This is a genomic window from Paucimonas lemoignei, from assembly GCF_004342585.1.
Taxonomy (GTDB): Bacteria; Pseudomonadota; Gammaproteobacteria; order Burkholderiales; family Burkholderiaceae_D; genus Paucimonas; species Paucimonas lemoignei.
Genome location: NZ_SLZQ01000002.1, coordinates 171,601 through 283,067, shown reverse-complemented (window position 1 = coordinate 283,067; position 111,467 = coordinate 171,601). Strand labels below are relative to the sequence as shown.

121 protein-coding genes (1 of these 121 running past the window's edge) are annotated in these 111,467 nt (G+C 58.3%); 79 read left to right on the top strand and 42 right to left on the bottom strand.

From position 1 onward, the window contains the following. Position 1: 1 nt before the first annotated feature. The gene (locus EDC30_RS19430; RefSeq protein WP_165973729.1) at positions 2-178 is read right to left on the bottom strand and encodes a hypothetical protein; all 177 of its coding nucleotides are present in this window, start codon (positions 176-178) and stop codon (positions 2-4) included. Positions 179-404: 226 nt separating this feature from the next. On the opposite strand from EDC30_RS19430, the gene EDC30_RS04575 reads away from it, so the two are divergent. Next, complete coding sequence (locus EDC30_RS04575) at positions 405-794, top strand: hemerythrin domain-containing protein (RefSeq protein ID WP_132257610.1); 390 nt, start codon at positions 405-407, stop codon at positions 792-794. Between the two features lie 172 nt (positions 795-966). Continuing rightward, entirely contained in the window at positions 967-1,464 is a 498-nt protein-coding gene (locus tag EDC30_RS04570; protein WP_132257609.1) for a hypothetical protein, read from the top strand. A 231-nt stretch (positions 1,465-1,695) separates the two neighbouring features. On the opposite strand, the gene EDC30_RS04565 is transcribed toward EDC30_RS04570, so the two are convergent. Next, positions 1,696-2,040 (bottom strand): hypothetical protein, encoded by a 345-nt coding sequence (locus tag EDC30_RS04565; RefSeq protein WP_132257608.1) that lies wholly within the window; start codon positions 2,038-2,040, stop codon positions 1,696-1,698. 324 nt (positions 2,041-2,364) lie between these two features. Between EDC30_RS04565 and EDC30_RS04560 the strand changes: the two genes are divergently transcribed. Next, the gene (locus tag EDC30_RS04560; RefSeq protein WP_132257607.1) at positions 2,365-3,450 is read left to right on the top strand and encodes an AI-2E family transporter; all 1,086 of its coding nucleotides are present in this window, start codon (positions 2,365-2,367) and stop codon (positions 3,448-3,450) included. Positions 3,451-3,482: 32 nt separating this feature from the next. Here EDC30_RS04560 and EDC30_RS19425 read toward each other — a convergent pair whose 3' ends face one another. Beyond that, positions 3,483-3,938: a DUF3617 domain-containing protein gene (locus tag EDC30_RS19425; protein ID WP_279389746.1), complete on the bottom strand. Its 456-nt coding sequence runs from the start codon at positions 3,936-3,938 to the stop codon at positions 3,483-3,485. 274 nt (positions 3,939-4,212) lie between these two features. Between EDC30_RS19425 and EDC30_RS04550 the strand changes: the two genes are divergently transcribed. The 7 genes from EDC30_RS04550 to EDC30_RS04520 all read left to right on the top strand — a co-directional run bounded on the left by EDC30_RS04550 (position 4,213) and on the right by EDC30_RS04520 (position 11,867). Next, positions 4,213-5,190, top strand: coding sequence for a GGDEF domain-containing protein (locus tag EDC30_RS04550; RefSeq protein ID WP_132257605.1), 978 nt, complete (start codon positions 4,213-4,215; stop codon positions 5,188-5,190). A gap of 115 nt (positions 5,191-5,305) precedes the next feature. After that, positions 5,306-5,674: a SirB2 family protein gene (locus EDC30_RS04545; protein ID WP_132257604.1), complete on the top strand. Its 369-nt coding sequence runs from the start codon at positions 5,306-5,308 to the stop codon at positions 5,672-5,674. Between the two features lie 35 nt (positions 5,675-5,709). After that, complete coding sequence (locus EDC30_RS04540; RefSeq protein ID WP_132257603.1) at positions 5,710-5,991, top strand: hypothetical protein; 282 nt, start codon at positions 5,710-5,712, stop codon at positions 5,989-5,991. A 74-nt stretch (positions 5,992-6,065) separates the two neighbouring features. Continuing rightward, positions 6,066-6,278 (top strand): RNA-binding S4 domain-containing protein, encoded by a 213-nt coding sequence (locus EDC30_RS04535; protein ID WP_132257602.1) that lies wholly within the window; start codon positions 6,066-6,068, stop codon positions 6,276-6,278. 20 nt (positions 6,279-6,298) lie between these two features. Continuing rightward, positions 6,299-7,159 carry a KPN_02809 family neutral zinc metallopeptidase gene (gene ypfJ / locus EDC30_RS04530; protein ID WP_132257601.1) on the top strand — a complete coding sequence of 287 codons (861 nt, stop codon included), beginning with the start codon at positions 6,299-6,301 and terminating at the stop codon, positions 7,157-7,159. Positions 7,160-7,368: 209 nt separating this feature from the next. Continuing rightward, on the top strand, positions 7,369-10,923 hold the full coding sequence (locus tag EDC30_RS04525; protein WP_165973727.1) for an EAL domain-containing protein: 3,555 nt from the start codon (positions 7,369-7,371) through the stop codon (positions 10,921-10,923). Between the two features lie 254 nt (positions 10,924-11,177). Next, complete coding sequence (locus EDC30_RS04520; RefSeq protein WP_132257599.1) at positions 11,178-11,867, top strand: hypothetical protein; 690 nt, start codon at positions 11,178-11,180, stop codon at positions 11,865-11,867. A 103-nt stretch (positions 11,868-11,970) separates the two neighbouring features. Here the strand turns inward: EDC30_RS04520 and phbB are convergent, their stop codons facing one another. After that, positions 11,971-12,711: an acetoacetyl-CoA reductase gene (gene phbB, locus EDC30_RS04515; protein ID WP_132257598.1), complete on the bottom strand. Its 741-nt coding sequence runs from the start codon at positions 12,709-12,711 to the stop codon at positions 11,971-11,973. 126 nt (positions 12,712-12,837) lie between these two features. Continuing rightward, a complete protein-coding gene (locus EDC30_RS04510; RefSeq protein WP_132257597.1) occupies positions 12,838-14,013 on the bottom strand; it encodes an acetyl-CoA C-acetyltransferase in 1,176 nt (391 codons plus the stop codon). Between the two features lie 628 nt (positions 14,014-14,641). Here EDC30_RS04510 and EDC30_RS04505 point away from each other — a divergent pair. Beyond that, positions 14,642-14,830 (top strand): hypothetical protein, encoded by a 189-nt coding sequence (locus tag EDC30_RS04505; RefSeq protein WP_132257596.1) that lies wholly within the window; start codon positions 14,642-14,644, stop codon positions 14,828-14,830. A gap of 68 nt (positions 14,831-14,898) precedes the next feature. On the opposite strand, the gene EDC30_RS04500 is transcribed toward EDC30_RS04505, so the two are convergent. From EDC30_RS04500 to EDC30_RS04485, 4 genes are all read right to left on the bottom strand, one after another. Further along, complete coding sequence (locus tag EDC30_RS04500) at positions 14,899-16,149, bottom strand: glycerate kinase type-2 family protein (protein ID WP_132257595.1); 1,251 nt, start codon at positions 16,147-16,149, stop codon at positions 14,899-14,901. 13 nt (positions 16,150-16,162) lie between these two features. Next, entirely contained in the window at positions 16,163-17,533 is a 1,371-nt protein-coding gene (gene ppnN / locus EDC30_RS04495; protein WP_132257594.1) for a nucleotide 5'-monophosphate nucleosidase PpnN, read from the bottom strand. 140 nt (positions 17,534-17,673) lie between these two features. After that, positions 17,674-18,375 carry a response regulator gene (locus EDC30_RS04490; RefSeq protein ID WP_132257593.1) on the bottom strand — a complete coding sequence of 234 codons (702 nt, stop codon included), beginning with the start codon at positions 18,373-18,375 and terminating at the stop codon, positions 17,674-17,676. A 297-nt stretch (positions 18,376-18,672) separates the two neighbouring features. Then, complete coding sequence (locus tag EDC30_RS04485) at positions 18,673-21,147, bottom strand: bifunctional diguanylate cyclase/phosphodiesterase (protein ID WP_165973726.1); 2,475 nt, start codon at positions 21,145-21,147, stop codon at positions 18,673-18,675. Between the two features lie 542 nt (positions 21,148-21,689). On the opposite strand from EDC30_RS04485, the gene EDC30_RS04480 reads away from it, so the two are divergent. Together EDC30_RS04480 and EDC30_RS04475 are read left to right on the top strand one after the other, a co-directional pair. After that, positions 21,690-23,075 carry an NfeD family protein gene (locus EDC30_RS04480; protein ID WP_132257591.1) on the top strand — a complete coding sequence of 462 codons (1,386 nt, stop codon included), beginning with the start codon at positions 21,690-21,692 and terminating at the stop codon, positions 23,073-23,075. A 2-nt stretch (positions 23,076-23,077) separates the two neighbouring features. After that, complete coding sequence (locus tag EDC30_RS04475) at positions 23,078-23,848, top strand: slipin family protein (RefSeq protein WP_132257590.1); 771 nt, start codon at positions 23,078-23,080, stop codon at positions 23,846-23,848. 323 nt (positions 23,849-24,171) lie between these two features. Here the strand turns inward: EDC30_RS04475 and EDC30_RS04470 are convergent, their stop codons facing one another. The 15 genes from EDC30_RS04470 to EDC30_RS04405 all read right to left on the bottom strand — a co-directional run bounded on the left by EDC30_RS04470 (position 24,172) and on the right by EDC30_RS04405 (position 33,098). After that, the gene (locus EDC30_RS04470; RefSeq protein WP_132257589.1) at positions 24,172-24,669 is read right to left on the bottom strand and encodes a phage virion morphogenesis protein; all 498 of its coding nucleotides are present in this window, start codon (positions 24,667-24,669) and stop codon (positions 24,172-24,174) included. After that, entirely contained in the window at positions 24,662-25,519 is an 858-nt protein-coding gene (locus EDC30_RS04465; RefSeq protein WP_132257588.1) for a phage head morphogenesis protein, read from the bottom strand. The genes EDC30_RS04470 and EDC30_RS04465 overlap by 8 nt, the downstream gene beginning before the upstream one ends. Before the next feature lies 1 nt (position 25,520). Then, a complete protein-coding gene (locus EDC30_RS04460; protein WP_132257587.1) occupies positions 25,521-27,080 on the bottom strand; it encodes a DUF935 domain-containing protein in 1,560 nt (519 codons plus the stop codon). Continuing rightward, on the bottom strand, positions 27,077-28,546 hold the full coding sequence (locus tag EDC30_RS04455; protein ID WP_132257586.1) for a terminase large subunit domain-containing protein: 1,470 nt from the start codon (positions 28,544-28,546) through the stop codon (positions 27,077-27,079). Before EDC30_RS04455 ends, EDC30_RS04460 begins: the two co-directional genes overlap by 4 nt. Next, a complete protein-coding gene (locus EDC30_RS19420; protein WP_165973725.1) occupies positions 28,539-28,679 on the bottom strand; it encodes a hypothetical protein in 141 nt (46 codons plus the stop codon). Before EDC30_RS19420 ends, EDC30_RS04455 begins: the two co-directional genes overlap by 8 nt. Then, complete coding sequence (locus EDC30_RS04450; protein ID WP_132257585.1) at positions 28,676-29,194, bottom strand: DUF3486 family protein; 519 nt, start codon at positions 29,192-29,194, stop codon at positions 28,676-28,678. Before EDC30_RS04450 ends, EDC30_RS19420 begins: the two co-directional genes overlap by 4 nt. Further along, entirely contained in the window at positions 29,194-29,412 is a 219-nt protein-coding gene (locus tag EDC30_RS04445; RefSeq protein WP_132257584.1) for a hypothetical protein, read from the bottom strand. The genes EDC30_RS04450 and EDC30_RS04445 overlap by 1 nt, the downstream gene beginning before the upstream one ends. A gap of 5 nt (positions 29,413-29,417) precedes the next feature. Further along, positions 29,418-29,726 carry a hypothetical protein gene (locus tag EDC30_RS04440; protein ID WP_132257583.1) on the bottom strand — a complete coding sequence of 103 codons (309 nt, stop codon included), beginning with the start codon at positions 29,724-29,726 and terminating at the stop codon, positions 29,418-29,420. Beyond that, entirely contained in the window at positions 29,719-30,078 is a 360-nt protein-coding gene (locus EDC30_RS04435) for a hypothetical protein (protein ID WP_132257582.1), read from the bottom strand. Before EDC30_RS04435 ends, EDC30_RS04440 begins: the two co-directional genes overlap by 8 nt. Then, positions 30,075-30,698, bottom strand: a complete 624-nt coding sequence (locus EDC30_RS04430) for a hypothetical protein (RefSeq protein ID WP_165973724.1) — start codon at positions 30,696-30,698, stop codon at positions 30,075-30,077. The genes EDC30_RS04435 and EDC30_RS04430 overlap by 4 nt, the downstream gene beginning before the upstream one ends. Continuing rightward, positions 30,695-30,922 (bottom strand): hypothetical protein, encoded by a 228-nt coding sequence (locus EDC30_RS04425; RefSeq protein WP_132257580.1) that lies wholly within the window; start codon positions 30,920-30,922, stop codon positions 30,695-30,697. The genes EDC30_RS04430 and EDC30_RS04425 overlap by 4 nt, the downstream gene beginning before the upstream one ends. Before the next feature lie 12 nt (positions 30,923-30,934). Further along, on the bottom strand, positions 30,935-31,147 hold the full coding sequence (locus EDC30_RS04420) for a hypothetical protein (protein ID WP_132257579.1): 213 nt from the start codon (positions 31,145-31,147) through the stop codon (positions 30,935-30,937). Positions 31,148-31,175: 28 nt separating this feature from the next. Next, complete coding sequence (locus EDC30_RS04415) at positions 31,176-31,682, bottom strand: lysozyme (RefSeq protein ID WP_132257578.1); 507 nt, start codon at positions 31,680-31,682, stop codon at positions 31,176-31,178. Between the two features lie 125 nt (positions 31,683-31,807). Then, positions 31,808-32,239 carry a hypothetical protein gene (locus EDC30_RS04410; protein WP_132257577.1) on the bottom strand — a complete coding sequence of 144 codons (432 nt, stop codon included), beginning with the start codon at positions 32,237-32,239 and terminating at the stop codon, positions 31,808-31,810. 10 nt (positions 32,240-32,249) lie between these two features. Beyond that, positions 32,250-33,098 (bottom strand): LexA family transcriptional regulator, encoded by an 849-nt coding sequence (locus tag EDC30_RS04405; protein WP_132257576.1) that lies wholly within the window; start codon positions 33,096-33,098, stop codon positions 32,250-32,252. Between the two features lie 79 nt (positions 33,099-33,177). Here EDC30_RS04405 and EDC30_RS04400 point away from each other — a divergent pair, with 79 nt between their 5' ends. The 41 genes from EDC30_RS04400 (at position 33,178) to EDC30_RS04200 (ending at position 60,812) form a co-directional block, all read left to right on the top strand. Next, positions 33,178-33,411: a DNA-binding protein gene (locus EDC30_RS04400; protein WP_132257575.1), complete on the top strand. Its 234-nt coding sequence runs from the start codon at positions 33,178-33,180 to the stop codon at positions 33,409-33,411. Between the two features lie 13 nt (positions 33,412-33,424). Continuing rightward, complete coding sequence (locus EDC30_RS04395; RefSeq protein WP_132257574.1) at positions 33,425-33,649, top strand: hypothetical protein; 225 nt, start codon at positions 33,425-33,427, stop codon at positions 33,647-33,649. Continuing rightward, positions 33,646-33,954: an IclR family transcriptional regulator gene (locus tag EDC30_RS04390; RefSeq protein WP_132257573.1), complete on the top strand. Its 309-nt coding sequence runs from the start codon at positions 33,646-33,648 to the stop codon at positions 33,952-33,954. Before EDC30_RS04395 ends, EDC30_RS04390 begins: the two co-directional genes overlap by 4 nt. A gap of 12 nt (positions 33,955-33,966) precedes the next feature. Then, a complete protein-coding gene (locus tag EDC30_RS04385) occupies positions 33,967-34,887 on the top strand; it encodes a DUF3102 domain-containing protein (protein ID WP_132257572.1) in 921 nt (306 codons plus the stop codon). 17 nt (positions 34,888-34,904) lie between these two features. Then, on the top strand, positions 34,905-36,665 hold the full coding sequence (locus EDC30_RS04380; protein ID WP_132257571.1) for a DDE-type integrase/transposase/recombinase: 1,761 nt from the start codon (positions 34,905-34,907) through the stop codon (positions 36,663-36,665). A gap of 18 nt (positions 36,666-36,683) precedes the next feature. Continuing rightward, the gene (locus tag EDC30_RS04375; protein WP_132257570.1) at positions 36,684-37,868 is read left to right on the top strand and encodes an ExeA family protein; all 1,185 of its coding nucleotides are present in this window, start codon (positions 36,684-36,686) and stop codon (positions 37,866-37,868) included. Positions 37,869-37,895: 27 nt separating this feature from the next. Beyond that, positions 37,896-38,246, top strand: coding sequence for a hypothetical protein (locus tag EDC30_RS04370; protein WP_132257569.1), 351 nt, complete (start codon positions 37,896-37,898; stop codon positions 38,244-38,246). Positions 38,247-38,267: 21 nt separating this feature from the next. Next, positions 38,268-38,732: a hypothetical protein gene (locus EDC30_RS04365; protein WP_132257568.1), complete on the top strand. Its 465-nt coding sequence runs from the start codon at positions 38,268-38,270 to the stop codon at positions 38,730-38,732. Further along, on the top strand, positions 38,723-39,274 hold the full coding sequence (locus tag EDC30_RS04360; protein ID WP_132257567.1) for a hypothetical protein: 552 nt from the start codon (positions 38,723-38,725) through the stop codon (positions 39,272-39,274). Before EDC30_RS04365 ends, EDC30_RS04360 begins: the two co-directional genes overlap by 10 nt. Further along, a complete protein-coding gene (locus EDC30_RS04355) occupies positions 39,274-39,600 on the top strand; it encodes a helix-turn-helix domain-containing protein (RefSeq protein WP_132257566.1) in 327 nt (108 codons plus the stop codon). The genes EDC30_RS04360 and EDC30_RS04355 overlap by 1 nt, the downstream gene beginning before the upstream one ends. A 9-nt stretch (positions 39,601-39,609) precedes the next feature. Then, positions 39,610-40,131, top strand: a complete 522-nt coding sequence (locus EDC30_RS04350) for a host-nuclease inhibitor Gam family protein (protein WP_132257565.1) — start codon at positions 39,610-39,612, stop codon at positions 40,129-40,131. Continuing rightward, complete coding sequence (locus tag EDC30_RS04345; RefSeq protein WP_165973723.1) at positions 40,128-40,535, top strand: ASCH domain-containing protein; 408 nt, start codon at positions 40,128-40,130, stop codon at positions 40,533-40,535. The genes EDC30_RS04350 and EDC30_RS04345 overlap by 4 nt, the downstream gene beginning before the upstream one ends. Positions 40,536-40,538: 3 nt before the next feature. Next, positions 40,539-41,228, top strand: coding sequence for a DUF2786 domain-containing protein (locus tag EDC30_RS04340; RefSeq protein WP_132257563.1), 690 nt, complete (start codon positions 40,539-40,541; stop codon positions 41,226-41,228). Then, a complete protein-coding gene (locus EDC30_RS04335) occupies positions 41,225-41,473 on the top strand; it encodes a hypothetical protein (protein WP_132257562.1) in 249 nt (82 codons plus the stop codon). Before EDC30_RS04340 ends, EDC30_RS04335 begins: the two co-directional genes overlap by 4 nt. A 2-nt stretch (positions 41,474-41,475) precedes the next feature. Beyond that, a complete protein-coding gene (locus EDC30_RS04330; RefSeq protein ID WP_132257561.1) occupies positions 41,476-42,084 on the top strand; it encodes a gp16 family protein in 609 nt (202 codons plus the stop codon). Next, positions 42,077-42,436 (top strand): Mor transcription activator family protein, encoded by a 360-nt coding sequence (locus EDC30_RS04325; RefSeq protein WP_132257560.1) that lies wholly within the window; start codon positions 42,077-42,079, stop codon positions 42,434-42,436. The genes EDC30_RS04330 and EDC30_RS04325 overlap by 8 nt, the downstream gene beginning before the upstream one ends. 26 nt (positions 42,437-42,462) lie before the next feature. Next, on the top strand, positions 42,463-42,828 hold the full coding sequence (locus EDC30_RS04320) for a phage protein NinX family protein (protein WP_132257559.1): 366 nt from the start codon (positions 42,463-42,465) through the stop codon (positions 42,826-42,828). Positions 42,829-43,084: 256 nt separating this feature from the next. Beyond that, positions 43,085-44,224, top strand: a complete 1,140-nt coding sequence (locus EDC30_RS04315; RefSeq protein WP_132257558.1) for a hypothetical protein — start codon at positions 43,085-43,087, stop codon at positions 44,222-44,224. A gap of 40 nt (positions 44,225-44,264) precedes the next feature. Continuing rightward, positions 44,265-44,612 carry a capsid cement protein gene (locus EDC30_RS04310; RefSeq protein ID WP_132257557.1) on the top strand — a complete coding sequence of 116 codons (348 nt, stop codon included), beginning with the start codon at positions 44,265-44,267 and terminating at the stop codon, positions 44,610-44,612. Between the two features lie 50 nt (positions 44,613-44,662). Next, positions 44,663-45,589: a major capsid protein gene (locus EDC30_RS04305; protein ID WP_132257556.1), complete on the top strand. Its 927-nt coding sequence runs from the start codon at positions 44,663-44,665 to the stop codon at positions 45,587-45,589. A 100-nt stretch (positions 45,590-45,689) separates the two neighbouring features. Next, complete coding sequence (locus EDC30_RS04300; protein ID WP_132257555.1) at positions 45,690-45,896, top strand: hypothetical protein; 207 nt, start codon at positions 45,690-45,692, stop codon at positions 45,894-45,896. 123 nt (positions 45,897-46,019) lie between these two features. Beyond that, complete coding sequence (locus EDC30_RS04295; RefSeq protein ID WP_132257554.1) at positions 46,020-46,505, top strand: gp436 family protein; 486 nt, start codon at positions 46,020-46,022, stop codon at positions 46,503-46,505. After that, positions 46,502-47,095, top strand: coding sequence for a phage protein Gp37 (locus EDC30_RS04290; protein WP_132257553.1), 594 nt, complete (start codon positions 46,502-46,504; stop codon positions 47,093-47,095). Before EDC30_RS04295 ends, EDC30_RS04290 begins: the two co-directional genes overlap by 4 nt. 184 nt (positions 47,096-47,279) lie before the next feature. Then, positions 47,280-47,570: a hypothetical protein gene (locus EDC30_RS19580; RefSeq protein WP_207907206.1), complete on the top strand. Its 291-nt coding sequence runs from the start codon at positions 47,280-47,282 to the stop codon at positions 47,568-47,570. A 45-nt stretch (positions 47,571-47,615) separates the two neighbouring features. Beyond that, positions 47,616-49,037, top strand: coding sequence for a phage tail sheath subtilisin-like domain-containing protein (locus tag EDC30_RS04280; protein ID WP_132257552.1), 1,422 nt, complete (start codon positions 47,616-47,618; stop codon positions 49,035-49,037). Between the two features lie 27 nt (positions 49,038-49,064). Continuing rightward, on the top strand, positions 49,065-49,451 hold the full coding sequence (locus EDC30_RS04275; RefSeq protein WP_132257551.1) for a phage tail protein: 387 nt from the start codon (positions 49,065-49,067) through the stop codon (positions 49,449-49,451). Further along, the gene (locus EDC30_RS04270; protein ID WP_132257550.1) at positions 49,451-49,966 is read left to right on the top strand and encodes a hypothetical protein; all 516 of its coding nucleotides are present in this window, start codon (positions 49,451-49,453) and stop codon (positions 49,964-49,966) included. The genes EDC30_RS04275 and EDC30_RS04270 overlap by 1 nt, the downstream gene beginning before the upstream one ends. 203 nt (positions 49,967-50,169) lie before the next feature. Next, a complete protein-coding gene (locus tag EDC30_RS19575) occupies positions 50,170-51,963 on the top strand; it encodes a phage tail tape measure protein (protein WP_207907205.1) in 1,794 nt (597 codons plus the stop codon). Between the two features lie 8 nt (positions 51,964-51,971). Continuing rightward, positions 51,972-53,252: a DNA circularization protein gene (locus EDC30_RS04260; RefSeq protein WP_132257549.1), complete on the top strand. Its 1,281-nt coding sequence runs from the start codon at positions 51,972-51,974 to the stop codon at positions 53,250-53,252. Continuing rightward, complete coding sequence (locus tag EDC30_RS04255; RefSeq protein WP_132257548.1) at positions 53,249-54,376, top strand: phage baseplate assembly protein; 1,128 nt, start codon at positions 53,249-53,251, stop codon at positions 54,374-54,376. Before EDC30_RS04260 ends, EDC30_RS04255 begins: the two co-directional genes overlap by 4 nt. Beyond that, positions 54,363-54,992, top strand: coding sequence for a phage baseplate assembly protein V (locus EDC30_RS04250; RefSeq protein ID WP_165973722.1), 630 nt, complete (start codon positions 54,363-54,365; stop codon positions 54,990-54,992). The genes EDC30_RS04255 and EDC30_RS04250 overlap by 14 nt, the downstream gene beginning before the upstream one ends. 49 nt (positions 54,993-55,041) lie before the next feature. Continuing rightward, a complete protein-coding gene (locus tag EDC30_RS04245) occupies positions 55,042-55,389 on the top strand; it encodes a phage GP46 family protein (RefSeq protein WP_132257546.1) in 348 nt (115 codons plus the stop codon). After that, positions 55,389-56,447: a baseplate J/gp47 family protein gene (locus tag EDC30_RS04240; protein ID WP_132257545.1), complete on the top strand. Its 1,059-nt coding sequence runs from the start codon at positions 55,389-55,391 to the stop codon at positions 56,445-56,447. Before EDC30_RS04245 ends, EDC30_RS04240 begins: the two co-directional genes overlap by 1 nt. Before the next feature lies 1 nt (position 56,448). Then, positions 56,449-57,027 (top strand): YmfQ family protein, encoded by a 579-nt coding sequence (locus EDC30_RS04235; RefSeq protein ID WP_165973721.1) that lies wholly within the window; start codon positions 56,449-56,451, stop codon positions 57,025-57,027. Positions 57,028-57,029: 2 nt separating this feature from the next. Next, positions 57,030-57,968: a gp53-like domain-containing protein gene (locus EDC30_RS04230; protein WP_132257543.1), complete on the top strand. Its 939-nt coding sequence runs from the start codon at positions 57,030-57,032 to the stop codon at positions 57,966-57,968. Positions 57,969-57,980: 12 nt separating this feature from the next. Beyond that, entirely contained in the window at positions 57,981-58,601 is a 621-nt protein-coding gene (locus tag EDC30_RS04225; protein WP_132257542.1) for a hypothetical protein, read from the top strand. Further along, positions 58,598-59,017 carry a hypothetical protein gene (locus tag EDC30_RS04220; protein ID WP_132257541.1) on the top strand — a complete coding sequence of 140 codons (420 nt, stop codon included), beginning with the start codon at positions 58,598-58,600 and terminating at the stop codon, positions 59,015-59,017. The genes EDC30_RS04225 and EDC30_RS04220 overlap by 4 nt, the downstream gene beginning before the upstream one ends. Before the next feature lie 42 nt (positions 59,018-59,059). Next, the gene (locus EDC30_RS04215) at positions 59,060-59,332 is read left to right on the top strand and encodes an Acb2/Tad1 domain-containing protein (RefSeq protein ID WP_132257540.1); all 273 of its coding nucleotides are present in this window, start codon (positions 59,060-59,062) and stop codon (positions 59,330-59,332) included. A 133-nt stretch (positions 59,333-59,465) separates the two neighbouring features. Then, positions 59,466-59,678 (top strand): Com family DNA-binding transcriptional regulator, encoded by a 213-nt coding sequence (locus tag EDC30_RS04210; protein ID WP_132257539.1) that lies wholly within the window; start codon positions 59,466-59,468, stop codon positions 59,676-59,678. Beyond that, positions 59,623-60,420 carry a DNA adenine methylase gene (locus EDC30_RS04205; RefSeq protein ID WP_132257538.1) on the top strand — a complete coding sequence of 266 codons (798 nt, stop codon included), beginning with the start codon at positions 59,623-59,625 and terminating at the stop codon, positions 60,418-60,420. The genes EDC30_RS04210 and EDC30_RS04205 overlap by 56 nt, the downstream gene beginning before the upstream one ends. A gap of 20 nt (positions 60,421-60,440) precedes the next feature. Next, complete coding sequence (locus tag EDC30_RS04200) at positions 60,441-60,812, top strand: hypothetical protein (protein WP_132257537.1); 372 nt, start codon at positions 60,441-60,443, stop codon at positions 60,810-60,812. Between the two features lie 154 nt (positions 60,813-60,966). Here the strand turns inward: EDC30_RS04200 and pstS are convergent, their stop codons facing one another. Then, positions 60,967-62,007 (bottom strand): phosphate ABC transporter substrate-binding protein PstS, encoded by a 1,041-nt coding sequence (pstS, locus tag EDC30_RS04195; RefSeq protein WP_132257536.1) that lies wholly within the window; start codon positions 62,005-62,007, stop codon positions 60,967-60,969. Between the two features lie 334 nt (positions 62,008-62,341). Between pstS and ppk1 the strand changes: the two genes are divergently transcribed. After that, entirely contained in the window at positions 62,342-64,462 is a 2,121-nt protein-coding gene (gene ppk1 / locus EDC30_RS04190) for a polyphosphate kinase 1 (RefSeq protein WP_132257535.1), read from the top strand. Positions 64,463-64,464: 2 nt separating this feature from the next. Next, positions 64,465-64,926, top strand: a complete 462-nt coding sequence (locus tag EDC30_RS04185; protein ID WP_132257534.1) for a SixA phosphatase family protein — start codon at positions 64,465-64,467, stop codon at positions 64,924-64,926. A 117-nt stretch (positions 64,927-65,043) separates the two neighbouring features. On the opposite strand, the gene EDC30_RS04180 is transcribed toward EDC30_RS04185, so the two are convergent. Continuing rightward, positions 65,044-66,495 (bottom strand): Ppx/GppA phosphatase family protein, encoded by a 1,452-nt coding sequence (locus tag EDC30_RS04180; protein WP_132257533.1) that lies wholly within the window; start codon positions 66,493-66,495, stop codon positions 65,044-65,046. A 749-nt stretch (positions 66,496-67,244) separates the two neighbouring features. Between EDC30_RS04180 and EDC30_RS04175 the strand changes: the two genes are divergently transcribed. Together EDC30_RS04175 and EDC30_RS04170 are read left to right on the top strand one after the other, a co-directional pair. Next, the gene (locus EDC30_RS04175) at positions 67,245-68,993 is read left to right on the top strand and encodes an autotransporter assembly complex protein TamA (protein WP_165973720.1); all 1,749 of its coding nucleotides are present in this window, start codon (positions 67,245-67,247) and stop codon (positions 68,991-68,993) included. 7 nt (positions 68,994-69,000) lie between these two features. Next, positions 69,001-72,936 carry a translocation/assembly module TamB domain-containing protein gene (locus tag EDC30_RS04170; RefSeq protein WP_165973719.1) on the top strand — a complete coding sequence of 1,312 codons (3,936 nt, stop codon included), beginning with the start codon at positions 69,001-69,003 and terminating at the stop codon, positions 72,934-72,936. Here EDC30_RS04170 and EDC30_RS04165 read toward each other — a convergent pair. From EDC30_RS04165 to EDC30_RS04125, 9 genes are all read right to left on the bottom strand, one after another. Continuing rightward, entirely contained in the window at positions 72,933-75,746 is a 2,814-nt protein-coding gene (locus tag EDC30_RS04165; protein WP_132257530.1) for a GGDEF/EAL domain-containing response regulator, read from the bottom strand. The two genes, EDC30_RS04170 and EDC30_RS04165, sit on opposite strands and share 4 nt — an antisense overlap. Further along, complete coding sequence (gene cheB / locus EDC30_RS04160) at positions 75,747-76,847, bottom strand: chemotaxis-specific protein-glutamate methyltransferase CheB (protein ID WP_132257529.1); 1,101 nt, start codon at positions 76,845-76,847, stop codon at positions 75,747-75,749. Next, on the bottom strand, positions 76,844-79,099 hold the full coding sequence (locus tag EDC30_RS04155; protein WP_132257528.1) for a hybrid sensor histidine kinase/response regulator: 2,256 nt from the start codon (positions 79,097-79,099) through the stop codon (positions 76,844-76,846). The genes cheB and EDC30_RS04155 overlap by 4 nt, the downstream gene beginning before the upstream one ends. Before the next feature lie 8 nt (positions 79,100-79,107). Continuing rightward, entirely contained in the window at positions 79,108-80,742 is a 1,635-nt protein-coding gene (locus EDC30_RS04150; protein ID WP_132257527.1) for a methyl-accepting chemotaxis protein, read from the bottom strand. A gap of 18 nt (positions 80,743-80,760) precedes the next feature. Continuing rightward, a complete protein-coding gene (locus EDC30_RS04145) occupies positions 80,761-81,399 on the bottom strand; it encodes a chemotaxis protein CheW (protein ID WP_132257526.1) in 639 nt (212 codons plus the stop codon). Then, positions 81,396-82,673 (bottom strand): CheR family methyltransferase, encoded by a 1,278-nt coding sequence (locus EDC30_RS04140; RefSeq protein ID WP_165973718.1) that lies wholly within the window; start codon positions 82,671-82,673, stop codon positions 81,396-81,398. The genes EDC30_RS04145 and EDC30_RS04140 overlap by 4 nt, the downstream gene beginning before the upstream one ends. A gap of 19 nt (positions 82,674-82,692) precedes the next feature. After that, positions 82,693-83,166: a chemotaxis protein CheW gene (locus tag EDC30_RS04135; protein ID WP_132257524.1), complete on the bottom strand. Its 474-nt coding sequence runs from the start codon at positions 83,164-83,166 to the stop codon at positions 82,693-82,695. 275 nt (positions 83,167-83,441) lie between these two features. Next, positions 83,442-84,074, bottom strand: a complete 633-nt coding sequence (locus EDC30_RS04130; protein ID WP_132257523.1) for a response regulator — start codon at positions 84,072-84,074, stop codon at positions 83,442-83,444. After that, positions 84,071-86,203, bottom strand: coding sequence for a PAS domain-containing sensor histidine kinase (locus tag EDC30_RS04125; RefSeq protein ID WP_132257522.1), 2,133 nt, complete (start codon positions 86,201-86,203; stop codon positions 84,071-84,073). The genes EDC30_RS04130 and EDC30_RS04125 overlap by 4 nt, the downstream gene beginning before the upstream one ends. A 245-nt stretch (positions 86,204-86,448) precedes the next feature. Here EDC30_RS04125 and EDC30_RS04120 point away from each other — a divergent pair, with 245 nt between their 5' ends. From EDC30_RS04120 to EDC30_RS04110, 3 genes are all read left to right on the top strand, one after another. Then, complete coding sequence (locus tag EDC30_RS04120) at positions 86,449-86,733, top strand: hypothetical protein (RefSeq protein WP_132257521.1); 285 nt, start codon at positions 86,449-86,451, stop codon at positions 86,731-86,733. 333 nt (positions 86,734-87,066) lie between these two features. Next, positions 87,067-87,987 (top strand): serine hydrolase, encoded by a 921-nt coding sequence (locus EDC30_RS04115; RefSeq protein ID WP_132257520.1) that lies wholly within the window; start codon positions 87,067-87,069, stop codon positions 87,985-87,987. Between the two features lie 202 nt (positions 87,988-88,189). Next, positions 88,190-89,092, top strand: coding sequence for a recombination-associated protein RdgC (locus EDC30_RS04110; protein ID WP_132257519.1), 903 nt, complete (start codon positions 88,190-88,192; stop codon positions 89,090-89,092). A gap of 10 nt (positions 89,093-89,102) precedes the next feature. Here EDC30_RS04110 and EDC30_RS04105 read toward each other — a convergent pair whose 3' ends face one another. Then, the gene (locus EDC30_RS04105; RefSeq protein ID WP_132257518.1) at positions 89,103-89,372 is read right to left on the bottom strand and encodes a hypothetical protein; all 270 of its coding nucleotides are present in this window, start codon (positions 89,370-89,372) and stop codon (positions 89,103-89,105) included. A gap of 90 nt (positions 89,373-89,462) precedes the next feature. Between EDC30_RS04105 and EDC30_RS04100 the strand changes: the two genes are divergently transcribed. Next, entirely contained in the window at positions 89,463-92,513 is a 3,051-nt protein-coding gene (locus tag EDC30_RS04100; RefSeq protein WP_132257517.1) for a bifunctional diguanylate cyclase/phosphodiesterase, read from the top strand. A 31-nt stretch (positions 92,514-92,544) separates the two neighbouring features. On the opposite strand, the gene EDC30_RS04095 is transcribed toward EDC30_RS04100, so the two are convergent. Continuing rightward, positions 92,545-93,210 carry a tRNA-uridine aminocarboxypropyltransferase gene (locus tag EDC30_RS04095; RefSeq protein ID WP_243656646.1) on the bottom strand — a complete coding sequence of 222 codons (666 nt, stop codon included), beginning with the start codon at positions 93,208-93,210 and terminating at the stop codon, positions 92,545-92,547. 202 nt (positions 93,211-93,412) lie between these two features. Here EDC30_RS04095 and EDC30_RS04090 point away from each other — a divergent pair, with 202 nt between their 5' ends. The 3 genes from EDC30_RS04090 (at position 93,413) to EDC30_RS04080 (ending at position 95,070) form a co-directional block, all read left to right on the top strand. After that, the gene (locus EDC30_RS04090; protein ID WP_132257516.1) at positions 93,413-93,868 is read left to right on the top strand and encodes an Hsp20 family protein; all 456 of its coding nucleotides are present in this window, start codon (positions 93,413-93,415) and stop codon (positions 93,866-93,868) included. A 370-nt stretch (positions 93,869-94,238) separates the two neighbouring features. Further along, positions 94,239-94,514, top strand: coding sequence for a hypothetical protein (locus EDC30_RS04085; protein ID WP_132257515.1), 276 nt, complete (start codon positions 94,239-94,241; stop codon positions 94,512-94,514). A 28-nt stretch (positions 94,515-94,542) separates the two neighbouring features. Further along, positions 94,543-95,070 carry a M15 family metallopeptidase gene (locus tag EDC30_RS04080; protein WP_132257514.1) on the top strand — a complete coding sequence of 176 codons (528 nt, stop codon included), beginning with the start codon at positions 94,543-94,545 and terminating at the stop codon, positions 95,068-95,070. Here the strand turns inward: EDC30_RS04080 and EDC30_RS04075 are convergent. Beyond that, positions 95,030-95,962, bottom strand: a complete 933-nt coding sequence (locus EDC30_RS04075; protein ID WP_132257513.1) for a LysR family transcriptional regulator — start codon at positions 95,960-95,962, stop codon at positions 95,030-95,032. The genes EDC30_RS04080 and EDC30_RS04075 overlap by 41 nt on opposite strands. 153 nt (positions 95,963-96,115) lie before the next feature. Here EDC30_RS04075 and EDC30_RS04070 point away from each other — a divergent pair, with 153 nt between their 5' ends. Beyond that, a complete protein-coding gene (locus tag EDC30_RS04070; protein WP_132257512.1) occupies positions 96,116-96,937 on the top strand; it encodes a dioxygenase family protein in 822 nt (273 codons plus the stop codon). A gap of 16 nt (positions 96,938-96,953) precedes the next feature. Here the strand turns inward: EDC30_RS04070 and EDC30_RS04065 are convergent, their stop codons facing one another. Both EDC30_RS04065 and EDC30_RS04060 read right to left on the bottom strand, forming a co-directional pair. After that, the gene (locus tag EDC30_RS04065) at positions 96,954-98,024 is read right to left on the bottom strand and encodes an NAD(P)H-dependent flavin oxidoreductase (protein WP_132257511.1); all 1,071 of its coding nucleotides are present in this window, start codon (positions 98,022-98,024) and stop codon (positions 96,954-96,956) included. Between the two features lie 172 nt (positions 98,025-98,196). Continuing rightward, on the bottom strand, positions 98,197-98,784 hold the full coding sequence (locus tag EDC30_RS04060) for a HupE/UreJ family protein (RefSeq protein WP_132257510.1): 588 nt from the start codon (positions 98,782-98,784) through the stop codon (positions 98,197-98,199). A 346-nt stretch (positions 98,785-99,130) separates the two neighbouring features. Here EDC30_RS04060 and urtA point away from each other — a divergent pair, with 346 nt between their 5' ends. From urtA to ureG, 12 genes are all read left to right on the top strand, one after another. Beyond that, a complete protein-coding gene (urtA, locus tag EDC30_RS04055) occupies positions 99,131-100,384 on the top strand; it encodes an urea ABC transporter substrate-binding protein (RefSeq protein ID WP_132257509.1) in 1,254 nt (417 codons plus the stop codon). Between the two features lie 140 nt (positions 100,385-100,524). Next, positions 100,525-102,144 carry an urea ABC transporter permease subunit UrtB gene (gene urtB, locus EDC30_RS04050; protein ID WP_424446896.1) on the top strand — a complete coding sequence of 540 codons (1,620 nt, stop codon included), beginning with the start codon at positions 100,525-100,527 and terminating at the stop codon, positions 102,142-102,144. After that, positions 102,141-103,226 carry an urea ABC transporter permease subunit UrtC gene (urtC, locus tag EDC30_RS04045; RefSeq protein ID WP_132257508.1) on the top strand — a complete coding sequence of 362 codons (1,086 nt, stop codon included), beginning with the start codon at positions 102,141-102,143 and terminating at the stop codon, positions 103,224-103,226. Before urtB ends, urtC begins: the two co-directional genes overlap by 4 nt. Continuing rightward, a complete protein-coding gene (gene urtD / locus EDC30_RS04040) occupies positions 103,223-104,101 on the top strand; it encodes an urea ABC transporter ATP-binding protein UrtD (RefSeq protein ID WP_132257507.1) in 879 nt (292 codons plus the stop codon). The genes urtC and urtD overlap by 4 nt, the downstream gene beginning before the upstream one ends. A gap of 1 nt (position 104,102) precedes the next feature. Next, the gene (gene urtE, locus EDC30_RS04035) at positions 104,103-104,801 is read left to right on the top strand and encodes an urea ABC transporter ATP-binding subunit UrtE (RefSeq protein ID WP_132257506.1); all 699 of its coding nucleotides are present in this window, start codon (positions 104,103-104,105) and stop codon (positions 104,799-104,801) included. A 6-nt stretch (positions 104,802-104,807) separates the two neighbouring features. After that, positions 104,808-105,692, top strand: coding sequence for an urease accessory protein UreD (locus EDC30_RS04030; protein WP_132257505.1), 885 nt, complete (start codon positions 104,808-104,810; stop codon positions 105,690-105,692). A 92-nt stretch (positions 105,693-105,784) separates the two neighbouring features. Beyond that, a complete protein-coding gene (locus EDC30_RS04025; protein WP_132257504.1) occupies positions 105,785-106,087 on the top strand; it encodes an urease subunit gamma in 303 nt (100 codons plus the stop codon). Positions 106,088-106,095: 8 nt separating this feature from the next. After that, a complete protein-coding gene (locus EDC30_RS04020) occupies positions 106,096-106,416 on the top strand; it encodes an urease subunit beta (RefSeq protein WP_132257503.1) in 321 nt (106 codons plus the stop codon). After that, positions 106,413-108,113, top strand: coding sequence for an urease subunit alpha (ureC, locus tag EDC30_RS04015; protein WP_132257502.1), 1,701 nt, complete (start codon positions 106,413-106,415; stop codon positions 108,111-108,113). The genes EDC30_RS04020 and ureC overlap by 4 nt, the downstream gene beginning before the upstream one ends. A gap of 7 nt (positions 108,114-108,120) precedes the next feature. Continuing rightward, a complete protein-coding gene (ureE, locus tag EDC30_RS04010; RefSeq protein WP_132257501.1) occupies positions 108,121-108,645 on the top strand; it encodes an urease accessory protein UreE in 525 nt (174 codons plus the stop codon). A gap of 2 nt (positions 108,646-108,647) precedes the next feature. Continuing rightward, positions 108,648-109,328 carry an urease accessory protein UreF gene (locus EDC30_RS04005; protein ID WP_132257500.1) on the top strand — a complete coding sequence of 227 codons (681 nt, stop codon included), beginning with the start codon at positions 108,648-108,650 and terminating at the stop codon, positions 109,326-109,328. A gap of 52 nt (positions 109,329-109,380) precedes the next feature. Beyond that, complete coding sequence (gene ureG / locus EDC30_RS04000; RefSeq protein ID WP_132257499.1) at positions 109,381-109,998, top strand: urease accessory protein UreG; 618 nt, start codon at positions 109,381-109,383, stop codon at positions 109,996-109,998. A 52-nt stretch (positions 109,999-110,050) separates the two neighbouring features. On the opposite strand, the gene EDC30_RS03995 is transcribed toward ureG, so the two are convergent. Together EDC30_RS03995 and EDC30_RS03990 are read right to left on the bottom strand one after the other, a co-directional pair. Next, positions 110,051-110,239, bottom strand: a complete 189-nt coding sequence (locus tag EDC30_RS03995; protein WP_132257498.1) for a hypothetical protein — start codon at positions 110,237-110,239, stop codon at positions 110,051-110,053. Between the two features lie 294 nt (positions 110,240-110,533). Then, positions 110,534-111,040: an MgtC/SapB family protein gene (locus EDC30_RS03990; RefSeq protein WP_132257497.1), complete on the bottom strand. Its 507-nt coding sequence runs from the start codon at positions 111,038-111,040 to the stop codon at positions 110,534-110,536. A 221-nt stretch (positions 111,041-111,261) separates the two neighbouring features. Between EDC30_RS03990 and EDC30_RS03985 the strand changes: the two genes are divergently transcribed. Further along, positions 111,262-111,467 carry the 5' portion of an LLM class flavin-dependent oxidoreductase gene (locus tag EDC30_RS03985; RefSeq protein WP_132257496.1) on the top strand. It continues 805 nt past the right edge of the window, so only the first 206 of its 1,011 coding nucleotides appear in the window; the start codon lies at positions 111,262-111,264; its stop codon lies off the right edge, out of view.

Sequence of the window (111,467 nt, the reverse complement as noted above, 5' to 3'; positions counted from 1 at the left end):
GTTAATGAGATGAAGGCGTTTCCTTTTGGAAAGCATTTTCGGGTTGTTCCACATTCCTGTTTTGTTTGCGTCTATCAGCCGAATCACGCTGCATTGCACGACGATCAGCAACTCGCCTCTCTATGAACTTGTTCAGATCATAGCTGGCGGCTTCAAAAAGAGTATCAGGGCGGGTCATGACTGTTTCTCCATCTATTACATAACTAAGCTCGCACTACAATTTCATGATTGCAGTAATTCACATCATCGCTTGCCCTGCCGCAGCTGTTTTGACCCGAATCAATACTTCTCTTGTACTGGCAATTACAGTACAGCCTCATATCTATCTTAACTACACTTTCCTCTGAAACACTTTATCAGAGCGGTTTCACCAGGGATTGATGCATTTATACAGGGGTAGCTTTATGCAAGCTTACGGCATTCCATCGGCAGGCGCGCTGGATGAGGCAAAAATCAAACAGCTTTATCCTCAATTATTTTCTGAGCTGGATGCGATGACGGTCGCATCCGACGCACAATTCAGCCTTCGTTATCCGAAATTTGTCGATGAACTCGAGCGCGACTTCGCCAATGAAGAGCAATGGATGGCAGATATGGATGTCCGCGTCGTCCAGGAACACCGGGCCGAGCATGCCCAACTCCTTCGCTTGCTGCACCACGCTCAATCGCGCGTCATGGCTGGCGACTGCAACCTCGGGCGCAAGATTCTTCCCCTCTTGCCGCCATGGTTTGCTTCGCATATTTCGGAAATGGATACCATCTGGGCACAAGCGGCCTGCCGTAAGCAAGCGTAACGACCAATTTCTCTGCTGGTGCAATGGCATCAGCGTCGGGAACAACACGTGGCGTAAAAGGTACTACAATTCTTGCAGGAGTAACCCAACCGGCGATGAAGCAAACGGAATGCTGTGCGTTTGCATACACAATCATTCAGCCAATATCACTACAGATTCTTGCGGTCCGATCGTGTTCAACCATGCCCCTCGCTCTTGGATAGCAGGACTTGTCTTTGCGGCGTTGGCAGGGTGTGGCGGCGTATCGCTTTCGTTTGTGTACTTCGATGACTCATCCGACCACAGCGCGCAAGACCTCTCTTTTCAGGAAATTATCCCGGTCCTCCCCACATCCATCGGCGATCGTCGCCTGGTCGTTGTGCGCGACGTATCAAATTGGGATGCCTTATGGCGAGAACATACTGCTGGACTATCGCCCTCTCCGTCTTTACCGGGCGTTAATTTCTCCCAAAGCATGGTGGCCGGCATATTCCTTGGTCCGCAAATGCCATGCCGCGAAGTGCAGATTACATCTGTCGTGCGCTACTTCAATCCAGACCATATCGACATTACTTTTCGAGAGGCGAATAAATTGTCAGCCACAAGCTGCTCTGCATCGAGCGATAATCCATCGAAGATCATTGTGCTGCCGTATTCCACATTACCGGTAAATTTCATTCAGATTGACTGAATAAAATCATAGTGGCTGGATCGGCTCAGTGGATGGACAGGCATTTGCCAATTAAAACCTCTCCGGACGTATTGAATGGATGATGAGTTCTGATGCAGAACATTATATAAACGCAACATTACCCACTTCATGAGCGGCATTAGTTCACAATGCGCCCTGACGATACAGCAGTGAGCAACGTCGCGTTATTTCCGTAATGCATGAACTGAGCCCATATTACGCCCAGTCGCCTTAGTGATGCATGGATCCGGACTGATGCTGCTGCGGCTGGGCGTTTGCCGTGGTTTCAGCGGGTTTCGGTTTTCCTTGCGCATCGCTCAAACGATATTTCGTGCGGCGGTCCCCCATCAGGTCACGCAGATCACGAATGCTCATGCCGGTGACTTCGTGCATGCGAATGAGCAGGGATGCGCCGATCGGCAAGCGACGATGACGGATCTTGCTGATGACCGGAGGCGCAACCTCAAGCTTGCGTGACAGGGCAGCGTCATTTTTAAGCGACATTTTTTCGAGCAGGAAGTCAAGTAAGTGATTCGGGTTATAGCTTTCCTGCGATGAGAGAGCGTGTTCAGCCATGATTTCCTCTTAAAAATAAATCTGCAGTTGACCTCAATAGCTTTTATGCCATTGTTGATACAACAAGACTTCTTGCGTATTAAAAAGTTCCTCGAATAATTCTCGTTAAACTTCTTAAACGTATCTAATTGTGCAGTGCGCCACATTGATTACAAGCAAATGCTTAGCGCAAACACCCATGCGGCCCCGGCAATTTGTAGCAATGCACAAACAAATGAATAAAAAACAATGAAGAAATCGCAGGATTGCACCAAATCATTCATTCTTGCTTGCCAGCTTGACAGGCATCCTGCACAGTTACAGTTTTGCCTCTAAAACGTAGCCATGCAGAAAAATGAGAGGTTGATTGAACGCCTGGTCGCTGTCGCCGCCATGGTTGCCTTGGTCGGTGGCTGTCTCTACATCCTGGCGCCATTTTTTGCCCCGCTGTTGTGGGCTGCCATCATCAGCTTTTGTACCTGGCCGATCTACATGCGTCTCGTTGCCCTGTTCCGTGGCCAGCGCATCGTCCCGGCTGCAGTCATGGTGGTGCTGGCTCTCTTATGCGGCGTGGGGCCGCTAGCTGTGGCCATGTTCGGACTGGCGCAGCAAGCCGATGAAGTACGAGCTATCGCTACCAAGCTGATTGAGCGCGGCGTGCCGCCTTTGCCTGATTGGGTCGCCAGCCTGCCTTTGGTTGGGGCACGTATCCAGGAAATCTGGAATGACCTGCTGCAAGGCGGAGCAGGAATCGCCGAATTCGTGCGCAACCGGCTGGCGGCGCCGCTGGGTCAATGGCTGTTGACCCTGGGGGCGGCTACCGGCGCCGGTCTTTTGCAACTGGTGTTGAGCATCATATTTTCTTTTTTCTTCTATATCGGCGGCCATGTGGCCGTGGAATGGCTGATGGGCGGCATACAACGCATCGCCGGCGAGCGCGGGCCTCACCTTCTGCAACTGGCAGGCGGCACGGTAAAGGGAGTGGTCTACGGCATCCTTGGCACGGCGCTGGTGCAGGCGGTGCTTGCCGGTCTCGGATACTGGCTGGCTGGCGTGCCTGGCGCGGCGATCTGGATTCTTGCGACCTTTTTCCTGTCCGTGATCCCGATGGGGCCGGGAATCATCTGGGTGCCGGCAGCCATCTGGCTCTACACGCAGGATGCGCTCGGCTGGGCCATCTTCCTCGTACTGTGGAATGCGCTCATAGTCGGCAGCGTGGACAATGTCATCAAGCCGCTCATGATCAGCAAGGGCGGCGGCTTGCCGTTTATCGTAGTGTTGCTGGGTGTGCTGGGCGGCGCCATCGCCTTTGGCTTTTTGGGGGTCTTTATCGGCCCAACCATGCTGGCAGTCGGCTACTCGGTGCTGCATGACTGGACCGTCGGCGCGCCACGCCCCGTGCATGATCATGAAACGGCGGAGACAAACTGAGTTGCAGCTTGCGGAATGGCGCGCTTTCCGGCTTATTTGGCGGGCTTCATTTCCGCCACGGGCTTGACGCTGCCGCAATCGGCGGCCAGCCACTTGCCGCTGTTTTCCGAGTGCTGCGTCACCGGCTGGCCGTAGGCCGTACCCTTGAAATCGTACACCGAGGTGAAGCTGGTATCGCCGGCGAAGCTGCCGTTGACCTTGCCCATTCCTTTCATGCCGGCGCCGTCGCAAACGATGTCGCTGCTATAGGTATTGCCGCTGCGCTGAAAATTCCTGGGCTGGCAGCCGGCTTCGTTACGCTCGATCGGTGGCTGATCACGTGCCGCCATTTCTTTGGTGATGCAGACCTTGGTCACCATGGCGCCATCCTCCATTTTCGGAACGTTGACACCCATCTTGCGCATTTGCTCCATCTGTTGCGGCGACATTTTCGGTATGGCTTTGAAAGCATCCGATTTCATCGACATTTCCCACAGCCCCGGCCTCATCTGTCCTGTGGCCCACGCCCCTTGAACTGAGGCGGCGCAGCAAATCAATATCGAAACGGCGGTCTTGCGCATGACTACATCCTTTATTGGTAATTGAAGTGGCAGAGCTGTCGTGCAGGTGGTTGGCATAAGCATAATAACTGCATTCGGATACAACACTTGTCGCTTTTTGATTGCCGGCCCCATTGCGCACCGATGCAGTGTTGGCATAATGCCATTTTGGCTGCCCTCCCGGATTTACAGCGCATTTTTCTTCAGCCCCTAAGGAAACAGATTGGAACTGTTAAGCACCTTCGCCGACTCCGGCTACATGATCGGTGAGCTCCAACTGTTTCAGGATGTCGCTGACTCTTCACTGGCGCGCTTACTGGCAGGTTGCCCGGTGCTGCGGGTCACGGCTGGGGAAACCGTCCTGGACACCAGCAGCTCCGGTGCGCGCCTGTTCATCCTGCTTCGCGGCGCGCTCCGTGCCAGCCATCCTGACATGCAGGGCGGCCTGGCCGACGGCACCAGCGTACAGCTTCTGCCGGGCGAGTGCGTAGGAGAATTAACGGTCCTGGACCAGCAGGCGCAACCAGCCACGATCCATGCGCTCCAGGATTCCGACGTGCTGGCAATCGAGGCCGCGTTACTGTGGCAAATCATCGACCAATCCAATGGCGTCGCCCGCAATCTTCTGCGACTGCTCTCGTTTCGCGTGCGTGCCGTGAATGCTCAATTGCGCCGGCGGCACCGTGTCGGCGAGTTCTATCGCCAGCTATCCGAGGTGGATGGCCTCACCGGCATGCAGAACCGGACCTGGCTGGAGCAGAATATGCCGTCGCTGCTCGAGCAAGCCCGCATGACGGGCCACCCCTTGTCAGTCATCCTGCTGGATATCGACCACTTCAAGAAATTCAATGACGAGTATGGACATCAGGCTGGCGACGACGTCTTGCGCCTGGCCGCGAAAGTGGTCACCGATACGCTGCGTCCCAGCGATTTCGGCGTACGCTATGGCGGCGAAGAGTTGCTGGTGATTTTGCCGAACACGCACAGCAAGGCCGGCGCCGGCGTCGCGCAGCGCTTGTGCGAAAGTTTGCGTGGCACGGTGTTTTTCTCCGACATGCACAAGCCCCTGCCACACATCACGGCGTCGTTCGGCGTGGCCAGCCTGGCCCCCGGGCAGGATGCGCAAGCGCTAATCGCCAGCGCCGATACGGCCCTCTATCGAGCCAAACACGCCGGGCGCAATCAGGTCATTCTGGCGTAACAATCCGTTCTGCGCAGCACCATTGCTGCCAGTAAATGTAGCTTTCAAAACATTCACGCTACAATGGCATCTCCAAAACAACAAACACCAGGCGGCGCTCCAGCCGCATTCGCCCATGAGCTATCTCGCCGTTAAACATTTGCATGTCACCTGCGCCCTGCTGAGCGGCATGTTGTTTCTTCTGCGCGGCATCTGGATGCTGCAAGATTCGAGTTTATTGCAGCGCAAATGGGTAAAAATCGTGCCGCACGTGATCGATACGGCACTGCTGGGCAGCGCGCTGGTCATGGTGTTTTGGAGCGGCCAGTATCCTTTCGTGCAGAACTGGCTTACCGCGAAAGTCCTGGTACTTATTGCGTATATCGTGCTCGGCACCATTGCGCTGAAACGCGGTAAAACCAAGCAAGTCCGTATCGCCGCTTTCCTGGCTGCCCTGGCGGTCTTTGCCTATATTCTCAAGGTAGCGCTGACGCGCCAGCCTTGATAATTCATTTCTTTCAACCCAAAGGTTCCCGTCTTATGCCTTACGAGGCTTCACTGCAAACGCTACATGAATCGTTAGAGGCACTACGCCAGCGGCAAATCAGTATTGCGGCATTCTGTACGCAATGGCGCGCCGCCACTCCCATGCTGAGCGCTTTACCGCCTCGCTATGCGCAAGTGCTGGAGGATTTGCTTGGTCGCCTGGAAGCTGGCAGTCTTTTCACAGAAGAAAGCTGCTCGTTCAGCCAAGAAGATTTGCATGCGCATTTGGCAACTTGGCTCGATAAAGCGCGTCAAACCTTACAGAACGGTCAATAGCTTGACGAGAGACAGCGTGGCAGTGCTGCGCTGCCTTGCTTTGATTCGCCAAACCTATCAGCATTGAGAACACTATGCAGGAAATTCATTTCGCCCTGAAAGGCGACTATATCGAGCTGAACCAGTTGCTGAAACTGGCTGGCTTGTGTGACAGCGGCGGCGCCGGCAAGATGCTGGTCGCTTCCGGCGCAGTCAAGGTCGACGGCCAGAGCGAGAGCCGGAAAACCTGCAAGATCCATGGCGGCCAGATAGTCCAGGTGGACGACGTGCGCATTCTGGTGGACTAAGACAATCGCGGGAGACATCGATGAGATGGGAAGGCAACCGGGAAAGCGATAACGTGGAAGACCGCCGCGGCGGCGGAGGCGGCTTTGGCTTTGGCGGCCGCTCCATCGGCCTTGGCACGATCGTTATAGCGCTTGTCGCTTCCTTCCTGTTCGGCGTCAATCCGCTCACCGTCATCGACATGATGAGCGGCGGACAAGTGGCGCCGGTCCAGCAGACGCAGAACGGCACGCCTGCCAATGACACCGAAACGCGCTTCGTGCGGACCGTGCTGGCCGACACGGAAGACACCTGGACGGAATTGTTCCGTGCCGAAGGCGCCCGCTATGCGCCCCCGACCCTGGTCTTGTTTGCCGGCCGCACACCGACCGCCTGCGGCACCGGCCAGTCTGCCACCGGGCCGTTTTATTGCCCTGCCGACCAAAAGGTTTACCTGGACCTCAGCTTTTTCCAGTTGATGCGCGATCGCTTCCGGGTCGATAGCGAATTTGCCCAGGCTTACGTCATTGCGCATGAAGTCGGCCATCATATCCAGCACCTGACCGGCGTGGATGAAAAAGCGCAGCAGGCGCGCAGCCGCATGTCCCAAGCGCAGGCCAATGCCCTGTCGGTGCGCGTCGAACTGCAGGCCGACTGCTATGCCGGCGTCTGGGCTCACCATGCCAACCAGGCGCGCGGCATCATCGAGCAAGGCGATGTGGAAGGAGCGCTGCGCGCAGCCACGGCAATCGGCGACGATGCGCTGCAACGGCAGTCACAGGGACATGTCGTGCCCGATTCCTTCACCCATGGCACTTCGGCGCAGCGCAGCCGCTGGTTCAGCCGCGGCTTGCAAAGCGGCCGGCTGGAGGATTGCAACACCTTTGCCGCGCGCCAGCTGTAACACCAGACACGCAAAATCGGCAAGACCTTTCTTGCCGTTGTCTCCATTCTGCCAATACCAGGCAGACATGATCTATTTCAAGAATCGTTTGGTTATAATCGTTCAATAGCTTGAGATAACGCAATAAGTTTCCATATACCAACAATAGGATGGGTATGGTGAACAAATAATAATGAAGGCGCATGCTGGCGCCCTTTAGCGGTAGACCAATGAATCCAGCCTCTGAGACGATTAACGATCCGCTGCGCCTGGCGCTCAACAGCGGTGGTCATGTGGTATTCGACTGGAACATTGCGGCAAACCTTTTGCAGTTCGACAGCAGACTTCCTCCCTGTTTTGCGCACATCCCACTTCAGGCGACAACGCACGCTTCTGCCTTCCATGCCTTGATTCACGAAGATGACCTGGCGCTCGTTAAGGAACAGTGGACCATCCTCCTGCATGGCAAAGCGACGCAGCCCACGGCAAGCGTGCAAATGGACTTGCGCCTCCGGGATAATGAAATCGGCTGGCGATGGGTCAATTTGTCCGGACAAGTAGCGGAACGTGACGCGCTGGGTCAGGCCATGCGCGCAGTTGGCGTGTTAACCGACATCACCGCCCATAAAATCCACGAAGACCATATCGGCAGGCTGCGTAACCTGTATGCCGCCCTCAGGCAAACCAATCACGCGATCCTTCACGCGAATACCCGCCAGGATTTGTTCAATGCCATTTGCCGCATCGCCGTCGAGCATGGCGGCTTTCAGATGGCGATGATCCGCCTGGTTGACGAGGAAGCGCACGAACTCGTGCCGGTGGCGGGGCACGGCACGCAATTCCCTCAGGAGCCGATGGCCCGCATTTCCACTGATCCGGATTCACTGGAGGGCCAGGGGCCGGGCGGCATCTCGATCCGCGAACAGCGCCCCAGCATTTGCAACGACTTTCTCGCCATGGGTTTTCATCCGGACTGGATCACCATGGCAAACAATGTCGGGTTCCGCTCGGTTGGCAGCTTCCCCTTCCGCCAGAATGGCGAGGTCATCGGCGCGTTGCTGCTGTACGCTGAAGAGCGGGAGTTTTTCGATCAGGAACTCATAGAGCTGCTGGAAGAAATGGCGAATGAAATTTCCTTCGCCCTGGATAATTTCGAACAGCAGCTCAAACGCGCACAAGTCGAGGCAGCGCTTGCGGATAGCGAAAACCTCAAAAATGCCATTCTCCAGGCCTCGCTCGATTGCATCATTTCATTCGACGATCAGGGCTACATTATCGATTTCAATCCGGCAGCGGAACGCACCTTTGGTCATACCCGCACCGATGTCATTGGCCAGCCACTCGCCGAGCGCCTGCTGACGCCAACCTCGCATGAACTATTTCAGCAAGGGATGGCTGATCTGCTCAATAACAGCGACAGCCCCTTTCAAAAGCGCCGTATCGAATTGTGGGCCATGGATGCAAAAGGCATGCACTTCCCGGTCGAAGTGGCCGTGGCGCCAATCACGCTCGGCGAGCGGCAGGTGTTTACCGCTTACATGCGCGACATTTCGGAATGGAAGCAAAGCCAGGCCATTCTCGCCGATAGCGAAGCGCGGTACCGGCAACTGATCGATTTATCGCCGGAAGCGATTTTCGTGCACCAGCACGGCAAGTTCGTCTTGCTGAACCAGGCATGCGTGCAATTGTTCGGCGCGCGCGATGCCAGCGAATTGCTGGGCCAGCGGGTGCGGCCATTCATGCATCCGGATTACAAGGAAATCAGTAAAAAGCGTGCGCTTGCCCTGCCGATGGGCGAACTGGCCACCGGCCAAGTCGAGGAAATGTGGCTCAAGATCGATGGCACGCCATTCCACGCCGAAGCTTCCGGTTCCAAGTTCATTTACCTGGGCGCGCCCGCGGTGCAGGTTGTCATGCGCGACATCAGCGCCCGTAAACTCGCCGAGGCACTGCAAAGCACACAGAATGAAATTCTCGGCATGATCGCCGGCGATGAAGCGCTCCCGGATATCCTTGCCACGCTGACCCGCCTGATCGAAGACCAGTCCGAGCGGGCCAAGTGCGCCATCCAGCTATTGAATGCGGAACGCACCCACCTGCACGTAATGGTCGCGCCAGCCCTGCCGCGCGATTTTGTCGATGCCATGACGGGACTGGCGGTTGGCCCTTGCCACTGCTCGGCAGGAACCGCAGTATTCCGCCGCCAGGCTGTGCAGGTCGAGGATATCGCCAATGACCCGTTATGGATCATGTGGCGCGACAAGGCCCTGGCGCAGGGATTCAAGGCTTGCTCGTCGTGGCCGATCTTCGGCAAGAACAACAAGGTAATGGGTGCGCTATCCCTGTATTACCGCGACACGCAAGCGCCCAGCCAGAAGGATTGGCAAGTCGTGGAAATCGCCACGAACCTGGCAGGCATCGCGATCGAAAACAAGGAAACCGAAGACCGCATTCGTTATCTGGCGCATTACGACGAGATGACGGCCTTGCCCAATCGCGCTCTCTTCAACCAGATCCTGAATCACGCCATGAAAGTGGCGCACCGCCGCCAGCAAAAGCTGGCCGTCATGTTTGTCGATCTGGACCGCTTCAAGAACATCAACGACACTTTCGGCCATAGCGCCGGCGACCAGGCGTTGCAGGAATTTGCCGAGCGCATGCGCAGCTGCCTGCGCGAGAACGATACGGTCGCGCGCATGGGCGGCGATGAATTCTATGTCCTGATCGAAGAAGTGGTCGATGGCGAGGTGGCCGCCAATGTCGCGGAAAAAATTCTCGAAGAAGCGGCACGGCCATTCTATGTCGATGGCCAGGAATGCCACTTGTCCGCCAGTATCGGCATCGCGCTGTATCCGGACGATGGCAGCGATGCCATGGCTCTGCTGAAGAACTCCGATATCGCCATGTACCGGGCCAAGGGCGATGGCAAGAATGCCTACCGCTTTTATTCGGCCAGCAAAAACACGCACTCGGTGGAACGCCTGGCGCTGGAATCGCAATTGCGCCGCGCCATCGATAGCCATGAGCTGGAGCTGTATTACCAGCCCAAGGTCGATGTCTATACCGGCCGCATCAACGGTGTCGAAGCCCTGGTGCGCTGGAAGCACCCCGAACTGGGCTTGCTGCCGCCGCAGCATTTCATTCCGCTGGCAGAAGAGACGCGGCTGATCATTCCGCTGTCCAAGCACATCCTGCGACTGGCCTGCGAGGATGCCAAGACGATCAACGCGGCCAGTCCCCATGCGGTGCGCGTGGCAGTCAACCTGTCGGCAAGACAGCTTGGCGACAGCAATTTCCCGGACACGGTGCAGCACTTGCTGGATCAGACCGCACTGGACGCCGATTTGCTGCAACTGGAAATCACGGAAAGCATGGTGATGGACAACCCGGAGCAGGCGGTGGAGATCATGAACCGCTTGCGCGCCATGGGCATTCGCCTGGATATCGACGACTTCGGCACGGGCTATTCTTCGCTGGCTTATCTCAAGCGCTTTCCCGTCTATAGCCTGAAGATCGATCGCTCATTTATCCAGGATATTCCGACCGGTCCCAACGATACCGCGATCACGCAGGCCATTATCGCCATGGCGCATTCCATGGGCATGCGTGTCGTCGCTGAAGGGGTGGAAAAGCGCGAACAGGCGGAAGCCTTGCGCCAGTTCGGTTGCGATGAATACCAAGGCTTTTACTTCAGCCGCCCGGTCCCGCTCGCCAAGCTGCTGGAGCTTCTCTCCAATCAAAAAAACTGGCTGGAAGTCATGCCCTCCAGCCTGAAGTCCAATTGAAATTCAGAACCGGCTGACGCACTTTTTCTCCAGGGCGCCGGCCTGGGCTCTCCTTTTCGTCCCTTTGCGTTTTCCTCAAGCCGGAGCCGCCTTCCTCCTATGCCTTGTTATCGGCAGTCCTTCTTTATGCTCATTGCATGCAGGGATGTGCACTTGCACGAAACTGCTTTGACAATTTGCGTTCTAATCATTTTCTATTTTTGAAATTATGCCTTGAAGCACTGATTTCACCGGAGCTGCCGATGGAACAACATATGCCCTCTCTCAAAGTGCAACGCGAACTCGACGATATCAATGAAAAGCTGCGCAAGGACGTGATCCGCACGATTGAACCCTATGGCGTCAGGACCATCGCCGATCTGGAAAGCATGGGCGATATCGAACGCACCAAGTGGTTCTTCTGGAATATGCATGAAAACATCGATGAAATCCGCAAATTCGAGCCGGCGCTGATCGGCCAGGTCATTCGCACGCAACTTACCGTGAGCGATGGGCATTCCTTGTGGACGGAGAAATGCGGCCTTGAAAAACGCATCGAGCTGAGTTGCAAATGGCAGCTACTATTGAAAGATGGGGCGTATCAGAGCGAAGAATCTTATGCCTTGACTGACGGCTGGATCGATCTTTCGGTTGGCCAGTGCCCGCCTCCGCATCCGGTTCTGCAGGAAAATCAGAAAGGCTATCTGGATTCCGATAGCAAGCTTTATCCCAACCAGCTCTTTCTATATGGCTGGATTACGGATGAGGTTTGGCAGGAAATCAAAAACCAGCTATACAATGCCAGCGCCAACTGCCATACCGACATTTTCATCCGCGATAATTTTTTATTTCCGGTGAAGCCGGGCCACAATTTCGTCAGTGGCCCTGCCGGTTCCATCGGCATTACCAACATCGAATTCCGCGTATCTTCCCAGCCTCGACTGACGAGCTGGGTAAAACAGTAAGACAGTCGCGACAAAAAAACGGCCGGATGCAAGATGCATCGGCCGCTTTTTACATGAACGCCACCAGTTTACTCACATGCCGCACGAGGCATGCAAACTGGGTTTAATACATGTGCTGTCCGCCATTGATGGCGATGTTGGCGCCGGTAACGAAAGCCGCTTCTTCCGACGCCAGATAGGCGACGAGTCCAGCGACTTCTTCCGGCTTACCCAGGCGGCCCATGGGAATCTGCGGGATGATCTTGGAATCCAGCACTTCCTGTGGAATCGCCATCACCATCTTGGTGCCGATATAGCCCGGCGAAATGGTATTGACCGTCACGCCTTTTCTCGCCACTTCCAGCGCCAGCGCCTTGGTGAAGCCATGCATGCCGGCTTTTGCGGCTGAATAGTTGGTCTGGCCGAACGCGCCTTTCTGGCCATTGACGGAAGAGATGTTGATGATGCGGCCCCAGCCGCGCTCCACCATGCCGTCGCATACCGGCTTGGTCATATTGAAGATGGAATCGAGATTGGTGCGGATGACTGCATCCCAGTCGACCTTTTCCATCTTCTTAAAAGTCATGTCGCGCGTGATGCCCGCATTATTCACCAGTACGTCTACCGGGCGCACATCCCGCTCTATCTGTTTGATGCACTCTTGCGCTGACTCGTAGCTGGTGACATCGCAGGGATACGCTCGGAAGTTGTAGCCTTGCTGCGCCATGGTGTCCAACCATTCGGACGCTCGCGTATTACCGGGGGAGTAAGTGGTAATTACCTGATATTGAAGGGCTGCCATCTTGATGCAGATTGCCTCGCCCAGACCGCCCATGCCGCCGGTCACCAATGCTATACGTGCCATGTCCTATCCTCTAGCGAAAAACTAATAAAAGCGCTACGGCCAGGACGGCAATCGCGCCAGCAGGAAACAAAGCATGGTTTATGCCACACCATGCCAGTCCTGCCGGCACGCTACTGCAACAGCAGATTACCGTTCGACCGCCAGCGCAACACCCATACCGCCGCCGATGCACAGGCTGGCCAAGCCGCGCTTGGCATCGCGCTTGACCATTTCATGCAGCAGCGTCACCAAAATGCGGCAACCCGATGCACCGATCGGGTGACCGATTGCGATAGCACCGCCGTTGACGTTGATCTTGCTGGTATCCCAACCCATTTCACGGTTCACGCCGATGGCTTGCGCCGCGAATGCTTCGTTAATTTCCATCAGGTCGACATCCTGATGCGTCCAGCCCGCCTTCTTCAGGCACAGCTGCGTGGCCGGCACCGGGCCCATGCCCATGATGGTCGGATCGACGCCTGCCGAGGAATATGCCTTGATCTTCGCCAGCGGCGTCAGGCCCAGTTCCTTGGCCATGTCGGCGCTCATCAGCATGACGGCAGCGGCGCCATCGTTGATGCCGGATGCGTTGGCAGCGGTCACGGTGCCAGCCTTGTCGAAGGCCGGGCGCAAGCCGGAAATGCCTTCCAGGGTCACGCCATCCTTGATGTATTCATCGGTGTCGAAGACGATGCTGCCCTTCTTTTGCGGGATTTCGAGCGGCAGGATTTCATCCTTGAACTTGCCGGCATTGCGTGCGGCTTCCGCCTTGTTTTGCGAAGCGACGGCAAACTCGTCCTGTTCTTGGCGCGAGATCTCGTATTTCTTGGCGACGTTTTCCGCCGTCACGCCCATGTGGTAGTTGTTATAGACGTCCCACAAGCCATCGACGATCATGGTGTCGACCAGCTTGGCGTCGCCCATGCGGAAACCGTCGCGGGAATTGTTCAGCACATGCGGCGAGGCGCTCATGTTTTCCTGGCCGCCGGCGATGACGATGGAAGCGTCGCCGCACATGATGGCCTGGGCTGCCAGCGAGACGGCTTTCAGGCCGCTGCCGCAGACTTTGTTGATGGTCATTGCCGGCACCATGTCGGGAATGCCGGCGCGGATCAGCGCCTGGCGCGCAGGATTCTGGCCGACGCCGGCGGTCAAGACCTGACCCATGATGACTTCGCTGATCTTGTCGGCAGATACACCAGTCTTGGCCAGCAAGCCCTTGATGACATGCGCGCCCAATTCGGCAGCAGGAATTTTCGCCAGAGAGCCACCAAACTTACCGACCGCGGTTCTTTGAGCTGCGACAATTACGACGTCTTTCATTTCACTTCCTTTATGCGGCAAATAGCCTATTCAGTTGGTTAGGATTTACGTCTCTTGGCCTAATGTATGCGGTAACCAATCCACTATTTTTTATTACCCGAAACACCAAACGCAAAAGATTCAATATTGTAACCAGCACTGCCTCAGTTAGTTCATTTTCTGCCCGTTTTCCGACGTTTTGGCATTAATTTCACTGAGTTAATCGCTTGATTTGCCGCAGTAGATCGTAATTACTGGCAAAACTACGATATTGACAATCCTCAATGTTTCAGGTCGTCAAATTGTTCGTGGCGACAACCGTTTTTCGGACAGAACTCGTTCTGGACTTAGACAGAAACAGCCATGAAATATATTCCTTGTCATGTCCCTTGGAATGCGGCCCTTCGTGAGGCTAGAACCTAGATACGAGCATATTTTCTGGCTCTTTCATGCGGCTCACTTTCTCTGTTGTTGGATCGACGCCTATAGATTTAGGGGATTGCGAAATCTCATGAAAGTACGCTTGTTTTAGTGCACAATGCTAGGGGATTTTTTATGCAATAAAGAAAGCATTTTCACTGACAATGTTTTTAATCCTATAGATTTATAACCTGTCAGCACCATCCTTTGCCATTTCGGAGAGTTGCGCATGGATCGTTTCAGCAAGAGCAAAAACAACTACACTCATACAGCCAAGCTGAAAGAATTAATGACTGCTCCGCCCATGACTGCCGAACAGCATGCCGCCATCAATCGCAAGCGCAACGAGCTGCGCCGCAAGATCGAGGAAGCGCGCGAACTGAAGATAAAAGATTCGGACTTGCATTACCTGATGTAACGCCTGCCCTGCAGGGCTGATTCCTGGTTCGCGAAAGACCATGCTGGCGCGACCGCAGCCGGGAACATTTACTGAATCAGCATGGCCCTGAAGTCATTGACATTGGTCTGAGTCGGCCCGGTCATGACCAGATCCCCAAGGGCGGCGAAAGCCGAGTAGCTGTCATGCTTCGCCAGGTGCTGTGCCGGATCGATCCCCGCCTGACGCGCACGCTCCAGACTGTCCGGCAGCCACAATGCGCCGGCATTGTCTTCACTCCCATCGATGCCGTCGGTGTCACAGGCGATGGCATGAATATTTTTTTCTTCCCGCAGCGCGAGCCCCAGGGCCAGCAAAAACTCGGTATTGCGCCCACCCCTGCCCGCGCCGGCATCGCCGATCGTGACCTTGCACTCCCCGCCCGAAAGGATCACCACTGGCGGCGCCATCGGCAAGCCATGACGTCGCACGCTTTGCACGATCCCGGCATGCACCAGCGCCGCTTCTCTGGCTTCAGCCTCGATGCAGTCGGACAGGATCAATGGCGTCACGCCAAACGCGCGGGCCTTTTCTGCTGCAGCTAGCAGGCTTTGCATGGGCGTGGCGATCAGCTCGGTATGGCAATGGGAAAAGTCTTGTGGCGAGCGCGAGACGTGCCGGGCAAGCGCCTTCTCCACATGGGCAGGCAGGCGCACGCCAAGATTGGCGATGATGTCGGCAGGCGTCATGTCGGCTTCGGGCGGCGGCACGGTAGGGCCAGAGGCAATGAAGGCCGGATCATCTCCCGGCACGTCGGAAATCGCCAGGGTCAACACCTGTGCCGGATAAGCCGCAGCCGCAAGCCCGCCGCCTTTTATCAGCGATAAGGCTTGGCGCACGCGGTTAAGCTCGCGAATCGTGGCGCCAGCCCGAAACATCGCCTGCGTCACCTGCTGCTTGTCTTCCAGGCTGATGCCTGGCACGGGCTCGGCCAGCAAGGCGGAACCGCCGCCGGAGATCAAGGCGATGACGAGATCATCTTTCGTCAAGCCGCTGACTTGCCGACGCATTTCCCTGGCTGCCGCAAGGCTGTTCTGGTCGGGAATCGGATGCGCGGCTTCCAATACACGAATGTGGCGGCAAGGCACGGCGTGTCCGTACCTAGTCACCACCACGCCTTGCAGAGACCCCCGCCACGCGGCTTCCAGCGCAGCGGCCATATGCGCGGCAGCCTTGCCGGCGCCGACCACGATCGTGCGTCCGCGGGGCGGAGGAGGAAGAAACGGCGGAATGCGCAAGGCAGGCTGTGCCGCAGCAACCGCCGCCTGAAACAGTTCCAGCAGCAGTACGCGCGGCGACATACCAGGTGTGACCTTATTTGATGATGCGATAGCAGGGAATGTATTTCTTGCCCGGCAGCTTCATGCGGTGCTGGTCGACGAACGAGGTCAGCAGCGCATCCATGGAAGCCATGATGTCCGGATCGCCATGGATTTCGAATGGCCCATGTTTTTCAATTGCCAGGATGCCTTGTTCCTTGACGTTGCCGGCTACGACGCCAGAAAATGCGCGCCGCAAATTTGCCGCCAGCAGATGTGTCGCCTGCTGGCGCTGCAGCTTCAGGTTGCGCATGTTTTCATGCGTGGGCAGAAAAGGCTTTTGAAACTCGCGATCGATTCTCAGGCGCCAGTTGAAGTAATACGCATCGGCCTTTTCCTTGCGATACTCGCGGACGCGCTTGATCCCCGCCTGCATTTGCCGCGCGACTTCTACCGGATCGTCGATGATCACTTGATAACGCTGGCGTGCCTCACTGCCCAGGGTGTCGCTGATGAAGCGATCGATTTGCTCGAAATACGGAGCAGCACTGTGCGGCCCCGTGAAAACCAGCGGGAAAGGCAGTTCAGCATTATCCGGATGCAGCAAGATGCCCAACAAGTAAAGGATTTCCTCTGCCGTGCCTGCGCCACCAGGAAATACCACGATGCCGTGGCCCAGCCGCACGAATGCTTCCAGCCGTTTCTCGATATCCGGCAGGATCACCAGATCATTGACAATCGGGTTCGGCGCTTCGGCGGCGATGATGCCCGGCTCGGTAATGCCGAGATAGCGTCCGCCGGAAATGCGCTGCTTGGCATGGCCGATGGTGGCGCCTTTCATCGGCCCCTTCATGGCGCCCGGACCGCAGCCCGTGCAGACATCCATGGCGCGCAGGCCGAGCTGGTAACCGACCTTTTTGGTGTATTCGTATTCGGTGCGCGAAATCGAGTGACCGCCCCAGCAAACGACCAGGTTGGGACTGATCAGCGGCTTGAGCACGTTGGCGTTGCGCAGGATATGAAACACGGCATCGGTGGTTCCCTCGGTGGTCGAGAGATCGAAACGCGGATCATCCTGTATCTCGTTGCTGACAAAAATCACGTCGCGCAGCACGGCGAACAGTTGCTCACGGATGCCCTTGATCATCTGCCCGTCGACAAATGCGGAAGCCGGGGCACCCTTGATGTCGAGCTTGATGCCGCGCTCGCGCTGGATGATGCTGATTTCAAAACTCTTGAAACGCTCCAGCAGTTCCTTGCCATCATCCATGGCATTGCCGCTGTTGAGCACCGCCAGGGAACAATTACGAAACAGGTTATACAAACCGCCTTGACTGTTGTCGCGCAGCTTGGCGACTTCGGCTTTGGATAGAACTTCTAGCTGCCCTTCCGGGGCAATCTGGGTATCGATGACGTCGTAATTCATAGAGGAAACGCTCGCGATAAGTGAAACTGCTTCCAGTTGTAACTGGAAAGACGTCACAAGTCCAGCATTTCGCTATGGGTTGCGTTGTGGAAGTCACGCGGCGGCGAGGATGGCCGCCGCATCGCGCTTTATTGATCGCTTTACGTCGATTCGGCGTTGCGTTTCAACAGGCCGCGCCGCTGCGCTTCGAACACGGCTTCGCCGCGCGAATGCACCGACAGCTTGCTGTAAATACTCTTGATGTGGGTTTGCACGGTACCGACCGAAACGGACAGCATGGTCGCGATGTTTCCGTAGGTTTCGCCGCGCGCGATCAGGTCGAGAATGGCGATTTCGCGCTTCGTCAGTTGCACCACCGCGCGCGACTTTTTTTCATGCGGTGCCGGCGAAGGCTTGGGAGCGCGGATGCGCTCCAGGACCATGCGGGCAATCAGCGGACTCATGGGCGAGCCGCCTTCACGCATGCTTAACACCGAGCGGGCGATATCGTTCTTCGGGCCATCCTTGAGCAGGTAGCCGCAAGCGCCGGCTTCGATGCACGCCACCACATCCGCTTCGTTTGCAGACATGGTTAATACCATGATGTCGCAGTGGGGGTGCAAGCGACGGCAGGCGCGAATGACATCAACTCCCGAACCGTCAGGCAAGCCGAGATCGGTCAACAAGACATCCATTGCACCGGTGTGCATCCATTCCAGTGCCGGTTGCATGGAGTCGAATGCCCCGGCCAGCATCAGGGTCGGTTCTGCCTGGATGGATAAGCTCAAGGCCGTACGGGTGACGGCGTCGTCCTCGACGATCAGGACGCGAATTGGCTGAAAACTGTCTGCACTTGCATTCATTATGTTGCCTCGTTGCAACGCAACTGCAGCATGGGAGCCGTGATAATTGTGTTAATAACAACAGGTGCACGGTAAATTTCTGTGCAAAATATACAACACAACCGCATTTTTATTGCTTACTAGAAACCACTTATGGGCGTAAATGGGAATATACCATTCTTTACCAACAAAATATCCCATAAATATGGGATGTGGGAAAGTAAGCGTTCAACTATATTCCGTTTGTCTCTTCCAACGCTTCTCCAGTGTTGAGCTTTGCCCGCCACGTTCTATGTGTGCGGGCTATTTTTTTGTCGTTCAGGCAATTTCAGGGATGGACTCGAGGGGGAATTCGGATTGCTTCAAGGCCGGTGGCAAGGGTTTGGCTACATAGTACCCCTGCACTTCATCGCAATGCAGGCGTTTAAGAATAGAAATCTGCCGTTCGTTTTCTACACCTTCAGCTACCACGCGCATGCCCAGCGCATGGGCCATAGTGATAATTGCGGTAAAGAACACCCTGCCCTCTTCGGTCTTGTCCACTTCCGAAGTGAATGCGCGATCCACTTTCAGGACGTCGAAATCGAGCTTCTGTAATTGGGACAGCGAAGAATAACCTGTACCAAAGTCGTCGATCAGGAATTTGATACCCATTTTTTGCAACACGCTTAATACTTCGGAAACGTCCTGGGAATCGCCCATCATCGTGGATTCGGTAATTTCGATTTCCAGCCATTGCGCAGGTATCCTGTGACGCTTAAGACAAGTCGTTACCATCTTGATGAAATTGCCATGGCTTAGCTGTCGCAGCGAGACATTCACCGATACGGGAATGATCTTGTGTTCCTGGCGCGCCCAGTCGGCCAGCTGCGCGCACACCTTGTCCATTACCAGTTCGCCGATGCCCAGAATCAAACCGGTTTCTTCGGCAAGACTGATGAAGTCATGCGGCTCGATGCGCCCGCGTTCCGGGTGCTGCCAGCGCACCAGGGCTTCCATGCTGGATACCAGTCCGGTGGAAATATCAATGCGGGGCTGGTAATGCACCACCAGTTCATCGTGTTCAATGGCGTGCCGCAGCTCGTGCTCGCGGTCGACCCTGCTGCGCAAGGCTTCATAGAGCTTGGTTTCATAAAAGCGGTAATGTCCTTTGCCCGCCGCCTTGACCGCATACATGGCGATATCCGCATTCTGCAACAGTGAATGGGCATCGGTGCCATCGTCCGGATAGACACTGATGCCGATGGAGGTGCCGATGGAATGGGTTCCTTCTGAAAGCCGGAATTTTTCCTTGAATGCCATCACCACGCGGTCGGCCACATGCGCGGCATCGCTCTTTTCGGCAAGCTGTTCGACAATCACGACAAATTCGTCGCCGCCCAGGCGCACCACGTAATCGTGCGGCCGCACCGCCACCTTCAGGCGCTCGGCCGCATAACGCAGCAATTCATCCCCGATGGGATGGCCGAGCGTATCGTTGATGGCCTTGAAACCGTCGAGGTCGATGAACAGCAGGGCCAGTTTCATGCGCTCGGTTTGCGCGCGCACGATGGCTTGCGGAAGGAAATTTTGCATCCAGTGACGGTTGGGCAAACCGGTCAGGGCATCTTCATTGCCGCGCCGCTCCAGTTCGTTAACGTGCGCCTTGGTGTCGCTGATGTCGCGCATCGTGATGGCCAGTTCATCATTCGAACGCACCATTTTCAGATGCAGCCACTGCACGCCTGCCGACCATTCGCCCACTGACTCCATTTCGCCTTCATAGTAATTCGCATCCATGGCCTGCAGCATGCGCGACATGAATTCCTCTCTGTCATGCTCAGGCAAAAGCGCGGAGAAATGCTTGCCGAGGACCGTCTCCCGTCGCAACTGCAACAGCCTCGCGCCATACGAGTTGCAATCCAGCGCGATGAAATCGACTATGCGGTGTTCTTTGTTGTAAACCGGACGGGCGATGTAAAAACCTTCCTGGCCTTCTTCCGTCGCCATGCGGTACGTTGCCTGGGTTTGTTCAAGCTGATGCTTGCGCCAGGCCAGGCGGATCGACAGCAGCGAGGCAACGACAGCAAATGCCAGCAGCGCCAGCGTAGCCAGCGCGGCATTGCGGAGGGTGGTTTCACGGTTGGCGTAATAGCCGGCCAGGGCTTCCTGTTGATCGAGGCCGGCGAGTGCGACCATGGGATAACCCTCGAGTTGCTGCCAGCCGATATAGCGGGAGCGTCCGTCGGCGAACCAGGCTTTCCCATCCATGAGTTCGCTTCCCCACAGCATGGAAAACTTGGGAGTCTGGGTAAAGGCATGCGAGCCGATCTGGCCGATGCTATCGCCGATGCGCGAGGCGCGCATGATATCGTCATCACCGAGCAGCGCCAGCAAGCCATTCTTCCCCAAGCTGCTTTCGCTATAAGTCGTCGTGAAATACTCCGGGGCGACGTACACCACAATCACACCGGCGAAGCTGCCATCGGGCTGGCTGAGGCTACGGGAAAAGTGCATGCTTTCCCGTTTCAGATAAGTGTTATAGATGGGCGTGCCAAGATAGAGGAAATCGATGATTCCGAACTTTTGCGCCAGAAAGAATTTGCGGTCGCCCAAGTTGGAATGGATGGATTCCGGCAAGGTGCTGGTGGTGACGACGCCGTTGCGATCCAGGATACCGACCTGAAAAATCGAACCGGCATGGAACAGTTTCTTTTTGTTGATCGACTCCAGGGAAAGCGCCCCATCTGTCAACTCCCATTCATACCGGACATGCAAGAGCGTCTGATCGACGGTATCGAAATTACGGGTCAAGTGCCCGGCATAATTGCGTGCAAGATTCAATGTCTCGCGTAAGGCATTTGTCTCGGCATGTTCGCGAGCATGGCGTAACTCAGACAGTAAAAATGCCCATCCCAACACGGCAATAAACAGAGTGATGCCAAGCCATAATGAAAGCCACAATAAGTGACCTTTCAGGAAACGGGCTTTGTGCAATAGATCGCTGAAGCGGGTTGGCAGGGGGCCGGTTAGATTCCGCATATAAAAAAATTGAAGGTCCCCGGTAAATAGGTGTGGGAGAGTAACTTGGCTTGATTTCTCTTAATTTGACTTAAGACAAAGGCGTCCCGGTTTAGTTGCATGTTTGGAATTATTAAGCGATCCGCTCGTTACACGCATGCATAACAGCAAGTGCCTGCGGCATTGAGTGGCTCCTGCAACTTGTCGCATATTCAGTTTCCAGGTTCTTTTACCCTGCGTCATCGGCAATTTTCAGCGCACAATTCAGTCCAAGCATGACCGCTTAGCATTTATGCCAAAGCTAAAGATGTCATACGGCATGGATACCGGACACCATGATGAGACTGATCTGGATGGCGAAAAAATTCATCGTCCTTGCGTTCGTGTTGCTGCCATTGCCGGCTATGGCGTCACGTCCGGTCACGGTGGTCACGATCAACAGCGCCATTGGGCCGGCAGCGGCCGATTATGTCCGGCGCGGAATCGAGCGCGCCGCCAAGGATGGCAGTCAATTGGTTCTGTTGCGGATCGATACGCCGGGCGGGCTGGACTCTTCAATGCGCAACATCATCCAGACTATCCTGACCTCGTCCATCCCTGTTGCCTGTTATGTGGCGCCTAGCGGCGCGCGCGCAGCCAGCGCCGGCACCTATATCCTTTATGCCTGCCACATCGCCGCGATGGCGCCGGGTACGAATGTTGGAGCAGCAACGCCTGTCGCCTTGCAGGGACCATTGAGCGAACCCGAAAAGCCCGCGGGCTCAGAACCCGGCAAAAAGAATAAGCAGCAGGATGGCGAATCCAGCCGCACGGATGACTCCGCTTCTGCCATGCGGCACAAGCAGGTGAATGATGCGGCCGCCTATCTGCGCAGCCTGGCTCAGCTAAGCGGCAGGAATGCGGATTGGGCCGAGCAGGCTGTCCGCACGGGCGCGAGCTTGCCGGCGGAAGATGCCCTACGGCTCGGCGTCATCAATTACCTGGCTGCCGACGTGCCGCAATTGCTGTCCCAGCTCGATGGCAAAGAAGTCCGCGTGGCCGAGAAAGTCATGCGCTTGCACACTGCCGATGCCGGGCTGTCTGAATTCACAGCGGACTGGCGCATACAGCTTTTGGCGGCGATTACCGACCCGAGCATCGCCATCCTGTTAATGACCATCGGCATTTACGGCTTGCTGTTCGAGTTCATGAGCCCGGGCACCGTCGCTCCCGGCGTGCTGGGAACCATTTGCCTCTTGCTGGCCCTCTATGGCTTGCAGCTCTTGCCGGTGAATTACGCCGGCCTAGCGCTGATCCTGCTCGGGCTGGCTTTCATGGTGGCGGAAGCCTTTCTGCCTAGTTTTGGCGCACTGGGCCTGGGTGGCATTGCCGCTTTCGTGGTCGGTGCGCTGATTCTGATCGATCCTGACTTGCCGGGCTTCGGCATTCCGCCGGCGCTGGTTGCCATGCTGGCGCTGGTGAGCATGCTATTGATCGCGGCGACCGCCGGGATTGCGCTCAAGACCAGGCGTCGTGCGCGCGTAACGGGCCTCGACGACATGCATGGCGTCGCCGAAGTGATCGATATTGCCGGCGACATCGTCTGGGTCCGGCTTCGCGGCGAAACCTGGCGCGCGGCCAGTCGCCAGCCCTTGCAAAAACATGAAAAGGTCCGCGTTATCGGCCGCCATGGCCTGGTGCTGGATGTGGCGCCATTGGAGTCCAACGATAAAGGAGCATAGCGATGATTATGAATTTCGGTTTCGGCGGCCTGCTCATTCTCGTGCTGTTCCTGCTTTTTTCGTCATTGCGCATCCTGCGCGAGTACGAGCGCGCCGTCATATTCCAGCTGGGCCGTTTCTGGGCCGTCAAGGGACCCGGGCTGATATTGCTGATCCCGGTGCTGCAGCAAATGGTGCGGGTGGATTTGCGCACCATCGTGCTGGACGTGCCGACGCAGGATGTCATCTCGCGCGACAATGTCTCGGTCAAGGTAAACGCGGTGATTTATTTCCGCGTGGTCGCCCCGGAAAAAGCCATCATCCAGGTCGCCAATTTTTTCGAGGCGACCAGCCAGCTGGCGCAAACCACCTTGCGTGCCGTGCTGGGCAAGCATGAACTGGACGACATGCTGGCCGAGCGCGAGCGCTTGAATGTCGATATCCAACAAGTGCTAGATGCGCAAACCGATGCCTGGGGCATCAAGGTGGCGAACGTCGAGATCAAGCATGTCGATTTGGATGAATCGATGATCCGCGCCATCGCGCGACAGGCGGAAGCGGAACGTGAACGGCGCGCCAAGGTGATTCATGCCGAAGGCGAGTTGCAGGCTTCGGAAAAACTGATGCAGGCCGCCAATGTATTGGCGCGGCAGTCGGGAGCCATGCAATTGCGCTACCTGCAAACGCTCTCGAATATTGCCGGCGACAAGGCCTCGACCATCGTCTTTCCTGTTCCCGTCGATATTCTCTCCGCCATCTCGGAAGTAGCCAGGAAATCCGAGCCGCGGGCATAAAAAAAAGCTGGCTTCGTAACCGAAGTGAGGGGGAGTGAGATAAATCCAATGGGAACTACAAGATAAATCCGGGAAGAATAAAAATAAAACGGGAACAACTGGGATTTGATTGTAACGAAGTTATATAGAGCAAAACAAAAAAAGGCCCAAAAAAACGGGCCAAAAAAGTATCTATTTAGTACTCATCGGAGGATTCCCTCCTCGCAGCATGATCCAGACCGTAAAACACGGCAATAGATTGACGCAAAGTCGCCTGTTGTACTTTGACCAGTGAGCGCCAATCCATACTCCACCTGGTTGAAACAGAAAACCGATCCGCATGCTTAGACTCCCGACATAAGGTGCCGCGCGGCGATGTCCAGGATATCCTCCTGGTCGTTCGGCATCAGAACCATGAACGGACGTGCCACCGTTCCTGGATGCTTTACCCGCCTGAAGACTTTGCCACCGAACGCAAGCGCCTTCTTATTCTTTGGTTTGATTTCATGCGGCTTCGAGCCGAAGTGCATAGCAGCGGCATACGGCCTATTCGTGCCGACACCGGCCTCAGTATTCGAATGGAACGGCGTCATCGATGCGGCAAGCTTGCCTGTGGCCTGGAGAATCTTCCCGGCCTTTCCAGCAGCGGCGCGAGCGGCCAACGTCGAGGAACGAAGTGCACGCCATTTTTGCGGCCGACCTTCTGCACGGAAATTGTCCTCAATGGCACCGAGCATGACGCCAGAGATCGCCGCCATGGCCGGCTTGGCATCTTGAGAATGATCAAGCATCTTTTTCAATGCCGTCTGCACCTCTTGATCTATAACAGGAATGTTAATCATGCTTTCTGCTAACCTCTTGAAGCGGAGCTGGTGCGTCTTTCAGCTTCTGATCATAAAGCGATTGCAGCCGATTGCTGGCGGCGCCGGGGTTGTAATCCCAGCCCATGTCAGGCGTGAGCACCTTGCCGGAAATCGGGTCTTTATAGCCATTGATCTGAACACTGGCGGTAGAGCCGTCGCGCTTTTTGACGCTCCTCGTGACCGTCTCCATGCGGCCTTCGCCGGAAGACACGACAAACTCGCCACGCTCCTTGCGCCGATCGGTGCGAGGAATGACTCGGCAACGGCAGCGAAAACCATTAGGTGGATACCAGGTCTGCCAGAATGGGTCATCGTATCGAAACACAAGGCCATTCAAAGATGCATGCTGCGGCCTGGTACGGCTATCCATGACAGCCGAATATTCCCACCACGGCGAATAGGTTGTGCCGGCCATCATTTCACGGTACCGGCCGGCCATATAGGCAGACTGGATATTGGTCTCGTAAATGGTTTCAAGCCGCCACGGCGTGCCATATGTGACGCTACGAATCTCGCCGGTATAACGATTGGTTTGCTCGACCTTGCCCCACCATCCTTTTGCCATCAAGAGCGGCTGCAGCTTTTCCAGGAATGCCGGGAAGGTGCCTCCATTCTTCAGATCGTCCTGCAGGGCGTTGTAGATATCAGAAAGGACATCGAGGCGTGTGGCCTTGGCTACCGTGAACGATTGAGTATGCGCGTGGCGCCATACTTCCTGCCAGTCCCATGAGACCTTCAGGCCCTTGCGCTCGAAATAGGCGATCGCTTCTTCAGGCGGCTTGCCGAAGACAGCCTGGATATCGGCCGGCGTGACTTCTGGCTTGGCCATATCAATCCTCTACTTCCTGTTGAACGGCCAGACGCCCAACGGTATCCGCCAAGAACAAAGCATTGGCAAGGGATGCCTGCAGGTCATCGAGAGACACATCAGGAAAGATTTCAACCAGCTTTTCCAGCGCGGCCTGATGATTGCCTGACTGGCGCACTGCTTTCATCACCGGCGCCAGGATCTTGCTCATCAAGGCCTGCAACTGGTTATCCGCCAATGATGCGATCAATGCATCGATCGCGGCTTGATCGGCAGGAGTGTCCGGCTCGGCGAACTCAGCCGTAGAGACCGAAGTGGCACCATTGCCTGGCGCAGCCTGCTTCGTTACTTCCGTGTAGTCGCCACCGAAATCCTGCCGGATCGATTCAAGCGTCGGCCGGAATCCCATTTCATACAATTTCTTCTTAGTGCTGGCCAGCTTGTCGAGATCTGCAGGCTCTTCAATGATGCGATACACCGTGGGATACGGCGCGCCTGGCATGTTGTAGTCGACAATCCAGCGCACCAGCTGGCTCATCAACGTATCGGAAAGGAGGTCGCCATCGGCCTTTGTCAACTCCAGGCGAACTTCGTTTTCTACATTGATGTTTGCAGCCAGTTGCCCGCCGGAGCCGATGCCGCCCGACTTGCCGAGAACGACACCAGCAATCTGATCGTCCATGTATTTGCATAGACGCTCATAGGTGTCGATACCAGATCGTGCCGCTTCAAGCAGGGTAACCTCCATGCCTTGCGGTACCATGATTGCGGCTTCCTGCTGGAATGCGCGCAGTGCTGCCTTGAGGGTGGACTTTTCAGCAACCGTTGCATTGTTCGGATACTTCCCAACAGGGACTGGTGTGCCAAATCGCTCTGCGAAAGAAAGCCAGAACTGGATGCCTTGGCGCTTGAAAAATACCGGCCAGAACAGGCGCGTTCCCAAGCCCAGACCCCATGGATTGTTGTACCTGGCACCGAAGCGATGAAGAACGAATTTCCGGTGCGGCACCTTCTCGCCATCACCAGAGTTCCGTGGTGTCAGCAAACGGACGCCACAACGGGCAAAGCGATATTCGTCTTCGTCTGGATTCAATTTAAATTGAAGAACCCATGGTTCGAAATCGATCGCCTCGGCGGCTACAATTTCGCGGCCGTCGCGCTTCCACATGATCTCGTGCGATGAAATGCCCTTGAGAGTGGCGTCGAGCATGTTTGTGGTCAGCTGGTCAAAGCTCAGATTCCTCAGCTGTGCAGTCACCATATCAGCAGCTTTTTTGGCGATGCGCGAAGTATCGCCTTCCGGTGGTGCTGCTTTCCAATTGCGCGACGTGAGAGCGAGTTTGCGCTTCTGCAGCGTTTCCCATACCTTGGGATCTCGTTCCAGTTCGTCGTACAGCTTCAGACCCATGGCGGTGCCGCCGCCGCGCGTGAGAATGGTGTCGTCTGAAGGCAGAAGCCGATCGAAGGAGCCAAGGATAAGCTGGCGCGCAATGATTGACACTTCATTGAACACCGGTGACGTCTGTCCATCACCACCGGCACCTACGCTTTCATTGATCAGCAGATTCGATCCGTTATTCATAGTGCTCTCACATAGTCGTTGTATGCACCGCCGATGCGGGTGTCATTGATTGATTCAAATTCGATCACAGCACCAGGATTACGGCTTGCGAAGTCAGCCAGCAGCACTGAGATCGCCGCGTCGCCGTGACGCTTGCCGCCATCGTTGCCAGTTGTATGGCCGCTGTCGGGCACCTTCGGCACGCCTTTGTCCACGACGATCGCGCGCATATCGGCCAGCACGTCGGCATCCTTGGGAATCAGGATCTCAGCATCTTCAAATGCCGCCTTCATCTTGGGCATGTTTTCGCGGTAAAACTCACGCGTCAGCATGACCTGGTGAACCATGGCGGCGCCATAGCGTTGCATTGCCACCTCAGCGAGGTACTGTCCATTCCCGCGTGCGTCGTGTGCAGCGCCAGAGAAACGCGGCAGGCGATCGGCAAGCCAAAACACGACTTGCTCTTGCTGCTTGAATGGCACATTGCGCATCTCGATCATGAATGGCGCGCGGCACCGTAAGCTTTGCTCCTCCAGTAGCGGCGTCACAACAGACAAGTCGCCATTACGGGCAAAGTCCATGCCGTAGAAGGAACGCAGGTTCTTAGGCAAAGCCGATACCAAGGGCGCGAGGTTTTGCTCGATCCAGCCATCGACGTAGGCGCGGCGCTCTGCATCGGAGCGCTGTTCAAATCCTTCAGGGCAGGTCAAGCGAATGACTGGCGCCGATGCATCCATGCGCGACTCAATGAGGGCGCGCGACATATATGCACCGCCAGACTGCGATGGAGTGACATCCAATTCCTCGGCATCGTTCGGGCGATAGATGGCGCGGATCTCTTCGCACCATGCCGCTTCTGCAGCAGGCGACCATTCACGCTTCGTGGCCAGGAAAACGCGCCTGCATAAACCTTGCCGCACCGCCTCGTCGAATTCGATACGATGTAGCGAGTAAGGCTTCTTCCCGGCCCGGATATCTTCGATCAATTCATTGAAGGGATTGTCGACGCCGTTATGCGTCGAGATGACCGAGACTGAACCGCCCCAGATTAGCAGCGCGAATGCGGCCTTGAGCAGCTCCTTCAGGTTCGGATGGAACGCTGCCTCATCAATGATCACGCGGCCCTGCTTACCGCGCAGGTTGGACGGACTGGATGAGAGTGCGGTGACGCGAAAGCCTGATGCAAAATTGATGCGGAAGGTCAGAATGTCGCGTTCTTCATCCTTGATCACCTCTTCCTCCATTTCGGAGGCGGCAAGGTTGTAGTGCTTGGCCCAGAATGCGCAGTCGCGGATGAACTCCTGCGCCATGTCTTTGTTGTAGCCGATGTACCAGGTGTCCTGGCCATGCTCGGCTGCGGCTTCGAGCGCAGATCCGGCCGCTTCGCCCCAGGAGAGACCAACGCGGCGCGACTTTTCACAGACCCGCACTGGCGATGTGTCGGCCAGCCACTTCTGCTGATAGGGCAGTAATACGGCGTCAGTCATAGCCGCAATTCCATTCAATTTTGGCGAGACGCTTCCAGGCTGCGCGCGCTACGCGAGCAGTCAAGGCGAACAGCGCGGTGCCGATCCCGAAGCCGAATCCCATTGCGCAAGCGGTGATGAAAGTGGTGATCATTGCGCGATTCCGAGAATGCTCTTCTTGATCACGTCGATCGATTCGGCAGTGAGACCACCGCTCTTGGCGATCTTCTCAACTTCGGCAGCGGCTTCCTTCGCCTTGGTTTTGACCTTGCTGCGGAATTCCTTGACGTTGGTGGATGAAAAGCCGGATTCGATCGCAATGCTGGCCAGCTTGGCAAAGCCAATCTTCGGGTCTTCCTCCATGTTCATCAGCATGGAGAATGTCTTCTCCTGGATGACGCGCAGCAGTGCATCGCCGAGAGCATTCTCGTCATCAGGAACGGCCTTGGCGATCGCTTCGGCTTGTTCGGTGGCCATCTTCACTGCGGCCAGCTTTGCCTCGAACTTGGAACCATAGCGGTGCAGGCTGGATTTGCTGATGTCGTAGCCTTTTTCCTTCAGGCCTGCAGCCAGCAGCTCGTAGTCGGCGAAGTTTCCTTCGACCAGGGCATTGTCCAGCCATTCCTTGACTGCCTTCGGCAAGGCGGCGACTTTAGAGCGCGGCGCCATCAGCACCCCCACCAACGGTGAATGAACGGCGCGATCGCCAAGCACGCGAAGCCGGTGCCGAGCAGGAATCCGAGCGCAATGCCGCGCAGGATGTTGCATACCTTGCAGTAGGTGGAAATCGGCAGCAGCAGATCGCAAGCCAAACCGAACAAGCGGTCATGGAGCCGTGCCTTGGCGCGCATGACAGCGCGAAGAATATTGTTTAGACGCTGCACCATTGCAATCACCAGTACTTCTGCGGACGAGCGATCCCTGGCTCGCAGGGGATGGTGTATTCAACCAGGTCGATGCCGGTGCGCGTCAGCCTTGCATGCCATTGCGGGCTATCCTGGCCCTTGAGTTCGACTAGCTGCCGCTCCTGGAGATAATCCAGTTCGCAGCGCAATTCCTTCTGCGTGATCTCTACAGTATCCGCCAGTGCGGAGAGCAGCAGCGCCTCGCCTGCGCCTAATGGGCGGGAGCAGTTCAGGCATTGCAAAATAAGCCAGCGGTTGGTTTCGCGCCGGGCTTTTTCCATATCAGGTTTAATCATTATTCTTTACCCTTAAAAACGTATCAATTCGAGCGGCTAGGCCGTCAAACTTTGCGTGCAGCGTCATCTCGGAACGGATAGCATCTTCACGTCTGACGTATCGATCTGGCAATTCCGCTTTGAGCATCAACAAATCTCTGTCGAGATTTTTTTGTGACTGCTCAATTCGATCGAATCTTTCATTGGTCCGGCTGCTTTCTTCGCTACGTGCGTTTTCGAGGGTCTCAAAGCGCGAAGCAAGCCCGGCATTGAACTGTTTGACGATCAGGGCTATCAGCGCCCAAAACGCGCTGATGAGGGTGACTGCCATGCCAAACAGGTGCCACACTTCAAGTTCAAAAGCGAGTCTCATCTGGCTGCATTCCCTTCAATGAAATCGACGTGCCGAAGCACCCTGTCTAGTTGCTCTTCGAGCTTGCGGCAGTAGGCGCCGTACTCTTCGTGGTGTCGGAGGATTTGCTCGGCTTCGATGCTTGAGCGCTCAAAGGGGTCGGCCGCACAGGCTTGAATTTCAACTCCGCCGATATCGGCGCCGGCGGCGCCTGGCACTCCGTAGCCGATGGCGCGATCGTAGTCGCACACCCAGCCATTAGTGACAATCCACTGAGGGATAGCAACGAGCGCAGCAGCCGGCTGCGGGCGGTATTGAGTCGATACATCTTTGGCCCTTTCATTCAATTTATTTTTCAAGGCATCGATTTGCTCTTTTGCTTCAAGCAGTTCGCCGGATAGCTGGAGCACATTGCGCGCCTCTGCATCGCGCTTCGCTTGGCGCTTTTGCTCTGCTATACGCTCAGTCTCAGCTCGCTTTTCATTCTCCGTGGCGATCTGTAGTTCATATTTCGACTGTGCGCGGCTATAGCCGTTCTGATCGAGTCCCCATGCGACGACTGAAATGACAATCGCAATGTAGATATTTTTTGCTGTAGAAGAGGTCAGCGCTTTACCTATGGCGGCGAAGGTAAACATCATTTGCCTCCTTCCTGCGCACCGCTGTATTTCATGGCGATCAGTTTGTGCGCAGCCGCCGAAGCGCCGACGATGCCGAGGTAGATAAACCAAATCTCGGGCATATCGGTGCCTTTGTAGACTTTCCAGATGAAGCCAATGGTCGCGGCCAGATACGCGACATTCGACCAAAGCTTGGTGTGCGACAGGTGGCCGTTGCCTTCGCTGTTGATCAGCTGCTTGATCATGGCGGCAACCTCCTAGCCTTTAACTGCGCGCTTGTGGCGCAGTTGATTGCGGCGCTTGATTGCCGCACGCTTATCCATGGAAACCGTGCGGCGGGAATGACGCACGCCGGACAAGCTATTGCGACCGATACCAGCGGCCACAGGCGCTGGCCCTGTCTGAAATGGAGAAATAAGTCGCTTGAGATCCTGCACCATGTTGCCGGCACCAATGATCGCAATAGACATGGCTGCTCCGAGCCACGCGCGAGAACGATTAAACATTCTTCACCCCCTTGAAGAGCGCGCGTTCATCTTCACGCCGCAATTCCAAGCCCTTGGCTACACGCAGGCATCCGCACTTCGGATCGCGGTACTTATTCCAGCGCGGGAATTCATCGGCTGCGCCACGCCTGTCGCTGGCATTCAGCTTTCTGAGGAGAGTGGAGTTGGCGAAGTTGGTCGCGCCAATGTTGAGGACGAGTGAGCAAAGCGCGTCGAATTCGCATTGCTTCAATTCGACCTTTACCAGCCGCTTGATCGCGTTCTCGGAATCCAGATTGTCTTGGCGAAGCAGCTGGTCGGCTTCGGCTTCGTTGATGGTGCATGTCATCAAACGGTCGGTTTTCGACTTGATGACATGACCCCAGCCAATGGTCGGCTTGCCAGCGTCGCAAAAATACATGCGAGTGGCGAAACCTCTCGGGGAGATTGCCGGCGGGCCTTTCTCGTACTTCTTTTCGATAGCCAGGCCGGCTTCGGAAATGTGCAGTTGGTCGTTCAATTGGCGCCTCGCAGCGACGGCGCCGTACCTGCACAATGCGGGTTTCCTTAGCGCACGTCCTGCCGCGAGATTACGCGCGCGCGAAGGAGGGAGTAATTAAAACGCTTTACTAATTGCCTGTGAAATTAAGACTGTGGATGCAGGACAGAGACTTGATACATCGATCCGAAAAAATTAAACCATTCCAAGGTGGGCTTGCCAAATGGCGAGTCCTTTTTTGGAAATGCCTGCATCCCCGCCAGCATCAAATCATTTGCGCTGGCTGCAATGCCTTTTTCACGCAGCGATTTGGCGTGGTAGTAAGCGATGTTGGAGATTTCCTTTTCCGATGTATTGAAGAACTGCGCCGCGTCGAACAGGACCGATGCGGTTTTGCCGACACGCGGGTCTGCTGGATCAAGCGCCTCTCCTGCTTCTACTACTGCCAACTTATAAGCCGGCGTTTCCTTGACCTGTTCGGCCGCTGCGGCCTCGGCCTTTGCCTGCGTTGTGGATTGTGAGCCGCTGCAGGCGGCAAGTGATGCACACAGAATGAAAGCGATTGCGATGTTTTTCATATTGCCTCCCTTAGCGTAAACGCGGCCACACAACGCGGCCAAGAATTTGTAAATTTAATTCCCTGAGCTGCTCAGCGGAATACGTATTTTTGCCGTATTCCTCATTGTCGGATTTGATTGTGACTGAGCCGTCCAGGTTGATCAATACGCGCTTTAGCAGTAGCGCCTCGCCGATCTTGAGCACATAGATAGCCGAAGCATCCAGGCGATTCTGGCGCATGTCGACCAGCACCAGGTCGCCATCATAGACAGTCGTCGCCATTGAGCTGCCACGCACCTGGACCAGGGCGATATCGCCATGCGTGATTCCCAGCACGCGGGAAAGCCATTCACGCTTGAATGCCAGGTAGTCGACGATCTGATCGCTCTCCACGATCATGCCGTGCCCAGCAGATGGCCGCGCCGATGTGCGCGGCACCAGCTGGTAGTCGCTCATTCGGTAATGCTCGGCGTTTTCCTGGGCCACTTCGGTGTCGACAGAGAAGGTCTCCGGCAGACGATCGCGGAAGCGATCCAGCAGCTGGTCGGCCGTCAGCTTTTCCACAAACGCGGCTTCCTGCATTTCCTGCATCAGACCTCGGCCCACTGTCGAATAACGGAGCGCGACATCAGTCGCCGCCATGGTGGCATCACGCAGCGTGGACGAATCTACACTTCCCGTGAACACCCACCGAAAATCCACATTTCGTGAAGCCAAAAGTTCGGTCAACTTCTCATAAGGGATCGATCCCTTCTTTTTCCGGTTAGAAAAGGCAGTCGCAGACATTTCCAGCAAGGCCGCTAACTCCTTGTCGCCGTTCACTTTTAAAGCGATTTTCGCCCTGGAAATCACTTCTTCAAATTTATTTTCATTTTTCATGGAGTGCCTGCTTGCAACTTCACATTTAGTGGATTATGATGTCCGCATATATCCACAAATAAACAACTTAATACACAGAATGGCAAGCATATCACCCGTCAAGACGCGCGAACAAGTGAAAAAAGAGTTCGCCAGGAAAGGTGTCTCCATCCGTGCCTGGGCAATCGCCAATCATTTCGACCCGAAGCTCGTCTACGAGGTCTTGAATTCCCAGCCGGCCCGCCCTTGTGTGCGAGGCCAGTGCCACAAGATCGCCGTCCGCCTCGGCCTCAAGGAAGGCGTCATCACCAATTCCATCCGCAATGCCATCTAGGAGACATCAACACATGAAACTCTGTGACGTTCAGGTCATTTACCCGGCGCCTGAAGATGCGGCGCTCAATGAAGATGCACCGTGCTACCGCAACATCGTGTGCGAAACCGATTTGGAAGCTGAAGTCATCGCCGCGAACCTTCACGATCAAGCGCACCGCCGCTGGGCTGGCGCCGAATTCGTGGTGGTCTCCTGCAAGACTGTCCTTTGCCCAAGCGCGCTGCCGGAGGCCGCATGAGTGAAGCCAAGTACACCAACGATGCGCAGCAGCGCCTGCTCAAGGTCGTGATGCTGCTCGGGGAGGATGTGGTCACCGGCCTGACTACCACGCAGATCGCCAAGGAAATCGGCGTTCCTGCCTCTTACATCACCCGCGACATGGAAAACCTGAAAACGGCTGGCTGGGCATTCCAGCAAGAGGAAACCGGCCGTTGGCTGCTTGGCGCCAAGGCCGGCGCCCTGGGCGTCAAGGTGATGGCTTCCATCGATCGCGCCGAACGCAAGATCTCGGAAATCCGCAACCGCTACACCCGCAACAACTAACAGGAGAAATCAATGGCACGTAAAAAGAACGAAACCACAGTCGAGCAGACCGAAGTCGACAACGAAGCGCTGCAGCAGGGAGCGACAGCGCTGGTCGAAGTCTCCGCCAATGCCGCGAAAGTCGCTGAACTGATGGGATACGACCTGCCCTATAACCAGGAGCGCGTCGTTCAGGAGGCGCGTTTCTACATGGGGCAGTCAGCTGAAGCCATGCTGGAAGCCGGCAAGCGGCTTGTCCTCCTGAAGGAAAACGAGGGGCACGGCGAATTCATCCAGATCGTCGAGGAGCGTCTCGGCATTCCGGCCCGCACCGCGCAACTGATGATGCAGGCGGCGGTGAAGTATTTGACCAACCCGGCGCTGACCTCAAAAGCGCAAACGTTTGCGCTTTTGGGCAAGAGCAAGCTGTTCGAGCTGATGACGCTCGATGACGATAGCCTCAATGAATTGGCTGAGGGCGGCACGGTAGCCAACCTCAACCTGGACGAGATCGACCGCATGTCGGTGCGTGAATTGAAGGCAGCGCTGCGCGAATCCAGGGAAACGGCTGAGGCCACCGACAAGGTGCTGGCCTCCAAGAACAAGAAAATCGACCAGCTCACCACCGAGCTGGAGCGCAAGAAAACAGCCACGCCGGCTGACGAGTGGGAATGGGCGCCGGCCCGGCGCGCGCTGCTCGACTCCAGCGAAACCATCGCCAACCTCGCGCAAAGCGAACTGCGCCGCGCCCTGGTCGACATCCAGGAGCAGGCAGCAACCTCCGGCCACGGTGATGTGCCTGAAGAAATGGAAGTGCTGCAGGCTCAGGCGCTGACTTCCGTCATGCAGGCATTGATCGCCCTGCAGAAGGAATTCCGCATCAACGTCGACCTGGAAGCTCTGGTGTCTCCGCCCTGGATGAAAGACTTCCAAGCTTCCAGCTCCAACGACTAATCCAAGAAATCGCCACCATGCGTTCTGAACTCGCCATCCAAGACTACCTGCGCGCCCTGGGCGCTGCGCTCAAAGCCGCTAAACACGGTGACCGCGCGGCGCTGATCGAGCGGGCGGTTGCCGACCTCTCACTGTCGAGAGCATCGGTGTTCCGCAAGCTCGGTGAGTTGGGCTTCGAGGCCGAGCGCAAGCCGCGCGCCGACAAGGGCAAAAGCGGCCTTACCCAGGAAGAAGGTCAGACCATCGCGGCCTACCTCATGGCCGGCACGCGTGCCAACGGCAAGCGGATCGTCAGCGTCGAGCAGGCGCTGGCCGATCTGCGCGCCAATGGGAAGATCCGCGCCGAAAACATCGATCCGAGCACTGGCGCAGTGTCGCAGCTGTCTGCCACGACCGTTACCCGCAAGCTGCGCGAATGGGGATTGCACCCGGACCAGCTTAACCGTCCGGCGCCGCACGTCGAAATGGCCAGTCTGCATCCGAATCACGTCTGGCAGATCGACGCCTCGGTGTGCGTGCTGTTTTACCTGCCGAAGCGTGGCCTGCAGGTGATGAGCGACAAGGAGTTCTACAAGAATAAGCCGCAGAACTTCGAGAAGATCAAGAACGACCGCGTCATCCGCTACACATGCACCGACCACACGACCGGTGCGGTGCAGGTGCGCTATTACGCAGGTGCAGAAACTGGCCTCAACCTGGCTGATTTCTTCATCCATTGCATCCAAAAGAAAGAGCATGCCCAGGAGCCGATCCATGGCGTGCCGTTCATCCTGATGGACGACGCTGGCAGCGCCAACACCAGCCACCTGTTCAACAATCTGCTGGATCGCTTGAATGTGCGGCACCTCACACATGCACCAGGGAATCCACGTGCCTCCGGTTCGGTGGAGCGTGCGCAGAACCTGGTCGAGTGCCACTTCGAGAGCCGCCTGGGCGTCGGTCGCCAGATCGAGAGCCTGGACGAGTTGAACGAACTGGCAGGCACCTGGGCGCGATGGTTCAACGGCACGAAACAGCATAGCCGGCACGGCCATACCCGTTACGGCTTGTGGCAAACCATCCGCGCCGAGCAGCTGCGCGTGGCGCCGTCCCGCGAAATCTGCCAGCTGCTGCTTTCCACCAAGCCTGAAACCCGCAAGGTGGACGGCAACCTGCGCATCAGCTATGCCCTCAAGGGTCAGCCTTCGCGCCAGTATTCGGTCGCGCATGTGCCCAACGTGATGGTCGGAGAGAAGCTGACCGTCTGCATCAATCCTTACAGTGTCCCAGCCATCAACGTGATCGAAAAAGGCGCGGACGGCGCAGAAATCTTCTTCGAGTGCCAGCCGCTGGAGGTCAATGAGTATGGCTACACCGAAGCAGCCGTGATCATCGGCGAAGGATACAAGTCGACAGCAGCGACCCCGGCCGATACCGGGCGCAAGGAAGCCACCAAGGAAGCCTACGGCGTCTCCACCATCGAGGAAGCCGAAGCGAAGCGCCGCGCCAAGGCCCGGCCCTTCGAAGATGTCGATGCGGTGTCCTACCTCAAGGAAGAAACGGTGGCGACCTATACCTCGCGCAAAGGCACCGACATGGATGTCGCTTCGCCGCGCCTGGAAGAAAAGCCAATGACCCACACCAAGGCGGCGATGGAGCTGGTGCGCCGTGGTCTGGAGATGAGCCCGGAAAGACACCGCCTGCTCAAGCAGTGGTATCCGGACGGTGTGCCCGAATCAGAACTCGACGCCCTGCAGGCGCGGATGACCACCCGCCCAACCTTGCGCGCTGTCTCGTAACACCCAGGAGGAAACCCGATGAAAAAACTACTGAAAACAATCGGACAGGCGCAGGCCGATCTTGCCAAAGCCTGCCAGGTCAGCACGGCAACCATCTCGCTCTTAATTGCGAAGGGCCAGTGGCCCAAGCGCAATCCCGAGCAGCTGCGCGGCCGTATCCGTGCCTTCTTTCTGGATCAGGGTGTCGACGCAGAGGTAGTCGACGCTGCCATGCCGGAATTAAAAACCGGGGAGGAGGCTGCCACCTCGACCCCGGCGTCACTGCAAAACCCCATCAACTCAAACGCAATGGAGGACTCCATGTTACTGCAAAACGAAACCCTGACACCAGCCGCCCGCAAGCATTTCCGCTTGATCCGCAACCCGTTCGCCGACGACATCACGTCGCTGGACGATGTTTTCATGTCACCTGACATCCGCTTCTGCCGCGAGGCCATGTGGGATGTGGCAAGGAACGGCGGCTTCTGCGCCGTGGTCGGTGAATCCGGCAGCGGCAAGACCACGCTGCGCGAGGAAATGCACGAGCGCATCAAGCGCGAGAACGCGCCGGTCATCGTCATCGAGCCGTATGTGCTGGCCATGGAGGATAACGACATCAAGGGCAAGACGCTCAAATCGTCCCAGGTTGCCGAAGCCATCATCCGCACCCTTGACCCTTCCGCCACCCCGAAGCGCACGCCAGAGGCCCGTTTCCGCCAGCTGCACGACCTGCTGAAGGCTTCCTACAAGTCCGGCAACACCCACGTGCTGATCATCGAGGAGGCGCACAGCCTGCCGATCGCCACGCTCAAGCATCTCAAGCGCTTCCGCGAGATGAAGGATGGTTTCGCCCGCCTGCTGGGCGTGATCCTGATCGGCCAGCCTGAACTGAAGATCCGGCTGTCGGCGCACAACCCCGAGGTGCGCGAAGTGGTGCAGCGCTGCGAGGTGGTCGAGCTCGGCCCGCTGGACCGCCACGTCGAGGGCTATGTCAAGCACAAGCTGCAGCGCGCCAGCGTCAAGGTTGAGGAAATCTTCGACCAGGATGCGTTCGATGCGATCCGCATGAAGCTGACCCGCTCGGTACGCGGCAGCAAGCCATCCGACGCGGTATCGATCTGCTATCCCCTGGTGGTGAACAACCTGATCGCGCGCGCCATGAACAACGCGGCCACGATTGCAGCACCGAAGATCAACAGCGAACTGATTATGGAGGCGGCTTAACCGCTGCCCAGGATAGGAGAAAAGATCATGTCTCTCCCGCAAATCGATTTTGAGATGGCTTACTGGCGCTTGCGCCGCCGCCTGCAGCGTATCCGTGCCGCATGGCGCGCGATGGTCTCCCGCATTCGCGCCCAGCGTGACCTAGAGTACTTGCACCGCTACGGTCGCATGCCGGAGAAGCTGGAGCCGGAGGAAACGTTTGCCTACCGCGCCATGTGGGCGATCGCCATTGCCGGCCTTGTCTTTGCGCTTTCTAGCGAGGCCGATGTTTCCATTGTGGTCAAGGCGCATGCCGACTCGCTGGTGGTGAAGCCCCAGGACGATGAAGTGCCGGCCGTATCCGCCGGCTGCTTTTCCGGTCGCCGCGACCGCACCTAGTCAACAACCAGAGATATCACTATGGCTAGCAAATTTCCCGATATCCGCGACAACAGCTATTCCGGCAAGGCGATCAGCATCGTCATCGAGAAGAAGCAAATCCTCGGCCCCGACCTGGCCACGCAGCTCGGCATCTCCATCTATGAGATGAGCAGCGCCGTCAGAAAGGCGGTGACCCTTGGCTATATCAAGAAGGAGCGCACCGTCGCCAATGGCCTGAGCAACGTCAACCTCTATTCGATGGGGCCCGCACTGACTCCGGCGCTCGTCGCGGCAGCGCAAGCCGCCGCAGATCCCGCCCAGGAGGCGGTGCCGGAGAAGCCGCAGGAGCGGCCGCTAGAGATCGTGCCGCCCCGTACCGCTCCCAAGTTCCGGCCGCTGCGCCTGGCACGGATCGGCCCGGCTACGTATCGCCCAGGCTCATGGGATTTCAAATCCATTCCAAGCGCCCATGCGACTAGCAAGAAGGAGCCGGAATGCGTTTGACCTGCCCAGCCTGCGGCGCCGAGTTCACCCTCGACGTATTGATCGCCCACGAAGGCGCCCGCGAAGCGCTGGTGGAGGCGATGGGCTTGGATATGGCACTCGGCAAGCGCCTGGTGCAATACCTCAGCCTGTTTCGCCCTGCGCAGCGCCAACTGACCATGGACCGCGTGGCCAAGATCCTAAAGGAAATCAGCCCGAGCATCCGCGCCCAGCGTATCGAGCGTGGTGGCCGTATCTGGTCTGTTCCGCGTGACAGCTGGGCCTGGGCGCTGGACGAGATCGTGGCCAAGAAAGACCGCCTGACGCTGCCACTGAAGAGTCACGGCTATCTGCTCGAAATGCTGGTCGGCGCCGCCGACCGTGCGGAAGCGGCAACCGAGCGGAAAGTCGAAGAGCAACGCGCCCAGCGCACCTTCCAGGAAGGCCAGACCATCGCCGTGCGAAGCGAGGCGCAGTCAGTGGCCGCGTACGTCAAGCAACCAATGCCAGAAGCGACACGTGAAGCGCTCAAGCAATTAACCAGCAAAAACAGGGGGAAATGATGTCTATGCCTGCACACGACCGACTACTCGCCATCCTATCTCGCAACCATATCGGCCTTGCTAATGCCATCAGCGGTGATGCCCTGGCTAAGCAAATGGGCTGTGGGGCCCGAACGATCCGCGCCCTGGTGCTGAAGCTGCGCGAGAACGCCGTGGCCGTGTGCGGCCGGCCTGAGACCGGCTACTACATCGCCAACACTGCAGAAGAAGTTGACGCCACTTGCAAGCTTCTGGAAACCCATGGCTTGCACCAGCTGGCAGTCGCCGCGCGCTTGCGCAAAACCACGCTGCCCGAGTTGCTCGGCCAGCTCCATCTCAACACCTAAGGGGAAACCATGGAAAATTTGAAGGAAATCGAACGCGCTGCTCTGGCCTATTCCATTGCGCGCAATGCCCTCAGCGAGCAAGTCAATGCCTTGCATGGGGAAATCGAACAGATCAAGCGCAGCAAGCTGGGCGCACTCCGTCGCGCTGTGGAACGCGCTGCCGAGCGCCAGACCGAGCTGCACGACCTGGTATCGCATAACCGGGCTCTGTTCGACAAGCCGAAGACCCGCATTCTGCATGGCGTGAAAGTCGGCTACATGAAACAGCCAGGCGTGATCGAGATCGCTGATGAAGCCGCGACGCTGGAGCGCCTGAAGAAGATGTTTGAAAGCGATCCGGCCACGCTGCAGCTGCTCATCAAGGTCACGGAAAAGCCGATCAAGGATGCGCTGGCTGAATTGTCCGGCGACAAACTGAGAAAGCTGGGCGTGCGAATCACCGATGACAGCGACAAGGTGGTCATCAAGCCAGCCGACAGCGAAGTGGACAAGGTCGTCGACGCGCTGCTCAAAGGTGTGGTGGAGGAATGATGGCAACCTGCCTGATCAATTTCCGGCCGGAGCTGGCCCACCTGGTTGAGGACGGCCTGGTGTCAAACACCATCCGCGCCTTGCGTGGCGACGGCCGCGATCCGCTTCCTGGCGATACGCTGCACCTGTACACCGGCATGAGCACCAAAGGAACGCGCTTGCTGCGCCAGGAGCCGTGCCAGTACACGATGGAAGTTACGATCCAGCCATCCGCTGGTGATGTGCATCACGTGATGCTGGGCTCCAAGCTGCTGGAGCAAAGCGAGATCGAGATGCTGGCCCGAGTCAATGGCTTCAACTCTGCCGCAAAGTTCGTACTGCACTTCCAAAAAACCTACGGCTTGCCGTTCACTGGCCTGTTGATTGGCTGGGAGCCGGCGCCGGTCTACGTGACGAGGCACTGAGCAATGGATAAGAACACCGCACTCAACAAAATCAAAAAGTGCTTGCGCTTGGCAAAGTCGGCAAATGAGCACGAGGCAGCTGCAGCATTACGCCAGGCGCAAAAGCTGATGGCAGAACATGGCGTCAGTGCCGACGATATCGAAATGATGGAGGTCAGCGAACAAATGGCCAGGGCAACCAGCTCCCGCATCATCAATTGGGAAGCCGCATTGGCCGGCCGTGTCGCTGCTGCATTCGGTTGTGAGGTCATTGCATGCCGCCGACGCACGTTCATGAGACCTACGCTTTACTATTCATTCATCGGATGCGGCGCCGCGCCGGAAGTGGCGCAATATGCCTTTACGGTGCTGCTGCGCCAATGCAAAGCTGCACGAGCAGCGCATATCAAGATCCAGCCTAGAAGCTGCAAGCCGGCGACCAAGACAGCGCGCGGCGACGTTTTCGCCTACGCGTGGGTAGTCGCGGTTGCAAGCCTGATTGACAGCTTCTCGCAAAGCGAAGCGAACACAAATGCGATCGCCTTGTACAAGGCAGCGCACTTTCCGAACGCAGGCAAGTCGGAAGTGACTGACCGTGTTACCGGCCGCAACATTCGCAATGCTGATGCCGAAGCTGGATATGAGGCCGGCAAAGCAGCGCAGTTGAATCGCGGCGTATCAGGCATGGAAGAGAGAAAGGCACTGCAGGCATGAAAACGATCTGGCTGAACATGGTTGGTGGCCGGGTAATTGCGCATTCCCTGGTTGAGATTGATGCGCCTGGCTGGGAGAAGTACTGCGCCAGCGCGGCAGCGCCGGCGGTGACGCCGACAGATGAGGAAATTCTGAGCATCTTCCACAAAGAAATCGAAGGTGAAGGCTTCGCTTTGTACGAAGTAACGCCGGGGGATATGATCCGCTTCGCCCGCCGCCTGCTTGCCGGTAAAAAGGAATCGTAAGCATGAAACCGGAAACCGCCTCTCAGATCCGTAACCGCGAAATGCGCCTGATCCACGTCGCCAAGCGGGAGCTGCAGCTGGATGACGAAACCTACCGCGCGATGCTGTGGTCGATCGCGCGCGTGAAGTCATCCAAGGATCTGGACTTCACTGGCCGCAAGAAGGTGTTGGACCATCTGAAGGCGCGTGGCTTCAAGGTGCGGTCCAAGGCTGCGCCGTCGCCCCAGTTGGCCCAGGATGCCGAAAGCAAGAAGATCCGTGCACTGTGGATTTTCCTGCATCAGATCGGCGTGGTGCAGAACCCGGCCGAGGAGGCACTGGCTGCATACGTCAAGCGGATCACTGGCGTGGAAGCGCTGCAGTGGGTCAACGGCAAGCAGGCGTTGGCCTTGATCGAATCGCTGAAGAAGTGGGCGATGCGCTCCCTGCCCGATATCGTCAAGCAGCTGGCCCAGGAGGCGCAGACCGTTCCGATGTCCGACCAGGACCGGGCCAAGGTCACCAATGCTGTATGGAAAGCGTACAACAGGCTTACCTTCGATCCCATGCAAGCAGCGTGGGAGTGCCTGACCGAAGTAATGAAGCAACACAAGGAGGAAAACCATGTCTAGCACTTTGATCCTCGACGAGGAATATCCGGAAGTTCTCGCCGATATCGCCCGCGAGATCCACTCGCGCCTGATGGATCATCCGCTGCTCAAGCTGGAGCATCCGATCGCTGCAGAGGTGGCGCTCGGTGTTGCCGAGCATGTGCGCAAGAATATCGGCGGCGTGGCTACCTATATTCCGCGTGGCCTGGGTTATGAGCTGTCAGTGCGCGACCGCCAGATGTTCGAGGAATTCACTGGCGACAATTACCACCAGCTGGCGCGCAAGTATGAGCTGACCGAAATGCGCGTGCGCCAGGTGATCGCGCACGTGATGCGCATCGAGCGCGCCAAACGGCAGCAGAATCTGTTTTGACACGAACTCAGGTTAATATTCTGAACATGAAAACATCCGACTTAACTGACTTCATGCTCGACTACTACACCGCCGTGGCCGTTTATGGTGATGGTGTTAAGGTGATTGACGGTTATATCCGGCCGCCGTTCGAATATCCAGGTTGGAGCGACGGTGCTGAATACTCGCCGTCTACAGATTGGAAGCTCGGTGGAGCACTCATGGACAAATACGACATCGAGATACGTCGACTCCCACCACATGGATATGCCGCTGAATTTTGGATTGACCTGCCTGGAGGCGATGCCGCTGTCTTTCGTGGCATGGGATCAAGCCGGCTGATTGCGATAACGCGCGCAATTGTGAGATCGAAGTTCGGTGACGAAGTCCCCGACGAAATCCCAAGATCGTAAAATCGCCTTTTAAGGCCTTTTAAAGGCCCATCCACTTACGAAGGCGCATACCTCTCCAGAAAACGCCCCCTAGCGCGTTTATAAACAAAGCTAAACCGGGCAGCATGCAATTGCTTCCTGTCATTTTCCCGAATTCTCGGTGAAAGCCAAAAATCCCCCCCCTGAATTTCCCTGCGTGATCGGTCGGCTGGCTACTGGCTTCAAATACTAAAACGTTTTAGTTATCCGCCTTCCGCGCGAGGCAGATACTTCGGGCATGGAAACCACCAAGCCCACCGACATGAAGCCAATCGAGATTTTCAAGCCGGGTACTTACGTGGCGATGAACGGCCAGAAGTACACGTTCACGCCAGCCGATGTGCGCCAGATTGCTGAGACCTACAACCCGGAATTCGCCGACGCGCCGTATGTCGTCGGTCATCCCAAGTTGACCTCGCCGCGATACGGCCGTGCCGGTGGCCTGTTTATCAATGACGCTGGCATTCTGTGTGCCGAGTCTGCGGACGTGGTGCCGGAATTTGCCGAGGCGGTCAACGCCAAGCTTTATCCGAAGGTCTCCGCATCGATCTACATGCCGGACGCGCCAGGCAACCCGACTCCCGGTAAGTATTACCTGCGCCATGTCGGCTTCCTGGGTGGCCAGCCGCCTGCCGTCAAAGGATTGAAGTCGGTGGAGTTCGCCGCCGAGGATGAAGGCGTTGCCAACTTCGCCTACGAAGACCGCCTGGTGGTGCGTATGTTCCGCCGGCTGCGCGACTGGATCACCAGTAAGGAAGGCGCAGAAGCAGCCGAGGAAGTCATTTCCAATTACGACCTCGATTTTCTTACCGAGAGTGCCGTCCGCGAGGAGCTGGCGGAAAGCGCGGCCAATCCGGGATTTTCCAGCCCCAACTTAAACCAGGAGGATGAATTGAACGCCACCCAAATCGCTGAACGTGAATCTGCTCTCGCCGCGCAACAGGCCGAGCTGGATGCTCGTGCTGCTCGCGTTGCTGCAGCCGAAGCCAAGCTCAAGAAAGCCGGCTTTGTCGAATTTGCCGAAGGTCTGTGCAACGCCGGCAAGCTGCTGCCTGCGCAAAAGGATTCCGTTGTCGAGATCCTGGTGCAGCTGGATGAAACCAACAAGGTGGCCGACTTCGCTGAAGGCGACGCCAACCACGGCAAGACCGGCGCAGAACTGTTCCAGGCATTCCTGTCTTCCCAGCCGAAGCTGGTGGAATTTGGTCGCCTCACTCCGTCCGGCGATCAGAACACTGGCACCGCAGACTTTGCGGCGCCTCCTGGTGCCGAAGTTGACCAGGCCGGCATGGAGCTGTACGCCAAGGCACAGACCTACATGAAAGAGCATCCGGGAACGGAATTCATGGACGCCGTCCAAGCGGTCCAGAACACCTAACCGGGCATCAACCCTTTTCTGAATCCAATAGGAGAAAGCAATGAGCAAACAAGGTATTTCGCTGTTGACCCTGAAGGTCATCGCCGCTGGCGCCCTGGTGGCGAATCGTGCGGTGACCGCAGCCGGCGCCCACGCCGCCACCGACATCTACGGCGTTACTGCTGCGCCCGGCGCCACTGGCGAGGCTGTGCCAGTGGATGTGGTCGGTGCAGTGGCGATCGAATCGGGCGGCGCGATCCCGGCCGGTACCAAGTACGTGATCGCTGACGCGCAAGGTCGGGCAATCGTGGGTGGAACCGTCGATGCCTGCCTGGGCAAGGTGGTGCCAGGTCAGTCTGCTGGCGGTGCCGGCGAATACGTCCAGGTGTTGCTGACGCCGACCGTCTAACCGGTCCTGAAGCTCATTACTTTACTTTTAGAGAATAGGAGAATCCTCCCATGATGAACGGCTCTCAAGCGCGGGTCATTGACCCGATCCTGACCACCTTTGTACGTGGTTACTCCAACAATGAATATGTCGGCAACCTTCTGTTCCCGGAAGTGCCGGTGCAAGCTGCCGGTGGCCAGGTCATCGAGTTCGGCAAGGAAGGCTTCGTGCTGTACGACACCCAGCGCGCTCCTGGCGGCGCCACTGCTCGTATCGACTTCGGCTACTTGGGCAAACCCTTCGCTTGCGAAAACCATGCGTTGGAAGCCCTGGTGCCGGACGAGACCGGCCGCGATGCGAAAGTGGTTCCCGGTATCGATCTGGCCAAGGAATCGGTCGGCCTGGTGTTCGACTCGATGTCGCTGAAGCTGGAATGGCAGCGCGCCTCGGTGGCCCGCAATGCTTCCAACTATGGCTCGTCGAACAAGGCGGCTCTGTCTGGCACCTCCCTGTGGAGCGCGTCGACCGGCACGCCGAAGGCTGACGTAGATGATGCCAAGGCTGCGATCCGCGCCAAGACCGGCAAGCTGCCGAACGTGATGATCCTGCCGCCGATGGGCATTTCCAAGCTGGGGCAGCATCAGGAAATCAAGGATCATTTCAAGTACACCGGTAGCAAGTCAGTTACAGCAGCCATGCTGGCCGAGTACTTCCAGGTTGAAACGGTCGTGGAAGGCAATGCAGTCTATGTTGCCAGCCTGGGCGGCGACTTCCTCGACGTGTGGGGCAATGACTGCGTGCTGGCCTATGTGCCGAAGAACTTCCGTTCGCAAAAGACGCCGTCCTATGGCTACACCTATACCTTGGCAGGCCATCCGAACGTCAAGACCCCGTACCGCGACGAAAACCGCGAATCGTGGGTATACGGCGTCAAGCATGAGCGCACCCCTGTGATTGCAGGCTCTGGCGCCGGCTTCCTGTTCCAGAACGTGTTCTGATCAAAATACACCTGAGAGCGAGCCGTTGACCGGAGGCCCCGATTGCGGGGCCTCCGTTGGGGCAGCAAGTTTTCAAGCAACCGATATCTAAGGAGCCGTCATGGCAGAAAAAACGTACATTGTGGTCACTCCGATAAAGCGAGTTATTCCGGCAGAGAGCAAGGATAAAGAGCCTCAGCGCATCACTGTCCAGGAAGGAACGACAATCACTTTGCCCGAAGAGGAAGGCGGCAAGCTGGTCAAGATTGGCGCGCTGCGCGAGCCGGATGTGATTGACGGCGACAAGAAACCCGCCGCCAAAAAGTAACTAAAACCTCCACGTGATATGCCGCGCGAATGCCGAACGCGCGGGGAAGGCTAAAAATGTCGGGCACCCGCAAGGGCTATGGCATTTTCCAGTTTCCGTTCTCAACCCTACTGAGTGCCTACCATGCCTTACGCAACCGTCCAGGACATGATCGATGAATTCGGCCAGCGCGAGATGCTGGCGATCGCCGACCTCGACGGCGTTGGCGAGATCAACCAGGCACGGGTCGAGAACGCCCTGAGCAAAGCTTCCGAGCAGATTGATTTCTCCGCCGGACAGCGTTGCTCGCTGCCGTTGGTGATCACTTCACCATCGGTGGCGACCTTTCTCAAGCAGCTGTGCCTGGATATCGCCCGCTACCGCCTGACCGGTTCGAGCGGCGTGACCGTCACGGAAGAAGTGCGTGATCGCTACAAGGAAGCCGACTCCAAGCTGGAGAAAATCATCAGCGGCAAGATCGTGCTATGCGAACTGAATGCCGCTGACGGCGGCGACGGTGGCCAAGGTCTGCAGCCTGGCAATTTGACGGCCGGCGAGGCTTATTCCGAGGGCGCTGATCGCATCTTTACGCCTGGCAGAATGTCTGACTTCATGGGCAGTCTGAAATGATCGGCCAGCTGGAAGACGCGATCGTCAGCCGCATCAAGGCCGCTCAGGCCGCGAACCTGTGGCAATACAGACTCCGCACAGTTGATACCTACGGCGGGCAGATCGACGAGAGCGTGCAGTCGACCTTCCAGTTTCCTGCTGTCTTCGTTTCCTTTGTGGGATCGAAGATCCGCAAGCGGACCGGCGAACGCGGCCGCATCATGGAAGTCAAGCTGGCGTTGTACATTGCCGCACGCAACCCGCGCAATGAGCGCGCAACCAGGCACGGCGACATGCACGAGCCGGGCAGCTATCAGATCGCGGAAGACATGGTCGCGCTCCTGGAAAACCAGCGCCTGGGAATGCCGATGCATCTGCCGCTGATGTGCACTGACATCAAGACCTTGTTCGTCGCCAGGAAGTCGGACGGCCACAATGCCGAGAGTATTCTGGTAGTCGAATTCGAGTGCGAGTTCGGCTGGGAAGCGGCGCTGCCAGAGTGCGCCAATGTTACTGAAGATGACTGGCTCAAGACTGGCCAGGAGTTCTACGTCAAGCCTGGTGATGACAACCCTGATCTGACTGCAGAAACCGTCCACGCTCAACCCTAATTGAGTCCATTTCAGCCGAAGCACCAGGACGCCCTGGTGCTTGCGCTCGTCCTCGTCCTTAAATACTAAAACGCTTTAGTTATCCCCCTCGCGCGCGGGAAGCAGAATGAAGTCCTCAATGGCTTCATTACTGACCATCGCGCGCCGCACGATCCTGCGGTGAATTCTTGGTAAAGGACACCGTATGAAAAATTTTCCAGTTAAAGCCGCACCTGATTTGAAGGTGCCCTACGAGGGCAATCCGCGAAAGTACATCACCGACGGCGAGCCGGTCCTGGTGCCGGACGTGCACTACTACCGTAAGGCCGTCGCTGAAGGCGATTTGATCGAGGTGACTGCGAAAGAGTGGGCGGAATATGACGCCGCCCGCACGAAAGCCGAAGCCGAAGCCGTCGCAGCAGCCGAAGAGCAGGCAAAGGCAATTGCCGCTGCAGCCGTCAAGGCCGCAAAAGCATCCGGCAAGGCGACATCGTAAACCGCCAGAAAAAACAGGCTTACATAAAGCGAAAGGCAGAACAGCATGTCATCTCCGAACATTCAATTTGAAAAAATCCCTTCGAGCATCCGCAAGCCAGGCGTCTATCTCGAATTCAATACGCGCATGGCAGTGCGCAACCTTCCTGGCAATCGCCAAACGAACCTGGTCATCGCACAGAAGCTTGCGGCCGGCACTGTTGACCCGCTGGTGCTGACCAACGTGTTCTCCGATGTGGAAGCTGCCGAGTCCTTTGGCTACGGATCGCAGGTGCATCGCATGGTCATGAAGATGCTCAAGGCTAACCCATATGCCAATATTTCTGTCGTCGCGTTGAGCGATGCCGTGGGATCTTCCGCTGCCACTTGGCCGCTGACCATTACCGGCACGCCGACTTCCGCAGGCGCATTCAGTGTGAATCTGAATGACGACACGATTCAAATCGGCGTCTCGTCAACTGATACGCCGACCACCGTGGCCGCTGCAATTGTGGCCGCGATCGCCGCCAAGCCTGAGCTGCCATTCACTGCAAGCAATGTTGCTGGTGTCGTTACGCTTGCGGCCAAAAACAAGGGGCTCGTCGCCAACGAATTCAAGGTTTCGACTTCCGGTGCTGTTCCGGGCTTGACGGCCACGGTCGGCGCCCTGGTGGCTGGGACAATTGATCCGGACATTACGCCTGCCCTGACTGCAGCTTTCCTGGGTGGTCATACGCAGCTGATCACGGCCTATACCGACACCAGCAATATGACTGCGCTGCGCAATCATCTGGACAATGTCGGCAACTATGCCGAGAAGCGCTGGGCGTTGGGCTTTACCGCATCCAATGGCTCCCTGGCGAATGCCACCACGTTCTCGGCATCCCTGAATCATGGCTGGATCAATAACGTATGGTGCCGCAACACCAAGACCTGCCGGATGGAACTGGCGGCAGCATACGCTTCAACTATCGCCGCCACCGAAGATCCGGCGCTGCCGTTCAACGATGTCGAGGTCAAGGGCGTCGCAGTGCCGGACGTGGCTGATCGGCCGTCGCGCACCGAACAGGAAAGCGCGCTTTACAACGGCGTGACGCCTTTGACCGTTGGCCCAGGCGAGCGCGTGCAGATCGTTCGCGCCATCACTACCTACACGCTGAACCCGGCCGGCGTGCCGGACATCGCGCTACTGGATATCACCACGCCGCGCACGATGATGTACGTGGCCAAGGTCTTTGTAGAGGATCGCGCCCGCCGCTATGCCCGCGCCAAGATCAGCAGCCGCCTGATGGATGACATGCGGGATACCGGCATCGTCTTGATGCGTCAGCTGGAAGAGCTGGAAATCATCGAGGCGGTCACGGACAACCTGCCGCAGTACATCATCGAGCGTGATACGCAAGATCCGAACCGCATCAATGAGCGCATCCCGGTCGACGTCGTCAACGGGCTGCATATCCTGGCAGAGCGCTTCGACCTGCTGCTGTAATTTTTTCCCAACCTAAGAGGAATCAACATGGGTATCAGTAACAAGGAATATTGCGGCACCATCGTGATGACGGTGAATGGTGCCGAGTACGAGGTGCGGTCTGTGAAGCCGACCCTCCGCACTGGCCACAAGATCGTCACCACGATGAACAGCAAGAAGCGCGCGCTCGGCACCAGCTGCGGCTCGAAGGAAGTCTCGCTGGATATCGAAGCGTATATTCCGCTCGACGGCTCGGAGCCGGACTGGGACAACATGAAAGGCGCGACGATCGTCTGCTATCCGGCCTGCGGTACCGGCGGCAAGCGTGAAATCTACATCGGCTGCACCACTGAGGAAGTCGGGTCGTCCTACAACGTGGGTGATTCGGCAGTGCGTTCGATCAAGATGCATGCGCTCGATAAGGAAGTGGTCTGATGACTGACCTCCTGGCTAAGCTCAAGGCAGGCCGTGATGCGCTGGGCACCGTCGAGGTGAACGGCGTGAAGCTCGGCCTGCGCATCCTGGTCGAGCAGGATTATCAGGAAGCCGGCCTTGCTGCCGACGCGCTGCTTGCAGAGCACAACACCGAATTGAGTCTATCTAACTCGGAGGTGTTCGAGGCGGAAAAGACGATTCAGCTGATTGCCCGCGCTGCAGTCGACCCGGCAAACAAACAACCGGTCTTCCCGACCGCAGACGAGGCGCGCAGCACGCTGGCACGTCACGACAAAGATCGGATCATCGAGAAGTACTTGGAGCATGAGAAGAAATTCTCGCCGTCCTACCGCACCTTGTCCGATGAAGAATTTGACGCGCTGATCGAGGAGGTAAAAAAAAATCCCGAGACAACGCGCTTGAACGATTTAAGTGGCGATTTGCTGAGAAGGCTTACTGCTACTTTGGCAAGCCAGCTGTCGAGCTTACAGAAGGACAGTGGCTCTTCGTCTTAGGAATGGCAGTCAGCGAGGGGTCTGACGGCGGCGAGCAAGAAGACCAGCAAGTCCGAATAGCATCGCGGCGATTAAGCGACCCGCCGCCGCAATTAGCCAAACGCCGGCTGCGAGGACGTAACCGACGCACAAGATAGCCTTCGGTGCTGCCATGGCCAGGATGATCACGATAATCAGGTAGGTCATACCAACAGGGTACACCATTGGATAAAAATCTCAACCTGCAGCTGCGCCTGACCGCCAACGGCAGCCAGCTGCAAACCGTCCTCAATTCCGCCGGCTCCCACGTCCGCGCATTCGCCAACAATACGAATAGCGCGGTTCGCCAGATGACTGGCGGCTTCCAGCGCCTCTACCAGCAATTGAACGGCTTTTCCGCGATCAGCAAGATGGCGGCAGCGGTAGGCGGCTATTCCATCGTGAAGGAAGCGCTCGATCGCAATCTGGAATTCGAGAAAACGCTTCTGGAAATGAAGCAAACCGCCGAAATGACGACAGCGCAGGCCGCTGAAATGCGCCGCCACGCGCTTGACACTGCGAACGATGCGCTGGCCATGCCGACTGAAATCATGGAAGGCATGAAGGCATTTTCCGCTGCAGGCTTGAAGTTTGACCGAATCAAACCTTCAATCGACGAAGCCGCCCGCTCAGCTGCCGTTTTCCGTTCTACCGTGGCACAGATTGCCAACCTGGACTTCGACCTGCAGGACAAGATGAAGTTGAGCCCGGAGCAAATCAAAGATGCCCACAACATGCTGCTGTACCACGCCAAGAGCGGACGGTATGAGGCTGCTCCGATGGCCATGGAAGCGCCGAAATACCTCAACAGCGTGGCCAGCGTCGGCATCGGCGGTATGAAAGGGCTGAACTTCACCGGAGCGATGACCCAGATCCTGATGAAGCTTGCGCCGGCAACCCAGCCTTCCGAGGTGGCCACCTTCATGGAGCATGGTATTGGTCACATCACCAGCCGCCAGCAGGTGAAGGGCCTGGCCAAGTTCGGCATCGATGTGAAGAAGTTCATGCCGAACGGGAAGTTCTATGGCGATGGCGGTGTGCAAGGCATCATGGATCTGGCAGCAGCAATGAAATCTGCTGGTTTGGATAACCCCTTCAAGCTCGATCAGGCTGGCTTTCGCGAGATGTACACGAAAAAATTCTGGAAGCAGCTGATGTCATACCAGGATCAAATCAAGAAGGCCATGGCCGAAGGCGATCGCGCCGCCATGGACGATATGGTCGGCCGCGACAAGGCCGAAATCATGCGCAGCAACTATGCGAAGTTCAAGCAGCTCCAGATCACCAAGGAACGTGGCCAGCTGTCGGACAGCTCGACGGATGTGGTCAGCAAGCTGGCCGGCCTGGAAGGCTGGGCTGCTGAAAATCCCAAAACAGCAATCGCGGGCGGTGCTGCTGCGGCGATCGCCGGTCGTCTGCTGTGGAAGCGTCTCACTGGTGGCGGCGGTGGCGCTGGGAATGCGCTGAGCACGATTGCCAGCGGTGCCAAGGGTGGAATGCCTGTGATGGTCACGAATTGGCCGGCTTCCCTGGGCGGTGGCATGAAGGCGTCTGAGCGCCTGGCAAGCCTTCCTGGTCGCGGCACCGGTGCGGCAACCGGTACCGCTGCCGGCGCTGCAGGAGGAACCGTTGCTTCTGCTGCTGTCGGAGCTGTTGCCGTAGCGGCGCCATTGGCAGTTGCTTACGCTGCAAATAAGTACTTTTCATCTGATACCGGCCAGAAGCGCCGGGCGGATGGCTTGAACCTGGAAATCCAGCGCCTGGAATCAAGGCTCAATCTGCAGAAAAGCGGTGGTTACCAGGACAAGGATGCGATCAGCAAGCTGGAAAAACAGATCGCGCAGATGAAGCAAGACCGCGATGCCATCCTGTCTCGTTTGGAGGCGGTCGCCAACCGGCCAGTGCAGGTGAATATCGATGGTCGGGCTGTTGCCGAGACGGTCAATCAAATCAACGGCCGCACCGCTAGCCGTCAGTGAGGTAAAGCATGGCATGGGAAAATACGCTCCTCGACGCCTCGTTCCGAGACATTCCATTTGAAGTGGTATCCACTGGCGACGATATCGAGCGCGCTGTGGTGGTCTATGAGTATCCCTACGTCGATGGCGCCAGCGTCGACGATATGGGTCGCAGGCCGCGTCGTATCTCGATGACAGCGGTGTTTTATGGGGATGACTACGAAAATCGCCTGGAGGAGTTCCTGAAGGCGCTGGATGAAGTCGGTACCGGACCGCTCGTGCATCCGATTTTCGGGGAAAAGAATGCGCAGTTCTTGCGCGGGTACGTGCCGCATGACGGGCAGCATCCCGACTACACGCAGGTGACGCTGGAATTTCTGGAAGTGGCGATCAATGCGCCATTGTTCAGCCGAAGCTTGCCGGTCCAGCAGGTTGAGCAGATCGACCAGGCGGCGCAGGATGCGCTAGACGCCGCCAGAGCCGGATTTAATGTCGATATCAAGTCGGCACTCAATCTTCCCGCGCTGCTGCGCGATAAGCTGTCTACTGACCTGCTGGGCGCGATCGGCACCATGCAGGGCTACGTCGACCAGCTGGTGGAGGCTCGTGGCTGGATCGCTTCCGGCCTGTATTACCTCGACAATCCGATTGCCTTCGTCGACGACATTGCCGGCGGGATGGTATCGCGCGTCAAAGCATTGTTTTCGTCGATGGATCTGCGATCTGGCTACTCGGGCGGTAGTGGCGCCGTCTTTGAGCGAGGCAGCATGGCCACCGTCTGGCAGGCGCCGTTGACCAACCTGCAGCAGCCTTTTTTCACGCCGGCCGCCACGGTCACCGGCCCGCTGACCACCAATCCGGACGAAGTCCAGCCGTTCGTTGTTTCCCACCTGGTGGTGCAGCAGTCTCTGGCGATCGCCAGTGGTACCGCTGCGATCTTCAGTGCGGCGCTGAGCGATACGGTGCTCTCGCCGCAGGACATCGAAAAGGTCGCTGCAGATGGTCGAGCCGCGATCAATGCCGCCATCGCCCTGGTGCAGAAAACCTATCCAGATATTGTCCGCTCCAGGCCAATTACCGAGCCGCTCAAGACAGTGGCCATGAACATTACCAAGTCGGCCGAAGTACTGATCCTTGCCAAGCCTGCTTTGCAGGACCGTGTGGTCAGCACTCCCGGCAATCTGCAACTGATCGCCCATCTGTGGTACGGCGAGTATCAGCGTGCCGATGAATTGCTGCGCCTGAACCCGCAAGTGCGAAATCCAAACTTCGTGGCGAACGGTACCGTCCTGAGGGCCTATTCGAAATGAGCGACGTCGTACGGGTATTGGTCGGCGGCACCTACCATGATCAGTGGGATAGCTACCGCCTGGACAGCGATCTCTTGACGCCGGCGGACGACTGGCATGTCACAGCCTCTTACAGAAATGAAGACGGCAAGCCGGAAACCATGCCTTCTTTTATTCAGGAAGGCGCGCCGATCAAGATCATGCTCGACAACGATCTGATCCTGGACGGCAGAATTGACGATATCGATGAGGATGTGAGCAAGGAAAACCGGACCTTGGAGCTGTGGGGACGCGATCACGCTTCGCTCCTGGTCGACTGTTCGGCACCGTTGTTGACGATGCAGCAGGCCACCCTGGATCAAATCATCAAACGCGCCGTGGCAATGGTCGGCATCAAGACTGTACGTTATGACGCCAAGCCGGCCGCGCCCAGGCAGAAGGTGCAAACCGAACCAGGCCAGAACATCTGGGAATGGCTGCAGAGCGCCTGCGAGGCCAACCTGGTGTGGCCCTGGTTTACTCCGGACGGCGTGCTGGTGATCGGCCAGCCGGATTACACCACAGCGCCAGTGGCCAACGTTATCCTGCGCTTTGACGGCGCCGGCAATAATGCGCTCGGGATTCGCCGCCGCCGGTCCCTGCGCAAGTCCTATTCCGAGGTCACTATTCTCGGCCAGGCTTCAGCTGAAGGAGAGGTTGGCAACCATAACATCAAGGGTGTCGCAACGGATGCCACCGTTCCGGTTTATCGTCCGCGCGTGGTCATCGACGGCAATTGTGAGAATGCCCAGCTGGCAAACCATCGTGCGCAAAAGCTAATCGCCGATGGAAGGATGTCGCGCGATACGCTTACCATTGAGGTCGAAGGCCATCGCATCCGCGAAGGGAACGGCGCCGGCAAACCTTGGGCTCCAGGAATGCGGATCAATGTGCAGTCCGAGCCGCATGGCATCGATAATGCAGTCTATTTCGTGATCGGCCGCACCTTCATCAGGTCCAGATCCCGCGTTGCGAACTACACTGAGCTACGTGTCATCCCAGATGGCACGTGGCTGTTGGATATTCCTTTCGTCAAAGCCAAGCGCAGGTCAAGCTATGGCACAAGAAAAGGCCAATACACAGGGGAATACGATGCAGCCGAGTGACGTAAAAGCGATGATCGGCCGCGCATTTGCCGGCGTGCGCCAGGCGCTGCGCGGCAAGGTCATCCGTGCCAATGCGGCCAAGCGAGTCATCCTCATCCAGGGTGATGGTGTGGCCGGCGAGAAGTTCAACAGCACTGAATTTTTTCAGCATCCTGGGCTGCGTAGCGTGCCGATCGACGGCATGCAGACCGTAGTCGTTCCACTGAATGGAAAAAGCGCGGCAGGTGTCGTCGTCGCCTGCAGCAATGGAACGTTGTTTGTAACGGACTTACAGGCCGGCGAGGTCGCTCTCTTCAATGAGAATGACGGCGTGGCCAACTCTCTCATCCTGCGCAATGGGAAACTCGCCGAGTTGACTACCGATACATTCAAGATCAAGGCAACCACCCTGGTCGATATCGACACGCCGCTGGTGAAGATGTCGCACAACCTCGAAGTGGCTGAAAATACCAAGACTGACACCATCAACGTCACCTCGACTGCTGCTGACGCGAGCCAAATGGCTGGTGGCCTGAAGGCGGCAAAAGACATCGTTGCCGGCACCGTCTCCCTCCAAAATCACATCACCACTGGCGTTCAGTCGGGCAGCAGCTTATCCGGCAAGCCGCAGCAATAGTAAAACGTTTTAGTTACCGGCCATCGCGCGCGCGAGGAGAATCCCGCGCATGGACCGACAAATCAATCCTCTAACTGGCGACTACAGCGGGAAGATCGTACGCGACTTAAGCAACGCGATCTACCTGCGCATTACTGTACCGCTCGGCAGTTATTGGGCAGACAAGACGCTGGGCAGCAAGCTCTATAAGCTCCGTCGCGCAAAGGACGTTGAGCGCAACAAGCGTCTGGCAATTCAATGGGCGAAGGAAGCCCTGCAACCCCTGATTGATGACAAACGTGCTGACAGCATTGAGGTCGATGCGCAGTGGGCGCATGACGGCCGCCTGCAGCTCGTCTGTCAGGTCTACCAGGGCGAGCAGGTCACGGCTTTCAGCCATTACGTAAAGGTGGCTTAATGGCGCTGATCATCCCATCCCTCGACCAAATCCGCGCAGCTATCCTGCGCGACCAGGTCAACCTGAATCCGAATGTCGATACTTCTCCGGATTCCGACACTTATATCCGTGCAACCGGCGATGCCGGTGCGATCCATGGCCTGTATCAATACGCTTCCTGGGGCGTAAATCAGTTTTTTCCGGATACGGCTGACCCGGAAAACCTTGTCCGGCATGCCTCAGCTCGTGGCATCACGCAACTGCCGGCCACGAATGCCGCCGGCACCATGAAATTGACCGGCAATGTTGGCGCCGCCGTGCCGATCGGGACGGTCGCCCAGGTTAATGGGGTTCAATACCAGACCAAGGTGGCTGGCGTGATCGGCGATGATGGTTCCGTCTCCGTTGCCGCAGCGGCTTTGATTGCCGGTCCGGCAGGTAATCTGGCCAATATGACTGCAGGGACGTTGCTGGCTGCGCCGGATGGTATCGACGCCAATGTCGTCTTTACGGAAATGGGTGGCGGCGTTGCAGCAGAGAGCATGGCCTCTTTGCTTGCGCGCTTGCTCGACCGCCTGCGCCAGCCGCCAGCTGGTGGCAACAAATTCGATTACGTGAGCTGGGCCAAGGAAGTCCCCGGCGTCACTGAGGCTTACGTCTATCCCAAAAGGCGAGGCCTCGGGACCGTAGATGTCGCTGTTCTTTCGAACGGTGTACCGGCGACTGCGCAATTGCGGGCAGATGTATTGGCTCACATCGAGGAAAAGGCTCCGCCGCATGGCGACACCATGATCCTTTCGCCGCAGGATGTCATGGTGGCTGTAACGGCCGTTATTGCGCTCGCCCCAGGAGCGGATCTGGACACCGTTACAACAGCCATTCAAAAGGCGCTGCAAGCGTATTTCGCCACATTGAAACCTGGCGACACCGCCATCCGCAGCCGCATCCAAACCATCATCGGCGAAGTCGTGGGGGTCGCTGACTACAACGTAACGGCCCCTGCTGCAAATGTGGCCACTCTGGTCGACGCCGATCATATTGAAAGGGCTGCGCTTGGCGCCGTCACGATTGGAATCTGAAATGAGCCGCCACGCTGACCTTCTTAAGTTGCTACTGCCTTCCGAAGCCTATGACAAGTCCGGAGCGGCACTCACTGCCGATGTGGAGGGCGTAGGTAACCAGCTTGATGGTTTCCAGCTGTTGGTTGAAGCGATCTTGCTGGAGATCGATCCGCGTACCACCAGCATGCTTTTGCCGGACTGGGAGCGGGTATATGGCTTGCCAGATGAATGTCGCGGCGCCGTCGAAACACTGGCAGATCGCCGAAATCGGCTTGCTGCAAAGGTGGCAGAGACAGGTGGGATCTCGAAGTCGTATTTCATCAGGCTCGCTGCCGCTCTCGGCTACCCGAATGTGACGATCACGAAGTTCAAGCCAACCAATTGCGAAATGAGCTGCGAGGGTGCTTTCAGGGATGAATCCTGGCGGTTCGCCTGGCAGATGAATGTTCCTGGACAAACCGACATCCACACGCAATTTAGTGCTGAGTCCTCATGCGAGGAGCCGGTGGATTTTTACAAGCAGGGACCGCTTGAGTGTCTGATCACCAAGCTGCAGCCAGCTGAGGGGATCGTGCTTTTTAACTATGTGGGAGCTTAACCATGAAACGAATTGCCACCGCCAACCGGGCGGTTGATCTTTTTGGCGCAGGTAAGGATGGCTTCAAGGCTGCTGTGCCTGGGGTATCCGATCCGACTTATTTGTCGGCGCTGTTCTTTAACCATATCCAGGAAGCGATTGTTCGGACCATCGAGCAGGCCGGGCTTGTTCTATCGGATGGGGACTATGACCAGTTCGTGACAGCCTTGAACCAGACATATGCGCGTTTGAATAATGCCGCATTCACTGTTTCGCCGACTGCTCCGACCCCTGCGCAATTTGACGTTAGCACGAAGGTGGCAACTATGGAGGCCCTACAGCGGGCTTCTGGCACGAAGCGGAGTGTTGAAATTGTCGCTCCTGGCGCAACCTTGAACGCTTCGCACGTCGGTAAAGTTCTCCGCTACGGGACAGCCGCTAACGGGGCAATAACGCTACCGGCGGCAAGCGATGTCGCGACAGGGTCGACTTTTATAATTTATAACCCAACAAATTTTAAGTTGACGCTGTCCGTTGCAGGTGGCGGCACTATCGGCACGCCCACGCAGGACAGTAATACATTTATTCTCGGAAATAATGAAACGCTTGAACTGGTGTCTGCTGGAACGCTTTACCTAGTCATTGGCGGTTCTGGGCTGTCGTATAGAACGGGCGGGTTTAACGTCAACGCCATTGCAAGCGGGTGGCAGCGGTTGCCAAGCGGACTAATTATTCAATGGGGGAACGGTACGGCCTCAGCTTCGGGGGCGCAAACGATGACGTACCCACTCGCTTTCCCGAACGCGGCGCTACAAGTTCTCGTTGCGCCAATTGCGACTGGTTCGGCGCGATCAGCCACTTTGTTCGGCGTGTCCTCTTCTAACTTCGGATTTGAAATGTGGAGCACGACAACAGGCACTCGCGTCGCTGAAGCAGTGGCGTTTTATGCAATTGGTTATTAAAAAGGGCGGGATATGACGTTCTACTCAAAATCAACAAACGGCTTTTATAACGAGTCCATTCATGGCGCGCGCATTATCAAGATCGTCGATCCGGCATTTGAGCCGAAAGAAATCGAGCAGATAGACACTGATCCTGAGACTGGTGAGACATTGGATCGATATATGGTGCCAAATCCTGACGCGCCGATGATCGAGGTGCCAAATCAGGACAGCAAAATTCCTGCTGACGCCGTCGAAATCACTAACGAATACCATAGTGAGCTTATGGCAGGGCAGTCGCAAGGCAAGCGCATCGAGGCAAATGAGAGCGGCTATCCTGTTTTGGTCGATCCGCCAGCTGAAAGTTTGCAAGAAGTCCGCGCGCGCGCGTTGGCCGATATCCGGACTCAGCGCAAGCCTATCCTTGATGCCTTGGCGGGGATTGGATTCGATGCACTTTTCGCCAGTGATGAGCCGACCGTGGTGGCTGTGAGCGAAGCGCGCCAGGCGGCGCTTGCTGTTACCGAGTTGCCAGCATTTCTGGCTGCGCAAACCTATCAAGAAATGAAGTTGGCCATCATGGCGGAATACAAGCGTATTGCCGCAAATGCGCCGACTGCCGTACAAACCGCTTTCCGGGAGGTGTTGGGATGATTGCGCTGATCTTTATCCTCTGCGCGTGCTTTGGCGCGATCTCCTGGATGATGCTGGCCTTGCTGCTGCCGGCACTGTTTCTCCTCGATGCCTCCTTCGCCTGGGTACAGTACTTGGCGATCATGAATTTGCAACGTGCCCGCGATAACGGCACTTTGCCGGCTGTCGCCGTGTTCATCGCCACGCCACTGCTGTACTTCGGTCTGCTCTGTGACTTCCTTTTGAATGTCATCTGGGGCACGGTCATGTTTTTGGACCTGCCTCGTGAAGCGCTGCTGACGTCGCGCCTGGAGCGGTACAAGTTTGGGACGAAGAAAGCCATTCCGACTGCTGGCTGGCGACTTCAACTTACCAACTGGCTGGCCCATGTTCTGCTGGATCCGTTTGATCCGCGCGGCCAGCATGTAAGACCTTAAAGGTTCACTTTATTAACCTCTAGCTTTGCAAAGGAATGATACGTGGATAACCAGCACAGAAAAATTGCCGGCTACCGTGAACTGTCTCAGGAAGACATCGACCTGATGAATGAAATCAAGGAGCACGGCGAAAAGACGCGGCTATTGGTCGACAAGGTCAAGATGGTGGAAAGCGCCCGGCCGGCAGTGATGGGTGATCGGGAAGAGTTCGATACCGCCCTGGAGTCCGGCCGCTGGATCGGCATCGCCAAGACGCATTTGCAGCAAGGCTTCATGGCGCTCACGCGCGCCGTTGCCAAGCCTAAAGGGTTTTAAAAAAAAGACAGGGCGACCGGCCCGATGCGCCAACATCGGACCAGCCGCTCGGCACGCAGCCGTAACTGCATGCTCCGCCAAGGCCCTGCCACCCCGATCGGAGGCGGGCGAAGTTTAGCACGGAGATACTTTCATGCAGGAAATTCGCTGCGGTAATTGCAACAAGAAGCTCGGCGCTGGGGAGTACCAGCGCCTCCAAATCAAGTGCCCACGCTGCGGCACAATGAATCATTTGAAGGCCGAGAGCCTCGAAAATGAGCGCCCTGGAGCGTCTGTGAATGGAGCAATACATGGACAATCCAAGCCCGATCATCCCCTGGATGGGCGGAAAGCGCCGCCTCGCTGACAAGCTGATCCCCTTATTTCCACCCCATGAATGCTACGTGGAGGTGTTTTGCGGTGGCGCCGCGCTGTATTTCCTGCGGCCGGTGCCGGCGGAAACCGAGGTCATCAACGATATCAATGGCGACCTGGTGAACCTGTACCGGGTCGTTCAGCACCACCTGGAGGAATTCGTCAGGCAGTTCAAGTGGGCGATCAGCAGCCGGCAGATCTTCAAGTGGCAACAAGTCACCAGGCCGGAAATCCTGACTGACATCCAGCGCGCCGCCCGATTCTTTTACCTGCAGCAGCACGCCTTTGGCGGCAAGGTGGCTGGTCAGACCTTCGGCACGGCCACCACCGGCCCAGCCATCAATCTATGTCGCATCGAGGAGAGCCTGAGCGCGGCACACCTGAGAATGGGTGGCACCTATGTCGAGAACTTGCCGTGGCAGGACTGTATGAAGCGCTACGACCGCGCTCATACGTTCTTTTACCTTGATCCGCCGTACTGGCAGACGGAAGGCTATGGCGTCGATTTCGGCTTTGAGCAGTACCTGGAAATGGCTGAGATCATGCGAAAATGCAAAGGCAAGGTGATGGTCAGCATTAACGACCACCCGGACATCCGGCAAGCCTTTGACGGCTTTCACATGTTTGGCCTCGATATCAAGTATGCGGTGGCCAATAACCATGGCGAGGCGTCGACCAGCAAGGAGCTGGTTATCCTCAATTGGGAGCCTGAAGCGCTTGGCGGTCTGTTTTGAACAATAAAAATGAGGCCATTATGCGAAGCATTATTGAAGAGTTGACCAAGGGGAACGCCGATATCGTCGGTTATTTTGTGGCTTGCCGGGAGCGTTGGGATGGGATTCTTAAGAACGCCCACTCAGTCTCTGTAGAGGAGCTGGCTGAGCGCCTGTCGAAGGAGCAGTTCTACTTCGAAAACATCTGCGGCAACGACCGCGCCCTCGGGAAAGTGATTATGCCGTGGTCTGGCTTTGCGACTCTGTACAGCTGCCAAGTCGGCTATCGGTTCGATGATGGTCCGCTGGCCTATAAACTCTCCCAGGCATTTGCGGCGTCGACGTGCAGTGGTGAGGTGAAGTTCGAAGCGAAAAAGGCGGCTGACGTTTATTTCGTGTCGGATTTCGCCTGATTTTGTGTGGAATAATTCTGTTTTATTCAGTGAAAGTGCGGCGCAAGGGATTTATCTCATCAAATCCGGCGCATTTATCGCGCCGCGCTTCACCGAAGTGCCAGCCTTGATGCCGCATCAATTCGAGCAGCGGCTTACCTCATGTTGCAGCGATTTACCACACGGCCTTGCCGGCGGCATCCTTGAGCTGGGCTTTCCAGGCGTCCTGGATCAGCTTGACCACCGCCGGCGGCATGGCCACATAGTCCAGGTCCGCTGCCATGGCGCCGCCATTCTTGAATGCCCAGTCAAAGAATTTCAGCACTTCCTTGCCCTTGGCCGCATCTGCCTGCACCTTGTGCATGATGATGAAGGAGGCACTGGTGATCGGCCAGCTTTGCTTGCCTGCCTGGTCGGTCAAGACCACGCCAAATCCGGGTGCCTTGTCCCATTGCGCGCCGGCAGCGGCAGCTTTGAAAGTCTCGTCATCCGGCTGCACCCACTGGCCATCACGGTTTTTCATCTGGGTATGGGCCATCTTGTTTTTCTTGGCATAGGCGTATTCCACATAACCGATTGAATTCTTGATGCGCTGGACATTGGCGGCGACGCCTTCATTGCCCTTGCCGCCCATGCCGGTCGGCCACTTCACGGCCGTGCCGGAACCCACCGTCGCCTTGAAGTCGGCATTGACCTTGGAGAGGTAATCGGTGAACTGGAAAGTAGTGCCAGACCCATCGGCGCGGTGCACCACTGTGATCTCTTCACCCGGTAGTTTTATGCCCGGGTTGTCGGCAACGATTTCCGGAGCATTCCACTTGGTGACCTTGCCCAGGTAAATGCCGGCAATGGCAGCACTGGAGAGCTTCAACTGGCCCGGAGCAATGCCATCCAAATTCACCACTGGCACCACGCCGCCCATGATGGCGGGGAATTGCATCAATCCTTCCTTATCCAGCTCTTCGGCTTTCAGAGGCATGTCGGAAGCACCGAAGTCGACGGTCTTGGCCTTGATTTGCTTGATGCCGCCGCCGGAACCGATGGACTGGTAATTCATGCCATTGCCGCTGGCCTGCTTATAGGCTTCGGCCCACTTGGAATAGATCGGATACGGGAAGGTCGCGCCGGCGCCGGTGATGTCGGCGGCTTGGGCAACGCCGCTCAGGGCGACACCGGCAGCCAGAACCAGGGAGGGGACGAATTTGTGCAAACGCATTATGACTCCTTGCCATTGTTAAAGTACTGCGTGCACTGTAATCACTAAATATGACGCCTCTATTACATTGTCCTCAAGATTAAACTGACGTTACATTGCCACATCGGTATCTGTACCGAAGTCATCAAAATGTAATATAGTGAATTTACAATATGAAAAGCCATACCACCGTGCATTGCTTCAGAATTAAGTAATAAGCGGCACGGTGTTTGCCAGTGTGTTTGGCTAAAGTGCATCTAGGAGCGGAGTGCTGAAGTTCACAGATTACTGAAACATAAAATCAATAACACTTATCAGCGTCAACCTGATATCCAGCCAGAGCGATTCAGCCATCATGTCAACTTCATCGAACCGCACGCGCGGCGCCAACAAATCAGCCAGCAAATCCAGCGCGGCGACCGGCAGCACGGACATATTCCTGAATCGCGAACTATCCCAACTCGCATTCAACCGCCGCGTGCTGGCGCAGGCGGAGGATCCGGCCATACCTCTGCTCGAACGCCTGCGCTACCTGTGCATCGTCAGCAGCAACCTGGATGAATTCTTCGAAGTGCGCATCGCCAGCCTGCTGGCGCAGAACCAGCGCGATGGCACGCCGAACATCTTGCCGGCTGCGGAGCCGATGGAACGCATCGCCGACGAATCCCATGCACTGGTCGAGCGCCAGTATGCCGTGCTGAACCAGGAAATTCTGCCGCAACTGGCGTCGCATGGCATTCGCCTGCTGCGGCACGAGGATCGCAATGACGCGCAGCGCGCCTGGGTCAGATCGTATTTCGAGCGCGAAGTCAGGCCGCTCCTGACGCCGATCGGACTCGACCCGGCGCACCCCTTTCCCCAGGTCGTCAACAAGAGCCTGAACTTCATCGTCGAACTGGCGGGCAAGGATGCCTTCGGCCGCGCCACCGCCATTGCCATCCTCAAGGCGCCACGGGTTCTGCCGCGCGTCATCAAGCTGCCGCCCGAGCTGTCCGATGGCGGCATGGTGTTCTGCCTGCTCTCGTCGGTGATCCACGCCCATATCGCCGATCTTTTCTCCGGGCGCGAAGTGCTCGGGTATTCGCAATTCCGCGTCACCCGCAATAGCGACCTGTGGGTGGATGACGAGGAAGTCAAGAACCTGCGCGAAGCCTTGCAGAGCGAGTTGCAGACGCGCCCCTTCGGTTTTGCCGTGCGCCTGGAAGTCGCAAAAAACTGTCCGGAACACTTGTCGCATTTCCTGCTGGAGCAATTCGCCATCCCGGCACGGCGTTTGTATCACGTCGATGGTCCGGTCAACATGGTGCGGCTGATCGAAATGGCGGATCACATCAGCGAGCCGACGCTGCGCTTTTCGCCATTTCATCCGTCTTTCCCGGCGCGGCTGTCCGATGGCAGCATCTTCTCGATTCTGCACAAGCAGGATGTGCTGCTGCATCATCCTTTCCAGTCATTCCAGCCGGTGGTCGATTTCATCCGCAGCGCCGCCGGCGATCCGAATGTCTTGGCGATCAAGCAGACCATTTACCGCACCGGCATGAATTCGGACTTGATGGAAGCGCTGATCGCCGCTGCCCATCGCGGCAAGGAAGTGACCGTGGTGGTGGAATTGATGGCGCGCTTCGACGAGGCGGCCAACATCAACTGGGCAGAAAGGCTGGAGCGGGTCGGCGCGCAAGTGGTCTACGGCGTGGTGGGTTTGAAAACCCATGCCAAGCTGGCGCTGGTATTGCGCCGCGAAGAAAACGGCCTGCGCTACTACGCCCATCTCGGCACCGGCAATTATCATCCGACCACCACCAAGTTTTACACCGACTTCGGGCTCTTGACCGCAAGGCCCGAACTGACGCGCGACGTCAATGAAGTGTTTTTGCACCTGACCAGCCTCGCCAAGCCCAAGAAGCTTAACCACTTGTGGCTGGCGCCGTTCACGCTGCAAAAGGAATTGATCCGCGCCATCCAGAATGAAGCCGCAATTGCCAGGGAAGGTAAGCCTGGACGCATCATCGCCAAGATGAATGCGCTGCTGGATGAATCGGTCATTCGGGCACTGTATGCGGCCTCTTCCGCCGGCGTGAAGATCGACCTGATCGTGCGTGGCGCCTGCGCCTTGCGGCCTGGCGTTGCGGGCCTGTCGGAAAACATTCGGGTGCGCTCGATTGTCGGGCGGTTTCTGGAACATAGCCGGATTTTTTACTTCCGCAACAACCTGGCCCACGATGTGTATTTATCCAGCGCCGACTGGATGAGCCGCAATCTGTTCCGCCGCATCGAAGTGGCTTTCCCGGTGCTGGACAAGACGCTCAAGAAACGCGTGATCAACGAAGGCTTGAATCCTTATCTCAAGGATAATGTGAATGCCTGGGAACTCGATGCCGATGGCCGCTATCATCATAAGAAGCCGCGCGGCAAGCAAAAGGCGTGCGGTGCACAACAATTACTGATGCAGACCCTGGGTACACCGCTCTCCAAATAATCATGGAAATTCTACTCTGGCGGCATGCGGAAGCTGAAGCAGGCGAACCCGACGAAGGCCGCGTCCTGACTGCCAAGGGCATCCGTCAGGCGCAGAAAATGGCGCGCTGGCTGGAGCGTAACCAGCCCAGCCGCTGCCGCATCCTGGTCAGTCCGACGGTACGCACGGTGCAGACTGCGCAGGCGCTGGAGCGCAAGTTCAAGATTTGCTCCGAGATCGCGCCAGATGCGACGCCCCAGGCGCTACTGGCGGCAGCCAACTGGCCCGATGCCAAAGAGCCTGTTCTTCTGGTGGGACATCAGCCTACGCTGGGTCAGGCTGCCGCGCTGATCCTGACTGGAACTGTCCAGGATTGGACAGTCCGCAAAGCCAACGTCTGGTGGCTTGCCCGGCGCGAGCGGGATGGCGGCGACATCGACACCATCCTGAAAGCTGTCGTCTCTCCGGAACTGGTCATGAAATAGACTGGGACGAAGTCTCGCTCCGAGTAACACATGGCCAGGCGTTGTTACATTATGAGGGAGACGCTCCATCAACGCTTTCATGGCGATGGAATTCAAGCGCGGCACGCCAGGAATTGCTCAGTCCCGCATCAGGAATTCCACGCCGACCTGCGACCACCACTCCTGTTCTTTTTCGATCCAGTAAGCCAGCGTGGCGTGGCGACGGATCCACTCGGACTTGATTTCCAGCTCGATCTTATTTTTCATACGGACACGCAGCTCGTCCGCCAGCACATCGATGCGCGAATGCATGAGCATGACCGCCAGGCGTAGCGCCAGTACCGCCTTGCTGAAATCCGGATCGGCCAGCACGCCATTGAGCTTGCGCAGGTTGCCTTTCTGGCCCAGCACGAGCTTGCTGAGCAGGCGCTGTTCGCCCGAGGTAAAGCCCGGCAAGTCGGCGTTCTCGATCATGTAGGCGCCATGCTTGTGATAACCGCTGTGCGACACCGCCATGCCCAGCTCATGCAACTGCCCGCCCCAATATAACTGGCGCTCATAGGCATTCGATGCGGGTTTCAGTTGCGCGTAGAGAGTGGACGCGATCTGCGCGACCCGGTCGGCGCGCTCGCTATTGATGGCAAAGCGCTCGCGAAAATCCTGCACCGATTGTTCGCGGCGGTCGCGCCGCGTGGCGCGCAATTGCAGGTCGCTCAGCACGCCCATGCGCAGGCCGGCTTCGATCGGCATCATGCTGTCGACGCCAAGCTCGCGCAACGCCCCCATCAGCACCGCAAGGCCGCCCATGATGATGGCGGCGCGGTCCGGCTTCATGCCCAGCAAACTGATGCGGCTGACATGGCCAAATTCGATCAGGCGCGCCTTCAGCAATTCCATGTTTTGATAAGTCAGCTTGCCGTCGCCCAGCGCATTCTTGGCAATCGCATCGGCAATCGCGCGGATGGTCCCCGAGGAGCCATACACGCCATCCCATTGCCGGGCCACATATGCCGGCACATCATTTTCGAAATGACTGCGCGCCGCCAGAATGGCCTTGTCGAAAGCTTCTTCGGTAATGTACCCATCCGGGAAATAGGTATGACTGTGACCGACCGTGCCGATGCTGAAGGATTCCACCAATTCGATGGAAACGCCCTGGCCCAAAATCATTTCAGTGGAGCCGCCGCCGATATCGATCACCAGCCGCCGCTCTTGGGATGAGCCCAGGACGCTGGCCACGCCCATGTAGATCAGCCTGCCCTCCTCTTCTCCGGAAATGATTTCGATCGGATAGCCGATCGCCTTTTCCGCCAGAGGCAGGAATGTCGCGGCATTCTTCGCGATGCGCATGGTATTGGTCGCCACCACGCGCACCGCTTCCAGGGGATAGGCCTGCAGAATCGTGCGAAAGCGCGCCAGCGATGCCAGCGCGGCCTGCATCTTTTCCTCGGTCAGGCACATATTGCTGTCAAGTCCGGCGCCGAGCCTGATCGGATCGCGCTCGCTCTTGACGATGCGGATCGCGTCGCCATCCTGTCTGCCGACATGCAATCGAAAGCTGTTCGAACCCAAATCCACCGCAGCCAACATGCGCTTCCCCCGTCTACCTGGTCAATGCAATGAGCGAATCAGGATACACCAGACTCGGCCCGCTTGTAGCGACCGGTTGAAGATAGAAAAAATCACGGTTCAATCTGAAGACCATGCCGGCTACCGGCGCGGAAAATTGAATATATAGGTGATGAAAGAATGAATGGCTGGCTGGCTGGGAAGATTACCGAAGAAGGATTACTGAACGAGGATTATCGAGCAAGGTGGGCGGGGTGGCTGGGGTGCCCAGCCCGGGTTGGCGGGCTCGGCACACCGGTCCGTCATCAAGCATATCGGTTGCATGTATAACGGATAAAGCTATCGTAACCGTCATTTATGACAGCGTAATGAATTTTCGCAAATCTTCTTCATCGCGACATCGAAGAATGCTTGTCGCCCAAACCGTACAAATCACTCGATCTATGTCGTCATACGCCTGTCACCAACGACGGTTATTCTGGCTGCGTCAACCCGGGCGAGCAGTCATCCTGCGCAAGCACATACTCCGGGATGGCATTCATGCGATCTTATGTCGTGTGCGTCTCCTCTCTTTCTCCGAGATCTGGAGTTTTGACCGCTGCCCTCCGGCAGCGGTTTTTTTATACCCAGGCGCGCCCTCTGTCGGCTTACCCAAGCGCAATGCCAAGCTGGCAAAGTAATTTACAATGCCTACTTGTCAACTACTCCCGTGGCATTTTCGCTGCTCATTCACTCTGCAACCACACGCTTATACAACGAGGACTTCCACGGTGTCTTGCCATCAGCCGCATCTCCTGCTGCGCCGCATGCTGTGCGCTTTGGGCTTGCTGCTGTCGCTGGCGGGGCCGGCTCATGCCTATACCGTCAGGCTCAGCGGCGCGGGCAACTTTGACGAACTGCTCGAGCGCCATCTCGATATCCGCCGCCATCAGGACGATGCGGACATGAACGAGGATGAATGGCGCCGCCTGGCCAGCATCACGCCGCAACAAATCCGTGAATTGCTGGCGACCGAAGGCTACTTTTCGCCGGTCATCACTGAAAACATGACAACGGAAGATGGCGAACCGGTGGCGCGGTTTCATATCGAGTTGGGTGAGCCGACGACCATCGACACGGTCGAGATCCGCTTCCACGGCCCGGTCGTCCAGGAATTCCCGCAGCGGATCGAGCGCTTGCGGCGGCAGTGGGGACTCAAGCAGGGAGAACGATTTACCCAGGCAGCATGGAACGATGCCAAGAATACCCTGCTCAGGGGCTTGCTTGTGCGAGATTATCCGGCTGCCTCGATTACGGCTAGCCAAGCGCGCATCGAGCCCGAGCGCCGGCGCGCCCAGCTTAGCATCGACGTCGATTCCGGCCCGGCATTCACGTTCGGCGAGTTGCAGGTCGAAGGCTTGCAGCGTTATTCGCGCGACATGATCGACAGCCTCAATCCGATCCGTCCGGGCGACCGGTATTCGCAGGAAAAGCTCAACGAGCTGCAGTCGCGCCTCAACGATACCGGCTATTTCAACTCGGTTTTCCCCAGCATCGATGTCGATCCGGCGCATCCGCAGCAGGTGCCGGTCAAACTGAACGTGGCGGAAAACCCGCGCAAGCAGCTTGCCCTCGGCCTTGGGTTTTCCACCGACACCGGCGCCGGCGCGCAGGCCAAATGGCTGGACCGCAATTTCCTGCAGCGCGGCTGGCGCCTGCAGTCGCAATTGGAAATCAACCGCGAAACCGGCTTGCTGGACACGTCCGTTTACCTGCCGGTCCGTAAAGACGGTTGGGTCCCCAACTTCAACACGCGCATCGAACGCACCAACATCGCCAACGAGATCAACGACAAAATCCGCGCTGGCGCGCGCATGAGCACGGTCAGCCAGATCGATGAGCGGAATTACGGCATCTTCTATTACGCCGACAGGCAGCACCTGCCGGATGCCACCGTCAATTTCCGGCAAGCCCTGATGGCCGGCTATAGCTATACGCAACGGCGGCTCGATAACCTGATCAATCCGCGCCGCGGCTATGTCGCGGGCATCGAATTCGGCGCCGGGCCGAAAGGCCTTATCAACGAAGCCAATATCGTGCGGGTGGCGGCCCGCGCCAACTGGCTGCGGCCAATCGATCGCAACTGGCAAGCCGTGCTGCGCGGCGAGACAGGGCAAGTGTTTTTTGCCGATCGCCGCGAGGTGCCGAGCGACCTGCTGTTCCGCACCGGGGGTGGTCAGACGGTGCGCGGTTACGGCTATAACACCCTGGGCGTGGAACAGGGTGGCGCGATTGTCGGTGGCCGGGTCGTCGCCGTGCTGAGCGCGGAAATCGTGTACCGGATCACGCCGCAATGGGGCGCGGCCCTCTTCCATGACGCCGGCAATGCCGCCGACAGCTGGCGTGACTTCAAGTTCCGCCATGGCACCGGCATCGGCGCACGCTGGCGCAGCCCGATCGGGCCGGTCAACGTCGACCTGGCCTACGGTCACGCGACCGGCCAACCTCAACTGCATTTTTCCGTCGGCTATGTCTTCTGAAGTTACCATGCCACCGCGCCGCAGCCGCGCCTGGCTCATCTCGGCAATCGTCATACTTGCCTTGCTGGCGCTATTGGGCTGGCTGGGCGGCACGACCGGCGGCGCGCGCACGGTGCTGAGCGTGGCAGCCTCAATCACCGGCGGCAAGTTGCAGGCACAAGGCATTGCAGGCCGGCTGATCGGCCCGTTGCAAGCCAGGCAGTTGCGCCTCCAGGGCACCGGCATGGATACCGAACTGCAGGATGTTCGCCTGGACTGGCGGCCGCAGGCGCTTTTTCAGGGGCACCTGCATGTCACCAGTCTGCGCGTCGGCACTATCCTGCTGCGCCAGCGCATCGGCCAGCCGTCCGAACCAGCGTCGATGCCTGCCGACCTTTCGCTGCCGCTGAAGCTGACGGTCGAGCGCCTGCAAGTCGATCGCGGCACGCTCAACTGGGGGGCGCTCAATGTCATCGAGCTGGGCGGCTTTTCGATGCGCATGGATTACGATAAAAACCGCTACCGCTTCACCCTGGACAAGCTGGCAGCGTCAAGCATGGCTGCCGCCAGCAGCGATGCCGCCGGCAAGGCAACGCCGGATGGCTTGCGCGGCGACCTGCAGGGCCAGCTCACGCTTGCGGATGCCAAGCCTTATGCCTTAAGCGGCGAATTTCATGCCCGGGCCGACGCGCGCGCCAACGAACAAGACATTGCCGGCACTGGCCAGATCCGCTTGGACGGCAGCCTCGCGCAGTTGCAAGCCGCCGTGGACCTGGCCATCGGCGCCGCCAGCGTCAAGGGACAAGCCACTTTGCAGCCCTTCGGCGATGCCCCGCTGCAGAATGCCCGGATTCAGGCCCAAAATTTGGATCTCGCCGCTTTCTTGGCGACGCTGCCGCAAACCCGTATCGACGGCACGCTGGTTGCCGACGACAACGATGGCACGCTGACGATCACCAATCAAGAAGCGGGCACGTACGATGCAGGCCGGCTGCCATTGCGCTCGCTATCGACGCGCTTTCGGCAAGACGCCGAAGGTCTGTATCTGGACAGCATCGTCGCTTCGCTGGGCACGGCGAAGCAAGCGGCTGGCGAACTGCAAGGCAGCGGGCGGCTGTTTCGTGGCGCGCTCAACCTGGCGGTAACGACTGCTTCGCTCGATTTGCACCGCCTCGACGAGCGGATGCTGGAAACCCACCTGACCGGCAGCGCCGGCATCCGCCATGAATCTGGCCGCCAGGAATTCAATCTCGACATGGTCGAACCTCTGCAACGCCGCCGCCTCGCCCTGTCGGCGCAAGCAATGCTGGCGAACGAAGCGCTGGCTCTGGAGCGCGCCAGCCTCAAGCTTGGCGATGGCGAATTGCGCGCCAGCGGCAAGCTGCAATTGAATGGCAAGCGGGAGTTCGCCGCCGATGGCAACGTCACGCGTTTCCATTTGCAAGACCTTGGCCAGTTTGCCAAGCTGCCCGACCTCTACCTGAATGGCAAATTCTCGCTGCGCGGCGCGCTGTCGCCCCAGCCAAGCGCCGATCTCGACTTCGCCATCGCCGACAGCCGTCTGGCGGGCCAGCCGCTGAAGGGAGAAGGCCGCGCCAGTCTTCGCGCCGACAGCCTCGACATTCCCAAATTGATGCTTGTCGCCGGCGCCAACCGGCTCGATGTCGCGGGACGCCTGGAGGCCGATCGCGGCGACTTGCGCTATACGCTGGAGGCGCCCAAGCTCGACCAGATTGGGCCGGAATTTGCCGGTTCGCTTCAAGTCAGCGGCAATGCGCGCGGCAGCTTCATCCGTCCGCTCATCATCGCGCAATGGCAAGCCGCGAGCCTGCGCCTGCCCGGCATGACGCAACTGGAAAGTTCGCAAGGCAAGGGTGAAGTACAACTGGACCGCAAGGCTTCATTGATCGTGAGCCGCGTGGAGCTTGAGGCGGTTGCCAAAGGGCTCGTCAGCGGCGCGCTGCAGGCGCAGGATCTCAACGCCGCGGTGCGCTTCGCCCCCCCCGCCGACGCGCCTCTTGTGTTGCAGTTACAGGCGCAACAGCTGACGCTGGCGGGCAACCGCATCGACAGCATCAACATCGATACACAAGGCACTACCGGCCGCCACACGATCACCGCCAAGCTGGCGCAGCCGGGACAGCAATGGCAAGTGCAAGCGGCAGGCGCACTGCAAGCGCAAAAAATGCGCTGGCAAGGCAGCATCGAGCAATTCAACGCCACAGGACGTCTGCAAGCCCAGCTCGCGGCGCCCTCGCCCCTGGATGTTTCTCCCCAGCGTATCGACCTGCGGCAATTCCGCATGACGATGGATGGCGCATTGCTGGCTATCGAGCAGTTCAGCCGGGATGAGAAAGGCATGCAAACCAGCGGGCGCTTTGAACAGTTGCCATTGGCATCGCTCCTCGCCTACCTGCAACCGCAGCCGGACATCCGCACCGACCTGCAGTTCGGCGGGGAATGGAATGTCACGCTGGCCGGCACGCCGCGCGGCAGCATCCTGATCCGGCGCGAACGGGGCGACCTTTCCACCCGCGGCGCGGCGCCGGTCACGCTCGGCCTGCAACGCCTCGAAGCACGCGCCAATGCCGATAATGGCAAGCTGCAGCTGGAACTGCATGCCGACGGCAGCAACCTCGGCACCATCGACATCAATACCGGTGTTGCCATGGACAACAGCGTCCGCATGGGCATCACGCCGCAATCGGCGCTCTCCGGCACTGCGCGCATTTCGGTGCCCTCGCTGCGCTGGGTCGCGCCGCTGCTGGCGCCCACCGCCATTGCCGAAGGCAGCGTGAATGGTGAAGTGCAACTGGCTGGCAATGTGGGCACGCCCCGCCTGGCAGGCCAAATCAAGGGACAGCTCCTGCGCCTGGCGCTGCCCGACCTGGGCGTGGACTTGCGCGGCGGCAGTCTCGATGCCAGCTTCCAGGATACCCGCCTGCTGCTGCAAAGCCTGGCATTCGTCAGCAATGGCGGCCAGCTTGCCGTCAGCGGACCGATCGATCTGGCCGGCACGCAGCCCGATGCTCAGCTGGCGATCAAGTCCGATCGCTATCCCTTATTGACGCGCAGTGACCGCAAGCTGGTCATCAGCGGCAATGGCAACGTGGTGTATCGCGAAGGACGCCTGCAAGCCAGCGGTGGCTTTTTTGCCGATTCCGGCTTTTTCGACCTTGGTCAGGCTGACAAGCCATCGCTTTCCGACGACGTGGTGATTGCCGGTCAAAAATCCTCCAAGCCTTCCGCACCGCCTGCACTGGACGTCGTCATCGGCCTGGGTGAAGGCGTCACCGTGCGCGGCCATGGCTTGAATGCCGTGCTGGTGGGACAGGTACAGTTCAAGAACAACACCGGCGAGGCGCTCAAGGCACAAGGCGCCATGCGTGTCGAGCGCGGCACGTTTGCCGCCTATGGCCGCGAACTCAGCATCGAAAAAGGTCTGCTCTATTTTAATGGCGCCCCCGGCAACCCTGGCCTGGATATCCTGGCCATGCGTCGCGGCCAGCAGGTCGAAGCCGGCGTCGCCGTGCTGGGCACCGCGCGCTCTCCGCGCATCGTGCTGGTGTCGGAGCCACCCGTGGCCGATGCCGAAAAGCTTTCCTGGCTGGTGTTGGGCCGCGGCCTCGACGCCACGACAGGAGGCGGCGATCTTGCTGCCTTGCAGGGAGCGGCCGGCGCGTTGCTGGGCCAGGGCGCGGCGGCCGGAGTGCAGGCAGGATTGGCGAGCGCCCTGGGACTGGACCAGCTCAGCTTGGGAACCAGCAGCGGCACGCTTCAGCAACGCATTATCACAGCCGGCAAGCAAGTCTCGTCACGCCTGCACATCGGCATTGAGCAGGGATTGGAAAGCGCCAGCAGCGTCCTGCTGCTGCGCTATACGATTTCCCGCAAGCTTACGCTTGAAATCGATACCGGCACGCGCACGGCATTTTCCATTTTTTATAATTTTGCGTTTGACTAGGAAGCGACCTGCAGCATCGGTTGCTGCTTTTGCCGCAACAGATGCATCGGCAACTGTTTCCCATCTCTTAGCAAGACTTCAATCTCGCTTGCCGGCAGGGGTTCGGAAAACAGATAACCCTGGATTTCCTCGCACAATTTCTGCGACAGGTAGGCGCACTGTTCTTCGGTTTCCACGCCTTCGGCAATCACCCGGATGCCCAGGCTGTGCGCCATTGAGATGATGGCTCCCGAAATGGCCGCATCATTCGAATGCTGCGCAATTCCCCGCACGAACGATTGGTCGATCTTCAACACATCGATGGGAAAGCGCTTGAGATAGGAAAGGCTGGAATACCCTGTGCCGAAATCATCGATGGAAAGCTGAACGCCCAATGTTTTCAAATCGTTCAGGATGCCGATCGCGGTTTCCACGTCCTTCATGACCATGCTTTCGGTGAGTTCAAGGTCAAGGAAGCGGGCTTCCAGGCCGGTTTCCTCCAGCACCGCGGCAATCATGCTGGCGAGGTCATGCTGCTCGAACTGGCGGGCAGAGAGGTTAATGCCGATACGTAGCTCGCTCTGGCCGGCGCGCTGCCACTCTCTGATCTGGACACAGGCAGTCCGCAACACCCATGCGCCGATCGGCACGATCAATCCGGTTTCCTCGGCAATGGCGATAAAGCGGCCTGGCGGGATCAATCCGAATTCCGGATGCTGCCAGCGAATCAGCGCTTCCATTCCCACTACGCGCCCGGTGCGCAGATCGACCTGCGGCTGGTAGTGCAGCACCAGCTCATCCTGGCCCACGGCGCGACGCAGATCGCTTTCAAGTTTGAAGCGTTCATTCGCGCCGCGGTTCAATTCGGGCGTATAGAACTCGTACCGCATTGTCTTGCTGTCGTGTGCGCGGCGCATGGCGACTTCCGCGCATTGAACCAGCGTGTCGAAATCCTGGCTGTCGTTGGGATAAACGGCAATCCCGATAAATGCTTCCAGATGCAGTTCCTGCTGCTGGACTAGGAAAGCCTGATCGAGCTGCGATAGCAGTTGCCGTGCGACGCCGGCGAATTCTGCGGCACTCTGCCCCACGTCCATGGCGGCAAAGCTGCTGTCACCCAGGCGGGCGAACCTCCGGCTCGGCTCATTACCCCACTCCCGGATTCTGCCGGCAATTTGCAGGAGCAACTCCTGCTCGACTTTTCCGCCCAGGCTTTCCCGTATAAATGGAAGGCGCGGGAAATCGATCATCATCAGTCCACCGATGCACTTGTCGCTGGTAGCCATATCCTGCAGCAGCGCTAACGTAGCCTTGAACAGGACGCGGTTAGGCAAGCCAGTCAGCATGTCGAAGTTGCTAAGGTATTGAACTTTCTCTTCGGCTTGCCGCAACTCGCTGACATCGATCCCAGTAGCCAGGAAATACTGGATGGAGCCGTCGGGATTGCGCAGAAATGTCGGAGACCAGAGGATATTGCGCTTGCTGCCGTCGCGGGCGAGCCATTCGGTGTGCACTTCCGGAGGCAATTCCCCTGCCACCATTTTCTCGTAGTAGGCCTTAGCGCGTTCCACGCGTTCAGGACTCATGAACAAGTCCAAGAAATAGCGGCCGCGTACTTCGTCGCGCCGCCATCCGAGCGCATTCTCGCAGGCCGGGTTGAATGCTTCGATGCGCCCTTGCGTATCGATCAGAACCACCAGCGCCCCCGTCGTATTCACCACGGCGGAGAGCTGGTTCCGCTCGGCCTGGAGAGCTTCGGTCCGTTCCTGAACCAAGTGCTCCATGTGGGCATACAGATTTGCGCGCTCCAGCGCTACTGCGATCTGGTTGCCTACCGTATCGAGTACCTGAAAATCCTCATCGCGAGATATCGACTTCAGATCGCCGGTCAGGTTCATCACGCCGAGCGTGCGCTGCCCCACGGTGAGCGGCACGCTGACATGGCTCCTTGCCGAGGGGTCGGAGGAATGATGTTTTGCCAGGAACGGGCACTCGACGACTTCGGCAGATTGCAAGGTGCCGGCGACAAGCTTGTCATGGCAAATGCAACCTGAGCAGGCTGCAGACAAGGATGCCTGAAAATCAAGGCCATGCGCCGCCACCGTGCGAAACCTATCATCGGCATCGAACAACCTGATGCATCCGCCCGTCACGCCCGGAAGATCCAGCGCGCGCTCCAGCGCCTTTTCGGCGACTTCCTGTTCCGTGATCGCCGGGTTGAGCGTTGCCGCGATCTGGTACAGCCCTTCGATGGACTGGTACGAGCGCGCGATCTGCCGCTGCTGCGCTCGCAATTCTTCCGTCATCTGTATCGCTTCTTCGTAAGTCGAGATGAGAAGGTCGAAAATCTGCTGCCGTTCCGCCGTCACGAAATGGGTTTGCCCGCCCAGGCTGATCTTCATTCCGAGCTGCACCCGCTCGCTGCTGCGCAATTCGTGATTGGCAAGAATGAAGCGGATCCGGCTCAGCAGGTTTTTCTCTTCAAAAGGCTTGCGAATGAAATTATCAGCGCCGCAATCCAGCCCCTTGATCACGTCGTACAGGCTGCTCAAGGCAGTCAGGAGAATGACCGGCACATCCTGAAGATCCTCGTCTTTCTTCAGCTCGCGGCACATCTCGAAACCATCCATATGCGGCATGGCGATGTCGCTGATGATCAAGGTCGGCTTTGTCTGCCTCGCCTGGATCAGGCCTGCGGCGCCATCTTTCGCCACGCGGACGCGATAGCCGTTGTGCGACAGGAGATGCGCGAGCTGGTTGGCCTGCGTCTCGCTATCTTCGACGATCAAAATTTCTGGAATGAGGTTGGGTTGATTGATATTGTTGTTCATTTATTTTCCTTCCTGTCCAGCCAGAGGCAGTCGCGCCGTCATGTTCTGTGCAAACATGCGCAGCACCTTTCCGATTTCTGCCGGCGCGAGGATCATTTGCGCGGCATCCTGTCTGATCGCTTCGCCGGGCATGCCATAGACCGCGGCGGAGCTGCGGTCCTGCACGATCGTCACGGCGCCGTCATCCTTCAGGCGCCGCAGTTCCACGGCACCATCCTTGCCCATCCCGGTCAGCAGGACCGCGGCCGTATTGCGACAGAGTTCCTTTTTTACGGAACGAAAAAGGTAGGAAACCGACGGGCACATGCCATGTTCCGGCGCCGCGCGAACCAGCGAAATGCGCAAGTCCCGGGTAATCCCCATCTGAAAACCGTCGGGGGCAAGATAGGCGAGGCCATCCGCCAGCATGTCGCCATGCTTTGCAATCGAGACGGGAAACTTGCTGGCAGAAGAGAGCCACTGCGCGAATCCTTCAACGAAGCCGGAAGACATGTGCTGCACGATCACGATGGGCATGGCGCATCCGGCGGGAATTTCGGCAAGGATTTCCCGTATGACCGCCGGGCCGCCGGTGGAAGCGCCGATGAGCGCCAGCCTTCTCGACACCGCCGATGACGCGCAAGCTTCCTGCAAATCCGCTGCCGCCTTGTTGCGCAGCCGCTCCTTGGGCCAGCGACGCACCACTTTTACCTCAGCCATCGACTTGACTGCGCGCAGCAGCGCGCTTGCCGATGCCTGATGCGCCGGCTGGTCCGCGCCGGACGGGCGCTGCACGACCACCAGGGCGCCGGCCTCGATGGCACGGAAGCTGGCGTCCACGTCAGCGCGGCTGGCGCTGCCGCTGACGATGACGACAGGCGTCGGACAAGCCTGCATGATCAGGCGCGTCGCCTCAATGCCGTCGAGGTTCGGCATATGCAAGTCCATGGTGATCACGTCCGGCCGTTTTTCCTGCACCATCCTGAGCGCTTCTTCTCCATCCGCGGCACAGCCGACAATGTCGATTGCCGGATCGGCGGCGAGTATGTGCACGAGCAGTTCGCGCACCGAAGCAGAGTCGTCGACCACCAGCACCCGCGTCCTTCCGTTCTTTTCCGTCATATCAGCCGCCTTATCGTCGACAGCAAGCCATCCTGGTCGAACGCGCCTTTGACGACGTAGGCATCGGCGCCGGCGTGCAAGCCTCTTTCCTTTTCAGCGGGCGACTGCAGCGAAGTCACCAGCACGATCGGCAAGTTCTCCGTCTTCGGGTCGGCACGCAACCGTTCGGTCAATGCCAGGCCATCCATGCGCGGCATTTCGATATCGCTGACGAGCAGGGAAAAATCTTCATGCCGCAATTTCGATAAGGCATCCAGCCCGTCGACCGCAGTGTCGACCTGGTAGCCCGCGCTTTCGAGGATATGCTTCAAGAGCAGGCGCGATGTGATGGAATCTTCCGCCACCAGCACGCGCTTCATGCGCCCCTCGTCGGCACCGACGCTGTCAGCCTGGAGCGTCGCACCCGCATGACTCAATCCATATTTGACGATATCGTCCAGCCCGAGTATCGCCACCAGGCTGCCATCCCCCAGCATGGTTGCGCCCGAAATATAGCGAACGCGCCGCAGCTGCTTGCCCAGGCTCTTGGGCAGCACTTCCTGTTCAGCCAGGATTTCATCGGCCAGCAAGGCCAGCACAGTGTCTGCCATGCGCACGATGACGGCGACGCTTTCCTCCGCCATGCCGGTATTGCCGCGCCGGGCCAGTCCCAACAAGCTTCCCAATCGCACGGCCGGCACGACGCGCCCGCCGGCCAGCAATGTCTCGCGGCCTTCCACTGTCTGGATATCGCCGTCCCTGAGCGCACGCACGCTTTCCAGCCCAGTGAGAGGCAGCACGTATTGCATGCCACTGATGCGCAGCACCAATCCCCGTAACGTCGCGAGCCGCATCGGCAACACCAGCTTGAATGCGCAGCCGGCGCCCGGTGCATTCTCGATCGACAGTTCGCCGCCCACCGCCGCGACCCGTTCGGCAACGATCGCCAGCCCGACGCCACGCCCGGAGGTTTGTGTGACGTTGGCATTGGTCGATACCCCTGCCAGCAGCACCAGGTTCAACTTCTGCTGGTTGCCGAAAGCGGCGATCTGGGCGGCATCCAGGTGCTGCGCCTGCGCGGCCGCCGCGGCCACCTGGCCGATATCGATGCCTGCGCCATCGTCCCGGACCAGTACCGATACCCGGTTGCCACCAAGCTGGGCAATACTGACGCGCACCACGCCGGCAGGCGGCTTACCCTTGGCTTGCCTTTGTTCAGTCGTTTCTATCCCGTGGTCGACCGCATTGGTGACGAGATGGATCAGCGCTTCGCGCACCGTGTCCAGGATGCGTCGGTCTATTTGCACGCCGTCTCCCTCGATGGCCAGCACGGCTTCCTTGTCCTGGCTGCGGGCAAGGTTGCGAACCAATCCCGGCAGTTGCTGCAGCACCAGCGAGAACGGCACCAGCGCAACCTCCAGGGTGGCATCCATGAGCTTCGAACGCATCACCGAGAAATTGCGCCGGGTTCTGCCCATGGATTCCGCCAGGCGCCGGCAGCGCAACTCCAGCTGACTGTTGAACTGCTCGGCATCCGCGCCACGAACCTGTGCATCGTGCGGCCGCATCCGTGTGCCGGAACGCCGCGCGCGCATGGCGGCGCCGGAAGGCGCCTCTGCGATCCTGGTCTCTTCTCGTTGCATGGCGATGTCGTCGACCAGTGACAGCAAATCATTGAGGTGATGCTGCAGGTTGAGCTCCACCGATAACAGTGCTTCGGCCTGATAGCGGATGACATCCAGGTACTTGCTCTGCACGCGGATCATTTCAGAACTGGACGGCTCCCGCGCTTCGACCGCTTGCCCGATTTCCTCCGGCGGCGTGAACGCCGTTGGCGTAGCCGTCGCCTCAAGAGTATCGTGTGCGGGTTGCGCCAAAAGCTCGGCCAACTGTTCCAGCCGCGCCGCAAGGCTGGCAGCCTGGTTGCGTACCCGGCCGGAAGGGTTCTCGACCAACGCCTGCATCATAGTGCCGGCCTGGTGGGCAAGATCGAATTGCTCCGGCAGCAGCGCCTGCGGCGACTTGTGCAGCTCCGAAAATACGCTTTCCATCGTATGGCAAAGCATTTCCAGTTCCGTCAGGGTGACCGCCCGTGCCGCCCCTTTCAGCGTGTGCAGCCTTTTCAGTATGCGTTCGACAAGGCCCTTGCGCGCGTCCGGTCCAGCCTGTTCCAGCAAGACCAGGCTGGCGACGGTATCTTGCACATGCTCCTGCGCCTCGACACGAAACGTGACGAGCAGCTTTTGCAGGAACTCCTTGTTATGATCCGCCATGGCATCGATTAGAGCTTGAAGCGCTCGCTCACTTCCTTGAGCTTTTGTCCCAGCTCGTGCAGATTTTGCGCCGAGGCTTCGGACTGCCTGGAACCGGCCGCGTTCTCCACGCTCACCTGCTTGATGTTTTCCATAGCCATCGCCACCTGGTCCATGCCGGCCAGTTGCTGCTGGCTGGTCGCAGCGATTTGCGCCGCCGCCTGCGCGGCATCGGCGATTCCTTCGGAGAGGCTCTTGAATGCATTGCCGGCTTCGGCAGCCTGCTCGACGCCGCTGGCGACTGCTCGGGCGCCCTGCTCGGTCGTCATGACCGCGGCGCTGATCGCCTTCTGGATCTCGCCGAGAATTTGCCGAACCTGCCGGGTCGCCTGCCTGGACTGCTCAGCCAGGTCCCTGATCTCCTGCGCCACGACGGCGAAGCCCTTGCCCTGTTCTCCCGCCTTGGCGGCTTCGATCGCCGCATTGACTGCCAGCAGATTGGACTGGTCCGCCAGGCCGCCCACCGTCGCGACGATTTCCGCGATGGCCTGGCTGCGGTCGCTGAGCTTGACGATGGTCTCGGCGATCGACTCCATCTGCTCCTGGACGGTTTCCATTCCCTCGACGCCGCCCTCGATCGACTTGCGCCCGGTTTCCACGGTGTGCGCGGCCCGCTGCGCCATATCCGATACCGTGCGCGCCTTCTGGCTGGCCAGCAGCGCGGTTTGCTTGACTTCCTCGACGGTCGCTGTGGTTTCGCTGACGGCCGCGGCAGTTTCGGACACGCCGCTGGCGACCTGCGTGGTGCCGGCCAGGATTTCGCTTGCCGCCGCGCTCAGCGTGGCGATGCCGGCATTCGTCTCCCTTATCATCTGCCGCCACGACGCCACCATGGCATCTAATGCCCGCAGCAGCTGGCCGACTTCGTCATTGCCGTTTGCCGCTGGAATGCTGACATTGAGATTGCCGGTCGCGATCTGTTGCGCCATTCCTGTCACTTCCTTCAGCGGCCTGGCGATGATGCGGTCGAGCCAGAATACCAGCCCCAAGCCGAGGGCAATCGCGATCAGGTTCGCCAAGATCAATGCCTTTTGCGCGTCGCTGACGACCGCTTCCGATGCCAGCATGCGCTTTTCAGCCTCGGCAAATTGTTGTTCGCCTGCTTCGTCGGCAATCTCCCTGAGCGCCTGGAACCGGGTTTGCAAGGGGCCGATGATGGCGGCACTGGCCTCGTTGCGCTTGCCGTTATTTAAGGCTGGCATGACGTCGCGATCCCGGACGGTGACGAACTCCTGTCGCAGGGCCTGGATTCTGTCCAGCTTCGAAGCAAACGCGGCATCCGTGTCCCTGTGCTTTTCCAGTTTTTTCAGGATCTCCAGCACCTGCGTTCTTTCCCGCTCAAGCTGTTGCAGCAAACTGGTTTGCCCGGATTGCTCGGTCAACGCCAGCGACAGCAGCACCACGCGCTCACGATTGATTGCGTTACGCAGTGCCATCAAATTGAATGCAACCGACAGATCTTCCTGGAACAAGACTTCCTGGGATTGCTTCAACTGTTCGGCATTACGGTAAGCCGTCGCGCTCACCGCCAGCAGCAGCACGATCATCAAGCCAAAACCAAGCAAGAGCTTGGCGCGGGTACTGTAATTCGAAAGAAAATTCATCTGTCCTCCATTTATTTTTTATTGTCGGCCGGCGTCGATCGCCAGCCGGGGATCCGCCAGCAACCGGGCAGCATCCAGAACGGCAGTGCGGTTGGCGCTCACGCCTTGCAGGTAAGTGCCGGCCTTGTCCGCAAGTGACGGCATATTCCTTTCGATGGCATCCCGCGGCATGCTTTCGATTCCCACAATCTGTTCCGCCAGAATGCCGAACTCCATCGTCTCGCTTTTCAATGCAATGATCGACACTGGATCCAGCAGGCCGGAAATCGGCAAATCCAGCAGCAATCGCAAATCGATCACCGAGAGCACTTCGCCTTGCGCCATGATGATTCCCACCACGAAATCGGGCACGCCCGGGATCGGGGTAATCGGCGTAATCGGATATACCTGGTCCACGTGCACCGTCTCGAACGCATACCGTTCGCCTGCCACCATGAATTCGAGCACGTCAAGGTGCTGCCCCGGCTGCTCCGGCGCCGCGACGCGGTCTGCGCTTTTAGCCAGGACGGCGGCACGTTCGCGCAGGATCTGCTGCTGCCTCTCCGGCCCCGGTTCGTCCAACTCCTCGATTGCCATGCGGGTTTGTTCGAGGCGCCGGTTGATGTCGGCCCAGTCCGTTGCAGCTGCCTGCTTGCGGGGCGTATGCCTGGACTTCATCGATTCCCCGCTTCACGGAATGCCCGCACCGACGCGCGCAAATATGCGGCGGTAAGACCATCGGATTGCGACACGATCTCGTCATCCGCAAGGCTGTTCAACAGCTTGCATGTCGCATCAAACAGCCGGTTTGCGGCGTGACGGTCGCCCTGAGCGGAATGCGTAATCCCCATCAGGTAATGCGCCATGACGGAATCCGGCTGCAGGTACAGCATGCGCTTGAGGTTTTGCATGGCTTCGGCATGCCGGCCCGATTCCATCGCCGTCAATGCCCTGGCATGGAAGTCCTCGGCTGCAGCCGGCGCTTCAGCCGATTCCCGGACAATGCGGGTCGGGGTGCGGGTTTTCGCCTTATGCGTTTCATGCTGTCGCAGCGCCGGCATGAGCAGGATTTTGTCATCGTGCCGGCCGGGTTCAGGCAAGCCGAGCCGCTTGGTCGCACGCAGGGCGGCAGGCGCCGTCTTCCTGAAAAAAATCGCGTCCGGGTAATACACACCGTCGAATCCCTTGAACAGTTCCGCCGATGCCTCGCTGGGACTGACCACCAGCCAGCCGCCATCGACCAGGCATTGCCATAATCTCTGGATGACCTGCCGTGCCTGCGCCTTGGAAAAATACATCAGGACATTGCGGCAAAAAATAATGTCCATCCCCTGGGTATTCGTGGCAATGGAGGGATACGCCGGAAGCGCCAGGTTTAATTCGGAGAATCGCACCATGTTCCCGATTTCATCGTTCAGGCGGTATTGCCCATCCCTGGTCGGCGCAAAGTAGGCTGCCTGCAGCGCCGAATCGGTGTTTCGGAACGACCAGCGGCGATAGACGCCGGCTCGCGCAGTTTGCAGGAAGTCGGGGTTGATATCCGTCCCGAGAATGGAAATTTGACTGGCTGGTATTTGCGGCACGGATTGCCGCAGCGTCATGGCAATCGAATACGCTTCCTCGCCGGAGCAGCATCCGGCGCTCCATATGCGCAAGCTGGTATGCCGAGCGCCCAGTGCCGTCATTTTTTCCCTGGCATAGTCGCGCACCAGCTCAAAGGCTCTCGTCTCGCGGAAGAAGTAGGTTTCCCCGATGGTGAGATGGCGCGCGCACAAATCGGATTTCGCCTTGTCCCAAGGACTGCGCAGCAGCCATTCGATGCATTCGGCTTCGTTTTCCGCGCCGACGTCGTCAGCGATTCTTCGCACAGCCTGGCGCAAGTCACGCTTCTTGCGCCCTGAAAAAGCCAGCCCGGTTTCCGTTTCGATTTTTTCCGCGCATTGGTCAAGCATGCTGTCCAGCGGTATGAGATCAGTGGGCAGCATGGTCAAGTTGAGCTAGCGCGCCGTCGATACATACCTTCTCGTCATCGAGCAGGAATTTTTCAGGATCGCAGATAATGCACAAGCCATCGTCTGTGCGGATGATTGAGGATATGTAGTCGCTTGCCGCGAACTTCTCCGGGACCTCGATGCGGCTATCCACTTCATGCGCGCGCGCGCCGTTCACACGGTCGACGATCAGCCCGACGCAAGCGCCCGTGATGTCAAGCAAAAGCACTTGCTGCGACAGGCCGATGCCGGTAAACGGCAAGCCGACGCGCTGGAAGAAATTGACGATAACGGCCGTCTCGTCGCCGAGGTCGAGCATGCCCAGCACAATTTCCGGCGCGCCGGGCAATGGCGCGAGCCGGGCGCTGGGAACGACGCGGCGAACATACTCCACGGGCACTGCGAAGCGGTGCCCTTGACAGTCAAATTCAGCCAAGACCATTGTTTTTTTCATCGATCATTCCCCTGCCATTTAATGGGGAAGCGCTATTCTTGTAATAGTCATCAGCCTCAAACAGCTGGGTTCATTAATGTCCAGTATCGTTACTATAGAAGATTGTGACTGCACGTCATATCAATCAATTGCTGACTGAACATGTCATGGAATTGACGCATCGCTGTCGCATTTTTTGCGACAGCGAGCGCTAACCGGGAGGCGGGAAAGGTAAGAAGTTCAGGCGCGAAGTTCTGACAAGATTTGCAACACGCCGATCAGATGGGCTTACGACATCAGCTCACCAGCTGATGTTCAATCGCATAGCGAATCAGCGCGGCGTTGGACACCATGCCAGTCTTGCGGAAAATCCGTGTACGGTAGGTATTGACGGAACTGATGCTGATGGCAAGTCGCGCGGCGATCTGCTTGACCTGCATGCCAGAGGCCAGCATGGACACCACTTGCAATTCGCGCTCGGTGAGGCATTCATGCGGCAGCATACGTGAAGGATGACGCGCCTCGTTCGCCAGAAGCTCCGCCAACTGCGGGCTGACATACACGCCGCCGTCAATGATCTTCTGGATGGCTTTGGGAAGTTCTTCAGCGGCCATCGACTTGGTAATGTAGCCCGAGGCGCCGGCTTTCAGGGCGCGCACCGCATAGCGCTCTTCCGGATACATGCTCAATATCAGCACCGGAATCGCCGGGAATTGCTGGCGCACCAATTCCAGCCCCTCCAGGCCGTCGATGCCGGGCAGATTAATGTCCAGCACGATGATATCGGGCTCATGCGCTGCTGCCAGCCGCAGGGTCTGTTCGATATCGGCCGCCTCGCCCGCGATATGGATTCCCTTGGACGAGCGAATGATTTTCTTGATTCCCTCGCGGATCAATTCATGATCGTCCGCGATGACGATTCCCGTCATGGTGTGTCTCCCACATGTAATAGCGGCGCCATGCCAAAAGCGTCGCCACCGGATTCTTCCACCAGCGGCACGTTGACCGAGACCAGCGTGCCGGAAGGCTGCACTGACCCCACCACCAGTCGGCCGCCGGCAATGGCGGCGCGCTCGCGCATGCCTTTCAAGCCGATTGACCGGTTGCTGCGCCTGTACTTTGCGCCGATCCCGATGCCATTGTCGCGCACCCGCAGCTGCACCCGATTGCCCCGGCACCCGAGGCTGATCCATGCCTGGCTGGCGTTGGCGTGACGCAGTATATTGGTCATCGCCTCCTGGAATATGCGAAACAGCGTAGTCGCGGTCGATTCATTCAGATGCGGCATGTCCGCCTCGAGCGACAAATGGCAACGGATTCGCGTCCTGCGCTCGAAGTCGCTGGCATGCCATTGTATAGCGACAGACAATCCCTGGCTTTCCAGCTCCGGCGGCCGCAGTTCCGTCGCCAGGCGCCGCACCACCTGAATCGCCTGCTCGATGGTCGAACTGGCCGAGCGCAGCTCAGTCGCCACGGCCTGGGGGGAAAACGGCGCATCCGCCGCTTTGAGTTCCTCCTCAAGCAACTTGATATCGATCTTGGCGGCAGACAGGATCTGGCCGAGCTGGTCATGCACTTCACGCGCCAGCGCATAGCGCTCTTCTTCACGCGCCGTCTCCAGGCTTTCATACAGCGTGCGCAGCTCCGCCTGGGAAGACAGAATCTTTTGTTCGGACAGCTTGCGGTCCGTAATGTCGATACAGGTGCCGATGTATCCGACAAATTCGCCGTGGATGCCGTAGCGCGGCATGGCCTTGTCGAGCATCCAGCGATATTCGCCGCTGAAATGCCGGAGCCGATACTCGAGGGTCACTGTCTCACGCTGCGCAAAGGCATTCCGGTAACGCTCCAACTCTCCCGCATCGTCGGGATGAAAAACCTCTTTCCAGCAGCGCTGGTCCACCTGCTCCAGGCGGTACCCGGTGAATTCGCGCCAGGTATCGCTGACGAAATTGCAAGTCATGGACGCATCCGACATCCATACCAGGCAGGGCAAAGCCGACATGACGGTATGGAACTGGTGCGCCTGCTCGCGCCGCTCCAGCTCGAACTGCCGGACCCGGCGCACCGCGTTTTCCAGGTGTAGCCGCACCATTTGCAGAAAGTCCTGCTGGACCGCATCGTTAGGGCGCAAGGGATTGACCGCCAGGATCAGATAACCGTCGGGACGCTGATAGCTGGAGTAACAAAACGGCTTGATTATCATGACCTGCGGATTGATATCCGGGATCGTTCCGCGTTCCCAGTGAATAAGGATGGGCGCGAATGCGCAACTGCGCGCCACCGGACTGGCCATGTCCAGCAATCCAGTGTAGAAGCCGCCGGGCTTGAGATCGATGAATTCCGGGCAAAGCGGCGAGCCTTTCCTGATTCCCGCGGCAGCGACGAGATCCAGGCCGGAGCGGTCTTCGCGTATCTCGTACCAGAGCCCGAACGGCAAGTCGCGTGGATTATCCAGCACGGTATTCTCAAAGGCGATACGGATATCGTGCATGTTCGTGGCATCGGACAAGCCTTGCGCCAGCATGCGCATGACATTGGCCCGCCGATAGCTGACGAATTCCGCCGTGGTTTCCCAGCAGAGGACGAGTACTCCGCGCACCTGGCCGGTTTCGTCAGCCAGCGGGTTATAGGAAAAATTGAAGTAACTCTCTTCCAGATAGTCATGGCGCTGCATGAGCATTATCTTGTTGGCCATCGCAACCGGACGCCCGGTTTCCTTTACGCTCGTGAACAAGGGCTCGATGAAATCCCAAATTTCCGCCCAAGTTTCGGAAGTCTTGATGCCAAGCGCTTCAGGGTGCTTGCGCTTGCCAAGGGCTGAAATATAGGCATCGTTGTACATCTGGATACAGTGCGGCCCCCACGCGATATAGGCAGGGCCGCCGCAATCGAGCATGATGGCGACAGCCGACTTGAGACTGTCCGGCCAGCTTGACGGCTCGCCGAGCTCGGTCTTGGACCAGTCAAACTCACGGATGCGTTTGCGCATTTCCCCTTCGCCCTGGAGAAAATGCAAACTCGGATCGGCTGCTATATTTTCTTTAAAGATATTCATTTCACAATTTGCCGTCAATTCTGGGGAATTGCTTTTATTAAACCTCTGATAACGCCCCCCATCAATGCATCTGAAGTAAGTGCAGATATTGTGACTTGCTTAAACAAGATAGACAAAACAATAGCGTCTTCTGGTCAGACTTTTATATCGGCATCAAGGAAATAATTCGACATCCATGCCAAGCGCCCGCTTCTATGTAAAGCTTGAGCTACCAATCAACACCGTCATAAAAGGATTTACTCACTATGGATCTTGATCGCAAGATGCTGGCACCGGTAAAGGAGACGCGTCGTGCCCTCGTCAATAAGCCTGCCTTGTTCGGTTTGGTTGCCGGCTTGGCAATGTACGCATGCTGGTCCGCCATGCGCACTGCTCCCCGGCGCGCACGGCGCTACTCCGATCATGCTCAAGAACGGCGCGCGCCGCTGAGTCTTTTCACCGCCGGCGACCATCCGCGCCGCAGGGCCATCGACCATTCAAATGCACATCCTTTGTTTGAACGGCGCGAGGAAGTCTACGAAGCGTACTGATCGACTCCAGCTTCGGGCAAGCGTTGCAAGGTTCGCCACGCTTGCCCATACCGGTTCCTCTGCTTCCCGCTATGTCCACCATAAAATTCAATTAGCCTGCGATCCTGAACCGCACCAGCACATTGCCATGTTCAATCGGCACAGCCAATTTCATTAGAAATTCCCAATTTAAGTTTCCCAAGAGATAAGAAAAATTTTCCTCGCGCCAATCGCATGCGCGCTTGAAACAACATTTTTTGATTTCTCTAAAAAAACACTGTTGATCCTGCATTGTTGCTCAGCGTTAAAGCGGTAAGATACGTGCTGCGCGTCAATTTTCGTTTTTGCCGGATCATGTTAAAGAAAACCATTCTTGCCCTCTTTTTGTCGTCCGCCTCTGCTGCCTTTGCTTTGCCTTTTCATTCACAGCATGCGATCGTGTATGAAGAAGGCAGCGGCAAGGTCTTGCTGGAGAAAGACCCCAATGCAGTCGTGTCCATCGCGTCGCTCACCAAGCTGATGACAGCCATGGTGGTGCTGGATGCCAGACAGGACTTGAATGAATCAATCGATATCGAAGAATCCGATGTCGATACTGTCAAGCATAGCTCGTCGCGCGTGCCCGTCGGCGCTGTCTTGCCGCGCCAGACCGTGTTGCAACTGGCCCTGATGTCATCCGACAATCGCGCCGCCGCCGCCCTGGCCCGCACCTATCCCGGCGGACGCACCGCCTTCCTGGCCGCCGTACAGCACAAGATCAGGTCGCTGGACATGCGCAGCACGGTGATCGAAGAACCGACCGGCCTGTCGCCGCATAACCGCTCGACCGCCGCCGACCTGGTCAAAATGGCAACCGCCGCTTCGCACTATCCGGAAATCGTGCGCCTGACGACCAACACGGAAGACGAGGTGGACATGAATGGCCGCCTGGTTCACTTCCGCAATACCAATCGCCTGGTGGGCAAGCCGGACTGGGATATTCAGTTATCGAAAACCGGCTTTACGCGTGAAGCCGGCCGCTGCCTGATCATGCGCATGAAAGCCGCCGGCAAGAATGTCGTCGTGGTGCTATTGAATGCCCGCGACAGCCTTGCCCGCATGGCGGATGCGGAAAACGTCCTGCGTCACCTGGAAGGCCGTCCGACCGCCATGACCGTGGCGGCGCAAGCGCCGGCGCCGGCCAAAGTCTCGACGCGCCACCGCGTCAAGCGCAAAGCACATGGCGCCACCACCAAGATGGCGGACAAGCGCACTGCCAAGCAACGCCGCGTCTGAACAGCCTAAGCGGCGGCAAGCGGTGTCAGGCGCCTATTTTGCCTGAACGCCGCTTGCTCCCCTCTACTCCGCCGGCAGAGTCGCCGGAAATCCTTGTCAAGACTTTTACCTTCAGGCATTTTCCGTTATCCTGCCCGGCTTGCTTTTGTTGCCGGCGCTTCCCGTTTTCGCACCGGCCTTTCCGCTAACGACAGGACAGGACATGTGGTTCAAAAATCTGCAAATCTTTCAATTGACCTCGCCGTGGACCATCGGCGCCGAAGAACTGGATGACCTGCTGGCCAAGCAGGGCTTCCAGCCTTGCGGCAGCTCGGACATGCAAAGCCAGGGCTGGCTGCCGCCGCGCGAGAATGGCGGCCTGGTGCATACCGTGAACAAGCAGATGCTGCTGCGCTTCGGCACCGAGAAAAAACTGCTGCCCGCCTCGGTGATCAACCAGTTCACCAAGGTGAAGCTGGCCGAGATCGAAGAACAGCAAGGCTACAAACCGGGCAAGAAGCAAAGGAAGGAAGTCAAGGAACAGGTCACCGATGAATTGCTGCCGCGCGCTTTTGCCGTCAGCAGCAATACCCATGTCTGGATCGATCCGGTGCATGGCTGGATGGTGGTCGATGCGTCCAGCCCGGCCAAGACCGACGATGTCTTCAAGTGGCTGCTGCGCTCGATTCCCACCCTGCCGGTGACGTCATTGCGCGTGGCGCGCTCGCCCGGCGAAGCGATGACGAACTGGCTCGAACTGGATGAAGCGCCGGCCGGCTTTACCGTCGACCAGGACACCGAGCTGACGTCCACCGGCGAGAACAAGTCCACCGTGCGCTATGTGAAACACACGCTGGAAGCCGATGACATCCGCCGTCACATCAAGGCTGGCAAGCGCTGCACCAAGCTGGCGCTGACCTGGAACGACAAGGTGTCGTTCGTGCTGACCGATACGCTGGCCGTCAAGCGCGTGGCGGCACTGGATGTATTAAAGGAAAACAGCGGCAACAATGCCATGGATGACGATGAACGCTTCGATTCGGATTTCGCCCTGATGACGGGCGAGCTGGATGGCTTGCTGACCAGCCTGGTAGCGGCGCTGGGCGGCATTGCGCCCGAAGCCTGACATCGCCAGATCAAACAATAATTCCTGAGGCCGCATCCTTCTCGCGGCCTGCGCGAGCGATTGATTCCTGCATCATTCGCTCGCCGCATTCTCTTCCGCTCCCCGCCAAGCCATTGCCGCACCGAGAGCATGCCTTCCGGTTCGCATGAGCAATGTGAACCTGTCCTCGCTGCTTTGCGGCATATTCTTCCCGACCCATTTGCGGGTCAGGCTTGCGATCTAACTCAACCAAATTCATGCCAGCGCAAATGATCGGCATCAATCCGGCGATCTTTTCCACTGCCGCGACTCTAACCTGCTTATAAGTTGCAGCGGCACCCGTCTGTGCAGGAAGCTTCCTTCATGCGGAAACATTTGCTCGCTCCCGAAAGTGAAGAATCCCATCTCTCTACCAATGATCGCCAGGCTTGGCCTGGCCATTGTCGTCTACGTTCTTCTCGCCGAAATTTCCTTATCGTTATCCATTAATCCCAGCAATACCAGCGCGATATGGCCGGCGGCAGGCCTGGCCGTGGCCATGACGATGAAGTATGGATATGGAATGTTGCCGGTTCCTCTGGTCGGGACGGCTTTGTACCTTCTTACCACAGGCGTCACTCCGGTCCCGGCATTGCTGATTGGTGTTGGCAACATGCTGGAAACGCTGGTCGCGGCATTCCTGATCAAGCGGCATACCAACGTGCGCAGCAATTTCCTCAGCGTTAAAGACGTGTTCCGGTTTATCGGCATTGCCGCAATTGGCGCGGCGATAGGCGGCCTGGTGGGACCGGCCATTTTTCTGGCAGAAAATCAGATCGCGGAAGACCAATTCCTGCTGGATGTTTTTGTCTGGTTTCTGGGAGACTTAAGCGGAATCACGGTATTTTCCCCGGTATTCCTTGTCTGGCGCGAAGCTTCGTCCGTAAGCTGGAACACGCAAAAAGCGCTGGAAATCACGGCGTTTGCCCTGGCATTGCTTATATGCGCCGGCATCGTGTTTGGCACCGCCCGGGTGCCATTGCTGTTCATCTTCCTGCCCCTGCTCGTCTGGCTGGCTTTTCGCTATTCGCAAAAAGAAGTCATCCTGGCCAATGCTGCGCTGGTCATCATTGCCTCACTTGGCGTCATTTACGGCAATAGTCCTTTTTCAAGCTTGCCCAATAACCTTCTCCTATTACAAGTCTTCGTCAGCGTGATTGGTGCAACGGCATTGGCATTGACCGTGACCATTGATGAGCGACACCGTGCGACCCGGGAACTGCGAAAGTTGCATGATGAATTGGAACAGCAGATTTCACAGCGGACCCATCAACTGAATCAGGCTGTCGAAGCCTTGAAAGACGATATCGCCAAACGCGAGGCGATCCAGCAAGCCTTGCGCGACAGGGAAACGCAGCTCGAAGAAGCGCAGCGTCTGGCTCATATGGGTAGCTGGGAATGGGACCCCATCAACGATCATCTTATCCTTTCCAAGGAGATGATAAGAATCTATGGTGTGCCGGACGATGCCGAAGAGGTGCTCACTTATCAGCAGTATCTTGAGTATATTCCACAGGACGAGCGCCATCTGATCGATCGGATCGTTCAGGATGCATTGTTGAGCCGGCATGCATTCGCCTATGAACATCATGTACAACGGCCCACTGGCGAGAGACGCTATTTGCGCTGCCAGGGAGCAGTGACAACGGACGATAGCGGCCGGCCGGTGAAGCTGTATGGCACGGCCCACGACGTCACCGAAGCCAATGCCCTGGAAGCGAGCCTGCGCGAGGCCGAAGAGCTGTACCGCAAGGTCGTCGAATTGTCGCCGAACGGTATTTTCCTTCTGAGCGGCGGCCGCATCACCTTTGCCAATAGCGCCGGGCTGAAACTGCTGGGCGCGCCTACCATCACGCAGTTGAATGGGCTGCATTTCACCGACCTGGTTTGCCATGCCGACAGGAAAACCGTGGCAGAAGCGCTGGAACGGGTGGCGCGGCATGAGCCGGTGGTGTCGGCCGAAGGAAAAATCGAGCGCCGCGATGGCAGTCAAATTGAATTCGATCTGGCGGCGACGCCATTCAGCGCCCATCGCAGCCAGGATACGCTGCTGGTCGTGCGCGACATTTCCGAACGCAAGCGGGTCGAGCAGCAGATCTATCACCTGGCCCACCATGATCCCCTGACCGGGCTGGCGAACCGGCTGCTGTTCAAGGAGCGCCTGGAACACGCGATTGCCCAGGCCCATCGCAGCGGCAAGTCGCTCGCGGTGCTGTTTGTCGACCTCGACCGTTTCAAAGTGATTAACGACACGTCGGGTCACGGCGCCGGCGACCAAGTCTTGCTCGAATTCGCGCAGCGACTACGCCATTGCTTGCGCGACAGCGACACGGTCGCGCGCACCGGCGGCGACGAATTCCTGATTCTGATCGAAGCGCCGGCCACGCCTCTCCATGTGCCATCGGTGGCGCAAAAGGTCTTGAGCGCGGTCGAGCATCCATTCCAGGTCGGCGGCAAGGAGTTTTCGATTGGCGCATCCATCGGCATCAGCACGTATCCGGCGGATGGCAAGCAAGTCGAAACGCTGATCCAGAATGCGGACATCGCCATGTACCGTGCCAAATCCGAAGGCCGCGGGCGCATCCGCTTTTACTCGGCGGCGATGGCAGCCCAGAGCCTGCAGCGCTATCGTCTGGAAGCGGCGCTGCGGCGCGCGCTTGAGCGGCACGAGATGGAATTGTATTTCCAGCCCAAGGTGGATCTGCAGAGCGGGCGCATCAGCGGAGCCGAGGCGTTGATCCGCTGGAACCATCCGGAATTCGGCCTGCTATTGCCCTACCATTTCATTTCCATTGCCGAGGAAATGGGCATCATCGATGAAATCGGCATGTGGGCGATCGCGGAAACCTGCCGTCATTGCCGCGACTGGCAACGGCGCGGTCTTCCTGCCGTGAGGATCGCGGTCAACCTCACGTACAGCCAGTTTACCGATGAAAGCTTTTGCAGCAAGGTCAGCCGCATGTTGCGGGATGCAGGCCTCAGCCCGAATATCCTGGAGCTGGAAATCACCGAGACCATGGTGATGGAAAATGCGGAAAAGTTGATGAGCATGCTGCTCCAGTTGCGATCCCTGGGCATCCGGCTGTCGGTGGATGACTTCGGCACCGGCTATTCATCGCTGGCCTATCTCAAGCGCCTGCCGGTCGATAGCGTCAAGGTCGATCGCTCCTTCATCAAGGACTTGCCCAACGATAGCGAAGATGTGGCCATCACCCATGCCGTGCTGGCCCTGGTGCATAGTCTGAAACGCTCGGTCGTGGCGGAAGGCGTGGAAACGCGCGAACAGCTGCAGTTCCTGGTGGCGCACGGCTGCGAGGAAGGCCAGGGTTATTATTTCAGTCACCCCCTGCCAGCACGGGAATTTCGCGAGTTTCTGGCCAGAGAGCAGGTCTTCGCGATCTGAATCGCATGGCTTGCTCTGTGCCGCATGAACGTCAGGCCGGACGAAAGCTCAGCTGCTGGCCAATGAATCCGTCGAACGCCTGCAGCAAGGGCTGGAATTTTTGCGGGTCTTTTTCAAGACGCATTAATGCCTGGCACGTCGCTTCCAGCGTCGATAGCTGATGCGGCAAATGTGCCTTGCGCACCAGGTAGCGCGTTGGCGGCAGGTCGGCAAGCGCCAGTCGCGGCAGCGCATGCAGCAGGGAATTCTGGTGCAGCATCTTGCAGCTCTTGCGCCAGGTAGCGTCCAGCACCACCAGGCGCGGCCGCGCCTGCGATGCCGATGGCTCTTCGGTTGCCACGTCGCCCGCGTGCATAGCACCCGCGCTTTGCGCAAGCGTTCCAGGCAATTCCGGATACAGCAGCAGCGGGCGGACCTCTTTGCGGGGGTCGCTTGCCGCCGTTGGCTCCCAAGGCGCGTGCAGCAAGGCGCGCAGCTCCGCCTCGGCGAAGGTCTCGCCGACTACGAGACGACTGTGCGGCAGACAAAAATGCAGCAGGCGCGCGCTGCCCTTTGCATTGGCGACTTCCAGCGGATGCTGCAGGATCAGCACTTCGACCTCAGAAGCGACCGGCGCAATCCAGCGGCAAATGCAGGCGCTCTGCGCTCGCAGGCAGCGCGGGCACATCTCGCGTCTGGCGGAGACAGGTTCACTCACGGGTTGAGCCTTTCTTTCTATCCGATGCGCCGGCTTCAGCGGCAGCCAAAAGGTTGGTAGGTAGGGTCGCTCAAGCCGAATTTCAAGATCTTGAAATCGGCATGTATCGATCCTATTTCAGGATCAGCGGATGCTCAATGGAGGTCCGCCAGGCGAGCCGGCAAGGCTCACGACCATATCGCTTATTGACGAGGATATTACTATGCGTACTTACGACTTTTCTCCGCTTTACCGTTCCGCAATCGGTTTCGACCGTCTGGCCCAATTGTTCGACCAGGCGCAGCGCACCGATATGCCCAGCTACCCACCGTATAACATCGAGCTGGTGGCTGAAGACCGTTATCGGATTACCATGGCTGTCGCCGGCTTCGACCGTTCCGAGCTGGATATCGAAACCGAGCGCGACAACCTGACCATTATCGGCCGCAAGCAAAAGGATGAAAACCAGCGCACCTACCTGCATCGCGGCATCGCGGCGCGCGATTTCGAACAGCGCTTCCAGCTGGCCGACCATGTCAAAGTGGTCAGCGCACAGCTCGACAATGGCTTGCTGAATATCGAACTGGTACGCGAGATCCCGGAAGCCATGAAACCTCGCAAGGTCGCCATCGGCGGCAACGACAATGTGAAGGTGCTGGAACAACAGCAGGCTGCGTAATCATTTCACATTGCTCGAATGGCAGCAGAAAGCGCCCGGTTTTGACCGGGCGCTTTTTCTATGAAGCGAACAGGCGCATTATGGAGTAAACAAGCGCTTGCCAGCTCGCCAAGCCGCGACGCCTTGATTAATTTTTCATCACATGTTTTCCATAACAATGACGAAGTGGCATTGACTTATCCGCCATGCATTATCGGCTGGATAACAAGACTGGCGCGGCTTGTAGCGAATCGAAAATATTTTCCGTTTCGCTGCCGTGTGCCTCTTGATAGGCCTGCGTAAGCAGGCTAAAGTTGATTGCGTTGTGGAAAATCGTTTTCCTTGAAATTGATTAGTCGAGTAACTTAGCAAGTGAGAAACAAAGATGCGAATGACATTGGCACATAAGCATGATTCAGCCTGGGACATGGGCGATTTTGCCTATGATCTGGGTGACACCATGGAAAACGGCAAAGCCAAGGCAGCCAGCCTGGGCATTCATCCCTGCTCGGATGAATATGCGGCTTTCATTACCGCCTTCAGCCGCCGGGTGCGCCTGAAGCAGGTCTCGCCGCTGAAAGTGGCGGCCAATGCCGGCGCCATCGAACAGGCGCAAGGCGACGCTGAAGCCAACGGCGCGCCGGACATGCTGCGCGCAGTCCTGTAAGCACAAAGCCAATTCATTCGTCACGCGCATGAGTAACGGTTTCGACAGAATCAGGCAAGAGCTTGCCGCTCTCGGCATCACCGATGAGATCATCGTCGCCAAAGGCTTGCCCTTTCATGCCGAAGCCGCCACGCTGGTTGTCGCGGAAACCGATGCGCGGGGCAACGAGCACCTGTTGATCCCAGCCGCCGCGCAAGCCTGGCAGGAGATGAAGCTGGCCGCGCGTGACGATGGCATTGCGATCGAACTGGTGTCGGCCTTCCGCAGCATCGAGCGGCAGGTCGGCATCATTCGCAACAAACTGGAAAAGGGACTGGACCTCGACACCATCCTCACCCTGAGCGCGCCGCCAGGGTACAGCGAACATCACAGCGGCTGCGCCATCGATATCAATACGCCCGGCTGCGAGCCGACCGAAGAAGAGTTCGACGGCACCGAGGCCTTCGCCTGGTTATGCCAGCATGCCGGCCGTTTCGGCTTTACCCTCTCCTATCCGCGCAATAATGCGCTGGGGTTCATTTACGAACCCTGGCACTGGTTTTTCCGTCAGGCGTAAGCCAGGCCGGCTGGCGAAACGACGCCGCCAGAAAATCGATCAGGTAGCGCAGCTTCAGCGGCAATTGCTTTCTTGACGCGTACACCACGTAAATGCCCAGTTCCGCCGAGCGGTATTGCGGCATCAATTCCTTCAAGCGCCCGGTGCGCAAATCTTCCCATACCAGAAAGTCCGGCTGCAGGATGATGCCCTGGTGCTCCAGCGCCGCCGCGCGGCAGGTATCGCCGCTGTTGGCATACAGGCGCGAGCGCACGGTCACCTTCACCGGACCTTGCGGCCCGTCGAATGGCCATTCGTTACCCGCAGACCAGTAGGAATAGGAAATCACGTCATGCCCGCTCAGTTCATGCGGATGGCGCGGTTCGCCATGTTTTTTCAGATAGGCGGGCGACGCGCACAAGACCGCGCGGCTGACCGCCAGCTTGCGGCCGATCAGAGAAGGATGCGGCGTGGTGGCGATGCGAATCGCCATGTCGTAGCCTTCCTCCACCAGATCGACGGTACGGTCCGACAAAGCGATATCCAGCGTCACGCGCGGATGCTGCGCGAGGAATTTCCCCCACAGAGGCGCGAGATAGCGGATACCGAATGTAACCGGCGCGCTGACACGCAGCCGCCCGCTTGCCTCGCCGCTGCGCGCGCTCAGGTCGGCTTCCGCATCATCCAAGGCTTCGAGAATTTCCACGCATCGTTCATAAAACGCCTGGCCATCATCGGTCAGCGACAGCTTGCGCGTAGTGCGGTTCAACAAGCGGGCGCCGATGCGCTGCTCCAGCTCGGCCACATGGCGCGACACCGCCGCCTTAGAGGTATCGAGCGCGTCAGCTGCCTTGACGAAGCTGCCGGCATTGACCACTGCGACAAACGACTGCATTTCCTGGAATTTATCCATTGTCTCAATCATCGAAACAAAAAGTCATACTAATCCATATTTATCCTGAAATTCAATACGGTTATAGTGGATGCATACGCTGATGCGACGTGGGTCATGCAATGCGGATTCCCGTCCATCGCCTAAACTTGAATGACCCATCAGGAGATCGCCATGTCCCAAGTATCGACTTTCACATCGAGTGGCACGCCAAGCCGCTTGCCGGCATTGTTCATCTCGCATGGCTCGCCGATGCTCGCCCTGGTCGACAGCCCGGCGCACAAATTCCTGCAGGAACTCGGCAAATCCCTGCCGCGGCCTGCCGCCATCGTGGTCGTGTCCGCGCACTGGGAATCGATCGGCGGCGCGGCAGTCAGCCTGGCCCAGCAGCCGGCCACCATTCATGACTTCGGCGGCTTTCCGCGAACCTTGTTTGACATTCAGTATCCGGCGCCGGGCGCGCCGCAAGTCGGCGAACACGCTGCGGCCTTGCTGGAAGAAGCGGGATTTGCCGTCAGCCGCAGCACCACGCGCGGCCTCGATCATGGCGCCTGGGTACCGCTGTACCTGATGTATCCGGCAGCCGACATTCCGACCTTGCAGGTCTCGGTGATACGCGGCGCCACTGCCGCTCAGCACGAGCGCCTGGGGTGGGCGCTGGCCCCACTGCGCGATCAGGGCGTGCTGGTGATTGGCTCAGGCTCGCTGACGCATAACCTGTACGAATTCCGCGGGCAGGAGATCGACGAGCCGGCGCAGGAATGGGTCACGAAGTTCAGTGACTGGATGGCCGAGAAGTTGCAAAACGGTGACAGGGATGCCTTGCTCGACTACCGCCAGCAAGCGCCTTACGCGACGCGCAATCATCCCACCGATGAGCATCTCATGCCGCTGTATGCGGCGATGGGTGCGGGCGGCGCCGGCGCCAAGGTCGAGCGGCTTCACAGCAGCAATGAGTACGGCATCCTGGCCATGGATGCCTACGCATTCGGGTAATCCGAGTTAGGTAAGACTAGGGAAGCAGCCGCTGCGCGTCTTGCCAAAGCGCGCGCGTCAATTCTTCCGCCGGTTCCGCCCGCGCGAGTGCCGCTGCCTGCCCGGCCCAGGCCTGCATCCTTTGCAGGTCGCCGGTTTCCAGCGCATGCTTGCGCATGGTTGCGGTCAAGCCGCGCTGCACCGGGTAGGGAGCCGGAGCCGGTGCGCCCGGCGCAGCAGCGGCGATGGCATATTCCGTCGCCAGGCTGCGGCCGGCGCGACCGCTGAAGGCGCGCGTGAGCATGGTTTTCTCCGGCGTGGCCTCGGCGATGCCTTCAGCCCAGGCGGAATGAATCCCGGCTTCCGGGCAACGCAAGAACCCGGTGCCGATCTGCACGGCAGAAGCCCCCAGCGTCAGCGCTGCCGCAATGCCGCGCGCATCGGCAATGCCGCCGGTGGCAACCACCGGCACCTGCACGGCATCGATGATCGCCGGCAGCAAGGCGAATAAACCTGACAGACTCGTCTCGGCGCGCGACGCATCGAAGCAGCCGCGATGGCCGCCGGCTTCCATGCCCTGCGCCACGATCACATCGGCGCCGGCGCTTGCCGCCGCCTTGGCCTCGGCCACCGTGGTGGCGGTGGCGAACCAGGCGATGCCGGCGGCTTTCAAGCGCTCGACGAATTCCGGTGAATATAAACCCATGATGGACGACACGAATGCCGGACGCGCGGCCAGCATGGCCTCGGATTGCGCAGCGAAGTCCAGCGGCGCGGCATCGCCCGCTGCGGGCGGCACGGGTGGCCCCCACTTGCCGAGAAAATCGCGCACCTGCGACTCATGCGCCGCATCGCGCTCAGGTGCAGGATCGGGAATCCACAGATTGATCTGGAAAGGTCGCTCGGTCTGCGCACGAACGGCGTCGGCCCACGCGGCAATTTCATGCGGCTGCATCAGCAGTGCGCCGCAAGCCCCGGCGCCGCCGGCCTTGGCCACGGCGATCGATAAGGCTGGAGGACAGGCGCCAGCCATCGGCGCCAATAAGATCGGCAAATCAAGCTGAAAGCGCCGGCAAAATTCGGCGCTACGGGTGCGTGCATCGCTCATCATCCACTCCTGTACAGACATTGGCCGGCATCCGCGCAATCCGCCACGGAAACTCATCGCCGCATTGTACAAGAGGGGAATGCCGGCAGACGGCTGCCAGCGGATGCAGTGTACGGCCGCTTGATATGTCACAAACGCGCCAACTCTTGCCCGGCGCTTGCTCTCGGAACAGCTACGCCAATGCAGTCAGCATCCAGCCGCCACAGGCAGCGATCGCTGTCCCTACGGCCGGCAAGGTCCAGCGACGCCTGCTCAGCGCGGTGCCGGTCAACACACCCATGCCATGCAGGACTGCTGTCGTCAGCGTGAAGCCGCCTGCGTACAACCACGGCGATGCCATGACCGGCATTTCCACGCCATGGGCGTAACCATGAAAGAAAGCGAAGCACGCCACCACGATCATGCCTGCCACAGGACTGACTTTCACCGACAACGCCAGCAACAAGCCTGACAGCAGCACCGATAACGCGATACCCGTTTCCATCATCGGCAAATCGATCCCAGCCATCGCCAGACCGGCGGCCACCAGCATGCAGGCCACGAAACTGCCTGGCACCAGCCACCGCGCATGACCACCCAGCCGCGCTGCCCAGATGCCGATCGCCAGCATGGCAAGCAAATGGTCCAGCCCCATCAACGGATGCAGCATGCCGGCTACTGCGCCATGAGCGTCATGGGCGTGCCCCGGATGGGCCAGCGCCGCGCCGGAGAAGACAAGCGTAGCAAGTAAGACGACGGCACGCGTGAAGTGGACTGACATCGGTACTCCTTTATATATATGGTGTGATTGTCCCTGTTGGTAATGACCGCTGGTCATTGCTTCGTTTTCATAAAGCGAATATCGGGCCAATCCCGCTGCATGTGCTCATGGCTGTGCACGCAGGTCACAGTAGCGACGCACTGAAGGCAGTACGCACCACGTTGGCGCAACAGAAAACAATCTGCGCACCAAAATCTTCGCGATCCGCACTCTCTGAATGCAATTTGCACCGCATGCGCGATCTTGGACCATTTTCAGCTCTGGCATAACTTATGCTCATTTCGATTCCGCAACTCGGTTCCCCCTACTGTTTCCCCCCTATTGTTCACACCTCCAGGAGAAGCGCATGACTCGTCGCACCGTATTAAAAGCAACCGCAATAGGCGCCATGGCACTAGCCGCTGCCGGCTGGCTGCCGCAGGCAATCGCCGCCGACACCATCAAGGTCGGCATCCTCCATTCCTTGTCGGGCACGATGGCGATCTCCGAGACCTCGCTGAAAGACGTGGCGCTGATGACGATCGAAGAGATCAATGCCAAGGGCGGCGTGATGGGCAAGAAGCTCGAGCCTGTCATCGTCGATCCGGCGTCCAACTGGCCGCTGTTTGCCGAGAAAGCGCGGCAGCTGATTTCACAAGACAAGGTGGCGGTCGTATTTGGTTGCTGGACATCGGTGTCGCGCAAATCGGTGCTGCCGGTCTTTAAGGAATTGAACAGCCTGCTGTTCTACCCGGTGCAGTATGAAGGCGAGGAATTGGAAAAGAATGTGTTCTACACCGGCGCCGCGCCCAATCAGCAAGCCATTCCCGCGGTCGAATACCTGATGTCCAAGGATGGCGGCGGCGCCAAGCGCTTCGTCCTGCTGGGCACCGACTATGTCTATCCCCGCACCACCAACAAGATCCTGCGCGCCTTCCTGAAATCGAAAGGCGTGGCCGACAAGGATATCGATGAAGTCTACACACCGTTCGGCCATTCCGACTACCAGACCATCGTTGCCAACATCAAGAAATTCGCTGCCGGCGGCAAGACCGCCGTGGTCTCCACCATCAACGGCGACTCCAATGTGCCCTTCTACAAGGAACTCGGCAACGCCGGTCTGAAAGCCACCGACGTGCCGGTGGTCGCATTCTCGGTCGGCGAAGAAGAATTGCGCGGTGTGGATACCAAGCCGCTGGTCGGCCACCTGGCTGCCTGGAATTACTTTCAGTCGGTGAAGAACCCGGCCAACAATGATTTCATCAAGAAGTGGAAAGCCTACGCTGCAGCCAAGAAGCTGCCGAACGCGAACACGGTCGTGACCAACGATCCGATGGAAGCGACCTATGTCGGCATCCACATGTGGAAGCAGGCAGTGGAAAAAGCCAAGTCGACCGATACCGACAAGGTCATCGCCGCCATGGGCGGCCAGACCGTCAAGTCGCCATCCGGCTATACCCTGACCATGGACAGCACCAATCACCACCTGCACAAGCCGGTGATGATCGGCGAGATCAAGTCCGACGGCCAGTTCAACGTCGTCTGGAAGACCAAGGAGCCGATCCGCGCGCAACCCTGGAGCCCGTTCATTCCTGGTAACGAAGGCAAACAGAAGATGTAAGTCCGCACGGTGTCTCGGTTGAGTCGGGACACCGTGAAACAGATTAATGCAAGAGGTGAAGCCGGGGCGCGGTTTCTTATCCGTCCACGTCCCGGCTTTTTTACGCCCGCCATTGCCGGCGCGGTTGAACGAATGCCTCCATGAAGATCCGAACAATGGGATTACTCAGAAAATTATTGCTACTTGCCTGGCTGCTGGCGCACTCGCTGAGCGCAACCGCCGGCATGGACCCGGCACTGCTGGCGCCACTGGCTGGCGACGATCCCGATGCGCGCATCGAAGCCGTCAACAAGATCGCCGCGCTGTCCCATCAGGATGCCGTCCGCGTATTGCATGCACTACAGGACGACGCGCTGTATGCAGATGCCGATGGCAAGGTATTCATCGTCGAAGGCGAGCAGGCTTACGATCCTGCTGCGGGAAAGACTGTGGCCATGCCGGACGGTATCGACGGCATCACCGTCAACAACCGCTTGCGCGGCGCGGTGCAGGATGCGCTGGCCGGGCTCAAGCTCCTGTCTGAAGACCGCAACGAACGGCGCGCGGCCGCGTTGAACCTGCAAAAAGGCGCTAGCGCATCGCTGGCGCCTTTGCTCGACAAGGCACTGGCCAAGGAAAGCAATGAGGAAATCAAGGCCATCCTGCAGCAGGCGATAGCGACCGCCAATCTCGGTTCACCAGATACAGCGTTGCGGCTGGCTGCGGTCAAATCGCTCGCCGACAGCAGCAATGCCAGCCTGCGGCCGACGCTGCTGGCCATGCTGGAAAAGAACCCGGACGGCACTTACGCCGAGCCGGATGAAGCCGTGCGCACGGAAGCCGCACGCACCCTGCGCGCGCTTGATGGCAGGCTGGCGCGCACCGAATTCGTCGGCAATCTATTCTATGGCCTGTCGCTGGGCAGCGTGCTGCTGCTGGCCGCGCTCGGCCTGGCGATCACCTTCGGCCTGATGGGCATCATCAATATGGCGCACGGCGAATTGCTGATGATCGGCGCCTATACGACTTACCTCTGCCAATTGGCGTTCCGCAGTTATTTTCCGCAGGCGCTGGACGCCTATCTGCTGGTGGCCCTGCCGGCTGCCTTTATCGTCGCGGCTGCCGTCGGCATCGTGTTGGAGCGCACCGTGATCCGCTGGCTTTATGGCCGGCCACTGGAAACCCTGCTGGCTACCTGGGGCATCAGCCTGATGCTGATGCAACTGGTGCGCAGCATCTTCGGCGCGCAAAACGTCGAAGTCGCCAATCCTTCCTGGATGTCCGGCGGCGTCGCCGTCATGGGCAACCTGGTGCTGTCTTATAACCGCATCGTCATCATTTTCTTCGCGCTGTTCGTCGTCGCCACAGTCTGGCTGATCCTTAACAAGACGCGCCTCGGCCTGTTCGTGCGGGCGGTCACGCAAAACCGCCGCATGGCGGGATGCGTCGGCGTATCCACCAGCCGCGTCGACATGATGACCTTCGGGCTCGGCTCCGGCATCGCCGGTCTCGGTGGCGTGGCCTTGTCGCAGCTTGGCAATGTCGGCCCCGACCTTGGCCAGAGCTACATCATCGATTCCTTCATGGTCGTGGTGCTGGGCGGCGTCGGCCAGTTGGCCGGCACCATCATCGCCGCCTTCGGGCTCGGTGAAATCAATAAATTCCTCGAGCCGGCGATTGGCGCGGTGGTCGCCAAGATCACCATCCTGGTCTTCATCATCGTCTTTATCCAGAAGCGCCCGCAAGGTTTGTTTGCATTGAAAGGCAGGAGCGTCGAATGACAACCTCACTTTTTTCCCGTCCTGCATGGATCGGCATCGTGACCTGCGCCGCCATCCTGGCCCTGCTGCCCGTTCTTAACCTGTCATTCGAGCCTGGTCATGCCCTGCATGTCTCCAGCTATACGGTGGCATTGATCGGCAAGTTCATGTGCTATGCCATGGCGGCGCTGGCACTCGACCTGGTGTGGGGCTACACCGGCATCCTTTCGCTGGGCCACGGCCTGTTTTTCGCGCTGGGCGGCTATGCGCACGGCATGTACCTGATGCGCGCCATCGGCCGCGACGGCGTCTACCAGAGCAGCCTGCCGGATTTCATGGTCTTCCTCGACTGGAAGGACTACCCATGGTATTGGTCATTCACCGACAATTTCTGGTATTGCATGGTGCTGGTGGTGCTGGTGCCGGGCTTGCTGGCTTTCCTGTTCGGCTTCTTCGCTTTCCGCTCGCGCATCAAGGGCGTGTACTTCTCCATCATCACGCAGGCGATGACCTTCGCCTTCATGCTGCTTTTCTTCCGCAATAACACCGGCTTCGGCGGCAACAACGGCTTTACCGATTTCAAGCGCATTCTCGGCTTCACCATTACCGCCCCCGCTACCAAAGCGGCGCTTTACCTGGTCACGCTGTTTTTCCTGCTGGGCTCGCTGCTGCTGTGCCGCTGGATCGTCAAGTCCAAGCTGGGCCGCGTGCTGCAGGCGGTGCGCGATTCGGAATCGCGCCTGATGTTCATCGGCTACAACCCGCTGTGGTTCAAGCTGTTCGTCTGGACGCTTTCGGCGGTGCTGTGCGGGATTGCCGGCGCCCTCTACGTGCCGCAGGTCGGCATCATCAACCCCTCCGAAATGTCGGCGGCCAATTCGATAGAGATGGTGGTCTGGGCCGCGGTCGGCGGGCGCGGTTCGCTCCTGGGGCCGATTCTTGGCGCGTTCTCCGTCAATGGCTTGAAGAGCTGGTTTACCGCCGCCTTCCCTGACCTGTGGCTGTTTGCGCTGGGATTGCTGTTCATCCTGGTGACCCTGTTCATGCCGCAAGGCTTGCTGGGACTGGCGAAAAAACTGAGACAAGAGAAGGAGGCGGCATGAAAACCATCATCCGGCCGGCGGCAACGCCGACGCAGCAGCATGACAAGCGTGCAGCCAATGTCGATAACCGCCTGCACGCGGAATACGGCACCTCATATGGCCGCATCAAGGGCGAAGGCGTCGACACTACCCATGGCGCCATCCTTTACCTTGAAGACATCACGGTGTCCTTCGACGGTTTCAAGGCGCTCAACAATCTGAATCTCGACATATCCGTCGGCGAGCTGCGCTGCATCATCGGCCCCAACGGCGCCGGCAAGACCACGATGATGGATGTCATTACCGGCAAGACCCGCCCGACTTCCGGCACCGCCTATTTCGGCCAGACAATGGATCTGACCAAGATGGCGGAATACGAAATTTCGCACGCCGGCATCGGCCGCAAATTCCAGCGTCCCACCGTGTTCGAGCAGCACACGGTGCTTGAAAACCTGGAGCTGGCGATGAAGATGAACAAGCGCGTCAAGCCCACGCTGTTCTTCCGGCTATCGTCGGAACAGAAAGACAAGATCGACGACATCCTCCGACTGATCCGCCTGAATGGCCAGGAAAAGCGCCTGGCTGGCCTGCTCTCGCATGGCCAGAAGCAATGGCTGGAAATCGGCATGCTCCTGATGCAGGAGCCGCAATTGATCCTGCTGGACGAGCCGGTCGCCGGCATGTCGGACGCGGAAACCGTCCGCACCGCGGAATTGCTCAACGAATTGCGAGGCAAGCATTCGATCATGGTGGTCGAGCATGACATGGCTTTCGTCACCGAGATCGCGCGCGACGGCAAGGTCACGGTGCTGCATGAGGGCTCGGTGCTCGCCGAAGGCAAGATGCACGAAGTGCAAGCCGACGACCGTGTGATCGAAGTTTACCTGGGAAGATGACATGTTAAGCGTCAACCAAATCAATCAGTACTACGGCTCTTCACACACGTTGCGCGGCGTATCGCTGTCACTGGAAAAAGGCCAGTGCCTGGCGCTATTGGGCCGCAACGGCGTCGGCAAGACCACGCTGTTGAAGTGCCTGATGGGGGTGCTGCCGGTAGCCAGCGGTGAAGTCCGTTTCGACGGTACCAATATCACGCGCCTGAAGCCGCACGAGCGCGCGCGCGCCGGCATCGCCTATGTGCCGCAGGGTCGCGAAATCTTCGCCCGCCTGACAGTCGAGGAAAATCTTCGCATGGGCATGGCGATCAAGCCCGGCCGCCAGGCAGCCACGATCCGCGAGGATGTGTTCGAGTTGTTCCCGGTATTGAAGGAGATGCTGCAACGTCGCGGCGGCGATCTGTCCGGCGGACAGCAGCAGCAACTGGCGATCGCGCGCGCCCTGCTGGCCGACCCCAAGCTGATCATCTTCGACGAGCCGACCGAAGGCATCCAGCCCTCGATCATCAAGGATATCGAGCGCGTGATCCGCCTGCTGCGCCAGCGCGGCGACATGGCCATCTTGTTATGCGAACAGTATTTTGATTTTGCCCACGCACTCGCCGACAAGTTCATGGTGCTCTCGCGCGGTGAAGTGGTTGCCTGCGGCGACCATGCGCAGATGGATGGCGAGGACGTGAAGCGGCATCTTGCGGTGTAGCCGACGATGAAAAGCGAATTCGCCGCGCTGGCCGGCGCCACGTCGCCGCATCTGGCAGCTACCGACAGGCATTGGCAGGCCAGCCTGACGCTTGGCTTCGCCGACGACCGCGGCACTACCCGCCTGGTCGAGCGCAGCCATAGCGGCCCGCTGCGGGTGCAAAAGCCACTGTATCCGGAAGGCCCGGCGGTGTGCCATGCGATTGTCGTGCATCCGCCGGGCGGCGTGGTAGGCGGCGACCGGCTGACGATAACGGCACACGTGCAGAGTCGCGCGCATGCCCTGCTGAGCACGCCTGGCGCAGCGAAGTGGTATCGCGCCAATGGCCATGTGTCGGGACAGCATGTGAAGCTTGAAGTTAGCGACGGGGGGGCGATGGAGTGGCTGCCGCAGGAAACGATTTTCTTCAACGACGCCGATGTGCGCCTTGATCAGGAAATCGAACTGGCGGCCGATGCCAGCTATATCGGTTGCGAGATTCTCTGCTTCGGCCGCACCGCCTCGGGCGAATCCTTCGAAGCCGGCAGGGTTGTCCAGCGCACCAGCATCCGGCGCGGCGGCAAGCTGATCTGGTTCGAGCAGGGCGCCATCCATGCAGGCCAGGCGATGCATAGTCCGCTGGCGCTGGCTGGCCATAGCGTTTGCGCCACGCTGCTAGCGGTGGGAAAAAGCTTGCCGGCGCCGCTGCTGCAAGACTTGCGCGAACAGGCGGCTTCGCTGACCGGCGGCGTCGGCATGCTCGGCGCCACGCAAATGAAGCAGGTTTGCGTATTGCGCTACCTGGGAGACTCCAGCGAAGTCGCGCGGCAAGTCATGGTCGCAGCCTGGCATTTGCTGCGCCCCGCGCTACTGGGCAGGGAAGCGGTAGTGCCGCGCATCTGGCAAACCTGAAGTGGAACCGCGGCGCGCCATGGCGGCAAACGACATACGGAATTAATGCAGGCCCGGCATGGGCAAGTAACACAGATTGAAAAGGATAAGCAATGGAACTGACCCCACGGGAAAAGGACAAGCTCCTGATCTTTACCGCCGCCTTGCTGGCAGAGCGGCGCCGCGCACGCGGCCTGAAGCTCAATTATCCGGAAGCGGTCGCGTTGATCACGGCAGCCATCATGGAAGGCGCACGCGATGGCAAATCTGTCGCCGAACTCATGTCGGAAGGCGCGAAGATTCTCACGCGCGACGATGTCATGGAAGGCGTGCCGGAGATGATCCCGGAAATCCAGGCAGAAGCCACTTTCCCGGACGGCACCAAGCTCGTCACCGTCCATCACCCGATCCCCTAGGAGAAGCCATGATTCCAGGAGAAATGCTGATCGAGGCCGGTGACATCGAACTGAACGTCGGCCGCCGGACCGCCACCGTCAAGGTCGCCAACAGCGGTGACCGGCCGATCCAGGTCGGCTCGCACTTCCATTTTTACGAAACCAATCCGGCGCTGCAGTTCGAGCGCGCGACAGCCTATGGCATGCGCCTCAATATCGCAGCCGGCACCGCGGTGCGTTTCGAGCCAGGCCAGGAGCGCACGGTCGAAGTGGTGGCGCTGGCGGGAGATCGCAGAGTCTATGGATTCAATGCCAAGGTAATGGGCGACTTGAAGAAGGAAATCGAATGAGCACGATCTCGCGCCAGGCCTATGCCGAAATGTTCGGCCCCACCGTCGGCGACCGCGTGCGGCTGGCCGATACCGACCTGTTCATCGAAGTGGAAAAGGATTTCACCATCTACGGCGAAGAAGTGAAATTCGGCGGCGGCAAGGTGATCCGCGATGGCATGGGTCAGTCGCAACGCAATTACGCCGATGTCATGGATACCGTCATCACCAATGCGCTGATTCTCGACCACTGGGGCATCGTCAAGGCGGACATCGGCATCAAGAGCGGCAAGATCGCCGGCATCGGCAAGGCCGGCAATCCGGATATCCAGCCGGGCGTCACCATGGCCATCGGCGGCGCCACCGAAATCATCGCCGGCGAAGGCATGATCGTCACCGCCGGCGGCATCGACTCCCATATTCACTTCATCTGTCCGCAGCAGATCGAGGAAGCGCTGATGTCGGGCGTGACCACCATGCTGGGCGGCGGCACAGGCCCGGCGGTGGGCACCGCCGCCACCACCTGCACGCCGGGACCCTGGCATATCCATTCCATGCTGGCTGCGGCCGATGCCTTCCCGATGAACCTGGGCTTTCTCGGCAAGGGCAATGTCAGCCTGCCGACGCCGCTGGAAGAACAGATCCGCGCCGGCGCCATCGGCTTGAAACTCCATGAAGACTGGGGTTCCACGCCGGCGGCAATCGACAATTGCCTGACCGTGGCCGACCGCATGGATATCCAGGTGGCGATCCATACCGACACGCTGAATGAAGGCGGCTTCCTGGAACATACCCTGGCTGCCTTCAAGGACCGCACGATCCACACCTTCCATACCGAAGGCGCCGGCGGCGGCCATGCGCCCGATATCATCGCCGCAGTCGGCGAAGGCAATGTGCTGCCCTCTTCCACCAATCCGACCCGCCCCTACACCGTCAACACGCTGGACGAGCATCTCGACATGCTGATGGTGTGTCACCACCTCGATCCCGCCATTGCCGAGGATATCGCTTTTGCGGAATCGCGCATCCGCCGCGAAACCATCGCCGCAGAAGATATTCTGCACGATATCGGCGCGATTTCCATGATGTCCTCCGATTCGCAGGCAATGGGCCGAGTCGGAGAAGTCATCATGCGCACCTGGCAGACCGCGCACAAGATGAAAGCCCAGCGCGGCGCGCTGCCGGAAGACTCAGGCAGGAACGACAATTTCCGCGCCAAGCGCTATATCGCGAAGTACACCATCAACCCGGCGCTTACCCACGGCATTGCGCATGTCGTCGGCTCGCTTGAAGTCGGCAAGATTGCCGATATCGTGCTGTGGAAACCGGCCTTCTTCGGCGTCAAGCCGTCGATGATCCTGAAGAGCGGCATGATCGCCGCCGCCCAGATGGGCGATCCGAATGCCTCGATCCCGACGCCGCAGCCGGTGCATTACCGCATGATGTTCGGCGCCTACGGCGGCGGCCTGAAGACGTCATTGACCTTCGTCTCGCAAGCGGCCTTCGACGCCGGTATCGGCGAACAGTTAAAGCTCAACAAGCCGGTGGTAGCCGTGAAGAATATGCGCAACTTGCGCAAGCGCGACATGATCCACAATGGCGCTACGCCAAAGATGGAAGTCGATCCCGAAACCTATGAAGTGCGCGCCGACGGCGAGCTGCTGGTTTGCGAACCGGCCAGCATCTTGCCCATGGCGCAGCGCTATTTCCTGTTCTGAGAAAACCATGCTGACCCTGAACACCAAAATCGACAGCGCCGAGAAAATCGACGGCGAACTGGTTCTGCCTTTCGAATTGCGCGAAAAAAGCCGCCTGCGCGCCAAGCTGACTTCCGGCGAGGAAGTCGCCTTGTTTACCGTGCGCGGCACGGTGCTGCGCCATGGCGATCTGCTGCGCAGCGACGATGGCCGCGTGGTGAAGGTAACGGCAGCAGCGGAAGCGACCTACCGCGTCGAATGCGCCACTGCGCGTGACTTGCTGCGCTGCGCATTCCATCTTGGTAATCGCCACGCCCAGGCCGAGATCGGCGATGGCTTTTTGCGTATCCGCCGCGACGCCGTGCTGAAAGACATGCTGCAAGGCCTCGGCGCCACCGTGACCGAAGAAGACGCGCCGTTCGAGCCGGAATCGGGCGCCTATGGCGGCGGTCATCACCATCATGGCGACGAGCATCCGAATCTGCTGGCGCCGATTCCCCTGCGCCAGAAAATTCATCGCCCGGCGCAGGTATTGTCCGAGCCGCGTGACTGATCATGCAGGCAGCATCGCTCCTGCATCTGCTGCAGCTCTCCAGCCCATCGCTGCCGGTCGGTGCCTACAGCTATTCGCAAGGGCTGGAAGCGGCGATCGAACGCGGCATGGTGCACAATGAAGCCAGCGCCCGTGCGTGGATTGCCGCCACCCTGCTAGAGGTCGTGGCGCGCTTCGAGGCCCCGGTACTGTGGCGGCTGCTGCAGGCCTGGTCGGCATGCGACGCCAGTGAAGTTGCAGCGTGGAGCGAGCGCTTTCTGGCTGCGCGCGACACGGCAGAATTTCGCGCCGAAACCATCCAGATGGGTTATTCGCTGGCAAAGCTGGCAGCAGATCTGCGACTCGGCGACGACGCTGCCCGCACCATGCTGGCTGCGCTCGAAGACGTTCCCTTCCCCACGTCGCTGGCCTACGCCGCCGTTGCGCTGGATGTGCCCATGACTGAAGCGCTACTCGGCATGCTGTTCTCCTGGGCGGAAAACCAGGTGCTCGCCTGCGTGAAATCGGTTCCGCTCGGTCAGGTTTCCGGACAGCGCCTGCTGCTATCACTACGCCCCGAGCTTGAACAGGCCGCCGAGATCGCACAACAGCTGAGTGACGATGAGCTGTGCAACTGGGCGCCGGGACTGTCGCTGCTATCGATGCAGCATGAAGTGCAATACAGCCGGCTGTATCGCAGTTGATTTTTACGTGAATTAAAGAACACTACTATTTGAACGGACATACGAGGAAAACATGACCCAAGCTACCAATCCCCTGCGCGTCGGCATCGGCGGTCCGGTCGGCTCCGGCAAGACTGCGCTATGCGAAATGCTGTGCAAATCCATGCGCGACCATTACGACATGGCGGTCATCACGAACGATATCTATACCAAGGAAGACATGGAAATCCTGCTGCGTGCCGACGCCTTGCCGGCCGAGCGGCTGATGGGTGTGGAAACCGGTGGCTGCCCGCATACCGCGATCCGCGAAGATGCTTCGATCAATCTGGAAGCAATCGCGCGCATGAGCGCTGAATTCCCCAATCTCGACCTGATCCTGGTCGAATCCGGCGGCGACAATCTGGCGGCCACCTTCAGTCCCGAACTGTCCGACCTCACGCTTTATGTGATCGATGTCGCCGGCGGCGAAAAAATCCCGCGCAAGGGCGGCCCCGGCATTACGCGCTCGGACCTATTAATCATCAATAAGACGGATCTGGCGCCGCATGTCGGCGCCAATCTCGATGTCATGGCCAAGGATGCCAAAAGGATGCGCGGCGATCGTCCGTTTGTCTTCACCAATCTGCGCAGCGGTGAAGGCGTGGCTGAAGTGATTGCGTTTATCCAGCGCGAAGGCTTGCTCGATAACTGATGTGTTTGCTGCTGAATAGCCTGTTAGCGATTAACAGGCTTCTACCCATGCATCAGGCAGGGCGCTGCACTTCGCCGATATCGGCACCGATATTTTCCGCCTCAGCCTGTTCTGCCATTTCCTCTTTCCGCAGCAAATAGACCGAGACAAAAAACACAGCCGCGGCAACGACAATCGAAGTCAGGGTTTGCCAGAGTTCAGCCGAACCGATATTGGGAAACAAAGTAGCCAAGGCATCCATTTTCTATCCTTCCGTGAGCAAGCAAATAAAGGGAAAGCGATGCCATGCTGATGTTGTCACGGGCCGAGAGATAAGGTTGGCCACATGTTTTGAGCTTGCCGGGAGTGATAAGAGCAAGCTAGCGCAAGGCATATGGAAAGCATACGCCGCAAAATTGTTAATTGCAGTCAGTTAACTTGTTAACTTGGTTCCAATTAACAATCGTTCACACATCCGTTACGCCAATAAAACAATACGCTCCAAAAGATTTGCGTGCAGAAATGTATTGATGCAGAAAATGGCCCTAATTTCTTGTCATGTCTTGGGCAATTTCCCCGCCTGGCCCTGGTCGGGCGTCTTGATAACGCGAACCAGCAGGAGAATCAACAAAGCGAAAAAGGTACTGACGATCGCCGTCGCCTCGTGCCCCATGCCGGCCGCCAGGCCTATCGCGCAGGTCAGCCAGACGCTAGCGGCAGTGGTCAGCCCATGCACTTCCAATCCTTGACCATGCTTGATGATGGCGCCGGCACCAAGAAAGCCGATGCCAGATACCACGCCCTGCACGACACGGCTGATATCGTCGCTTTCCATCCCCGCCTGCAAGGGCACGAGCACGAACAATGCGGCCCCCAGGGCGACCAGCATATGCGTACGAAAGCCTGCCGCTGAACCGGACGACTCGCGCTCATAACCGATGATGCCGCCCAATACGGTCGCCATGAGCAGGCGCACGCATACGCGCGTAAAGTCGCCCACGGCGGGCAGATCGGAAAACTCATGCTGAACGACAATCCAGGCTTCCCTCCACCACTCACTCATCTATGTCACCCTGCTTGCGGTATCTCATGCTGTTATGCCTGTGTTAAGGCTGAACGCGAATCTTTATTTATCGCAGGCGGGCGTTTCGATGTATTGATTCCTCGCAGGATGCGCAGCGCATGATTTGCAGTTTCGAGTGCGCGCCAGCGAAGTCCTGGCGATCTGGTTACAATCAATAGCTCCTCTTTACTCGATAGCGCATCGTCGCATGCCTGTCCGCCATGTCTCAAATTCCACCACTTTCCGTACTTGATCTTTCCCCGATTCCTGAAGGCAGCAATGCCGCCCAATCCTTGCGCAATACGCTGGACCTGGCCCGCCATTGCGAGCGGCTGGGCTTTCAGCGCTACTGGCTGGCCGAGCACCACAGCATGCCCGGCATCGCCAGCGCCGCCACCGCCGTCGTGATCGGCCATGTCGCCGCCGG

Bases quoted from the DNA above. Each gene is read 5' to 3' on its own strand.
- EDC30_RS04440 (WP_132257583.1), bottom strand. From the start codon at position 29,726: ATGATTAAACCTGATATGGAAAAAGCCCGGCGCGAAACCAACCGCTGG.
- ppk1 (WP_132257535.1), top strand. From the start codon at position 62,342: ATGTCAACTTCATCGAACCGCACGCGCGGCGCCAACAAATCAGCCAGC.
- urtD (WP_132257507.1), top strand. From the start codon at position 103,223: ATGAAAACCATCATCCGGCCGGCGGCAACGCCGACGCAGCAGCATGAC.
- EDC30_RS04460 (WP_132257587.1), bottom strand. From the start codon at position 27,080: ATGAATAACGGATCGAATCTGCTGATCAATGAAAGCGTAGGTGCCGGT.
- EDC30_RS04210 (WP_132257539.1), top strand. From the start codon at position 59,466: ATGCAGGAAATTCGCTGCGGTAATTGCAACAAGAAGCTCGGCGCTGGG.
- EDC30_RS04120 (WP_132257521.1), top strand. From the start codon at position 86,449: ATGGATCTTGATCGCAAGATGCTGGCACCGGTAAAGGAGACGCGTCGT.
- EDC30_RS03995 (WP_132257498.1), bottom strand. From the start codon at position 110,239: ATGGATGCCTTGGCTACTTTGTTTCCCAATATCGGTTCGGCTGAACTC.
- EDC30_RS04505 (WP_132257596.1), top strand. From the start codon at position 14,642: ATGGATCGTTTCAGCAAGAGCAAAAACAACTACACTCATACAGCCAAG.
- EDC30_RS04140 (WP_165973718.1), bottom strand. From the start codon at position 82,673: ATGCTTGACCAATGCGCGGAAAAAATCGAAACGGAAACCGGGCTGGCT.
- urtC (WP_132257508.1), top strand. From the start codon at position 102,141: ATGACAACCTCACTTTTTTCCCGTCCTGCATGGATCGGCATCGTGACC.
- EDC30_RS04345 (WP_165973723.1), top strand. From the start codon at position 40,128: ATGATGGCAACCTGCCTGATCAATTTCCGGCCGGAGCTGGCCCACCTG.
- EDC30_RS04300 (WP_132257555.1), top strand. From the start codon at position 45,690: ATGGCAGAAAAAACGTACATTGTGGTCACTCCGATAAAGCGAGTTATT.
- EDC30_RS04030 (WP_132257505.1), top strand. From the start codon at position 104,808: ATGAAAAGCGAATTCGCCGCGCTGGCCGGCGCCACGTCGCCGCATCTG.
- EDC30_RS04365 (WP_132257568.1), top strand. From the start codon at position 38,268: ATGGCTAGCAAATTTCCCGATATCCGCGACAACAGCTATTCCGGCAAG.
- EDC30_RS04525 (WP_165973727.1), top strand. From the start codon at position 7,369: ATGAATCCAGCCTCTGAGACGATTAACGATCCGCTGCGCCTGGCGCTC.
- EDC30_RS04545 (WP_132257604.1), top strand. From the start codon at position 5,306: ATGAGCTATCTCGCCGTTAAACATTTGCATGTCACCTGCGCCCTGCTG.
- EDC30_RS04060 (WP_132257510.1), bottom strand. From the start codon at position 98,784: ATGTCAGTCCACTTCACGCGTGCCGTCGTCTTACTTGCTACGCTTGTC.
- EDC30_RS04315 (WP_132257558.1), top strand. From the start codon at position 43,085: ATGGAAACCACCAAGCCCACCGACATGAAGCCAATCGAGATTTTCAAG.
- EDC30_RS04225 (WP_132257542.1), top strand. From the start codon at position 57,981: ATGACGTTCTACTCAAAATCAACAAACGGCTTTTATAACGAGTCCATT.
- EDC30_RS03990 (WP_132257497.1), bottom strand. From the start codon at position 111,040: ATGAGTGAGTGGTGGAGGGAAGCCTGGATTGTCGTTCAGCATGAGTTT.
- EDC30_RS04430 (WP_165973724.1), bottom strand. From the start codon at position 30,698: ATGATGTTTACCTTCGCCGCCATAGGTAAAGCGCTGACCTCTTCTACA.
- EDC30_RS04020 (WP_132257503.1), top strand. From the start codon at position 106,096: ATGATTCCAGGAGAAATGCTGATCGAGGCCGGTGACATCGAACTGAAC.
- EDC30_RS04355 (WP_132257566.1), top strand. From the start codon at position 39,274: ATGTCTATGCCTGCACACGACCGACTACTCGCCATCCTATCTCGCAAC.
- EDC30_RS19425 (WP_279389746.1), bottom strand. From the start codon at position 3,938: ATGAGGCCGGGGCTGTGGGAAATGTCGATGAAATCGGATGCTTTCAAA.
- urtB (WP_424446896.1), top strand. From the start codon at position 100,525: ATGAAGATCCGAACAATGGGATTACTCAGAAAATTATTGCTACTTGCC.
- EDC30_RS04360 (WP_132257567.1), top strand. From the start codon at position 38,723: ATGCGTTTGACCTGCCCAGCCTGCGGCGCCGAGTTCACCCTCGACGTA.
- EDC30_RS04410 (WP_132257577.1), bottom strand. From the start codon at position 32,239: ATGAAAAACATCGCAATCGCTTTCATTCTGTGTGCATCACTTGCCGCC.
- ypfJ (WP_132257601.1), top strand. From the start codon at position 6,299: ATGAGATGGGAAGGCAACCGGGAAAGCGATAACGTGGAAGACCGCCGC.
- EDC30_RS04385 (WP_132257572.1), top strand. From the start codon at position 33,967: ATGGCACGTAAAAAGAACGAAACCACAGTCGAGCAGACCGAAGTCGAC.
- EDC30_RS04135 (WP_132257524.1), bottom strand. From the start codon at position 83,166: ATGAAAAAAACAATGGTCTTGGCTGAATTTGACTGTCAAGGGCACCGC.
- EDC30_RS04290 (WP_132257553.1), top strand. From the start codon at position 46,502: ATGATCGGCCAGCTGGAAGACGCGATCGTCAGCCGCATCAAGGCCGCT.
- EDC30_RS04130 (WP_132257523.1), bottom strand. From the start codon at position 84,074: ATGACGGGAATCGTCATCGCGGACGATCATGAATTGATCCGCGAGGGA.
- EDC30_RS04480 (WP_132257591.1), top strand. From the start codon at position 21,690: ATGATGAGACTGATCTGGATGGCGAAAAAATTCATCGTCCTTGCGTTC.
- EDC30_RS04565 (WP_132257608.1), bottom strand. From the start codon at position 2,040: ATGGCTGAACACGCTCTCTCATCGCAGGAAAGCTATAACCCGAATCAC.
- pstS (WP_132257536.1), bottom strand. From the start codon at position 62,007: ATGCGTTTGCACAAATTCGTCCCCTCCCTGGTTCTGGCTGCCGGTGTC.
- EDC30_RS04080 (WP_132257514.1), top strand. From the start codon at position 94,543: ATGAGTAACGGTTTCGACAGAATCAGGCAAGAGCTTGCCGCTCTCGGC.
- EDC30_RS04275 (WP_132257551.1), top strand. From the start codon at position 49,065: ATGGGTATCAGTAACAAGGAATATTGCGGCACCATCGTGATGACGGTG.
- EDC30_RS04335 (WP_132257562.1), top strand. From the start codon at position 41,225: ATGAAAACGATCTGGCTGAACATGGTTGGTGGCCGGGTAATTGCGCAT.
- EDC30_RS04455 (WP_132257586.1), bottom strand. From the start codon at position 28,546: ATGACTGACGCCGTATTACTGCCCTATCAGCAGAAGTGGCTGGCCGAC.
- EDC30_RS04230 (WP_132257543.1), top strand. From the start codon at position 57,030: ATGAAACGAATTGCCACCGCCAACCGGGCGGTTGATCTTTTTGGCGCA.
- EDC30_RS04450 (WP_132257585.1), bottom strand. From the start codon at position 29,194: ATGGCGCCGCGCTCTAAAGTCGCCGCCTTGCCGAAGGCAGTCAAGGAA.
- EDC30_RS04150 (WP_132257527.1), bottom strand. From the start codon at position 80,742: ATGAATTTTCTTTCGAATTACAGTACCCGCGCCAAGCTCTTGCTTGGT.
- EDC30_RS04200 (WP_132257537.1), top strand. From the start codon at position 60,441: ATGCGAAGCATTATTGAAGAGTTGACCAAGGGGAACGCCGATATCGTC.
- EDC30_RS04520 (WP_132257599.1), top strand. From the start codon at position 11,178: ATGCCCTCTCTCAAAGTGCAACGCGAACTCGACGATATCAATGAAAAG.
- EDC30_RS04310 (WP_132257557.1), top strand. From the start codon at position 44,265: ATGAGCAAACAAGGTATTTCGCTGTTGACCCTGAAGGTCATCGCCGCT.
- EDC30_RS04350 (WP_132257565.1), top strand. From the start codon at position 39,610: ATGGAAAATTTGAAGGAAATCGAACGCGCTGCTCTGGCCTATTCCATT.
- EDC30_RS04510 (WP_132257597.1), bottom strand. From the start codon at position 14,013: ATGAAAGACGTCGTAATTGTCGCAGCTCAAAGAACCGCGGTCGGTAAG.
- EDC30_RS04075 (WP_132257513.1), bottom strand. From the start codon at position 95,962: ATGGATAAATTCCAGGAAATGCAGTCGTTTGTCGCAGTGGTCAATGCC.
- EDC30_RS04165 (WP_132257530.1), bottom strand. From the start codon at position 75,746: ATGAACAACAATATCAATCAACCCAACCTCATTCCAGAAATTTTGATC.
- EDC30_RS04295 (WP_132257554.1), top strand. From the start codon at position 46,020: ATGCCTTACGCAACCGTCCAGGACATGATCGATGAATTCGGCCAGCGC.
- EDC30_RS04185 (WP_132257534.1), top strand. From the start codon at position 64,465: ATGGAAATTCTACTCTGGCGGCATGCGGAAGCTGAAGCAGGCGAACCC.
- EDC30_RS04090 (WP_132257516.1), top strand. From the start codon at position 93,413: ATGCGTACTTACGACTTTTCTCCGCTTTACCGTTCCGCAATCGGTTTC.
- EDC30_RS19430 (WP_165973729.1), bottom strand. From the start codon at position 178: ATGACCCGCCCTGATACTCTTTTTGAAGCCGCCAGCTATGATCTGAAC.
- EDC30_RS04465 (WP_132257588.1), bottom strand. From the start codon at position 25,519: ATGGCCAAGCCAGAAGTCACGCCGGCCGATATCCAGGCTGTCTTCGGC.
- EDC30_RS04470 (WP_132257589.1), bottom strand. From the start codon at position 24,669: ATGATTAACATTCCTGTTATAGATCAAGAGGTGCAGACGGCATTGAAA.
- EDC30_RS04560 (WP_132257607.1), top strand. From the start codon at position 2,365: ATGCAGAAAAATGAGAGGTTGATTGAACGCCTGGTCGCTGTCGCCGCC.
- EDC30_RS04205 (WP_132257538.1), top strand. From the start codon at position 59,623: ATGGACAATCCAAGCCCGATCATCCCCTGGATGGGCGGAAAGCGCCGC.
- EDC30_RS04250 (WP_165973722.1), top strand. From the start codon at position 54,363: ATGCAGCCGAGTGACGTAAAAGCGATGATCGGCCGCGCATTTGCCGGC.
- EDC30_RS04180 (WP_132257533.1), bottom strand. From the start codon at position 66,495: ATGTTGGCTGCGGTGGATTTGGGTTCGAACAGCTTTCGATTGCATGTC.
- EDC30_RS04420 (WP_132257579.1), bottom strand. From the start codon at position 31,147: ATGTCTATTGCGATCATTGGTGCCGGCAACATGGTGCAGGATCTCAAG.
- EDC30_RS04535 (WP_132257602.1), top strand. From the start codon at position 6,066: ATGCAGGAAATTCATTTCGCCCTGAAAGGCGACTATATCGAGCTGAAC.
- EDC30_RS04110 (WP_132257519.1), top strand. From the start codon at position 88,190: ATGTGGTTCAAAAATCTGCAAATCTTTCAATTGACCTCGCCGTGGACC.
- EDC30_RS04125 (WP_132257522.1), bottom strand. From the start codon at position 86,203: ATGAATATCTTTAAAGAAAATATAGCAGCCGATCCGAGTTTGCATTTT.
- EDC30_RS04240 (WP_132257545.1), top strand. From the start codon at position 55,389: ATGGCGCTGATCATCCCATCCCTCGACCAAATCCGCGCAGCTATCCTG.
- urtA (WP_132257509.1), top strand. From the start codon at position 99,131: ATGACTCGTCGCACCGTATTAAAAGCAACCGCAATAGGCGCCATGGCA.
- EDC30_RS04390 (WP_132257573.1), top strand. From the start codon at position 33,646: ATGAGTGAAGCCAAGTACACCAACGATGCGCAGCAGCGCCTGCTCAAG.
- cheB (WP_132257529.1), bottom strand. From the start codon at position 76,847: ATGACGGAAAAGAACGGAAGGACGCGGGTGCTGGTGGTCGACGACTCT.
- EDC30_RS04325 (WP_132257560.1), top strand. From the start codon at position 42,077: ATGTCTAGCACTTTGATCCTCGACGAGGAATATCCGGAAGTTCTCGCC.
- ureC (WP_132257502.1), top strand. From the start codon at position 106,413: ATGAGCACGATCTCGCGCCAGGCCTATGCCGAAATGTTCGGCCCCACC.
- EDC30_RS04235 (WP_165973721.1), top strand. From the start codon at position 56,449: ATGAGCCGCCACGCTGACCTTCTTAAGTTGCTACTGCCTTCCGAAGCC.
- EDC30_RS04575 (WP_132257610.1), top strand. From the start codon at position 405: ATGCAAGCTTACGGCATTCCATCGGCAGGCGCGCTGGATGAGGCAAAA.
- EDC30_RS04405 (WP_132257576.1), bottom strand. From the start codon at position 33,098: ATGAAAAATGAAAATAAATTTGAAGAAGTGATTTCCAGGGCGAAAATC.
- EDC30_RS04005 (WP_132257500.1), top strand. From the start codon at position 108,648: ATGCAGGCAGCATCGCTCCTGCATCTGCTGCAGCTCTCCAGCCCATCG.
- urtE (WP_132257506.1), top strand. From the start codon at position 104,103: ATGTTAAGCGTCAACCAAATCAATCAGTACTACGGCTCTTCACACACG.
- EDC30_RS04330 (WP_132257561.1), top strand. From the start codon at position 41,476: ATGAAACCGGAAACCGCCTCTCAGATCCGTAACCGCGAAATGCGCCTG.
- EDC30_RS04245 (WP_132257546.1), top strand. From the start codon at position 55,042: ATGGACCGACAAATCAATCCTCTAACTGGCGACTACAGCGGGAAGATC.
- ppnN (WP_132257594.1), bottom strand. From the start codon at position 17,533: ATGAATTACGACGTCATCGATACCCAGATTGCCCCGGAAGGGCAGCTA.
- EDC30_RS04445 (WP_132257584.1), bottom strand. From the start codon at position 29,412: ATGGTGCAGCGTCTAAACAATATTCTTCGCGCTGTCATGCGCGCCAAG.
- EDC30_RS04025 (WP_132257504.1), top strand. From the start codon at position 105,785: ATGGAACTGACCCCACGGGAAAAGGACAAGCTCCTGATCTTTACCGCC.
- EDC30_RS04475 (WP_132257590.1), top strand. From the start codon at position 23,078: ATGATTATGAATTTCGGTTTCGGCGGCCTGCTCATTCTCGTGCTGTTC.
- EDC30_RS04070 (WP_132257512.1), top strand. From the start codon at position 96,116: ATGTCCCAAGTATCGACTTTCACATCGAGTGGCACGCCAAGCCGCTTG.
- EDC30_RS04320 (WP_132257559.1), top strand. From the start codon at position 42,463: ATGAAAACATCCGACTTAACTGACTTCATGCTCGACTACTACACCGCC.
- EDC30_RS04380 (WP_132257571.1), top strand. From the start codon at position 34,905: ATGCGTTCTGAACTCGCCATCCAAGACTACCTGCGCGCCCTGGGCGCT.
- ureE (WP_132257501.1), top strand. From the start codon at position 108,121: ATGCTGACCCTGAACACCAAAATCGACAGCGCCGAGAAAATCGACGGC.
- EDC30_RS04145 (WP_132257526.1), bottom strand. From the start codon at position 81,399: ATGAAGTCCAGGCATACGCCCCGCAAGCAGGCAGCTGCAACGGACTGG.
- EDC30_RS04490 (WP_132257593.1), bottom strand. From the start codon at position 18,375: ATGAATGCAAGTGCAGACAGTTTTCAGCCAATTCGCGTCCTGATCGTC.
- EDC30_RS04255 (WP_132257548.1), top strand. From the start codon at position 53,249: ATGAGCGACGTCGTACGGGTATTGGTCGGCGGCACCTACCATGATCAG.
- phbB (WP_132257598.1), bottom strand. From the start codon at position 12,711: ATGGCACGTATAGCATTGGTGACCGGCGGCATGGGCGGTCTGGGCGAG.
- EDC30_RS04375 (WP_132257570.1), top strand. From the start codon at position 36,684: ATGAAAAAACTACTGAAAACAATCGGACAGGCGCAGGCCGATCTTGCC.
- EDC30_RS04500 (WP_132257595.1), bottom strand. From the start codon at position 16,149: ATGTCGCCGCGCGTACTGCTGCTGGAACTGTTTCAGGCGGCGGTTGCT.
- EDC30_RS04260 (WP_132257549.1), top strand. From the start codon at position 51,972: ATGGCATGGGAAAATACGCTCCTCGACGCCTCGTTCCGAGACATTCCA.
- EDC30_RS04425 (WP_132257580.1), bottom strand. From the start codon at position 30,922: ATGATCAAGCAGCTGATCAACAGCGAAGGCAACGGCCACCTGTCGCAC.
- ureG (WP_132257499.1), top strand. From the start codon at position 109,381: ATGACCCAAGCTACCAATCCCCTGCGCGTCGGCATCGGCGGTCCGGTC.
- EDC30_RS04280 (WP_132257552.1), top strand. From the start codon at position 47,616: ATGTCATCTCCGAACATTCAATTTGAAAAAATCCCTTCGAGCATCCGC.
- EDC30_RS04115 (WP_132257520.1), top strand. From the start codon at position 87,067: ATGTTAAAGAAAACCATTCTTGCCCTCTTTTTGTCGTCCGCCTCTGCT.
- EDC30_RS04220 (WP_132257541.1), top strand. From the start codon at position 58,598: ATGATTGCGCTGATCTTTATCCTCTGCGCGTGCTTTGGCGCGATCTCC.
- EDC30_RS04155 (WP_132257528.1), bottom strand. From the start codon at position 79,099: ATGGCGGATCATAACAAGGAGTTCCTGCAAAAGCTGCTCGTCACGTTT.
- EDC30_RS04270 (WP_132257550.1), top strand. From the start codon at position 49,451: ATGACTGACCTCCTGGCTAAGCTCAAGGCAGGCCGTGATGCGCTGGGC.
- EDC30_RS04085 (WP_132257515.1), top strand. From the start codon at position 94,239: ATGACATTGGCACATAAGCATGATTCAGCCTGGGACATGGGCGATTTT.
- EDC30_RS19580 (WP_207907206.1), top strand. From the start codon at position 47,280: ATGAAAAATTTTCCAGTTAAAGCCGCACCTGATTTGAAGGTGCCCTAC.
- EDC30_RS04395 (WP_132257574.1), top strand. From the start codon at position 33,425: ATGAAACTCTGTGACGTTCAGGTCATTTACCCGGCGCCTGAAGATGCG.
- EDC30_RS04435 (WP_132257582.1), bottom strand. From the start codon at position 30,078: ATGAGACTCGCTTTTGAACTTGAAGTGTGGCACCTGTTTGGCATGGCA.
- EDC30_RS04340 (WP_132257563.1), top strand. From the start codon at position 40,539: ATGGATAAGAACACCGCACTCAACAAAATCAAAAAGTGCTTGCGCTTG.
- EDC30_RS04370 (WP_132257569.1), top strand. From the start codon at position 37,896: ATGTCTCTCCCGCAAATCGATTTTGAGATGGCTTACTGGCGCTTGCGC.
- EDC30_RS04305 (WP_132257556.1), top strand. From the start codon at position 44,663: ATGATGAACGGCTCTCAAGCGCGGGTCATTGACCCGATCCTGACCACC.
- EDC30_RS04065 (WP_132257511.1), bottom strand. From the start codon at position 98,024: ATGAGCGATGCACGCACCCGTAGCGCCGAATTTTGCCGGCGCTTTCAG.
- EDC30_RS19420 (WP_165973725.1), bottom strand. From the start codon at position 28,679: ATGATCACCACTTTCATCACCGCTTGCGCAATGGGATTCGGCTTCGGG.
- EDC30_RS04170 (WP_165973719.1), top strand. From the start codon at position 69,001: ATGCCACCGCGCCGCAGCCGCGCCTGGCTCATCTCGGCAATCGTCATA.
- EDC30_RS04540 (WP_132257603.1), top strand. From the start codon at position 5,710: ATGCCTTACGAGGCTTCACTGCAAACGCTACATGAATCGTTAGAGGCA.
- EDC30_RS04400 (WP_132257575.1), top strand. From the start codon at position 33,178: ATGGCAAGCATATCACCCGTCAAGACGCGCGAACAAGTGAAAAAAGAG.